The organism is Oryzihumus sp. JJN4-3R (assembly GCF_057747915.1).
Window position 1 is genome coordinate 3208420 of sequence record NZ_CM173229.1, and the last position, 112249, is coordinate 3320668.

Sequence of the window (112249 nt, forward strand, 5' to 3'; positions counted from 1 at the left end):
GACACCGCCCCGTGATCCGGGTCCTCGTCGTCGACGACGACTTCCGGGTCGCGCGGGTCCACGCGTCCTACTGCGAGCGGGTGCCCGGGTTCGAGGTGGTCGGCACCGCGCACACCGCGGCCGACGCCGTCCGGCTCGCGGCCGAGCTGGGCCCGGACCTCGTGCTGCTCGACGAGTACCTCCCGGACCGTCCCGGCTCGGCGGTCATCGGCGAGCTGGCCGCGAGCGTCATCGTGGTCAGCGCCGCCGACGACGCGGCCACCGTCCGGCAGGCGCTGGCACGCGGGGCGGTCAACTACCTGCTGAAGCCTTTCGCCCCAACGGTTCTCGCGGAGCGGCTGGTCGCCTTCGAGCGCTTCCACCGGGCGCTGGACGGCCGGCGCCAGCTCGACCAGCAGGGCGTCGACCGGGCCATGCGCATGCTCCACGAGGGCGACCTGACCGGCTCGGCGCTGCCCAAGGGCCGCTCCGCCGTCACCGCTGACGCGATCCGCGACGCGCTGCGCTCCTCGACGGAGCCGATGACCGCCCAGGCGATCGCCGAGGAGGTCGGTGTCTCCCGGGCCACGGCCCAGCGCTACCTCGCCGACCTGGCCCGGGCCGGACGGGTCCAGCTGGGGCTGCGCTACGGCGCCACCGGGCGCCCCGAGCACCGCTACGAGTGGCTCGGCGGCACCGACCACCCCTGACGCGAGGACCCCGGTGCGTCCGCTGGGGTCATGACGCGCCGACAGGGACGTTCCTCGGGGTGTGGTGGGGCGTGAAACCCGGAGGAACGTCCCTCTCGACGGGGTTGCCGGCACGGCGGGTGGTGGGTCGGGCTGGCACGATGACGCCCGTGGGGAGCATGCGAGAGGTCCTGGGCATCGAGGTCACCGACGAGCTCATGGCCCGATGGGTGGGCTGGGTCGCCCCGGAGGTCCAGCCGTTCCTCGTGCCGGAGGGCAGCGGGCTGGCGCAGGTGGGGCGTCCGATGGACACCAGGCCGGCCGCGGTGGAGTGGCGCGACACGTTCGAGGTCTACGCACCGGATGAAGGCATGACGTGTCGTGGGCTGACGGCCGCCGAGTTCCTGGCTCTGCCCCGGGACGCGCGCGCCGGACTGGTGCGGACGCAACGTGCCGCCGGACGCCGGCTCGTGCCGAGCGTGCGCACCTGGCCGGCGCTGCGGGACCACGGCATCCGGGAGCAGGCAGACGGTCACCGCTTCGTGTGGTGGCCGGACCTGGTGGCCGGCCGAGAGGACGAGGTCGTCGTGCCGTTCGTGGAGGAGGGGCTGCGGCGCAGCCGTCACGTCGAGGTCACCGCGGCCGTCTGGCGTGAGGCCACCCGGGTCCTGCCGGGAGCCCCCGGGCTGGCCGGGCGGTTCCCGGACAGCAGCGGGCCCAACTGCTTCGCCACCGTGATGGCTGCGGCGGGCGTCGACGACGTGGCCACCCGGTGGATGCAGCGGGAACCCTTCGAGGCGTGGCTCGCGGCCCGGACCCGGCCCGGTGGGCGGGACGACCGTCCGGGCACGGTGCTGGTCTGGCGCTCGCCGGACGGGCTGGTCCAGCACGCGGCCGTCACGCTCGGCGACGGCTGGGCGATGCACAAGCCGTCCCAGGGCTGGATGAGCCCGGTGAAGGTCCTCACCGTGGCCGAGGTGCTGCTGAGCGCACGCGGCCCCGGCCGGCGCCTCACCCGGCGCGCCCTGGTCGCGACCGCCTGACCTGGACGTGCCGAGAGGGACGTTCCTCGGGGTTTGGCGGGGTGCGAAACCCGGAGGAACGTCCCTCTCGGCGGGGTGTGGCGGGGTGCGACGCGGTGGCCCGGGTGGGTCAGCGGGTGCGACGCTCCCGCTGGGCCAGGCCGACGACGCCGATCAGCAGCAGCAGCACGCCCGCGCCGATGACGACCCCGGGGCCGATCGCGGACCAGTTGACGCTCACGTCGGTCGTCTCCCGCAGGATCGCCAGCACGGCCACCGCCAGGGCGATCACGGCCAGCACGATCGTGCCGGCGCTCGGCCCGCGCGGCCGCTCCGGGACCGGAGGGGCGACGGAGGTGACCGGTGTCGTGGCGGGGACCGGCGCGGCATACCCGTTCTCCTCCGGGGAGGCGAGGGCAGGCTCGGGTGCGGGTGCCGGCCGCTCGCTGACGCCCGGCTCGGCCGTGAGCGACGGCTGCGTCGCGGGAGCCGGCGGGGTGTCCTGGGGCTCGGCGGCGGGCAGCTGCTGGGTGGCGTCCGGCGCCTCGACCGGCTGCGTGCCGTCGTGGGACTTGTCCATGCTCATTGCTTGACCACCTTGATCTCGCCGATGCCGACGCCGGCCTTGAGGGTCAGCTCCGTGGGGCCGGTGCCGACCACCTGTCGCTTGTTCACGTCGGTGCCCGACGTCTGGGTCACCGAAGCGCCGTCGGTGATGGAGATGTTGCCCGCGCCGACGTGGCTGTCGACGTCGACCGTGAGGTCGGCCGGCACGATGATCGTCAGGTTGCCGACGCCGACCGACACCGGCACCGTGGGGTTGGCCGTGCCCTCGGCGGGCATCCGGGACAGGTCCAGGACCGCGTCTCCGGCGGCGATGCCGAAGGTCGAGGTCGACGTCAGCACCGCGGGGGTCCAGGTCTGGTTGCCGACCCGGCCGCCGACGTTGAGGTCGCTGGGCAGCAGCGACGACGTCCAGGTCACGATCGCCAGGCAGACGGTGACGAACGCGAGGAACCCGGCCCGCCAGCCCGCCAGGCCCAGGCCGAGCACCAGGAGGCCGAGGGCCCCCAGGGCGCTCGCGAGGGCGATGACGGTGTGGTTGCCCGCCCAGCCGAGGTCGTCGCCGAGCCACTTCACGATGCCGTAGGTCACCAGCGCCAGCCCGATCCCGATGAGGCTCATGAGCAGCCCACCGGTGCGGCGGCGTGGCCGCGGGACGAACGTCGTGCCGACCTGCTGCCCCCACGCGGCCGCGTCCTGGCCGGCCTGACGCCCCCACGCGGCGGCGCCCTGGCCGACCTGGTCGGACCGGGACGTGCTCCCCATGGGGGGCGCCGCGGGAGCCGGAGCCGCCGTGCTGGCCATGCTGGCCGTCCCGGTGTCGTGGCCGGCCACGGTCTCGACGGTGGAGCCCGGCGCCGTCGGCGGGGCCGGCGGCCGCGGTGCCACCAGGGGTTGACCCTCACGGCTGCGGGCCACGACCCACCAGATCAGGCCACCCAGCAGGAGGAGACCCCAGGGGAAGCTCCAGACGCCGTTGTGCGAGAACCACCAGGGGAACCCGCTGAAGACGGCGAACCCGGTGACGACGAGCAGGACCACTGCGCCGCCCTCGCCGTGGCGCAGGGCCCGCTCGGCCATGATGCTGCCGCCCTCGTCCGGCAACAGCAGCCAGGCCACGAGGTAGGCCGATACGCCGACGCCGCCGAGCAGCACGAGCAGGACCGTCACGGCGCGCACGATCACCGGGTCGACCCCGAGACGGTCGGCGATGCCCGAGCAGACGCCACCGAGCCACTTGTCGTGGGAGCGTCGCCGGACGCCCAGACGGCGCAAGCCGTCGAAGAACTTGTCGAGCGCGTTCACCGGTGCGCTCCCCGTCGATTCGGTCATGCCTTGATCGTGCTCGTCGGGAGGACTCCCGGCCCATGAGGAACGTCCCTGAGCCGACCCTGACCCGTCCCTGAGATCCGCCCGTCGCACCTGACCTGCGCCCCCGACGTGGGACAGGATGAGCACGTGCCCACGCCCTACGAGCCTGCCCGGCCCCCCGAGCCGTCGCCGCACCGGCTGACCCGCCCGGTCGAGGGCCGCTGGATCGGCGGGGTGTGCGCCGGCCTGGCCGGGCACCTGGGCCTGGACGTCAGGGTCGTGCGCATCTGCTTCGTGCTCGCGAGCTTCCTCGGCGGCGCGGGCATCGGCGTCTACCTCTTCCTGTGGGCGCTGACGCCCCAGGAGCGCCTGGCCGCGGGACCGGCGGGGTCGGCGGGACCTGTTGCGGGACAAGCCTTCCCGCCCCAGCGGGCCATTCGGTCCCAGCACTCGGAGGCGCTGCGCAACCTGCTCCTCGGCGCCGGCCTGGTCGTCCTCGGCGCCGCGCTGGCGTTGCAGCACAACGGGATCGACCTGCGACTCGGCGTCGTCATCCCGATCCTCGTCGTCGCCCTCGGCGCGGCCCTGGCGTGGTCCCAGCTCGACGACAACGAGCGCGAGCGGTGGCTGGCCCGCGGCGGCGCCGACCGGCCACCGGGCATGCTCCGCCTCGGCTCGGGGATCGTGCTGGCCATCGCCGGGATCATCGGGCTGGCGGCGCTGGGCAACGGCCTCGCCGGCCTGTGGAACGTCGCCGTCGCCGCCGCCGCCGTCCTGGCCGGAGTGGCCCTCATCGCGACGCCGTGGGCGGTCCGGCTGTGGACCGACCTGCGCGAGGAGCAGGCTCGCCTCGTGCGCGCCACCGAGCGCGCGGACATCGCGGCGCACCTGCACGACTCGGTGCTGCAGACCCTGGCCTTGATCCAGCGCAAGGCCGACGACCCCGCCGAGGTCGCGCGGCTCGCCCGGGCCCAGGAGCGGGAGCTGCGCGGCTGGCTGTATGCCGGGCCGCGCGGCTCGAGCGCCAGCCTCGCCACCGCGGTCACCGAGGTCGCGCACGAGGTCGAGGACCTGCACGGCGTGCCCGTCGAGCTGGTGGTCACCGGCGACCGGCCCTATGACGAGGCAGGTCAGGCCCTGGCCCGCGCGCTGCGGGAGTCGCTGCTCAACGCCGTGCGGCACGGCCGCCCGCCCGTGTCGGCCTACGTCGAGGTCGGGCCCACCCTGGTGGAGGCCTTCGTCCGCGACCACGGCGACGGCTTCGAGGTCGACGCCGTCCCGGAGGACCGCCTCGGCGTGCGCGAGTCGATCCTCGGGCGGATGGACCGCCACGGCGGCTCGGCCCGCGTCCGCCGCCTCGAGGACGGCACCGAGGTGGCGCTGACCTTGCCGGTGGCAGCCCCCGGGGCCGCGCCCGTTCCCGGTGCCACGCCCGGCGCGAAGTCCGCGACGCCCGGCCCTGCGACGCCCGGCCCTGCGACGCCCGGCCCTGCGCCGGCCGTAGCCGTCCCACCGGCCACCCCGCCCGCCACGCCCGCAGACCCTCGAGGAGCCCGTCCATGACCGACCCGATCCGGCTCGTCCTCGTCGACGACCACCGCATGTTCCGCTCCGGGGTCAAGGCCGAGCTCGACCCGTCGCTGGAGGTGGTGGGGGAGGCCGCCGACGTCGACGAGGCGGTGCGCGTCGTCGCGGCCACGCGCCCCGACGTCGTGCTGCTGGACGTCCACCTGCCCGGTGGCAACGGCAACGGCGGCAGCGACGTCATCACCGGGTCGCGGGGCGCGACGACCGAGGCCGGTGCGCCGGTGCGCTTTCTCGCGCTGTCGGTCTCCGACGCCGCCGAGGACGTCATCGCGGTCATCCGTGCCGGCGCCCGCGGCTACGTGACCAAGACGATCAGCGGCACCGACCTGACCACGGCCATCCGTCGGGTCGCCGACGGCGACGCCGTGTTCAGCCCCCGGCTGGCCGGCTTCGTCCTCGACGCCTTCGGCGCGGCCGCGGGCGAGGTCGCCGAGGTCGACGAGGAGCTCGACCGGCTCAGCGCGCGCGAGCGGGAGGTGATGCGCCTGATCGCCCGCGGCTACCAGTACAAGGAGGTCGCCAAGGAGCTGTTCATCTCGGTCAAGACCGTCGAGACCCATGTGTCCTCGGTGCTGCGCAAGCTGCAGCTGTCCTCCCGGCACGAGCTGACCGCCTGGGCGATGGGGCGCCGCCTGCTCTAGCGCGACGGCCGGGTGCCGGGTTCTACTGGGCGTCGTGTCGTCCCAGCGTGGGGTCCGGGCCCAGGTCGCGGACTCCTGGCTCCGCTCGGCGGCGGCGGGGGTGCAGGCCGACCTCGTCGACGCCCCGATCACGCTGCCCGACGACGACCTGCGCGACCACCGCGAGGCCCACCCGCTGGCGCAGGTCTTCCCGCTGCTCGACGACGTCCTCGGCCAGGCCGCGCGTGACTGCGACGCGATCATGGCCGTCAGCGACGCCTCCGGCCAGCTGCTCTGGGTGTGCGGGCACCCGCAGGTGCTGCGCCACGCCGAGGCGATCGGCTTCGTCGAGGGGGCCAACTGGGACGAGCGGGTCGCCGGCACCAACGCCCCCGGCATGGCGCTGCGCCTGGACCAGAGCGTGAACGTCATCGGGGCCGAGCACTTCCGCCGTTCGGTCCAGCGCTGGAGCTGCGCGGCCACGCCGATCCACGACCCGGCCACGCACACCCTGCTCGGCGTCCTCGACATCACCGGCGGCGACCAGATCGTCGTCCCGCAGACCACGGCGATGGTGCGCGCCGCGGCGCGCATGGCCGAGGCCGAGCTCGCGCGCGAGCTGCTGTCGCGCCGGGGAGGCGAGGCACGGCATACCGGCTCGGGCCTGTCGGTGGTGATGGAGTCCCTCGGCCGCTCCGAGGCGCTGCTCGGCGTCGACGACGGCCGCGGCCACCAGCGCACGGTGCGACTCAGCCCGCGGCACAGCGAGATCCTGCTGCTGCTCGCCGCGGCGCCGCGCGGTCTCTCCGGCGACGAGCTCGCCGTCCTGCTCTACGAGGAGGACGTCTCGGCCTCGACGCTGCGGGTCGAGCTGAACCGGCTGCGGCACCTGCTCGGGGAGGAGCTGCTGGCCTCGCGGCCCTACCGGCTCGTCGCCGAGCTCGCCGGCGACTGGCTCGCCACCGAGGCGCACCTGGCCGGCGGTGACGTGCGCGCGGCGCTGCGGCTCTACCGCGGGCCGCTGCTGCCGCACTCGGTCGCGCCCGGCGTGGTCCGGCTGCGCGAGGACGTCCACGAGGCGTTGCGCCGGGCGGTGATGCAGAGCCACGAGCCGGACCTGATGTCCACCTGGACCCGGGCCTCGTGGGGCAGCGACAACTACGCGATGTGGCTCGCCCAGCTCGCGGCCCTGCCGCCCGTCAGCCCGCTGCGCCCACTCGTGCTGGGCCAGATCGCGCGGCTGGATCGCGAGCTCGGCTCCTGAGCCGCGGGCCGGGGCCGCGAGCGGGGGCCCGAGCCGTATGCGCGGCCGGCGCCATCCCTGCGCCCCTCGGGCCGCCTCCACCCGGCGGCCGTGAGCACCGTGCAACGTGGATGCAACATTCGCGCTCCTAGCGTCGGGACATCCCCGCACCCGGGGCGTCACCACCCCCGGGTGCGAGGACCCACCACCGACGTTGGGAGTGAAGGCATGACGGTTTACGCACCTCCGGGATCCGCCGACTCGCTGGTCTCGGTGCAGAGCAGGTACGGCCACTTCATCGGCGGCAACTGGGTCGAGCCGAAGAAGGGGCAGTACTTCGAGAACATCTCGCCGGTCAACGGCAAGGCGTTCTGCGAGGTCGGCCGGGGGACGGCCGAGGACATCGAGGCCGCGCTCGACGCCGCGCACGCGGCGGCACCGGCGTGGGGCCGCACCACGCTGGGGGAGCGCTCGCTCATCCTGAACCGGATCGCCGACCGCATCGAGGAGAACCTCGAGATGCTCGCGGTCGCCGAGACGTGGGAGAACGGCAAGGCCGTGCGCGAGACGCTCGCCGCCGACCTGCCGCTGGCCGTGGACCACTTCCGCTACTTCGCCGGGGTGCTGCGGGGCCAGGAGGGCAGCAGCAGCGAGATCGACGAGAACACCGTCGCCTACCACTTCCACGAGCCGCTCGGCGTCGTCGGCCAGATCATCCCGTGGAACTTCCCGATCCTCATGGCCACGTGGAAGCTCGCGCCGGCGCTCGCCGCCGGCAACGCGGTCGTGCTCAAGCCGGCCGAGCAGACGCCGTGGTCGATCCTGAAGGTCATCGAGCTCATCGCCGACCTGCTGCCGGCGGGCGTGCTCAACGTGGTCAACGGGTTCGGGGTGGAGGCGGGCAAGCCGCTGGCGTCCTCCCCGCGGATCGCCAAGATCGCCTTCACCGGCGAGACGACCACCGGCCGGCTGATCATGCAGTACGCCAGCCAGAACATCATCCCCGTGACGCTGGAGCTCGGCGGCAAGAGCCCGAACGTCTTCTTCGAGGACGTCCTGGCCGAGCGGGACGCCTTCTACGACAAGGCGCTCGAGGGCTTCACGATGTTCGCGCTCAACCAGGGCGAGGTCTGCACCTGTCCGTCCCGGGCGCTGGTGCAGCGCTCGATCTACGGCGACTTCGTCCCCGACGCGGTCGCCCGGGTGGAGAAGATCGTCCAGGGCAACCCGCTCGACACCGCCACGACGATGGGTGCGCAGGCCTCCAACGACCAGCTGGAGAAGATCCTGTCCTACCTCGACATCGGCCGGCAGGAGGGCGCCAAGGTCCTCACCGGCGGCGAGCGCAACGTGCTCGACGGTGACCTCGCCGAGGGCTACTACGTCACGCCGACGATCTTCGAGGGCAACAACGCCATGCGGATCTTCCAGGAGGAGATCTTCGGCCCGGTGCTGTCACTGACCAGCTTCGAGGACGAGGCCGACGCGCTCCGGATCTCCAACGACACGCTCTACGGCCTCGGCGCCGGTGTGTGGAGCCGTGACGGGGCCAGGGCCTACCGGATGGGCCGCGGCATCAAGGCCGGCCGGGTGTGGACGAACTGCTACCACCAGTACCCGGCGCACGCCGCGTTCGGTGGCTACAAGCAGTCCGGCATCGGCCGCGAGAACCACAAGATGATGCTCGACCACTACCAGCAGACCAAGAACCTGCTGGTGTCCTACTCGCCCGACGCCCTCGGCTTCTTCTAGGCCGATGGCGCAGACCCAGCAGAGCCGGGTCGCGGTCACCGACGCGGCGGCGGAGCTGCTCCGCCGCCTCGTCGGGTCGCACGGCCCGGTGATGTTCCACCAGTCCGGCGGCTGCTGCGACGGCAGCTCACCGATGTGTTACCCCGCAGGAGAGTTCATGACCGGGGACGCCGACGTCCACCTCGGCGACCTGGCCGTCGCCGGGGTCGACGAGCCGGTCCCGGTGTGGATGTCCAGGGCGCAGTTCGAGTACTGGAAGCACACCCACCTGACGATCGACGTGGTCCAGGGCCGGGGCAGTGGCTTCTCCCTGGAGGCCCCGGAGGGGGTGCGCTTCCTCATCCGCTCACGCCTGCTCACCGAGGAGGAGCTGCGGGTGTGCTCGCTGCTGTGAGCCCGGCGCCTACAGTGTGCCCATGTCCTTCGTCTTCAACCTGGTCCTCGTCCTGCACCTGCTCGGCATGGCCGCCATCGTCGGTGGGTGGTTCTTGGTGGCCAGGGCCCCGCGCATCGCCGAGCCGATCGTGTGGGGCGCGCGCGCCCAGCTCCTCACCGGCCTCATCCTGGTCGGCCTGGCGCAGGCCGGCTGGTCCGACCACAAGCCGGACAACGCGTGGGTCGCGGTGAAGCTGCTGGTCGCCCTGGCCGTCGTGGCACTGGCCGAGATCACCCGGGCCAAGAACAAGCGCGGGGAGTCCTTCAACCCCAACCTGGTCCACGCGGTCGGTGGCCTGGCCGTCGTCAACGTCCTGGTCGCTGCCCTCTGGTCCTGAGACTCCGACCTCGCCCGACCGGACACCGCTCGACCCGCGTTTGACGCTCCTTCGGGGCCGTGAACGCGGGTCAGGCGGTGTTCTCCTGTGTCCGGGGAGGCGCGGGGCGCCCGCGCCGTGGCTCAGGGGATGAGCAGCAGCTTGCCGGTCGTGCGCCGACCCTCCAGGTCGCGGTATGCCGTGCCCGCGTCAGTGAGCGGGTAGCGCCCGCCAATCTCGACGTGCAGGCGCCCCTGCGCGATGGCCTCGAGGACCGCGTTGCCCCGCCAGAGCAGCTCCTCGCGGTCGGCCACGTAGTGCCCCAGCGTCGGCCGGGTGACGAACAGCGACCCGGCCGGGTTGAGCCGCTGCAGGTCGAACGGCGGCACCGGGCCGCTGGAGGCGCCGAAGAGCGCGAGCAGGCCGCGCCGGCGCAGCGAGGCCAGCGACCCCTCGAAGGTGTCCTTGCCGACGCCGTCGTAGACGACGTGGACCCCGGCGCCGCCGGTCAGGTCGCGCACGGTGGCCGCGACGTCGGTGACCTCGCGGTAGTTGACGAGGTGGTCCGCGCCCAGGGCCTTTGCCTTGGCGAGCTTGGCCTCGGTGCCCGCCGTCGCGATGACGGTTGCGCCGAGCTCCTTGCCCATCTGCACGAGGAGCTGGCCGACGCCGCCGGCGGCCGCGTGGACCAGGATCGCGTCGCCGGGCTGCACGGCATACGTCGAGTTCACCAGGTAGTGCGCGGTCATCCCCTGCAGCATCGCGGCGGCCGCGGTCTCGGAGGACACGCCATCCGGCACCGTCACGAGCGCGTCGGCGGGCAGCAGCGCGAGCCCGGCGGCGCTGCCGGGCTGCATCGCCCAGGCCACGCGGTCGCCCACGGCGAGCCCGGTCACCCCGGCGCCGACCGACTCCACCTCACCGGCCCCCTCGCTGCCCACCACGAAGGGCGTGGGGACGGCATACCTGCCCTCCCGCTGGTAGACGTCGATGAAGTTGACCCCGGCGGCCTCGACGCGGACGCGGACCTGCCCGGCGCCGGGGTCGGGGACGTCGCGGTCGTGGACCTCGAGGACCTCCGGGCCACCGTTGCGCGTCACGACGAGGGCGGTGGTCTGCGCTGCGGTCATGCGGGTCTCATCCAATCCGGTTGCGGGTCAACGGTCGTGGGGGCCGGGAGTCAGTTGAGCCGAGTGATGGCGAAGGCCTCGGCCAGGTGGCCCTCGGGCAGCCCGAAGCCGCTCGCCACCGCCCCACCCCAGGCGCGCAGCATGTCGTCGAGCTCGTCCATGTGCGACGTCTGCGAGGCATGGGCCTGCAGCGCCTTGAGCTTGCGGTCGTAGGTGGCGGTGATGTCCACGGCGTGGGTCATCCGCGGGTGGGCCATGATCCAGATCTCGCCGACGTGCCAGGCGGCGAGGCCCTCCTCCACCAGCTCGGGCCATGCGAACGGGTTCTCCGCCGCGGGGTAGGCCGCGCGGATCGCCGCCTCTCCCGCGGCCATGTGGTCGGGGTGGGAGGCCTGGATCCGGTCGTACCAGCGCTCGGGGGACTGGATCAGCAGGCGCTGCGGGCGCACGTCGCGGATCACCCGGACGATGTCGCGCTGCAGCTCCCAGCTCGGCTCGAGCCACCCGTCGCGGTAGCCGTCGAGGAAGCGCACGTCGTGCACCCCGACGGCAGCGCTGGCGGCACGCTGCTCGGCCTCGCGGATCGCCGGCATGTGCTCGCGCGGGGTCTCGTCGAAGCCGCCCTGCTCGCCCCGGGTGCACAGCAGCACGGTCACCGCGATGCCGGCCTCGGTCCAGCCGGCGATGGTGCCTGCGGAGCCGAAGTCCGCGTCATCGGGGTGGGCGACCACGACCAGGGCGCGCTCGATCTCGGAGTCGTCGCGCGGGCCCGGGGCGGCGAACAGGTCCTGGGTCATGCGGCCCAGCCTATGGGCCGCCGAGCTCGCGCAGGGCCGCGCCGTCGAGCCGGTGGACCTCCCACTCGTCCTGCGCCCGCGACCCCAGTCCCTCGTAGAAGGCGATCGAGGGCGTGTTCCACCTCAGCACCCACCACTCGAGCCGGCCGTAGCCGCGCTCCACGCACAGCCGGGCCAGGGTCGCCAGCAGGTCCTTGCCCAGGCCGGTGCCGCGGTGCTGCGGGCTGACGTAGAGGTCCTCCAGCCAGATGCCCGCCCGGCCCAGCCACGTGGAGAAGGTGAGGTACCAGACGGCCATCCCCACGACCTCGCCGTCGACCTCGGCCACGTGCGCCCAGGCCGTCGGCGCCCCGTCCTTGGGGAACAGGCAGGCCAGGAAGCCCTGCTCGGTCGCCTCGACGGCATCGGGTTCCTTCTCGTAGACCGCGAGCTCGTGCACGAGGTGCAGGATCGCGGGGACGTCACCGGCCGTGGCCGGCCGGATGAGCGCGGTATGCCGGGTGGTCACCCGCCGAGGGTATGCCGCGCCCGGCGACTCCGGCTGCGTCGGCTGCCTCGGCCCGGCGACGGGGGCGGCTACCTCGGGGGGCGGACCCGCGACCGCGCGCCGGCGGAGAAGGCCACCAGGTCGAGGCCGTAGGTGGGCCCCTGGGTCTGCGCGTACTGCTCCAGCCGGGCGATCCCGCGCTCCACCAGCCGCGCGGCGCCCACGTCGTTCCCACGCGCGGAGTGGGTCAGGCCGACGCAGATCTGCGCCAGGCCCTGCCAGAGGTCACGTTCGTCCGCAGGGCCCGCCTTCCACCGCGCCTCGAAGACCTCGTGGGCCGAGAACGGCCGCCCGTCATCGAGCAGGGAGCGGGCCTGCGCGATCGTCTCGGCAGGCGGCAGGGCCACCTCCGGGACCGGCTCCACGCCGGCTGCGTCATAGGCCAGCGGCCGCCCGAGCGCGTCGCGCGGACGTGCCTGCCGTGCCCGGCCCTGGGCGTCGCGGTCCCGGTCGGTGGCCACGGCTACAGGACCGCACCACGGGGCGCCACCTCGACGGCGGCGACCCCTCGGGCGTACAGGACCATGAGCCGGTCACCATGCCTGCAGCGGAGGACGCCACCGTCCTGCGCCAGGGTGGCGACAACGTGCTCGACGACCTCGGTGTCGTCCACGGCGTCGCGCTCCTCGTAGGTGACGTCCACCTGGTCGCCGCTCGTGAGCCGAACCCGAAGCACGATGCCTGCCATACCTCCTGACCCTACGGATGGCAGCCCCGGACCACCATCGCCCCGGACCACCATCGCCCCGGACCACCATCGCCCCGGACCACCATCGCCCCGGTGTCACCGGCTCACCCCGCACGGATGAGGTCCCGCCGGTCCGACGGGCGGCAGCATCGGCCTCACACCCATCCGGCGCTCAGCCGCCGGGAGAGGAGGCCCCGGCCATGCCAGAGCACGAGCACGACGCCCTGTACGTCGTTGCGGCGACGTACGACAGCGTCGACGCGGCGATCGCCGACTACGAGGCGGTCAAGGACATCTACGCGGCCGTCAAGACGTCGCACGACTTCGACGCGGCGGTCATCGCCAAGGACGAGGGCGGCACGGTCAGGATCGTCAAGAAGCACGAGCAGCCGACCCGGCACGGTGCGGCCGTCGGCCTGGGCTGGGGCCTGGCGGCCGGCGTGGCCGTGGCGCTGTTCCCGCCCGTGGGCATCGTCGGGGCCCTCGCCGCGGGCGGGGCCGGTGGAGCGGCGATCGGCGCAGTGGCCGGGCACGCCGGTGACGGGATGGACCGAGACTCCCTCAAGCAGCTCGGCGAGACCCTTGATGAGGGCAGGGCCGGCATGATCGCGGTCTACGAGACGAATCTGGCCGACCAGGTGGCCGCCAACATCAAGGCCGCCAACCGGGTCATCTCCAAGGCCATCGACGTCGACGCGGACCGGCTCGCCGAGGACATGCGCAAGGCGCAGGAGCCGGCCGTGCCCGCACCGGCGCAGCAGACCGCCAAGCCGTCGCTGTCGTAGGCGGCTGCTCCCGATGGGTCGTGCGGTCAGCCGTAGGGGGTGAAGGTCACCGTCCTGCCGTCGGACTCGACCTTGACCACATGCGTGCCGATCGTGGTGAACTCCCCGGCACGGACCTCGTGGATGCCGCGGTGCCCACGGCCGAGGTCGTAGCTGAAGACGACCGCCGAGCGGCCGGCGTTCAGCACGCCGATCACGGCGCGGTCCGAGCCGAGGGTGAGCAGGCCGCGGGTGCCGACGTTGACCTTGGCCGGCGTGCCAGCCGGACCGGACGGATGAGGCGCGGCGGGCTCGCGGCTGGGCTTCCCGCTGGCCTGCTGCAGGATCACGGACCCCGAGCCGCCGCCGACGCGGATCGTGGCGCCGTTGAGCGCGAAGGTCTCGCCGGAGGGCACCTGGACGCCGAGGGTCGGGCCGTCACCCTCGCGCACGTCGAGCGTCACGAGGTCGTCGCTGACCGTGACCACGCCGATCCGGGCGGTGCGGCCCCCCGCCTGCTCGATGCTGCGGCCTTCGCCGTCGGGGATGGTGACGCGGTCTGTGGCGGTGCGCAGGGCGTCCACGGGGGCTTTCCCTTCGTCGTCGGAGCAGGAGGTCAGGACCGCGGCGGTGCAGGCCGCGAGGGCGAGGACGGCCACCGCCACGTTGCGGCGGCGTGGCCGGCGGGGGTCAGGGGCCATCGGTCGCGCTCACCCCGCTGCTGATCTCGTCCAGCTCGTGTGCCGTCAGGATGGCACTGGACGGGGTGGCGTCCACGCCCCAGGGGTTGCCGATCTCCACCCGCCCGTCGGGCAGCACCCGCCGGACGAAGTAGAGGTGGCCCGCCACGACCCGCTTGTCCAGCAGGAGGTGGTCGTCGTCGCCGCCCTTGGTGGAGACGAACACCGACCTGCCCTCCTCGAGCGCCTTGCGCATGTTGTCGACCCTCTCCTCGGTGGAGCCGCCGAAGGGGCCCCAGCCGCCGTCGTCGACGTCGTGGGTGCCCCGGCCGGTCAGGGCGTGGGCGGCCCGGTCGGAGGTGTCGCCCTCGATGGCCTTGTAGGAGTTGGGGTCGCCGCCGTGCTCGTAGGAGTGGGCCAGGGCCTTCTCGATGTAGGCCGGCCAGGTCTCCTGGTCCGGCTGGAACGCGTGGTCCCCGGCGGCGCCCTTGAGGACGTCGGGGTTCGCGGAGTCGAACGGCAGCTGCTTGTCGACCGTGACCAGGTGGGCGTGGCCGTCGTCGTCGTAGAGGCGCACCGACACGGTCCCGTTGAGGTTGGGCGTGACCATCCCGTCGTAGGCCGACGGACCCCGGTCGTGCCCCAGCGCGGCGAGGGTCGCGAGGAACCAGCAGTCGCCGACCCCGCCCTGGTTGATGTCGGTCCAGTCCAGAGGCGACGTCCCGTGACGCGTCGTGTTGCCGTGGCCACCGGTCTCCAGCTCGCCGGTGTCGGTGACCGTCTCGCCGCCGCGGGTCAGCGGCGACGTCGGAGTGCCCCACGTCATGCCGTCGAGCAGGGCCGGGTTGAGCTTCCACCGCTCGACGAGGCGCGCGACGCTGGCGGGGGACACCGTGGACAGCAGGGCGGTCTCGAGGTCCTGCTGCTCCCAGTGGGGCAGGCCGAAGTCACGGAAGGTGCCCGAGTCGGTGATCGCGGACCGGAAGGCGTCGAGCTGGTCGTCGTCCAGGCTGGACAGGAACGCCTCCCGCTCGGCGGGCGAGAGGCCCTGGATCCCGTGCAGCACGTCGCGCAGGTCGTCGGTGTTGCCGTTCCAGCCGTAGTCGCCCTCGGCGTCGCGCAGCCGGTCCAGCAGCGCCTTGACCTCGGCGCGGCCGCCCAGCCCCGCCGCGACCGTGGCCCCGTCGAGCAGGCCGCGCTGCACCAGCTCGTCGAGGGTGGCCGGGGGCAGGCCGTCGAGGACGTCGGCGGGGTCGGCACCGCCCTTGATCCGCGCCATGACGTCCTCGGCGGTGCGGGCGACGTCGGACAGGTGCAGCACCGAGGTCTGGCCGAACACCTGCTGCCGCAGGGCCGTGAGGTCGCCGAGGTTGAGGTCGCCGTGGCGGATCCGGTCCCACTGCTCGGCCGTGAAGCGGATCGGCCGGGCGTCGAGCAGGGCGGCGGCGCAGGCCCGCGCCGCTGCCTGGAGGGACTCCCGCAGGGTCTGGAACCGGGCCTCGAGGGCCCGCATCGCCCGCTCGAGCTCGTCGTCAGCGGCCCCGACGGCGGTGCTCAGCGCCCGCGCCGCATCGGCCCGGTCCTCCTGGCTGATGCGGTGTCCGGTCGCCTCGTCGTGGGCGCGCCGGGCCGAGCTCACCGCGTGGCGGTGCTCGGCCTGCGCCGCGTCCCACTGCTTGTTCAGCCGGGGCAGGTCACTGTCCTGGGCCTCCTCGACCGCTGTGCGGAACGTGGCCACCGCGTGCACGGCGCCGGTCAGCCGGTCGTCGTGCGTGGTCATCACCCCCGCGATGACCCCCATCTCGGCGAACGTGGAGTCGGCGGCCACCCCGGCCCATCCCTCGCGGTCGCCGTCGAGGGACCGCAGCCGGGTGCCATGGGACTGCAGGTGGTGGGCCAGCCAGGTCAGCTTCTGCTCGGCCAGCGCGAGCTCGGCCGGGTCGGCGTCGAGGGTGAAGTGGTCGCTCATCGCAGCCTCACAGCCGGACGTCGTGCGGGAGGCTGGCCGCGGCGTCGACGTCATGGAACGCCACCGATGTCGTGCCGACGGTGTTGCCCAGGATCGAGGCGTCGTCGGAGACGGCCGCGAGGAACATGCTCCACGAGGTCGTCATCTGCTCGACGCTGTCGCCGAGGCCCGGTGCCAGCTCGCCGGCCCCGCTGGTCAGGTGCGCGCCGGCCGGTGCGAGCGCGTCCCCCGACGCGTTGTCCAGCGCGATCCCCAGCCGCAGCAGCTGGCCCCTGAGGTCCGCGAGCGTCTCGAAGCGGACATGGATCGGTGCATCAGCCATCGGACCCCCCTCCTGCCCGGCGACTCTAACGTGAGCGTCCGCCGGGGTCACCCGGAGCGCGTCGCAGGTCACCTGCCTGTCCTGGCGGGCACGTAGGCTTGGTCGCGAGATGAGCACCCTTTTCGACGACCTGCCCCTGCCCGGACTCAGCCCCAAGCAAGCCTCCGGGGACGTCGACCGCGAGGTCGACCACCGCGGCGTCCCCACCTGGGCCGAGGCTGCCGGCGAGCTGCCCCGTGACGGCGCGTCCCGGCATACCGGTGGGGTCACCCGCGACCCCGCCGCCCTGCTCGAGGGGCTCAACCCGCAGCAGCGCGAGGCCGTCGTCCACGAGGGCGCGCCGCTGCTCATCGTCGCCGGTGCCGGTTCGGGCAAGACCCGCGTGCTGACCCACCGCATCGCCCACCTGCTGGCGGCGCGGGGCGTCAAGCCCGGTGAGATCCTCGCGATCACGTTCACCAACAAGGCCGCCGCCGAGATGCGCGAGCGGGTCGGGGCGCTCGTGGGCGGGCGCGCCCAGTCGATGTGGGTCTCCACCTTCCACAGCGCCTGCGTGCGGATCCTGCGCCGCGAGGCGACCAAGGTCGGCATGAAGTCGACCTTCTCCATCTACGACGCCGCCGACAGCCAGCGCCTGATGTCGATGGTCATGCGCGACCTCGACCTCGACCCCAAGCGCTACCCGCCCCGCTCGTTCTCGGCGCAGGTCTCCAACCTCAAGAACGAGCTCGTGGACGAGGAGGCCTACGCCTCGCAGGTGGGGGAGGGCAACCACCACGAGCGGATGCTCGCCGAGGCCTACACCGCCTACCAGCGGCGGCTGCGCCAGGCCAACGCGCTCGACTTCGACGACCTGATCATGACGACGGTCAACATCCTGCAGGCCTTCCCCGACGTGGCGGAGTACTACCACCGGCGGTTCCGGCACGTCATGGTCGACGAGTACCAGGACACCAACCACGCCCAGTACCAGCTGGTCAAGGAGCTCGTCGGCGCCCCCGGCGGCGACGTCCCGCCGGCCGAGCTCGCCGTCGTCGGTGACGCCGACCAGTCGATCTACGCCTTCCGCGGCGCGACGATCCGCAACATCGTGGAGTTCGAGCAGGACTACCCCGACGCGCGCACGATCCTGCTCGAGCAGAACTACCGCTCCACGCAGACGATCCTGCGGGCCGCCAACGCGGTCATCGCCAAGAACCCCGACCGCCGGCCCAAGAACCTCTGGACCGACTCCGGCGACGGTGCGCCGATCGTCGGCTACGTCGCCGACTCCGAGCACGACGAGGCTGCCTTCATCGCCCGCCAGATCGACGCGCTCACCGACCAGCACGGCCTCAAGCCGCGCGACGTCGCGGTCTTCTACCGCACCAACGCCCAGTCCCGTGCCGTGGAGGAGGTGTTCGTCCGGGTCGGCCTGCCCTACAAGGTCGTCGGCGGCACCCGCTTCTACGAGCGGCGCGAGGTCAAGGACGCCCTGGCCTACCTGCGGGTCATCTCCAACCCCACCGACACGGTCAACCTGCGCCGCATCCTCAACGTGCCCAAGCGAGGGATCGGCGACCGTGCCGAGGCCTGTATCGCGATGCTCGCCGAGCGCGAGCGCGTCCCCTTCGTCGCGGCCCTCGGGCGTCCGGAGGACGCCCCCGGCATCGCCACGCGCTCGGTGACGGCGATCAAGGCGTTCACCGGCCTGCTCGAGGCCCTGCGCACCGTGCACGAGGGGGGCTCCGGCGTGGCCGCCCTCATCGAGGCCGTGGTGGAGCAGACCGGCTACCTCGCCGAGCTGCGCGCCAGCCACGACCCGCAGGACGAGACCCGCGTGGAGAACCTCGCCGAGCTCGTCGCCGTCGCGCGCGAGTTCGACGAGGCCAACCCGGGCGGCTCGCTGGAGGACTTCCTCGAGCAGGTCTCGCTCGTGGCCGACGCCGACGAGATCCCCGACGCCGGCGTCGACGACGGCGGGGTGGTCACCTTGATGACCCTGCACACGGCCAAGGGCCTGGAGTTCCCGGTCGTGTTCCTCACCGGCATGGAGGACGGCACCTTCCCGCACATGCGGGCCCTCGGCGACGCCAAGGAGCTGGAGGAGGAGCGCCGGCTGGCCTACGTCGGCATCACGCGCGCCCGCGAGCGGCTCCACCTGTCCCGGGCGGTCGTCCGCTCGGCGTGGGGGCAGCCGCAGTACAACCCGGCCTCCCGGTTCCTCGACGAGATCCCGGCCGAGCTGATCGACTGGCAGCGCAGCGAGTCCACCGGCATGCGCCCGTCCTCGACGCCGGCCGTGGCTACGCTCGCCGGCCGCCCCGGGGTGCGCTCACCGGGCAACCGCACGGTGATCTCGCTCAAGGACGGTGACCGGGTCACCCACGACTCCTTCGGCCTCGGCACCGTGGTGCGGGTCGAGGGCGAGGGCGACAAGGCCATGGCCCACGTCGACTTCGGCGGCGACGCCGGGGTCAAGCGGCTGCTGCTGCGTTACGCCCCGGTCGAGAAGCTCTGAGCAGACCCACCGGACGCACGAAACGGCCTGTTCCACCCCCGTGTTCGGGGCGGAACGGGCCGTTTCGTGCGTCCGGTGGGTCTAGAGGGCCCGGGCGGTCAGGGGACCAGGCGGTGGGCCCGCAGCCACGGCAGCGGGTCGACCGCGCCCCCACCATCGGGGTGGATCTCCAGGTGCAGGTGCGGGCCGGTGGAGTGGCCGGTGTTGCCGGACTGGCCCACCACGTCGCCGGGGGAGACGTGGTCCCCGACGCTGACCCCGATCGCCGACATGTGGCCGAACCACGACTCGGTGCCGTCCCAGTAGCGGATCTTGACGATGTTGCCGAAGCCGGACTCTCCGCCGGCGAAGACGACCTCGCCGCTGGACATGGCCTTCAGCGCGGTGCCGACCGGGGCCGCGAAGTCGTCGCCCTCGTGCATCCGGCCCCAGCGCATGCCGAAGTTCGAGGACATCGAGACGCCGTCGATCGGCATCACCCAGCGGTGGGCGCGGGCCAGGGCGGCCGCGGCGCGCTTCTCGGCGAGCGCCTGACGGGCCTGGTCGCGGGCCACGCGCTGGGCCGCGGCGACCCGCTCGGCGGCGGCGGCACTGGCCTCGGCCGCCGAGCGGTGGCGGTCGGCGAGGTAGTCCTCGTAGCGCGTCGCCTCCTGGGACTCGGCGTGCGCCCGCTGCGTGAGGGCGGCGTTGGTCATGAAGCTCGCGGCCTTGGGCTGGCCGTGGGTCGCGACGGCCGCCCCGGTGGCGGTGAACGTCAACGCGGCGGCGGCGGCGGTCGGCAGGGCGACGCCGGCGGTCAGCTTGGGAGCCTTCCGGGGCGCCCGGTGACGACCGGGCGGCCGGTGGCGGCCTTCGTACGAGCTGTCGGGCAAGGCAGGACCTCACGAGCAGGGGGCACGGGAGGTGAGAGCCTAGCCCGTGATCATTTCGTGATGCAAAGCTGACCTGTGGATGAAGGACCTTTGACCCTGCCGTGACGTCGCATCACGTGCCGTGACGTGGGTCACGCGCAGCGTCAGTTGCCGGTCGCGGCGGGACGCGCCGCGGCGGAGAGCGGCGTCACCCCGGCGGTGAGCGTGGAGCCGTCGGTGTCCAGGTGCGCCAGGGTGGTCGAGATCCCGTGGACGACGCTGCCGACGATCGGCAGGCTCATGTGGCCGACCCCGTGCAGCCGCACGTTGCGCACCGGGAGGTGCTCCTCGGGCAGGCTCGCGTGGCGCTGCGGGAAGATCATCTGGTCCAGGTCGGACCAGAACACGACGAACCGGGTCCGGCAGGCGGCCGCCGGCTCCGCCAGCTCGCGCATCAACGCGCTGCCCGGGCGCAGCTGGCGGGTGAGCCGGGACGGCCACGCGTAGGCGGTGTAGGTGCCCTGGTGGGGGGTGCCCAGTGTGACGAGGGTGTGGACGCGGGCGTCGCCGCCCAGGCGGGTGACGTAGTAGCGCGCGATGAGCCCGCCGAGGCTGTGCCCGACGACGTGGATCCGCTCGTAGCCGGTCTCGGCGACGAGCAGCTCCACCTCCTCGGCGAGCCGGGCTGCCGCCTCCCGCACGTCGGCGGTGAGCGGGGAGTAGTTCATCGACAGCACCCGGCCGAAGCCTCGCCGCCGCAGGCCGAGGCGCAGCAAGGTGAAGATCGAGCGGTTGTCGACCATGCCGTGGACCAGCAGGATCGGCGTCCCGGCGGCCTCCACGTCGCCGATGACCAGGCCGCGCTGCACCGGCGGCAGCTCGCTGACGCTGTAGCCGTGGCCCTCCCCGGGGCCGCGGTCGGCCAGCAGCCCCCAGGGGTAGAGCGCCACGTGAGTGGTCAGCCAGGCGGCCTCCACGCCGGCGCCCATCAGCCCGGCGGGGGTCAGCAGGGAGCGCGCCGCACCGCCGACGATGCTGCCGGCGGTGGCCGCTACAGCCGTGGCGCGCCCGGCGGCATGCCCCAGCCTGGCCAGCACACCCGGCTGGCTCCCGGCGTCGGGCGCTGCGCCGCGGGACGCGACGGACTCGAGGCGGCGCGGGACGCCGGTCAGGGTCATCGGGGTGGCTCCTCACGCCCCGTCCGGGGCTCGTGGACACCCACGGTGAGGCGTGGGTTACATGAAGGTAATCCGCAATACCGTTGTGCGCGAGGGCAACGCGCGGGAGGGGCCTTCCGTCGTGTGGATGGCGACCGGCGGCCGGGGGCCGCCACCCGGCATACCCGGTGTGACCGATCTCGCCGGTGCCGCGTGCGGCCCGGGTCTGCCCCTGCCGGAGGAGTTTGGCTAGTCTGCGGCCCATGACCCAGAGCCCGCTGCGCGTTGTCGTGGCCAAGCCCGGCCTCGACGGACACGACCGTGGGGCAAAGGTCGTCGCCCGTGCCCTGCGCGACGCCGGCATGGAGGTCGTCTACACCGGCCTTCACCAGACGCCGGAGCAGATCGTCGAGGCCGCGATCCAGGAGGACGCCGACGCCGTGGGCCTGTCGGTCCTCTCCGGCGCGCACATGACGCTGTTCGCCAAGGTGGCCGAGCTGCTCAAGTCCCGCGACGCCGAGGACATCGTCGTCTTCGGCGGCGGGATCATCCCCGAGGCCGACATCCCCGAGCTCGAGAAGCTCGGCGTGGCCAAGGTGTTCACCCCCGGCGCGACGACGACCGAGATCGTCGAGTGGGTCCGCGCCAACGTCACCCCCAGCTGAGCCCCCAGCCGGCCAGTTGAGTGCCGGCTGCTGCCTCAGGGCCTGAGGTCCGCCCTCACGGGATGATCGTCATCAGCGCGCCCGGGCGCTCCCAGCGCATCAGGGTCTGCAGCTGTGCGGACGGGATCGACACGCACCCGGCCGTGCCGTGGCCGAGGTCGACGTGCAGGAAGATCGCCGACCCCTTGCCCGGGGTGCGGGCCTCGTTGTAGCCGACGACCTGCGCGTAGGTGTACGCCGGCGACTTCCGCAGCGGCTCGGCGGTGGACCAGCGGCCGTCGGCGGGCGTGCGCTGGTGGGTGTTGTAGAGGCTGGAGCGGGCGTCGTCCACCCACACGTCGCTGGACGTCGCGGTGAACCACGTCCCGCGCAGCCCCGGGTTGGCGTAGATCCCGAAGCCGCCGCGCAGCGGGTACGTCCCGGCCGGGGTCGTCAGGTCGCCCTCGCGCTTGGACCAGCTGACGCCGTTGCGGCCGACGTGGCCGTACCAGGGGCCGAGCTGGGTGACGTAGACGCCGCCGACGCGCGCACAGGCGCGCAGCGTCGCACCGGACCCGGCACCGTCGACGAGGACGACCTGGGCGGCGGTGACCGAGGACGGTATGCCGTGGCAGCGCGCCGCGACGGGCGCGCGCGGGGTCGCGCGGCTGGTCACCACTGCGGGCCGATGCGTCGGGTCGACCGTCCGCGGAGGGGCGGTGCGGGTCGTCGTGTTCGTGGTCGGCGCCGGGGCCGTGGTGCTGCTGGGCGAGGCGCTCGTGGTCGAGGTCGAGGGCGTGGTCGCGTTGCCGGCGGCCTCGGTGTGGACCGAGATCGCCGGAGTGCAGGCAGCCGCCATGGCCGCCGTGGTGGCGAGCCCGACGGCCAGTCCGGCGGAGCGGAGGAGTCGGCGGGGGGTCATCGGGGCACCTCGAAGTGCTGGTAGTCGGGGGCGCTCCAGAGCCCGCCCCAGCGGAAGCCGAGGCCGGTGAAGGCCCGCACCGGGGCGCTGGAGGAGGAGGGGAAGACGCCGGCGGCGGGAGAGCGGTGCTGGACGAACCAGGTGTCCGGCCAGGTCCGGCCCTGGTCGTCGCGATAGGGGTTCTCGAAGTCGTTGACGTCCATCGCCGTGCCGAAGGCGTGGCCCGAGTACCGCCGGCTCGCCTCCTGGCCGCCGACGTAGCGGCAGTTGAACGCCGAGGTGTTGTCGGCGCGCATGGCGGCGTAGTCGTCGGCGCCGGGGCCCTTGGGGTTGTGGCCCCAGCTGCGGTCCATGACCTTCATCTGCCGGATCCGGAACCGCTGGTCGTAGAGGCGGGTGAACGCCCTGGCGGCAGGCGTGGCGATGGCTGCGTTGACCACGAGTGCACCGCGGTGGCGGACGCCGTCGAAGCCCCAGAAGTTGACGGTGACGTAGCGAAGCGAGGACCGGCCGACCGGGCAACCCGGGGTCCACGACCAGCCGACCATGCGCGACCACACCGCGTCCGGCACGGCCGAGACCGCGGCGTTGGCGCCGGTGCCCACCGCCGGCGGGTTGGCGGGGAACCAGACGGCAGGCCCGGCCGCCGCCCGCGGCACGGGGGAGAGCCGCGCGGAGCCGGAACCCCCGGAGCCGGCCGACGGGGTGGTCCGGGTCGCCGTCCGGGTGGGGGTGGCGCTGGTCGCGCGGGTCGTCGTGGAGGGGCCGGCGCCGCTCGCCGACGTGCTCCGCGTCGGCTGCGAGGCCGCGCCGGCGACGGTCCCGGAGGCGCCTCCGACCGGTCCGCAGGCGGCCAGCGACACCAGGCACGCCGCTGCCGTCAGGCCGGCGACAGCGTGCCGCGCGCGGTGGTGCATCAGGCGTCCGTCCGTCGGGTGCAGGTCGTCCCCCCGCGGGCCAGTGTGCCCTCTCTGGGCGTTTTGTGTCGTATCAGCCCACGACGGGGACCCGCAGGACGGCGGGGGCGAGGGGGTCCGCGGTGACCGTGACGGGCTGCACGGCATACGCGTTCTTGTAGGCGGCATCCGTGCTGGCCAGGACCAGCCGGAGCCGGTGCCCGGCGACCACCCGGTGGACGATGCCCGGCAGCTCGATGTGCACCGCCCGGGTGACATCCGCCACGCGCACCGGGCTGATCAGCTTGTTCACCAGGACGATGCTGCCGTCGGGCGCGACGTCGTAGAGCTTGGCGAACACCTGGAGCTCGGCCGCCGGCCCGGTCGACTGCGTGGCGGCCACCGTGGGCGCGGAGAAGTGGACATCGAGGGTGGGGACGCCGACCACGCTCGTGTCGGTGGCCAGCGGCGCGGTCGACCAGGCGCCGAAGGTGCCGGGGGCGTCGAACGGCGCGGTGGTGTCCGGCGGCAGGGTGCCGGCCGGGATGCGGCCCTCGAGGCCGGAGACCTCGGAGTAGGAGCCGAACGCGCCGGCCCCGGGGTTGCTCCACGACTGCGACCCCGGCGCGATCGCACCCTGGCTGGTCACGAGGTCGCCGGTGCCCGAGAGGTAGTACGCCCGCGAGGAGCCGACCGGGTACGAGCCGGCGGTGGCGTAGGCCGGGGCCGCGCTGCCGGTGTAGTCCACCCAGTCGCGGAAGTACGCGAACTCCGGTCCCGTGGGGGCGCTGTTGACGCCCTTGAGGTAGTGGTCGAACCAGTTCTTGATCCGCAGCCCGAGGTAGGTGTCCTCGATGTGCTGCCCGGTCAGGTCGAGCTCGCCCGGGGCGGCGTCGGAGCGGCCGTTCGCGCCGCCGGAGTGGCCCCACGACTGCCAGGCCATGCTCACCGGCACGCGGCGCGCCTTGAGCCCACGGTAGGTGGCTACGGCCTCCTGGAGGTTGAACAGCGTGTCGTTCTCGCCCTGGATCAGGAAGACCGGGACGTGCACCTTGTCGAGGTAGTGCCCCACGGAGACGCGGTCGGTGAGCTGGAAGGTCTGCGGGGTGGGGTAGCCCAGCGTGTCCAGCGTGGCCTTGGCGAGACAGGCCTCCTGCACGAAGTTGGGGCAGCCGACGTTGCGGCTCGGGTCGATCGTCGCGCCCTGGAGGCCGTCGGCGATGCCGAGCCCGAAGAACAGCCCGGTCCAGCCGACCTTCTCCGTGCCCGGCGTCTGGTCCGCGTAGGTGACGCCGGAGGTGAAGGCCGTGTTGTTCGGGGCGAGGGAGTAGCGCAGGTCGTTCCAGGTGATCAGGGGGACGAGCGTGTCGACCCTGGGATCCGTTGCGGCAGTGGCGAACTGGATGCCGCCGCCGTAGCTCCCGCCGATCATGCCCACCCGCGGGTCGTGGCTAGCGGCGTCGTCCAGGGCGGTGAAGTCGACGGTGAGCGACCCCGCGCCGCCGGCTGTGCCGGCCAGGTCGGAGGAGTCGTATGCCGTGCTGCCACCTCCGCCGAGGAAGGTCACCAGGTGGGAGGCGGCGACGCCGTCGACACCCGGGTCGTCGAGGGAGATCTTGCAGCCCGAGTCGGGGAAGCCGAGGCCGGTGTAGGACAGCACGGCATACCCGCGCTGGGCGAAGGCCCGGCCGAGGCCGGCCTGGTCGTCCTTCGACCCGCCGAAACCGTTGGTGGTCAGGATCGCCGGGACACGGTGGTCCGGTCCGGCCGAGTGCGGCTTGTAGAGGTCGGCGTCGATGACGCACGTCTGCGGGTGGCCCTGGTCGTCGTTGCCGGCGGGCACGGTGAAGTGCAGCCCGGTGTAGACGTCGACGCCGTCCAGCGGTGGTGGGGTCGCGGCGGCGGCGCCGACGGGGCAGGCGGTCGCGGCGAGGACCGTCGCGAGTGCGGCGGTCGAGGCGAGGCTGAGCAGGGCTGAACGGCGCATGGTGCAGGTCCCTCCGTCGGCGTTGCCGGGTGCAACGAGGCGGCGAGGCCGGGGGTTACGCGCCGGTAACCCCCGGCGCCACCCGTGCTGACCTGCGGCTTTGCCACGGGCGGAGCCCCGCTTTACCTGCTGGAGGTGAAACCCCTTGTGCGACAGCACTTTCCCGGAGGTTGCCTCGCGTTTGGCAAAGGTTCCGCATGGGCCATTGACCCTGGTCTTGCCCACCAAGAAGTGTGCGTCGGGCCGCTCACAGCAGATTCACAGCATCTGCGCCGGACCTTCGGGGCGGTCGTCCGGTCGCCCGTTCCCCCCGGAACGGGCGACCCCACATTTGAGGAGAAGTGGCTTGAAACGACTCACCACCGGCCTGGCGCTCGGCTGCGCCCTGGTCGCCGCCGCTGCGGCCGCTCCCGCCGCCAGCGCCCTCCCGGGTGCCGCCACCCCTGGCCCCGCGACCCGGCCCGCCCTCCAGGCCGAGCAGGCCAGGGCGGACTCGATGGCCCACGCCCTGCGGCTCGACAACCGCGAGCAGCTGACGGTCAAGGACGTCATCACCGACCCCGACGGTGCCACGCACGTCCGCTACGAGCGGACGTTCGCCGGGCTGCGCGTCATCGGCGGTGACCTGGTCGTCCACCGGGACGGCTCCGGTGCGGTGCGCGGCGTCAACTGGAACGCCTCGGGCAAGGCGGAGGTCCCCTCCACCACGCCGACGGTGTCGCGCTCCGCGGCCCTGGCCGCCGGTGCGAAGAAGGCCACCTACGCCGTGAAGCAGTCCGCCGGTGAGCTCGTCGTCTACGCCGGGAAGGGCACGCCGAAGCTGGCCTACGACGTCGTCACCCAGGGGGTCAAGGCCGACCAGACGCCCAGCAGGCTGCACACCGTCGTCGACGCCACCAGCGGGGCGACCCTCGCCAGCTGGGACGAGGTGGAGACCGGCTCGGGCAACTCGATCTACAGCGGCACCGTCGCCATCGGCACCACGCTCAGCGGCAGCACCTACCAGATGAAGGACGGGGCCCGCGGCGGCAACTACACCACCGACCTCAACGGCCAGACCGACCCGCCGGTCGGCACCGGCCCCACCGGGACGATGTTCACCGACGCCGACGACGTCTGGGGCAACGGCGCGGTGAGCGACCGGGCCTCGGCCGGCGTCGACGCCCACTACGGCGCCCAGGTCACCTGGGACTACTACAAGAACACCCACGGCCGTAACGGCATCTTCAACAACGGCACCGGTGTCCGCTCGCGCGTCCACTACGGCAACGCCTACGTCAACGCCTTCTGGGACGGCACCCAGATGACCTACGGCGACGGGTCGTCCAACACCCACCCGCTGACCGAGATCGACGTCGCCGGCCACGAGATGAGCCACGGCGTCACGGAGAACTCGGCCGGCCTGGCCTACTCCGGCGACGCGGGAGGCCTCAACGAGGCCACCAGCGACATCTTCGGCACCGCCGTGGAGTTCTACGCCAACAACGCCAGCGACGTGGGCGACTACCTCATCGGCGAGAAGATCAACATCAACGGCAACGGCACGCCGCTGCGCTACATGGACAAGCCCTCCAAGGACGGCTCGAGCAAGGACTGCTGGTCGGCCACGCTCGGCACCCTCGACCCGCACTACTCCTCGGGCCCGCTGAACCACTGGTTCTACCTGGCCTCCGAGGGCTCGGGCGCCAAGACCATCAACGGGGTCTCCTACAACAGCCCCACCTGTGACGGCTCCACCGTCACCGGCGTGGGCCGCGACGCGGCCGCCAAGGTCTGGTACCGCACGCTGACGACCTACCTGACCTCCACGAGCACCTACGCGGACGCCCGCAACGGCGCGATCAAGGCGGCCAAGGACCTCTACGGCGTCGGCAGCACCCAGTGCACCAACGTCGCCGCGGCGTTCACGGCCATCGCGGTCCCGGCCACGACCGAGACCTGTGGCACCAGTGGCGGCGGTGGCGGCACCAACCTGCTGCAGAACCCGGGCTTCGAGTCGGGCAACGTCAGCTGGACGACCACCTCCGGGGTCATCACCAACTCCACCAGTGCCACCCCGCGCACCGGCTCCTGGTACGGCTGGCTCAACGGCTACGGCAGCACCACCACCGACTACGCCCAGCAGTCGGTGGCCATCCCCTCCACGGCCACCGCGGCGACGCTGTCCTTCTACCTGAAGGTCTCCACCGCCGAGACCACGACGACCTCCGCCTACGACACCCTCAAGGTCCAGGTCATCGACGGCTCCACGACGTCGACCCTCGCGACGTACTCCAACCTCAACAAGGGCACGTCCTACGCCCTCAAGTCGCTCGACCTGAGCGCGTGGAAGGGCAAGACCGTCACGGTGAAGTTCCTGGGCAACGAGGACTCCTCGCTGGCCACGAGCTTCTTCCTCGACGACACCTCGGTCGCGACCAGCTGACCCGAGCCGCTCGCACCACCACGCGTCACCGGTGCCGGTCCCTCACCCGGGGGGCCGGCACCGTCGCCTGCAGGTGACCACCCGGCATACGGCACGGGTATGCCGGGTACCCGCCTCAGGCGGGCAGGCACAGGGTGCGCCGGCCCCCCGGAGCGGTCGCGTCGTTGAGCAGGTCGGTCAGCGGCTGGGCCAGGTCCTTCACGGCCGGGTCCTCCAGCCGGGCGCCCGCCGTGCCCGAGGAGACCACGACCACCAGGTCGTCGGGGTGCCGTGGTGTCGTCGTCGGGACCGGCAGGGAGGCCCAGTCCACGGCCCGCGCCGCGCTGGCGATGCGGCCCATCAGGGCGGCCTGCACCCGGCAGCGCCCGGTGGGCTCGCCGTGGCGGCTCACCGCGGCGATGCCGTCGGTGCCGATCACGAGGCGGTCCCGGAAGCCGGCGACGCCGCCGGAGCGGGTCACGGTCAGCGGCGCGGCGAGGGAGCCGCCCGCGCCGCCGGGGGAGGAGGTCGGGCCCCCGCCGCTCGTGGACGGGGAGGAGCCGGAGGAGCCGCTGGAGGAGCCGCAGGCGGCCAGCAGGAGCACCGCGGTCAGGGTGCCGACAGGGAGCAGGGCGGTGCGCGGGAGGGGGGCCACCGCCTCATCATGCCCAGCGGTGGCGTCCGGCGCCTCTGGGGCGCCGGAGGGCGTCCGTGCAGGTGAGATTGCTCCCATCGCCCGCTGAGGGGCCCACCCACGGTCCGGAACGGCCTCCGGCGGGGACTAGGCTCCGCTCGGACAATCCCTTCGATGACGAGGATGGATTCAGTCGTGGATCTTTTCGAGTACCAAGCGCGCGACGTGTTCGAGGCGCACGGTGTACCGGTGCTGGACGGCGCCGTCGCCGAGACTGTTGAGGAAGCCCGCGCGGCCGCGGAGACCATCGGTGCCAGGAGTGGCGGCGTGGTCGTGGTCAAGGCGCAGGTCAAGACCGGTGGCCGCGGCAAGGCCGGCGGCGTGAAGGTCGCCAAGAGCGTCGACGAGGCGGCCGCTGCCGCCGAGCAGATCCTCGGCATGGACATCAAGGGCCACACGGTCCACAAGGTGATGATCGCCCAGGGTGCGCAGATCGCCGAGGAGTACTACTTCTCCGTCCTGCTCGACCGCGCCAACCGCTCCTACCTGGCGATGGCCAGCAAGGAGGGCGGCATGGAGATCGAGCAGCTCGCCGTCGAGCGCCCCGAGGCCCTCGCCCGGGTCGCCGTCGACCCGATCGTCGGCATCGACGCCGCCAAGGCCGCCGAGATCGTCGACGCTGCCGGCTTCGACGCCGACGTCAAGGACGAGATCGCCCGCGTCATCCAGAAGCTGTGGGACGTCTACCGCGAGGAGGACGCCACGCTGGTCGAGGTCAACCCGCTGGTCAAGACCGCGGACGGCTCGATCGTCGCCCTCGACGGCAAGGTGACCCTGGACGGCAACGCCGACTTCCGTCACCCCGCCCACGAGGCGCTCGAGGACAAGGCCTCGGCCGACCCGCTGGAGGCGGCGGCCAAGGAGAAGGGCCTCAACTACGTCAAGCTCGACGGTTCCGTCGGCATCATCGGCAACGGCGCCGGCCTGGTCATGTCGACCCTGGACGTCGTCGCCTACGCCGGTGAGGAGTTCGCGGGCTCGCCCAAGCCGGCCAACTTCCTCGACATCGGCGGCGGCGCCTCGGCCGAGGTCATGGCCAACGGCCTGCACATCATCCTCGGCGACCCGCAGGTCAAGAGCGTCTTCGTCAACGTCTTCGGCGGCATCACCGCCTGTGACGCGGTCGCCAACGGCATCGTCGGCGCGCTGAAGACCCTCGGCGACGAGGCCACCAAGCCGCTGGTCGTGCGTCTCGACGGCAACAACGTCGAGGAGGGCCGTCGGATCCTCGCCGAGGCCAACCACCCCCTCGTCAGCATCGAGGACACCATGGACGGCGCGGCCCGCAAGGCTGCCGAGCTCGCCGCGGCCAACTGAGGGAACGGGAAACTCGCAATGGCAATCTTCTTGGATGACAACAGCAAGGTCATCGTCCAGGGCATGACCGGCTCCGAGGGTCGCAAGCACACCCAGCGCATGCTGACCTCGGGCACCAACATCGTCGGTGGCGTGAACCCCCGCAAGGCCGGCGAGACCGTCGAGTTCGACGGCGGCACCACAGTGCCGGTGTTCGGGTCCGTCGCCGAGGCCATCGAGGCCACCGGCGCCAACGTGTCGGTCATCTTCGTCCCCGCCGCCTTCACCAAGGCTGCCGTCATCGAGGCGGTCGACGCCAAGATGCCGCTGGCCGTGGTCATCACCGAGGGCGTGCCGGTCAAGGACACCGCGGAGTTCTTCACCTACGCCCAGCAGGCCGGCACCACCCGCATCATCGGGCCCAACTGCCCCGGCCTGATCAGCCCCGGCAAGTCCAACGCGGGCATCATCCCCGCCGACATCTCCGGCGGCGGCCGCATCGGCCTGGTCTCCAAGTCGGGCACGCTGACCTACCAGATGATGTACGAGCTGCGGGAGTACGGCTTCTCCTCCGCGGTCGGCATCGGCGGTGACCCGATCATCGGCACCACCCACATCGACGCCCTCGAGGCGTTCGAGGCGGACCCCGAGACCGACGCGATCGTGATGATCGGCGAGATCGGCGGCGACGCCGAGGAGCGCGCGGCGGCCTACATCAAGGAGCACGTCACCAAGCCGGTCGTCGGCTACGTGGCCGGCTTCACCGCCCCCGAGGGCAAGACCATGGGCCACGCCGGCGCCATCGTCTCCGGCTCCTCGGGCACGGCTGCCGCGAAGAAGGAGGCCCTCGAGGCCGCCGGTGTCCGGGTCGGCAAGACGCCGTCCGAGACCGCGGAGCTCATGCGGGAGATCATGAAGAACATGGGCTGAGCCCAGCAGCACCCCTGGTCGGGCCCGGTATGCCGGGTCCGCACCGCGAACGGGCCGGTCGCCTCACCGAGGTGGCCGGCCCGTTCGTCGTCCGCAGACCGGACCGACCGGCGGGCTACTTCTGGCGGGCGAGGGTGACGAGGCGGTCCATCTGGGCCCAGCCGTCGGCGTCGGCCATCGGGGTGCGGACGTAGATCATGGTGACCTCCTCGGGGGTGCCCTCCATCGTGGTGACCGCGAGCCACGTGGTCACCGGCCTGGCGCCCGGGTAGGTGACCTCGACCCGCCAGATCGAGGGGTGGGCGGCGTTGGTCTGGACCGTGATCCCTGTCTGCCGACGGGCGCAGGCGTCCACGCCCGCCCCGAGCCGGGCCGCCTCGGCGCGCGCCCGGTCGGGGCCGTCCATGAGCCGGACCCTCTGCTTGCCCAGGAACGTGCCGTTGACCTGGTCGGCCACCGAGACGATGCCGAACCGGCCGGCGGTGGTGGTCGTGTCCATGCCGGTGTCGAGGTCGCACTCGTGGATGGCCGCCCCGCCCTCCCAGTCCGTGGTCACCGCGTGGGTGCCGTGCCCCTGGGAGATCGCGGCCGAGGACCACTGTGAGGCCGCGACGAACAGGCTGGAGGACAGCAGCGGCCGCGTCCCGGCGACGGGCATGGACTCGTTGCGGGCGACCGGGGCGGAGCCGGAGCCACCGGTCGTCGCGGGCGAGGCGCCGACGCCGCCGACCAGCCGGCGCTGGGCGACCGAGGCGATGTCCTGCACCTGCGTCGTGGTCCACCGGTGCTTTCCGCCCTCGCCGGGCTCGATGACCGAGATCAGGCCGACCTTGCCGCCGGCATGGGTGACGACGTACCAGGCGGTGCTCGCCGGGCCGACGGCGCTGAACACCTTGGGCCAGGCGGAGTCGGCCACGATCGAGACCTTCGGCGGCTTCACCGGCGCCCCGCCGCTGGAGCAGGCCAGCAGCTGGCTCACCAGCTCGTCCGCCTGCCGGTCACCCGCGGCGGCCGAGGCGTTGTCGTAGACCCGCTGGTCGCCCTGGAGGCCGGCCGACTCGGCCACGACCTCCTGGGCGCGGGACCGCGTGCCGGGCTCCCCCACGTTCGCGCAGTCCGGCACCGCCCCGCCGCCGGACTCCTTGAAGTCGCTCACGACCACGGTCTCGGTGATCCCCAGGGCCCGCTGCCACTCGGCCGAGACCGGGAGCTCGCCGGCCACCGGCAACGGCAGGCCCGGGTCCTGCGTGGCGGAGGCCGACGGGGTCGAGGGGCCGGTCGAGGCGGTCGAGGTCGTGCTGCGGCTGTGCCCGGCGGGCTGCAGGGACGCGGTGCGCCCCACCCCGCTGAAGCCGACGTAGCCCAGGACGAGCACCGCCGCGGCAGCGGCCGCGGTCGCGGTGAGCACCGTGCGGCGCCGACGGGCGGACCCGCGGGCCTTGACGAAGCGGACGTCGGCCAGCTCCAGCGTCTCCACATCGCGGCGCAGGGTGGCCAGTGCCCCCCGCACGACCGCGTCGTCGGCTGCGGACCAACGGTCCTGACCCAGCTCAGCCATGGTGGTGCTCCTCTGAACGCAGGGCCGCTGCGAGCAGGCCCCGGCCGCGGTGCAGGCGCGCCTTGATGGTGCCTGCGGGGGTGTTGGTCTCGTGGGCGATCTGGTCGATGGACAGATCCGCCAGGTAGTGCAGCGCCACGGCCTCACGGACCGGCCCGGGCAGCTCGCGCAGGGCCGCGAGGACCGCCACGCGGTCCTCGCTGGGTCCCTCCGTGCTCTCCGTCGCGCCGTGGCGCACGTAGGCCCGGTCCTGCCCGCTGCTCTTGCGCCACGCGGAGATGGCCAGACGGCGGGCGACCGTGCGCACCCAGGCCATCGGGTCGTCATACGACTGCACCTTGTCCCAGCGCTGCCAGGCCCGGCTGAACGCCTCCTGGGTGCAGTCCTGCGCCAGTGTCAGGTCGCCGGTCGAGACGTAGACGACGTGGATCACCGACCGGACGCCCCGTCGGTAGAACTCGTCGAACTCGCGCTCGCTGTCGCCGGCGCTGCCCTTCATCACACCTCCTGTGCCCCCGAGCCACCCCCGGCCCGGTGGGCCGTCGGGGGAGCAGACGCGGGCCGCCCCGTGAAGGTTGCCGGGATCACAGGGAAATCCTGTGAAACCGGCGCGGTCGCGGCGCGCCGTCGCCGCCGTGCCCGGGCCGAGCCGGGACCATGGGAGGCGCCATGAGTGTGCTCGAGCGCCCCCGCCAGACCAGTGCCCGCCCCGCGACCGCAGGGCGGGGGCGATGGGGCCTGCGGGCCCGGGCCGCCGGTGCGGGGATCTCGGCCGCCGTTCTCGGGCTGCTCACCATGTGCCTGCCGAGCCTGCTGGTGTGGGTGGCCAGCCCGCAGAGCAGCGTGCCGTGGACCACCGCGTTCGGCATCGGCTCGCACGTGTGGCTGCTCGCCCACGGCGTCGACCTCGCGGCCGGCGCCGCCCGCATCTCCCTCGTCCCGCTGGGGCTGACCGTGGTGCCCGTGGGCATCGGGGTGGTCGCGTGCCGCCGCGTGCTCTCGGGCTTGGAGGACGTCCGGCCCGCGCGCTTCCTGAGCTGGGGTGCGCTGCGCAAGGACGTCGCCGACGTGGGCCTGGGCTTCGCCGGTGCGTATGCCGTGTGCGGGCTCGTCGTCTCCCTCACCGCCGGTGCCGCGCCGCTGCACACCAGCGCCGTCGAGGCGCTGCTGAGCACCCTGGCGCTGGCCCTGGCCACGTGGGTGCTCGCCGTCGTCGTCGAGTTCCGCGGCGAGGTGGCCGGCGTGGCCCCGGACCTGGCCGACCGGCTGCGCGCGGTGCTGCCCGTCTTCGTCCGCAAGGCCCTGCGACCGGCCGTGTGGGGCGCGGTGTGTGCGGTCCTGCTCGGCGCCGCCCTGGTCCTGGCGGTCGTCGGGGTGCATGCCCACCGCGTCGGCCAGCTCTACTCGGCGCTGCAGCCGGGGGTGGTCGGCAGCACGGTGCTCAGCCTCGCGCAGCTGATGGCCCTGCCGAACCTCGCGCTGTGGGCCCTGTCCTGGATGGCCGGGCCCGGCTTCGCCGTCGCCGAGGGGTCTGCGGTCACGTGGACGCACTCCGACCCCGGCCTGCTGCCGCTGGTGCCGGTGCTGGGTGCGCTGCCCGACCCCGGCCAGATGCCCGGCATGCTGCGCCTCGCGGTGCTCGGCCCGATGCTCGTCGGAGGCCTCGTGGCCGGGCGCAGCATCCGCCAGGTGACCCGGCTGGCGTCCTGGCAGGCCAAGGCCAAGGTGGCCGCGGCCGCCTGCCTGATCTGCTCGCTGCTGCTCGCCGCGGCGACGTGGCTGGCCGACGGCGCGCTCGGCGCGGGCCAGCTCGGCTTCGTCGGGGCCGACCCGGTGCTGGCCGGACTGGCGCTGCTCGGGGAGCTGCTCGTCGGGGCCGCGCTGGTCGTCGGCGTCTCGCAGTGGCGCGCCCACGGCTGGCGCGTCCGGCGCTGACCGCCCGCGGCGTCGCCCGACGTCGCCCGAACGGGTCAGGGCCGACTGACGCCCCAGCCGGTGAGCACGCCGTTGAGCCCGGCGTAGAGGTCGGTGCGGCACTGGGCCGCCGCCGTGGACGTGTTCGCACCGACGATGCAGTCCTGGTAGCTCTTCGAGGTGTCGTAGAAGGCGAAGGGCAGGACCGCCAGCACCGTCATGGCCACCGTCAGGGCCAGCCCCATCGCGGTCCAGGTGACGACGCGCGCCGGAGCCCGTCCACCCCTCATCGCCCGGAGCCCGCGGACCGACTCCACCAGCGCCATCCCGAGCGGGAGGAGGGCCAGCGCCGTCCACGGCAGCGGCACCCCGGCGGCCAGGGCGCCGAGCAGCATCAGCAGACCGGCGCGGCGGGCATGCCGGGCGCCGGGGACGAGGATCCGCTCGGGGCGGGTGGACGGCACGGGGTTCTCCTGGGTCGGGTGGGGCGGGTGCGTCCCCATCGTCTCCCAGCGAGGCCCGGTTCGTGCACAGGACCCTCGTCCCGTGCTGGCGCAGCGTGTTGCGATGGAGCGGTGCCGGCGGGCCGGTCCTGTCCGGGGCGGGGCCACCTGCCGGCGGCTCCCGTGGCCGCTCGCCCTCCCGATCCGCGGACGGCCTCCGGGGCCACCGGGGGCGTCGGATATCGTCTGTGCACGTGACGAGCCTGCCGGACCTCGGTGTCGTGCCCGAGCCCCGCGACATCGTCGTCCTCGTCTCCGGCTCGGGCACCAACCTGCAGGCGCTGATCGACGCCATCGCGGCCGAGCCCCTCTACGGCGTGCGGATCGCCGCCGTGGGCGCCGACCGGGACGGCATCGAGGGCCTGGCGCGCGCGCAGCGCGCGGGCATCCCCACCTTCGTCTGCCGGGTCGAGGACCACGCCAGCCGCGAGGAGTGGGATGCCGCGCTGGCAGCCGAGGTCACGGCATACCGGCCGCTGCTCGTCGTCTCGGCCGGCTTCATGAAGATCCTCGGTCCGACGTTCCTCGGCTCCGGCTTCACCACGATCAACACCCACCCCGCCCTGCTGCCGGCGTTCCCCGGCGCGCACGGGGTGCGGGACGCGCTCGCCTACGGCGTGAAGGTCACCGGCTGCACCTGCCACGTCGTGGACTCCGGCGTCGACACCGGCCCGATCATCGACCAGGTCGTGGTCGGGGTCGAGGACGACGACACCGTCGAGTCCCTGCACGAGCGCATCAAGGCTGTCGAGCGGTCCCTGCTCGTCGAGACCGTGGGCCGCATGGTCCGCGACGGGTTCTCCATCCACGAACGAAAGGTCACCCTGGCGTGAGCACCACAGGTCAGCGTCCGATCACCCGAGCCCTCATCTCCGTCTACGACAAGAGCGGGCTGGAGGATCTGGCGCGTGGCCTGCACGACGCCGGGGTCTCCCTCGTCTCCACCGGCTCGACGGCCGCGCGGATCGCCGACGCCGGGGTGCCGGTGACGCGGGTGGAGGAGCTGACCGGCTTCCCCGAGTGCCTCGACGGCCGGGTCAAGACGCTGCACCCGCGTGTGCACGCGGGGATCCTGGCGGACATGGGCAACCCCGACCACGTCGCGCAGCTGGCCGACCTCGGGGTCGAGCCGTTCGACCTGGTCGTGACCAACCTCTACCCGTTCACCGACACGGTCGCCTCGGGTGCCTCCCCGGGGGAGTGCATCGAGCAGATCGACATCGGCGGGCCCTCCATGGTGCGCGCGGCGGCCAAGAACCACGCCAGCGTGGCGATCGTGACAGACCCCGGCCTCTACGGCTCGGTGCTCGTGGCCGCCCGCGGCGGCGGCTTCACCCTCGAGCAGCGCAAGACCCTGGCCGCCCAGGCCTTCGTGCACACCGCGACCTATGACGTGGCCGTCGCGTCGTGGATGGGCAACGTCGTCACCGACAGCTCCGACGGCACCGGCTTCCCGGCGTGGATGGGCGCGACGTGGGACAAGCAGCACGTGCTGCGCTACGGCGAGAACCCGCACCAGCGGGCGGCGTTGTACACCAATGGTTTCCAGCCCGAGCCGGGGCTGGCCCAGGCCGAGCAGCTGCACGGCAAGGAGATGTCCTACAACAACTACGTCGACGCCGACGCGGCCCGACGCGCGGCCTACGACCACGACGCGCCCACCGTCGCCATCATCAAGCACGCCAACCCGTGCGGTATCGCGGTCGGTGCCGACCACGCCGAGGCGCACCGCCGCGCGCACGCGTGCGACAGCGTCTCCGCGTTCGGAGGCGTGATCGCGGCCAACGGCACGGTCACCGCCGAGATGGCCCGGCAGGTCGCCGACGTCTTCACCGAGGTCGTCGTCGCGCCGGACTTCGAGCCGGAGGCGCTCGAGATCCTGACGGCGAAGAAGAACATCCGCCTGCTCAAGGCCGCCGCGCCCTCGCGGGGCGGGGTCGAGCTGCGGCCGATCTCCGGCGGCCTGCTGCTGCAGTCCCGCGACGCCCTCGATGCCGAGGTCGAGGACGGCGGCGACGCGGCCTCCCGCTGGCGCCTGGTGGCCGGCGAGGCCGCCGACGAGGCGACGCTGAGCGACCTCGAGTTCGCCTGGCGCGCCATCCGCGCGGTGAAGTCCAACGCGATCCTGCTGGCCGACGAGGGCGCCACCGTCGGCATCGGCATGGGCCAGGTCAACCGGGTCGACTCCTCGCGCCTGGCCGTAAGCCGCGCCGGCGAGGAGCGGGCCCGTGGTGCGGTCGCCGCCTCGGACGCGTTCTTCCCCTTCGCCGACGGCCTCCAGGTGCTGCTCGACGCCGGCGTCCGCGCCGTGGTGGCCCCCGGTGGCTCGATGCGCGACGCCGAGGTCATCGAGGCCGCCCAGGCGGCCGGGGTGACGATGTACTTCACGGGCACCCGCCACTTCGCCCACTGAGCGGGACCGACGCGTGACCGACCCCCTGCCCCACCCGAGTCCCCGGAAGGACCACCGATGACCGCGATCGTCATGGACGGCAAGGCCACCCTGGCCACGATCAAGGGCGAGCTGAAGGCCCGCATCGCCGCGCTGCGCGAGCAGGGCGTCGTGCCGGGGCTGGGCACGGTCCTGGTCGGGGACGACCCGGCCAGCCGCTGGTACGTCGGCGCCAAGCACAGGGACTGTGCCGAGGTCGGCATCGCCAGCCTCCAGCGCGAGCTGCCGGCGGGGTCCACCCAGGCCCAGGTCGAGGCGGTCGTCGACGAGCTCAACGCCGACCCGGCCTGCACCGGCTTCCTCGTGCAGCAGCCCACCGGGCTGGACGAGTTCGCGATCCTGTCGCGGGTCGACCCGCTCAAGGACGTCGACGGCCTGCACCCGATGAACCTCGGCTGGCTGGTCCTCGGCCGTCCGGCGCCGCTGCCGGCCACGCCGAGCGGGGTGATCGAGCTGCTGCGCCGCTACGACGTGCCGATCGCCGGCGCCGAGGTGTGCGTCATCGGCCGCGGGCTGACCGTCGGCCGCCCGCTGGGGCTGATGCTCACCCGCCGCAGCGAGAACGCCACCGTCACGCTGTGCCACACCGGCACCCGCGACCTGGCCTCGCACGTCCGGCAGGCCGACATCGTCGTCGCGGCGGCCGGGGTGCCGGGCATCGTCACCGCCGACATGGTCAAGCCGGGGGCCGCCGTCCTCGACGTGGGGGTCAGCCGGGTCCCCGGCCCGGACGGCAAGTCCCGCGTCGCCGGCGACATCGACCCCGGCGTGGCCGAGGTGGCCGGTTGGCTCACGCCCAACCCCGGCGGAGTCGGCCCGATGACGCGAGCATGCCTGCTGACCAACGTCGTCGAGGCCGCCGAACGGCAGGCGGCCGCTGCCGGATGAAGCGGCTGACCTGGGTCCCGCCGCGCCTGGGCGTCTGGTGGGTGGTGGCGCTCGGCCTCGCAGCCGGGCTCCTCGTGATGGTGCTCGGCCACGTGCGCAGCGGCGGCTTCGTGTTCGCCGGGACGCTGATGGTGGCCGGCATCCTGCGGCTGGTGCTGCCCGCCTCCCGGGCGGGCGGCCTGGCCGTGCGCTCGCGCGTCGTCGACGCGGCCACCTACTTCGGGCTCGGCCTGGCGCTGACCGCGATCGTCGCGACCCTGGACCTCACCCCCCGCTGAGCCGCCTCACGGGCGCGACGCCCGCGACGTGAGGACCACCTCGTCGGGCGAGACGTGCACGTGCCGCCGGGTGTCCGTGGCCGACCCGACGGCCTCGGCGATCTGCTCGAGCAGCAGGTTGACCCCGGCCTCCGTGGGCTTGGCCTGCGGCCACATCGGCTGGGCGACCGCCTCGCGCGCCCACACGGCCCCGGCGAGGGCGCCGCGGTCGAGGTGCACGACGACCCCCGGCTCCAGGCGGTGCCCCGACCAGGAGGTCAGCCTGATGATGCTGCTCCAGTTGTCGATCTGCGCCTCGGGCGCCACGGCGCCCAGCTTCTCCCGGAAGATCGTGTTCGGCTCGTCAATGCGCTCGGAGGGGCTCATCGCCCCGAGGCTACGTGACCGTCCTGGGCGGCCGCCGACCCCGGGGTGGGGCCGCCCCGGCCCGGGAGACGTGCCGCGGCGGGTGAGCACCCGGCATACCGGGGCCGGACACGACACTGCCCCCTCCGCGGTGCGGAGGGGGCAGCGGCGTCAGCGGGGGTCGGCTCAGATGAGGCCGAGCGCCTTGACCGCGTCGCGCTCCTCGATGAGCTCGGCGGCGGTGGCGTCCATCTTGGCGCGCGAGAACTCGTCGATCTCCAGGCCCTGGACGATCTCCCAGTCGCCGCCCTTGGTGACGACGGGGTAGGAGTAGATCAGGCCCTCGGGCACGCCGTACTCGCCGGTGGAGCGCACGGCCATCGAGACCCAGCTGCCCTCGGGGCTGCCGGTGATCCAGTCGCGGGCGGCGTCGATGGTGGCCGAGGCTGCGGAGGCGGCCGAGGAGGAGCCCCGGGCCTCGATGATCGCGGCGCCGCGCTTGGCGACGGTCGGGATGAAGTCGTTCTCGATCCACGCCTGGTCGTTCACGACCTCGGCGGCGTTCTTGCCGTTGATCTCCGCGTGGAAGATGTCGGAGTACTGGGTGGCCGAGTGGTTGCCCCAGATCGTCATCTTCTTGATCTCGCTGACGGTCACGCCGGCCTTCTTGGCCAGCTGCGAGAGCGCCCGGTTGTGGTCCAGGCGGGTCAGCGCGGAGAAGCGCTCCTGCGGGATGTCGGGCGCGTTGTGCATCGCGATGAGGGCATTGGTGTTGGCCGGGTTGCCGGTCACGCCGATGCGGATGTCGTCGGCCGCGACCTCGTTCAGGGCCTTGCCCTGCGCGGTGAAGATCGCGCCGTTGGCCTCGAGCAGGTCGCCGCGCTCCATGCCCTTGGTGCGCGGGCGGGCGCCGACGAGCAGCGCCAGGTTGGCGCCGTTGAAGATGTGGGTGGCGTCGTCGCCGATCTCGACGCCGGCCAGGGTCGGGAACGCGCAGTCCTCGAGCTCCATGACGACGCCCTCGAGGGCCTTCAGCGCGGGGGTGATCTCCAGCAGCCGCAGCTCGACCGGGGTGTCCGGGCCGAACAGGGCACCGCTGGCGATGCGGAAGAGCAGGCTGTAGCCGATCTGGCCGGCGGCGCCGGTGACGGCGACCTTGACGGGGGTAGTGCTCACGGGGAGAGGCCCTCCAGGCTCGCGGGTGAGGATACGTGGCGACGTTAGCAGTGCTCAGCGGCGTGTCGGACCGCTGGTTGCGCGCTGTGACGCACCAGACCCGGTATGTCGGGTGGTCGCCTCGCGCGGCCGGGCCGCGGCCCACAGGACCGCAGACCGTCCTCAGCCTCCCGCGGTGACGTAGCCCTGGCCGTCGTCGGACACGGTGACCACGAGTGCAGTTGTCCTGCCGAGGCCGTCGGTGACCACACAGGCGTAGTCGTTGCCGTACTTGTGCGCGCAGGTCACGTCCTGGGCCCCGCGGAGGCTCTTGAGGTCCGACTCCAGGAAGCGTACGTCGTGGAGGTCGTCGGGGTGGGAGTGCGACCCTGCCCACGCGAGCCAGGCCAGACCCCCGAAGAAGAGGATCAAGAGCGCTCGAACGATGCTTGCGTCCATCCGGAAGGCCGGCGGCTCGACATGGGGGATGTCTTCCCTACGGCGGCTCATCGGGCCTCCGCGCTCTTTGGTCACCGTCGACCGGTCGGCGGATGTGCGGCCGTCCAGCTCCGAACCGCAGACGTCCGCTGTTGCAGACCACTGTGCGGGATGATCACCGCCTGAGGTTCAGCCCGCGGCGCGGACGCCCCGTGAGGTGAGGGGCGGCATACCGGCGCTGGTCAGGCGGGGTGGGGCAGGCCGGTGACCTCGATCTCCTCGCGGTGCACGCCGGTGAGCACCGCGTAGGTCGCTCCGGCGATCGCCGCACCCACCAGCGGGGCCACCCAGAACAGCCACAGCTGGCCGACGGCGCCGTTGCCGTTGAAGAACGCCACGCCGGTCGAGCGGGCCGGGTTGACCGAGGTGTTCGTGACCGGGATCGAGATGAGGTGGATCAGGGTCAGCGACAGGCCGATCGCCAGCGGCGCGAAGCCGATCGGGGCACGGGTGTCCGTGGCGCCGAGGATGACGTAGAGGAAGAACGCGGTGAGCACCACCTCGGTGACCAGCGCCGCGAGCAGGGAGTAGCCGCCGGGGGAGTGCACGCCGTAGCCGTTGGCGGCCATGTGGCCGACGCGGCTGAAGCCGGGCTTGCCGTTGGCGATGATGACCAGCACGCCCCCGGCGACGAGGCCGGCGAAGACCTGGGTGACGACGTACGCCGGCACGTCCCGCCACGGGAAGCGCCGGGCCACGGCCAGGCCGACCGTGACCGCCGGGTTGAAGTGCGCGCCGGAGATGTGGCCGACCGCGTAGGCCATGGTCAGCACGGTGAGGCCGAAGGCCAGGGCAACGCCGAAGAAGCCGATGTTCACCTGCACCCTGCCGGGCGAGGCGAAGGTGGCGGCGAGCACGGCGCTGCCGCAGCCGCCGAGGACGAGCCAGAACGTGCCGAGGAACTCGGCGGCGAGCTTGTGGGTGGTGAGCGGCTGACGGGTGTTGGTGGTCAAGGGGAGCCCTCCCCGGGTCCGGCGGCCGGTGGCCGCGTGGCTGCGTGGAAACCTGCCGGTCCACGCCAGCACAGGCCTGCCGCGCGCACCTCGGCCAGAGGGCGCAGGTGCGGGTCATGGGCACGTTCGACCGACGTCGCGCGGCTTGTCCGGGCTTTCCGTGCGCGAACCGTCGCGACGCCGGTCCGGCGTCCCGTTTCCGGGGCCGTATGCGCGGAGGCGGGCGACCGGTGGTCGCCCGCCTCCGCGGGTGGTGCCGTACGGGTGCGCCCGCAGGCGCTCGTGGGGTGCGGGTCAGCCGACCTTGGCGACGGCTGCCAGGGCCGCGTTGAAGGTGGCCGACGGGCGCATCACGGCGGAGGCCTTGGCCGGGTCGGGGCGGAAGTAGCCACCGATGTCGGCCGGGTGGCCCTGCACCGCGATCAGCTCGGCGGCGATGGCCTCCTCGTTCTCGGCCAGGGAGCGGGCGATCGGGGCGAACGCCTCGGCCAGATCGGTGTCCTCACCCTGCTTGGCCAGCTCGTCAGCCCAGAAGTGGGCCAGGTAGAAGTGGCTGCCGCGGTTGTCGATCTGGCCCACCTTGCGGGCCGGGCCCTTGTTCTCGTTGAGCAGCCGCTCGGTGGCGCGGTCGAGGGTGTCGGCCAGCACCAGGGCGCGCGCGTTGTCCGTGGTCGTGGCCATGTGGCGCAGGCTCTCGGCCAGGGCGAGGAACTCGCCCAGGCTGTCCCAGCGCAGGTAGTTCTCGGCCACGAGCTGCTGCACGTGCTTGGGGGCCGAGCCGCCGGCGCCGGTCTCGAACAGGCCGCCGCCGTTCATGAGCGGCACGACGGAGAGCATCTTGGCACTGGTGCCGAGCTCCAGGATCGGGAACAGGTCGGTGTTGTAGTCACGCAGCACGTTGCCGGTCACCGAGATGGTGTCCTCGCCGCGGCGGATGCGCTCGACCGACAACTTCGCCGCCTCGACCGGGGACAGGATCTGGAGGTCCAGACCCTCGGTGTCGTGCTCGGGCAGGTAGGCCCGCACCTTGGCGATGAGGTTGGCGTCGTGCGCGCGGGTCTCGTCCAGCCAGAACACCGCGGGCGTCTGCGAGGCGCGGGCGCGGGTCACGGCCAGCTTGACCCAGTCGCGGATCGGGGCGTCCTTGGTCTGGCACGCGCGCCAGATGTCACCGGGCTCGACGTCGTGCGACATGAGCACCTCGCCGGCGGAGTTGACGACCTCGACGCGGCCGGCCTCGGTGATCTCGAAGGTCTTGTCGTGGCTGCCGTACTCCTCGGCCTTCTGCGCCATGAGGCCGACGTTGGGCACCGAGCCCATCGTCGTGGGGTCGTACGCGCCGTGGGCGCGGCAGTCCTCGATGACGGCCTGGTAGACGCCGGCGTAGGAGCTGTCCGGGATGACGGCCAGGGTGTCGTGCTCCTGACCGTCCGGGCCCCACATGTGGCCGGAGGTGCGGATCATGGCCGGCATCGAGGCGTCGACGATGACGTCGCTGGGGACGTGCAGGTTCGTGATGCCCTTGTCCGAGTTGACCATCGCCAGGCGCGGGCCGTCGGCCAGGCCCTTCTCGATGGCCGCGCGGACCTCGTCGCGGACGTCCTCGGGGAGGGCGTCCAGGCCGCCCAGGATCGAGCCGAGGCCGTTGTTGGGGCTCAGGCCGGCCGCCTTGAGCTGCTCGCCGTAGGTCTCGAAGACCTCGGGCAGGAAGGCGCGCACGACGTGGCCGAAGATGATCGGGTCCGAGACCTTCATCATCGTCGCCTTGAGGTGCACGGAGAACAGGACGTCCTCGGCCTTGGCGCGGGCGACCTGCTCCTTGAGGAAGGCGTCCAGGGCCGCGGCGCGCATCACGGTGGCGTCGACGACCTCGCCCTCGAGGACCTTCAGGCCGTCCTTGAGCACCGTGGTGCCGGAGGCGCCGACGTGCTGGATGGTCAGGGTGTCGGCGGCGGGCAGGACCACGGACTGCTCGTTGGAGCGGAAGTCGTTGGCGCCCATCGTCGCGACGTTGGTCTTCGAGTCGGCCGACCACGCGCCCATGGAGTGCGGGTGCTTGCGGGCGTAGTTCTTGACCGCGAGCGGGGCCCGGCGGTCGGAGTTGCCCTCACGCAGGACCGGGTTGACCGCGCTGCCCTTGACGCTGTCGTAGCGGGCGCGGGCGTCGCGCTCGGCGTCGGTGCGGGGCTCGTCCGGGTAGTCGGGCAGGGCGTAGCCCTGGGCCTGCAGCTCGGCGATGGCCGCCTTGAGCTGGGGCACCGACGCCGAGATGTTCGGCAGCTTGATGATGTTGGCCTCGGGGGTGGTCGCCAGCTGGCCGAGCTCGGCCAGGGCGTCGCCCACCTGCTGCTCCTTCGGGAGCAGGTCGTCGAAGGCGGCGATGATCCGGCCGCCCAGCGAGATGTCGCGGGTCTCGACGTCGACACCCGCCGTCGCTGCGAAGGCCTCGATGACCGGCAGGAACGAGTAGGTCGCCAGCATGGGCGCCTCGTCGGTGAGGGTGTAGATGATCTTGGCCATGAACGCGGCTCTCTCTCCCGGGGAATCGTGTCAACGCTCGAGGGTGCGCCGGCGCCGTTCAGGCTAACGCCGGAGCCTCACTCTCGGACATATATCTTGACATCAAGATAACGGCGTCTCAACCCCGGGTGGCCCCGGCGTGGCCGGCCTCACCCTCGCGGCTCACCATCGAGGCTCGTCCGGCCGGGGGTGGGCCGGCAGCGGGTGGTCCTCGGGGTGGATGACGTAGACGAGGCCCCCGGAGCGGCCCCAGACCCTCTCGAACCCGGCCCGGTCGTAGGTCGTGCGCACCGCGTCGTCGTCCGGCTGCTCATGGGAGGCCGGGTCGTTGACCACGACGTCGCCGCGCTCGTCGAAGCCCACGACCACCAGCAGGTGCCCGTCGGTGTCGTAGCCGGCGCCCTCGAGCTCCTCCTCCCGGAAGGCGACCGACGCCACCAGCGGGATCCCGGCGGCGGTGAACAGCTCGGCGTCGTGGAGGCTGCGCAACCGGGTCACGAACCCGCGCAGGCCGCGCTGGCCGGCATACGCGGTGTTGAACGACCAGTTGCCGGCGCCCCCGTAGGCGTGGTCGAACACGGCCCGCACCGCGTGGACCACCTGCGGGCGCGCGTTGCCCTCCTCGACCCAGGCCAGCTCCTCCGGCGTCGGCCCGGCGCCCCAGTGGTCGAGCACCATGGCCATCGAGGTCGCCGAGCACCACGTGGCGCCGCCGCCCCACTCCGGGTGGTCGCCGCGGTGCCGCTGCTGGCTGTATGCCGGGACCTCCAGGGCGTGGGCCGCCCCGCCGGGGCGGTCGGCCGGCTCCACCGGCCCGTGCGGGCGCATCGAGGCGACGGCGCCGATCGAGCGCAGGAGGGGCCGGGCGTCGCTGTCCACCGGGCGCAGGAGGACGGCGCGCAGCTGCCAGCCGTGGGCTCGGACCGCCTCGCTGGCCACGAGGGTGTCGGTGTGGACCTCGGCCTGGCCGTCCTTCTGGCCGGGCACGCTGGTGCGGTGCAGGCCGTCGGGGCCGGAGGCCCACCGGGCGAGGACGAACCACCCGGTCTGCATGCCGCCGTCGAGGTCGAGCCGGGCCTCGACCTGCAGCCACGACCCGTCCGGGGTCTCGGCGTCCCAGCTCGGCACGAGCTCGCGCAGGGTGAACGAGGTGCGCACCACCGGCGAGGTCCACGTCGCGGACTGGTAGCCGCGGGTCGGCTCGTCGCTGAACGGGTCGGTGTGGTCGAGCTCCCCGTCGAAGTCCTCGAAGGTGATCTCTGTGTCGCAGAAGCTGTGGTAGGCGGCGTGTTTCACGCGTGGGGCTCCTCGGCCTCGTCAGGGAACAGCCGGCGGGAGCCGGAGCCGTCAGCGGACAGCACGTCGTCCGGGTTGTACAGGCGGCAGGTCTGCAGCGACAGGCACCCGCAGCCGATGCAGCTGGTGAGGTCGTCGCGGACCCGCTCGAGGTCGGCGATGCGCTGGTCGATCACCGGTCGCCAGCGGGCCGACATGCGGCCCCACTGCTCCTTGGTGGGCGCGGCCTCGGGGTCGACGATCGAGAACGCCTCGCCGATCTCCTCCAGGCTCAGCCCGACCCGCTGCGCGGCGCGGATCACGGCCACCCGGCGCAGCACCGCGCGGCGGAAGCGGCGGCGGTCACCGGCGGTGCGCGTGCTGCTGATCAGGCCGAGCGACTCGTAGTACCGCAGGGCCGAGGGGGCCACCCCGGAGCGGGCCGCCACCTGGCCGATCGTCAACAGCTCCGCGACCATCCGGCCTCCCACCTCAAGCTCACTTGAGCTCCAGCCTACGCGTCTGGGGAGGTCAGGCCTGGCGGGAGGCGCGAAGGACGAAGTCGGCGAGGTCGCGGCTCTGCTGCAGCCGGGACGGCTCGTGGACGTACATCATGTGCCCGGCCTCGTAGAAGGCGTGCTCGATGTTGGCGTGGAGCTCCGCCGGGATCGCCAGGTGGGCGAGCACGTCCTGTGCGGCGTAGTACGGCGTGGCCCCGTCGTGGTAGCCGTACGCGACGTGGACCATCAGGTGGGGGTTGGCCCGCATCGCCCGGGCCAGGCGCGGCGTCACGTCGACCGCCTTGCCCTCGAAGTCCTTGTAGGACCAGGGGTGCACGCTGCTGGCGATCTGCTCGTAGTGCAGGTCGTTCTCGTAGCCGAGCTCGTCACGCACGTAGTGGTTGAGCGCCGCGGCGTAGGGCCCGGCGATCGCATCGTGCGAGGGGTCGGCCTCGAGCTGCTCGGCGATCCCGCTGGCCCACGGCCCGGTGAAGCGCGAGTCGAGCCGGCCGACGACCTTGCCCTCGTCCCGCAGCAGCTCGGTGAAGAAGCGCACGTGCTCCAGCCGCAGGTCGGCCCTCAGGACGTAGTCCGTGCTGAGCCCGGTCAGGCGCGCGAGGGTCTCGGCGGCCTCCTGCCGCTGCGCGGCGGTGAGCCGGTTGCCACGCGAGAGGACCCACGGGTAGTCGCGCTCGGCATACTGCTCGGCCTCGGCGAGCACCGTCCTCAGGCTCTTGCGGCCGTGCTTGCCGTGGTAGTGCGCGACGGCGGCGTAGGTCGGCAGGAAGTTGACGTGGGCGCGGTCGTCCGGCTCGTGCAGGCCGATGGAGCCGAGGTCGAGGACGCTGGAGATGAGCACGATCCCGTTGAGGTACATGCCGTAGCGGCTCTGCAGGTGGTCGGCGAGCGCGGCCGCGCGCAGCGTTCCGTAGGACTCGCCGGCGAGGAGCTTGGGCGACATCCAGCGCTTGTTGCGCGAGGTCCACAGCCGGATCAGCTCGCCGACGGACTCGATGTCGCCGCTGTAGCCGTGGTACTCCCCGGGCTTGCCGCCCTCGACCGCGCGGGAGTAGCCGGTGGAGACGGGGTCGATGAAGACGAGGTCGCTGACCGAGAGGAGTGACTCGGGGTTGTCGGCCATCGCGTAGGGCGGGGGTGCCAGGGCGCCGACGTCGCCCATGACGACCCGGCGTGGGCCGAACAGGCCCAGGTGCAGCCACACCGAGGACGAGCCGGGCCCGCCGTTGAAGGCGAACGTCACCGGACGCTTCGTGTCGCCGCCGTCGAGGACGTAGGAGGTCAGGAAGACCTCGGCCTTGGGCTTGAAGCCCTTGAAGACACCGTCCTCGTAGACCTCGTCGCGCAGGACGACGCGCCCGGTGGTCGCGGTGTAGCGCAGCGTGCGGCGCCCGACCCTGAGGGTGTGCCGGGTGCTCACCAGGTCGTCGACCGGCGGCGCGCCCGCGGTGATGGTCCCGGTGTCACCGTTGGTGTCGGTGGCCGCCGCGGAGTCGGTGGGCTGGTCCGGTGTGGTGTCGTCCTCGGGCACGAGGCCGACCCTAGTCCGGCGCCGGTCGCGCCGCCCGGTGATCGCGCGCCCGCCCGGGCAGGGATGATGTCGCCCATGCGTGTCATCACCGCCAACGTCAACGGCATCCGGGCCGCCGCCCGCCGCGGGGGCCTGTCCTGGCTGCACGAGGCCGCCCCGGACGTGCTCTGCCTCCAGGAGGTCCGGGCCAGTGACAAGCAGCTCGCCGGTGAGCTCGAGGCCGGCGGCTTCGGCGACTGGCACGTGGCGCACGCGGCCTGCGCGACGGCCGGCCGGGCCGGGGTGGCCGTGGTCACGCGGGACCCGCACGAGCGGGTGCAGGTCGAGCTGCCGGAGGTCGCGGAGTTCGGGTCCTGCGGTCGCTGGGTCGAGACCGACGTCGTCGTCGGCGGCCGGACCGTCACGCTGGTCTCGGTCTACGTCCACACCGGCGAGGCGGAGACCGAGCGCCAGGAGGAGAAGTACCGCTTCCTCGAGGCGATGACGACCCGCATGGCGGCGCTCGCGGCCGAGGGGGCACACGTCGTGGTCTGCGGTGACGTCAACGTCGCCCACCGCCCGGCGGACCTGAAGAACTGGAAGGGCAACCTCGGCAAGGCGGGCTTCCTGCCCGACGAGCAGGCCTACCTCGACAAGTGGCTCACCGACGGCACGTGGGTCGACGTGACCCGACGGTCCGCCGGGGACGTGGCCGGTCCCTACACGTGGTGGTCCTGGCGGGGGAAGGCGTTCGACAACGACGCCGGCTGGCGCATCGACTACCAGCTCGCGACGGCGCCGCTGGCCGACCTGGTGACCCGCACGTTCGTCGGCCGGGCCGACACGTATGCGCAGCGGTGGAGCGACCACGCTGCCGTGGTCACCGACTACGAGCTCTGAGCGCAGTCGGTCCGCGCACCCCCCCGGCTCTGGCGGCCCTCGTGGCAGCGAGCGACGGCGGCCCTGCTTGCGGCGTCGGTCGGGTCACCACCGTCCGCGGTGCACGACCTCCTCGAAGGGGCGTCGGTTCAGCCGCTCGATGACGGCCAACGGCTTGTCCGCCGGGTAACCGACGGAGAGGACGTAGGCCAGGAACCGCCCGTCGGGGAAGCCCAGAACGGCCCTGGCCTGGTCCTGGTCGGCCACCGCAGCATGGCCGGTGCCGATGCCCAGGTCGGCCGCGGCCACGGTCATCGCATACGTGGCCTGGCCGAGGTCGTACTGGAGAAGGGACGACTGTCGGTCGTCCTGCGGCTCTGGGGCGACGATCGCGATCGCGGCCGCCGCCCCGGCGACATGCCGGGCGCCCTGCCACACCTTCGCCAGCTCGACCAGCTGCGCCCTGTCCGTGACGAGCACGAAGTCCCACGGCTGCCAGTTGCCCGCCGACGGGGCACGTCGCCCTGCCTCGAGAACCCGGTCGAGCGCCTCGTCAGGGACTGGCCGGTCCGTGAACTGCCGAACGTTCCGCCGCGATCGCATGGCGTCCCAAGTCTCCACGGGGTAATCCTGCGCCTCCGGTGCCATGGGTGGCCACCACCTGCCGAACCGGCCACCCGGCCTGCGCGATCGTGTCAGTCGGCCGGCGCCCAGTCCAGGGTGGGGGCGAGGACGCCTTCAAGGGTGAGCAGCCACTCCTTGATCGCCAGGCCACCGGTGAACCCGCCCAGGCCGTTGCTGGCCACCACCCGGTGGCAGGGCACGACGAGCGGGACCGGGTTGGAGCCCATGATCGTGCCGACCGTGCGTGGCACCATCGCCGGCTCCGGGTCGTCCTCGAACGCCCCGCTGAGCCGGGCCAGCTCGCCATAGGTGACCGTGTGCCCGTAGCCGACGCGGTCGTGCAGGGTCCGCAGCACCACCTGCTGCGGCCCGGAGGTGTGGCGCCAGTCGACCGGCAGGTCCAGGGAGCGCACGCGGCCGGCGAAGTAGTCGGCCAGGGCGACGCAGACGCGGCGCACCCGGGGGTCGTCGACCGAGGACGGGTCCGCCGTCACCGCACGGTCGCGCCCGCCGAAGAAGGACACCCGTGCGACGCCCACGTCGGTCACGGTGACGTCGACCGGGCCACAGGGCAGCGGTGTGGCCACGGTGAACTGGACCGTCGAGGTCTGCACGCCCCCAGCATCCCCTCCACCGGGGACACGTGCCGCACCACCCCGGTATGCCCCGTCGCGCGGGCCCGGGCCGTCGTGCCCGAGCCGGCCACGCGGCATACCCGGCGTGTGGCGGGCGAGGCACTGCAAGGATGGGCGCATGAGCGAGCACAAGCCGATCGACTGCTGGCTGACCGACATGGACGGCGTGCTCGTCCACGAGGAGCGGGCCATCCCCGGCGCCGCGGACTTCGTCACCAAGCTGATCGAGTCCGGCCGGCGCTTCCTCGTGCTGACCAACAACTCGATCTTCACCCCGCGCGACCTGCGGGCCCGTTTGCTGGCCAGCGGCATCGACCTGCCCGAGTCGGCCATCTGGACCTCGGCGCTGGCGACGGCGCAGTTCCTCGACAACCAGCGCTCCGGCGGCTCGGCCTACGTCATCGGCGAGGCAGGCCTGACGACCGCCCTGCACGAGGTCGGCTACGTCCTCACCGAGCGCGACCCCGACTACGTCGTCCTCGGCGAGACGCGCACCTACTCCTTCGAGGCGATCACCAAGGCGATCCGCCTCATCGAGAAGGGCGCCCGCTTCATCGCCACCAACCCCGACCCGAGCGGGCCGTCCCCCGAGGGCCCGCTGCCGGCCACCGGGTCGGTCGCCGCGCTGATCACCCGCGCCACGGGCGTCGAGCCGTACTTCATCGGCAAGCCCAACCCGCTGATGATGCGCAGTGCGCTCAACCGGATCGACGCCCACTCCGAGACGACGGTCATGGTCGGCGACCGCATGGACACCGACGTGATCAGCGGCCTGGAGGCCGGGCTGCGCACCCTCCTGGTGCTCACCGGCTCCACGCGCGCCGAGCAGGTCGAGCGCTTCCCCTACCGCCCTACGCGGGTCGTGGACTCCGTCGCCGACCTCGTCCCGCTCATCGACGAGCTCGCCCCGCCGCCCGCCTGAGCGACGGGACACCACCCCGGTATGCCGGGTGGCCGGCCCGGCGGTCCGGCCACCCTGTGTCAGTCGTCCCGGCCGGCCGGCGCGCTGGCGTCGACGGCGAAGTAGCTCGGCGGCCGGAAGCCGCGCGCCTCGAACGCCTCGACCACCGCCTCGCCGATCTCGTCCTCGTCGCCCCACGGCACGAGGGCGATCGCCGAGCCGCCGAAGCCGCCGCCGGTCATGCGGGCACCGAGGGCGCCGTGGGCCCGGGCGGTCTCGACGACCAGGTCCAGCTCGGGGCAGGAGATCTCGAAGTCGTCGCGCATCGAGGCGTGCGAGGCGTCGAACAGCGGGCCGAGCTCGCGGACCTTCCAGCGGCGCAGGGCGTCGGCCACCTGCTCCACGCGGGCGATCTCGGTGACGACGTGCCGGGCGCGGGCCCGCACGAGCGGGTCCGCGATGGCGGCCAGGGTCTCCTCGAGCCCGTCGGCGGGCACCTCGCGCAGCGTGGCCACCCCCAGCTCCTTGGCCGCCTGCTCGCAGCTGGCCCGGCGCTCGGCGTACTGGCCGTCCACGAGCGAGTGCTCGGCCCGGGTGTCGACGACGAGCAGCGCGAGCCCGCGGGCCTCCGGCTCGAACGGCACGTGCTCCACCGACCCGTCACGGCAGTCCAGCAGCAGCGCGTGTCCGGGGCGGCAGCGCATCGCGGCCGACTGGTCCATGCCGCCGGTGGGTGCCTGGGCGATGGTGTTCTCGGCGTTGACGCAGACCGCGGCCAGCGCGGAGCGGCCGCCGTCGTCGCCGGTCAGGTCCAGCTCGTAGAGGTCGGAGACCGCCGAGGCCACCGCGCACTCCAGGGCGGCGGAGCTGGACAGCCCGGCGCCCACCGGCACGTCGCTGTCGACCACCAGGTCCAGGCCGCCGACCCGGTGCCCGACCACCTCCAGGGCCCACAGGACGCCCGCCACGTAGGAGGCCCACCCACCCGGGTGGCCGGGGCGGACGTCGCCGAGCTGGACCTCCACCGGCCCGTCCGCCTGGCTCGACCACAGCCGCAGGCGCCGGTCGAGGCGGCGGCGAGCCGCGACATACGTGCGTTGCGGCAGGGCGATCGGCAGGCACAGGCCGGCGTTGTAGTCGGTGTGCTCGCCGATGAGGTTGACCCGGCCGGGTGCGGACCAGACGCCGTCCGGGGTCAACCCCCACTGCCGGGTGAAGGCTGCTGCGACCCGCGAGCGCGGGCTCACGAGGCCACCTCTCGCAGCCGGTCGGCGATCGCCTCGGGGGTGGTGTCGTTGATGAAGGCGTCCATGCCGCTCTCGGACCCGGCGAGGTACTTCAGCTTGCCGGGCGCCCGCAGCACGGAGGTGACCTGCAGGTGCAGGCGGGTCAGGTCACGGGTGCCGCGCACCGGCGCCTGGTGCCAGCCGGCGATGTAGGGAAGCCGCACCGGGCGGCCGTCGCCGTCCTCGTGGAAGCGGTCGAGCCGGCGCAGCAGCTCCAGGTAGACGTGGGCCAGCTCGTCCTTCTCGGCCGGGTCCAGGGCGGCCAGGTCGGGCACGGACCGGTGCGGGGTGAGGTGCACCTCGACGGGCCAGCGGGCGGCCGCGGGGACGTAGGCGGTCCAGTGCTCGCCCGCGATGACGACGCGGCGCCCGGAGTCCTGCTCGGCGGCCAGGACGTCGCCGATCAGGTCGCCGCCGGTGCGCTGGCGGTGCTCCCGGGCCAGCTGGAGCAGCCGGGTGGTGCGGGGGGTGACGAAGGGGTAGGCGTAGATCTGGCCGTGCGGGTGGCCAAGGGTCACCCCGATCTCCTTGCCGCGGTTCTCGAACACGAAGACCTGCTCGACCCCCGGCGCGGCGCCGAGCTCGGCCGTGCGGTCGGCCCACGCCTCGACGACGGTGCGGGCCCGCTCGGGGCTCAGCTCGGCGAAGGTGCCGTCGTGCCGGCTGGTGAAGCAGACCACCTCGCACCGGCCGTCGGCGGGCGCGACCGGCCACAGCGGGTTGCCGTCGACGAAGCCGCGTGCGGCGTCGGGGTCCGGGTGCTGGCTGAAGGAGGGGAAGCGGTTCTCGAACACGACGACGTCGTAGTCCGACGCCGGCACCTCCGAGGGCACCGTGCCCTGCCCGGTGGGGCACAGCGGGCACTCGTCGGCCGGAGGCAGGAACGTGCGGTCCATGCGATGGGCGGCGATGGCGACCCAGCTGCCGGTCAGCGGGTCGTAGCGGCGCTCACCACCGGTTGCGGCCGGTCCCAGGGGACGCTTGTCCGGGGTGACCCGGGTGGCGTCGCCGGAGACGAACGGCTCGCTGTCGTCGAAGTAGAACAGCTCGCGGCCGTCCGCCAGGGTGTCCTTGGTGCGGCGCACCTCGGGGTGGGTCACGCAGGTCCTCCGTGCTCGTGGGTGGTCGGCTCGTGGGCGGTCTCGTCGTCGGCGATGACCAGGGCGCCGACGACCGCCGACAGGCCCTCGCGGGCCGTCGGCGACAGGCCGGCGTCGCTGACCAGGACGTCGACGTCGGCGAGCTCGGCGATCGTGGAGAGGCCGACGACCCCCCACTTGGTGTGGTCGGCCACGACCATCACCCGTCGGGCCGCACCGACCAGGGCGCGGTCGGTCTCGCCCTCGACGAGGTTGGGGGTGGTCAGGCCGGCGCGCTCGGTCATGCCGTGGATGCCCAGGATGAGGGTGTCGACGTGGAGCGTGCGCAGCGCGGCCACGGCGACCGGGCCGACCAGGGCGTTGGACGGCGTCCGGATGCCGCCGACGAGGATGACCGTGCGGTCGGGACGGCTCGGGTCGTGCATAAGGTCGGCCACCGGTGGGGAGTTGGTCACCACCGTCAGGTCGGCGACGGGCAGCAGCTCCTGGGCCACGGCGAGGGTCGTGGTGCCCGCCGACATCGCCACCGTCTCCCCGGGGGAGATCAGCCGGGCGGCGGCGCGGGCGATCGCCTGCTTCTGCTGCTGGGCCAGGGCGGACTTGGCGGCGAAGCCGGGCTCCTCGCTGCTGCGGCCGCCGACCGCCGCCGCGCCGCCGTGGACCCGCTCGACCAGGCCGCGCGCCGACAGCTGCTCGATGTCCCGCCGGACCGTCATGTCCGAGACCTCGAGCAGGTCCACGAGGTCGCTGATCCGGACCCCGCCGTGCGCGCGGACCTCCTCCAGGATGCGGTCCTGCCGCTGGTGTGCCAGCACTCAGCTGCCCTCCTTGATGACGGCGACGCCCCCGGCGGCCAGCTCCAGCCGCCCGTCGGCGTGGGTGGCGCTCACGAGGTCGTGGCCGGTGACCGGCACCGACACCGGGTCGTCGCCGTGGTTGATGAGGAAAAGGTATGACGCGCCGTCGCCGACACGTCGGACCTGCTCCACGCCCGGGGGAGCCGGGACCGGTGCCTGCACGCCGGCGTCGGTCAGCACCTGCGCGACCAGGTCGTCCAGGTCCTCCGGGCCCAGCCGGGTCGCGAGGTACCACGCGGCCCCTCGCCCGACCGCGTGCCGCGTGATCGCGGGCACCCCGGCGAGGTCGCCGGCGGTGTGGCAGGCGCGGGGCTCGGCCCCCTCCAGCCGCAGTTGCTCGGCCCACACCGACCCGGTGAAGCCGTTGTCCAGCGTGCTCGCCTCCCCGGGCATCAGCGGCCACAGCTCGTCGGACCGTATGCCGAGCAGCGGGCGGAGCGCGCCGGGGTAGCCCCCGAGCCGGACGTGGTCGTTCTCGTCCACGATCCCGGAGTAGAAGGTCACCAGCACCCGGGCCCCTGCCTCCACGGCCCGCTGCAACGGACCGGTCCACTCCTCGCGCCACAGGTAGACCGTGGGCACCACGATGAGCTGGTAGCAGCTCAGGTCGGCGCCGGGGTGGACCACGTCGGCCGCGACCCCGCGGTGGAGCAGCGCGGCGTGCACGGCGTGGGCGTCCTCGCCGTAGCGCACCAGCTCGCTGGGGTGGGAGGGCTGGTCGGTGGCCCAGCCGGACTCGTAGTCCCACAGCACCGCGGCCCGGGCCTCGACCCGGCTCCCGGCGACCTCGCCGAGGCGGCCGAGGACGTCCCCGAGGTGCACGACGTCGCGCCAGAGCCTGCTGTCGGTGCCGGCGTGCGGCACCAGACCCGAGTGGTACTTCTCGGTGCCGGCCCTCGAGGCCCGCCACTGGAAGAAGCCGATGCCGTCGGCGCCGTGGGCGACGTGCTCCACGGCGTTGCGCAGCAGCTGCCCGCGGGGCTTGGCGGGGTTCACCGGCTGCCAGTTGACCGCCGCGGTGGCATGCTCCATGAGCAGCCACGGCCGCCCGTCGGCCAGGCCGCGGGTCAGGTCGCCGCTGAAGGACAGCTCGGCCTCTGCCGCCGGCTGGGTCGCGACCAGGTAGTGGTCGGTGCTGACCACGTCCTGGTGGCGCGCCCACCGCGTGTAGTCCAGGTGCCGGAAGTGGCTCAGGGTCATGAAGTTCGTGGTCACCGGCACGTGCGGGGTGATCTCGCGCAGCACCTGCTTCTCGGCGAGGAACTGCTCCAGCAGGGCGTCGGAGCTGAACCGCGCGTAGTCGAGCACCTGGGTGGGGTTGCTCGGGGTCGGCGCCAGCCGCGGTGGGAGCACCTGCTCGAAGCCGGTGTAGCGCTGGCTCCAGAAGGCGGTGCCCCACGCGTCGTTGAGCGTGGGGACGTCGTGGTAGCGCTGCTCCAGCCACTGCCGGAACGCGGCCGCGCAGGTGTCGCAGTAGCAGGGGACGTTGTGGCAGCCGTACTCGTTGGAGACGTGCCACAGGGCGAGGGCCTCGTGGCTGCCGTAGCGCTCGGCCATCGCCGCGGTCAGGGCGGTGGCGCGGTCACGGAACACCGTGGAGCTGGGGCACCACGCCTGGCGGCCTCCGGGCCACAGGCGTCGCCCCTCGCGGTCGACCGGGAGCGTCTCGGGGTGCATGGCCGACAGCCAGGGCGGCGGCGAGGCCGTGGCGGTCGCCATGTCGATCGCGATCCCGGCACCGGCCAGGAGGTCGACCACCTCGTCCAGCCAGCCGAAGTCGTGGCGCCCCGGCTCCGGCTCGAGCAGGGACCACGAGAACACCCCGAGGGTGACGAAGGTCAGGCCGGCCTCCTGCATGAGGCGGACGTCCTCACGCCACACCTCCCGCGGCCACTGCTCGGGGTTGTAGTCACAGCCCAGGCCCAGGCGCGCGGTCCCGCCACGCAGGGCGGACCAGTCGGTCGGTGCCGTCGTCGTCCTCACCTCATCGATCACTTGATGGACCCCGCGGACAGTCCCGACTGCCAGAACCGCTGCAGCGACAGGAACACGATGATCAGCGGGACCACCGAGACCAGGGACCCGACGATGACCAGGGTCTCCAGTGCAGGGTCGCGGGAGACCTGCGTCTGCCAGGAGTAGAGCCCGAACGTCAACGGGTAGAGCTGCTGGTCGGAGAGCATCACGCGGGGGAGCAGGAAGTTGTTCCAGATCGCCACGAACTGGAACAGGAAGATCGTCACCATGGCCGGCGCCATGAGGCGGCTGGCGATGGTGAAGAAGATCCGCAGCTCCCCGGCGCCGTCGATCCGTGCGGCCTCGACGACCTCGTCCGGCACGCTGGCGGCCGCGAAGATCCGCGACAGGTAGACCCCGAACGGGCTCACGATGCTGGGCAGGAAGACCGACCAGAAGGTGTTCGTCTGGTGGACCTGGGCGAAGAGCAGGAACAGCGGCAGCGCCAGCGCCGTCGCCGGGACGAGCACCCCGCCGAGGATCACCGAGAAGAGCGCCTCGCGGCCGCGGAACGTGTACTTCGCGAGGCCGTAGCCGGCCATGGTGGCAAGGAGGGTGCCCACCGCGGCGCCGAACCCGGCATACAGCAGGGAGTTCAGGGCCCACCTCAGGAAGACCCCTCCGTCGCGGGAGAAGAGGTGCTTGAGGTTGTCGATGAAGGCGAAGTGGGCGAACCAGAAGCCGTTGCTGCTGACCAGGTCGCCCTGGGTCTTGGTGGAGTTGACGACCAGCCAGTAGACCGGGAGCAGGAAGTAGACGGCGAGGCCGACGAGGAAGACCACCGCCACCGCGACGCTGACGCGGCTGACCTCGCGGGGGCCACGTCCGCTGTTCGGGTTGGTCGTGGCCCGGGCGGTGCGCTCGATCGTGGGCGCGCTCATGCCGCGGCCCTCCTCTGGGTCAGGCGAAGGAAGCCGAAGGACAGGACGAAGGTGGCGAGCGCCAGCATGACCGACAGGGCGGCCGAGAACGGGTAGTTGTTGGCCGCGGCCACGGCGTACGCCTGCATGTTGGGGGTGTAGCCGCTCGTGACGTTGGTCGAGATGGCCTGGAAGACCACGGGCTCGGTGAACAGCTGCAGGGTGCCGATGATCGAGAAGACCGCCGTCAGCACCAGCGCCGGGCGCACCAGCGGGATCTTGATGCTCCAAGCCGTGCGCAGCGCTCCGGCGCCGTCGACCCGGGCGGCCTCGTAGACCTCCTGGGGCAGGGCCTGCAGGGCCGAGAAGATGATGAGCATGTTGTAGCCGGTGTAGGTCCAGGTCACCACGTTGGCGATCGACCACAGGATCAGGTTCGAGCCGAGGAAGTCCGGGGCCGTGCCGACCTTGTTCAGCAGGTCCACGATCGGCGACAGCTGCGGGCTGTAGAGGAAGGCCCACATCAGGGCCGCGATGACGCCCGGGATGCCGTAGGGCACGAAGAACGCGATCCGGAAGAACCGGCGCAGCCGGGCGACGGCCGAGTCGAGGACCAGGGCGATGAGCAGGGCCAGCAGCAGCATCACCGGGACCTGCACGATGCCGAACACCAGCACCCGCAGGACGCCCTGGCGGAACGTGTCGTCGCTGAGCACGTTGGCGTACTGCTGCAGGCCGGCGAACACCTGGTGGGACTCCCCGAAGAGGCCGCCGGTGCGCTCGGTCTTGAAGAGGCTCTGCCAGATCGCGTACCCGATCGGCACCACGTAGAAGAGGATGAAGGGGATCGTGAAGGGCAGGACGAAGGCGACCCAGGCCCGGTTGCGCCGCCGGGGGCGCGCGGTGGTCGACTGCGGTCCAGCCGGGGCCGGCGGTGCCGGCGGGGCTGCGGCGTTCGTGGCGGTCATGGTTGCTCCATGGGTCGCGGTGCGGGACCAGCGGCGCGGGGGTGGCGCACCACCCCCGCGCCGGTCAGGTCATCCGACCGAGATGCCCTGCGACTTCAGGGAGGACACGGTCTGCGTCTGGGCCGACTTCAACGCCTCGCCCAGGGTGCCCTGGCCGTTGAGGGCCTTGGTGAACCCGTCGCTGAGGAACCGGTTGGTGTCGGTCATCACCGGGCCCCACTGGAAGTTGGTGTCGACCTGCCCGGAGGCCTGCTTGAACACGTCGAACACCTTCTGCCCACCGTAGAAGGGCACGCCCTGCGTCAGGGCCGGCAGGTTCGCACCGGCCTTGGCTGCGGGGTAGAGGCCACCCTGGGAGTTCTCGAGCGCGAGCGCCTCCGGGTTGGTGTTCAGCCACAGGGCGAACTTGGCCGCCTCCGCGGGGTGCTTGCTCTGGCTGAAGACCGCGGACGTCGAGCCGCCCCAGTTGCCGGCCGCGTTGCCGCCGGCCTGCCACTGCGGCATGGGAGCCACGGCCCACTTGCCGGCGGTGTCCTTGGCGTTGTCCCGGATGGTGGAGTAGCCCCACGCCGCCGAGACCCAGGTCGCGACCTTGCCGGTGTCCCAGGCCTTGTACAGGTCGGGGGAGAAGCCCTGCAGGTTCGTGGCGACGAGCTTGTTGTCGATCAGCTTCTGCCAGTAGTCGGCCACCTTGGTGGAGTCGGCGCCGTCGAGGGAGACCTTCACCGTGCTGCCGGAGATGTCGAAGATCTTCGAGCCGGACTGCCACAGCAGGCCGTCGAACCAGTTGGCGTCCTGCTGGGGGAAGTGGGTGATGTAGACGCCCTTGGCCTTGAGGACCTGCGCGTCCTTGGCGTACTCGTCCCACGTGGCCGGCGGCTTCAGGCCGGCCTTGTCGAAGATGTCCTTGCGGTAGAACAGCGCCATCGGGCCGATGTCCTGGGGGATGGCGTAGACGCCGGGGCCGCCCATCTGGACCTGCGACCAGGTCCAGTCGGGGAACTGCGCCTTGGCGTCGGTGACGCCGGCGCACCCGCTGATGTCCTTCAGGCCCTTCTGCAGCCGGAAGCTCGCGAGGGAGTCGTACTCCACCTGCCCGAGGTCGGGCGCGGTGTTGGCCTTGAGGGCGTTGAACATGTTCTGGTACGTGCCGGCGTTGCCCGCCGGGGTCTCCTTGACCTGCACCTGGATGTTGGGGTTGGCCGCGTTCCACTTGGCGACGACCTGCTGCATGCCGGGCACCCAGGTCCAGAACTGCAGCGTCACCTTGCCGGAGCTGGGCTTGCAGCTGGCCGTGGCGGCGGAGCTGTCGCCGCCCGATCCCGAGCTCGACGCCGAGCTGGAGCTCGAGCAGGCGGCGGTGGCGGCGAGCGGCAGGGCCAGCAGCAGCGCCAGCGCGCGCCGGCGACCTCGACCCGGACGATCCGTGGACATCATGGGCACCTCATGCAGGAGACGGACGCCGGGGGGCCGGCGTGGGCGCCGATCTGGCGCGCTATGTCGAGCATCTTGGAAGCGCCCTTAACAAAAGTCAACAGATTCTTTCATCTAAAGTTTACATATCTGAACTAATACTACCAATCAGTGGCCTCCGCCCCTGGCCGCTCCCGGGTCCGGGGGAGCCGTCCGGCGGCCGCGACCGCCTGCCACACTGACGCCCATGCGCCCACCCCGAGCGTCCCGCCGCAGCCTCCGGACCCGCCCCCGCAGCGCGAGCGTGGCGCGATGAGTGACCACGTGGGGAGCCCGGACCTGCACGTCCTGCGCGCGGCCGGCACCGCCCTGGTGCTCCTGTCGTCCGACGCCGGTATGCCGTGCCTCCTCCACTGGGGGGCGGACCTGCCGGAGGAGGCCCTGTCCCAGCTGCCGCTCGTGGCGACCGGGCCCGTCCCGTTCAGTGCCCTCGACGAGCCGTGGTCGCTGACCACGCTGCCGTCCCCGGCCGACGGCTGGCTGGGGACGCCGGCGCTCGCGGCCCACCGCGCCGGCGGGGGCGCCGCCCCGCGGTGGTCGGCCGCGGTCACGCAGGCCCCCGGCGAGCTCACCGTCGAGGGCGTCGACACCGCCTCCGGCCTGCACGTGAGCACGCGCTACCGACTCGACGAGCACGGCGTCCTGCGGGTGTCCTCGGCGGTGACCAACACGGCGGTGACCAACACGGCGGTGACCAACACGGCGGTGACCAACACGGCGGTGACCAACATGGCGGACCCCGACATGGCGGACCCCGACAGCGCCGACCCCGACAGCGCGGAGTCCGCCACCGTCCTGGACGTCGGTGCCCTGCGGGTCCTGCTGCCGCTGCCGTCCCGGGCCGGCGAGGTGCTCGACCTGACCGGCCGCTGGTGCCGGGAGCGCTCGCCGCAGCGGGCGGCGCTGGCCGACGGCACGCACCTGCGGGCGAGCCGCCGCGGCCGCACCGGCCACGACGCGACCCTGCTGCTCACGGTCGGCACACCCGGCTTCGGCTTCCGCCACGGCGAGGTCTGGGCCGCCCACGTCGCCTGGAGCGGCAACCATGAGCACCTCGTCGAACGGCTGCCCGAGGGCGCCGGCATGCACCGGGCGGTGCTCGGCGGCGGGGAGCTGCTCGAGCCCGGCGAGGTGCGCCTGGCCCCGGGGGAGACCTACCGCAGCCCCGACGTGGTCTTCGTGCACTCCCGCGACGGCCTCGACGGGCTCAGCCGGCGGCTGCACCGCAGCCAGCGCGCGCAGCCGGCCCACCGGCATACCGCTCGTCCGCTCGTCCTGAACACGTGGGAGGCGGTCTACTTCAAGACCGACCTGGACCACCTGCGGGAGCTGGCCGACACCGCGGCCGCGATCGGGGTCGAGCGGTTCGTTCTCGACGACGGGTGGTTCGGGGGGCGGCGCCACGACCGGGCCGGCCTGGGCGACTGGTGGGTCTCGCCGGAGGTCTGGCCTGACGGGCTGGGGCCGCTGGCGGAGCACGTGCACGGACTGGGCATGGAGTTCGGGCTGTGGTTCGAGCCGGAGATGGTCAACGCCGACTCCGACCTCGTGCGCGAGCACCCCGACTGGGTGCTCGGCCCGCGCGCGGGGCACCCGCGGGAGTGGCGCCACCAGCAGGCGCTCGACCTGGCCAACCCCGAGGCCGCCCGGCAGGTCATGGAGCGGATCAGTGCCCTCGTGGTCGAGGTGGGCATCGACTTCATCAAGTGGGACCACAACCGCGACCTGATGGAAGCGGTGCGCAGCCCCGGACGTTCCGGCATCGGCGACCGCGCGGCCGTGCACGTCCAGACCACGGCGTTCTACGCCGTGCTGGAAGAGCTGCGCCGCCGCCACCCGGCGCTGGAGATCGAGTCGTGCGCCAGCGGCGGCGCCCGGGTGGACCTCGGCGTCCTGGACCGGACCGACCGGGTGTGGACCAGCGACTGCAACGACGCCCTCGAACGGGCGCGGATCCAGCGCTGGACCGGGCTCCTCGTGCCGCCGGAGCGGATGGGCAGCCACATCGGCCCCGAGCAGGCCCACACGACCCACCGCAGCCTGGACCTGTCGTTCCGCGCCCTGGTCGCCCTGCAGGGCCATGCCGGCCTGGAGTGGGACATCACGACCTGCGACGAGACCGAGCGGCGGGCGCTGACGCAGTGGGCCGCGCTCTACCGCGAGCTGCGTCCCCTCGTGCACGGCGGCGACCTCGTCCGGGCCGACCTGCCCGACGACGCACTGATGGTGCAGGGCAGTGTCGCCGCCGACCGCGGCGAGGCGGCGTTCTGGGTGATGAGCCTGCAGACCTCGGCCGCGGCGACCCCCGGGCTGGTGCCGCTGCCCGGCCTGGACCCCGACCGCGCATACCGGGTGCGTGTGCGCACCGAGGTGGGCGACCCGGCCATGGTGCAGGCTGCCGCTCCGGGATGGTGGGCGGCGGCCACCTCAGGGGGAGTGGAGGTCAGCGGCGCGCTGTTGACGGAGGTCGGCCTGCCGATGCCCGTGCTCGCCCCGGCCCAGGGACTCCTGCTCCACCTGACCTGACACAATGGCCCGCATGCCCGCGCCCGACGCCGCCCCCTCGCGCCTGCCCCGCATCCTGTCCGGCATGCAGCCCACGCACGACTCGCTGCACCTGGGCAACTACCTCGGGGCGCTGGTGCAGTGGGTCCGGCTGCAGGACACCCACGACGCGTTCTACTGCGTCGTGGACCTGCACGCGATCACCGTCGAGGTCGAGCCGGAGAAGCTGCGCGAGCGCACCCGGCGCACCGCGGCGCAGTACCTCGCCGGCGGGGTGGACCCGAGCCGCTCGACGGTCTTCGTCCAGAGCCACCTGTCCGAGCACGCCGAGCTGGCCTGGGTGCTCTCGTGCATGACCGGCTTCGGCGAGGCCAGCCGGATGACGCAGTTCAAGGACAAGTCCGGCAAGCAGGGCACCGAAGGCACGACGGTGGGGCTGTTCACCTACCCGATCCTCATGGCCGCCGACATCCTGCTCTATGCGGCCGACCAGGTCCCGGTCGGCGAGGACCAGCGCCAGCACCTCGAGCTGACCCGTGACCTGGCCCAGCGGTTCAACCGCCGCTACGGCCAGACCTTCACCGTGCCCGAGCCGCACATCGTCAAGGCCACGGCCAAGATCCAGGACCTGCAGGACCCGACCTCCAAGATGAGCAAGTCCTCGGCCAGCCAGGCCGGCGTCATCGACATGCTCGAGGACCCCAAGGTCATCGCCAAGCGGATCCGATCGGCCGTGACCGACACCGGCCGCGAGGTCCGCTTCGACGAGGAGGCCAAGCCGGGCGTCTCCAACCTGCTGCGGATCCACTCGGCCCTGTCCGGGCGCAGCATCAGCGAGCTCGAGGCCGACTTCGAGGGCAAGGGCTACGGCGACCTGAAGAAGGAGGTCGCCGACGTCGTGGTCGACGTGGCGGCACCGTTCCGCGAGCGCACCCTGGAGATCCTCGACGACACCGCCGAGCTCGACCGGATCCTGGCCGAGGGTGCCGAGCGCGCCCGTGACGTCGCCCGGAGCACCTTGGCGACCGTCTACGACCGGGTCGGCTTCCTGCCCACGAAGCGCTGAGGCTTCCCGTGCCCACCATCGGTGTCTCGATCGCCATCCCCGCCCCCTACGGCGAGGAGCTGCAGCGGCTTCGAGCATCGTTCGGTGACCCGTTGGCGGACTCGATCCCCACGCACGTGACGCTGCTGCCGCCGACCGAGGTCGAGGCGGGCGAGCTCGACGTCATCGAGGAGCACCTGGCCAAGGTGGCGGTCCTGCGCGACCCGTTCACGATGATGCTGCGGGGCACGGGCACCTTCCGGCCGGTCTCGCCGGTGGTGTTCGTCCAGGTCGCCGAGGGCATCGCCGAGTGCGAGCAGCTCGAGCGCGCCGTGCGCAGCGGCCCGCTGCACCGGGAGCTGCAGTTCAACTACCACCCGCACGTCACCGTGGCCCACCACGTCGATGACGCTGCGATGGACCGCGCCTTCGCGGATCTCGCGGACTTCCACTGCACGTTCACCGTCGAGGGCTTCCACCTCTACGAGCACGGGGAGGACCTCGTGTGGCGACCGGTGCGCACCTTCGGATTTGATGGGCAGGTGGAGCACGTCGACGACGGGGGTATGCCGTGAAGCAGCTACTGGTGAGGGCCAAGGCCACGCGGGGGTGGAAGGCCTGGCAGCGCTACAGCAACGCGCGGGGCAACATCCTCGCCGGCGGGGTCGGCTACTTCGCGTTCCTGTCGGTCTTCCCGGCCCTCGCCCTGGCGTTCACCATCTTCGGGGCGGTCCTGCGGGGTCGCCCTGACCTTCTCGACCACGTGACCTCGACGCTGAGCACCATGCTGCCGGGCTTCATCCAGGACGCCCAGCACCCCGACCGGCCGATCTCGGTCACGCCACCGGGCACGGGCGCCCTGACCATCACCGGCGTGATCGCCTTCGTCACCCTCCTGCTGGCCGGCCTGGGCTGGCTGGGCGCCCTGCGCGAGGGCATCCGGGCGGTCTTCGGCGTCACCGGCGGTGTCGGCAACGCGGTCACGAGCAAGCTGCGCGACCTCGGCGTGCTGGCGACCCTGGGGCTGGCCGTCTTCCTCACCGCAGTGCTCACCGCGGTCGTCGGCGCGGCCGCGACCTGGGTCGCCGGGCACCTCGGCCTCGGCAACGCCGGGTGGGTGGTCACCTCGGCCGGGCTGGTCGTCAGCGCGGCGATCGACGCGCTGCTGATGCTGCTGCTCTTCCGCGTCCTGGCGGACATCGACGTGGACTGGCGCCGGCTGCGGAACGGCGCCCTCGTCGGCGGCGTCGCCTTCACGCTGATGAAGTACTTCGGGGCGTTCCTCTTCGCCCGCGCCGCGCACAACCCGATCTACGGCTCGATCGCGATCGTCGTCGGCATGCTGTTCTGGCTGAACCTCATCGCCCGGGTCATCCTCATCGCCGCGGCGTGGGCGGCCAACGACGTGGGCCCGCTGACACCGGCTGCCGAGCCGGTGGGGCCGCAGTCCGGCCCGCCGCCGCGTGACCCTTCGCTGCCGACGTTCGGCACCCGCGCGGCCGACCGCACCACGCTGGCCGCTGGCGCCGTGCTGGGGCTGACCGGGGCGGTGGCCCTGCGCGCGGCCGGGCGTGGCCTGCGCGGCGTGCGCGACCTCGTCCGGTCCTAGACCTCTGCGCCGACCGGGCGGTGGTGCGCCCCCCGGACAGAAGTGACGGCCCGGAGGGCAGGGGGTCCGACCGGGCCGTCACCGTCACTGGGCCGATGGCTCGTGCCACCGGACGTCCGAGGACGTGTGTCGAGTCTGCCGGGCCGGTCGGGCGCGGCGCCTCCGACGAAAGGACGAGATCCCGGCCCGTTCGGGGCCACCCCCTGCGTCAGAAGGACGAGGCGCTCAGCGCCGGTGCCTGCTGGCCCTGGTGGGCCGACCGGGCCGGCTGGACCCCGACCGGTCGGACCGCTGCGGATCGCGGTGTCGACTGGAGCGACTGGAGCGGCTCGACCGGCTGGCTCCGACAAGTCCACTGGGTCCACCGGGCTGGCTGCGACGGCGGAGCGAGCGCGCCCCCAGGGCACCCACGAGTCCCACGGCGCCGAGCAGGCCGACCGCCCCGGCCCACGGACGCACCGGCGGCGTGCCGATGACGGCCGCCCCGGGTGAGGCGGCCAGCATGGCCGCCGCCGCCGGTATGCCGCGCTGTTCCTGCCGGGGTGCCTTCTGCTCGAGCTCCCCGGGAGCCACCAGCCGACCCACCGGGGCGACCTGCGAGCCGTGGGCGAACGCCCAGTCGAGCAGCTTGGCCGTCACCCGCCAGCTGCCGTTCGTGCCGCCCATCTGGGTCACCAGGTAGGTGTGGCCGCCGCGCGTCGCCGCCCCGATGAAGGTCTGCTTGGCCGCGATCGTGTAGCCGTTCTTGATGCCGATCGCGCCGGGGTAGTTGTAGAGCAGCCGGTCGTGGCTCTGGATGTCGTACGCCGGCAGCCGCCGTCCGCGGGAGTCCTTGCCACCGGGGAACTTCACGTGCTTGGTCGCGACGTAGGCGCGGAACTCGGGCAGCTGCATCGCGGCGCGGCCGATGAGCGCGAGGTCGTAGGCGCTGCTGGTCTGCCCGGGCCCGTCCAGGCCGCTCGGGTCGACGGCGAAGGTGTCCAGCGCTCCGAGGTGCCGGGCGGTCGTGTTCATCTCGGCCACGGTCCGCGGGCGACCCCCGTTGGCCGAGGCGAGGGCGTACACCGCGTCGTTGGCCGACGCCATGAGCATGGCCTGGAAGAGGGATCCGGCCCGGTAGGCCGTGCCCGGCATGACGCCGACGCGGGTGCCGTCGGCGTTCGCGTCGTCCCTGGTCGCCATCACCATGGTCTCGGGGCGGACCTTGGGGATGAGCACGAGGGCGGCGAGCGTCTTCAGCGTGCTGGCGGGCAGGAACCGCGCGTGCGGAGCCTTCGCTGCGAGCACCTCACCGGTGGTCATGTCCGCCAGCAGCCACGACGCGTCGGGCATCGCAGGGGGCGCCGGGACGCCGGCGGGGCGGTTGACGATCACTCCGCGCCGGGCCAGGTCCGGACCCCCGACGGGCGCCGACGGCGGGGTGTTCGTCCCGCTGACGGTGATGGTGGGGGAGGGCGTGGGCGCAGCCGGGGCCGCGGCAGCGGACCCGACTGCGGAGACGCCGGACGCGCCCGTCGCGGCGAGCAGGATGCTCGCGGCGAGGGCGCGTCCGGTGCGGAACAGGGGTGACATCAACGGCATACCGTAGTCGTCGCGGTGGCCACCGCGTGAGTGGTTCGCGGACTAGAACTTGCGCGTCAGCAGGGCGCGCTTGACCTCCTGGATCGCCTGCGTGACCTGGATGCCACGCGGGCAGGCGTCCGTGCAGTTGAAGGTCGTGCGGCAGCGCCACACGCCCTCCTTGTCGTTGAGGATCTCCAGGCGCTGCTCGGCGGCCTCGTCGCGGCTGTCGAAGATGAACCGGTGGGCGTTGACGATGGCGGCCGGGCCGAAGTACTGGCCGTCGGTCCAGAACACCGGGCAGCTGGTCGTGCAGGCCGCGCAGAGGATGCACTTGGTGGTGTCGTCGAACCGGTCCTTGTCGGCCTGGCTCTGCAGGCGCTCCTTGGTCGGCTCGTTGCCACCCGTCACGAGGAACGGCATGACCTCGCGGTAGGCGTCGAAGAACGGCTCCATGTCGACGATGAGGTCCTTCTCCACGGGAAGGCCCTTGATCGGCTCGACGGTGATCGGCTTGTCCGGGTTGACGTCCTTGATGAGCGTCTTGCAGGCGAGCCGGTTCTTGCCGTTGATGCGCATGGCGTCGGACCCGCAGACACCGTGGGCGCAGGAGCGGCGGAAGCTCAGCGAGCCGTCCTGCTCCCACTTGATCTGGTGCAGCGCGTCGAGGACGCGGTCCGTGGCGTGGGCGAGGACCTGGTAGTCCTCGTAGTGCGCCTCGGTGTCGACCTCGGGGTTGAACCGCTGGATGCGCAGCGTGACGGTGAAGGACGGGATCTCACCGGCGGGGGCGGTGGTGCCCTCGGTCTTCTCGGCGACAGCAGTCATCAGTACTTACGCTCCATCGGCTGGTAGCGGGTCACGGTCACCGGCTTGTAGTCGATCCGGACCTCGGTGGCGAAGGTGGGCGCACCCTCGGCGCCGGGGGTGATCGGCGCACGGTAGGCCATGGTGTGACGCATGAAGTTCACGTCGTCGCGGGTCTCGTAGTCCTCGCGGAAGTGACCGCCGCGGGACTCCTTGCGGGCCAGCGCGCCGAGGGTGATGACCTCGGCCAGCTCGATGAGGAAGCCGAGCTCGACGGCCTCGAGCAGGTCGGTGTTGTAGCGCTTGCCCTTGTCCTGGACGACGACGTTGGCGTAGCGCTCCTTGAGCTCCTCGATGACGCCGAGGGCCTCCTTCATCGAGGCCTCGGTGCGGAACACCTGGACGTTGCGGTCCATGGTCTCCTGCAGCGCCTTGCGCAGGTCGGCCACACGCTCGCCGGTGCCCCGGGCGCGGATCGCCTCGATCATCGAGGTGGTGTGCAGCTCCGGCGCCTCGGGCAGCTCGACCCACGGGGCGGTCGAGGCGAACTCGGCGGCGGCGATGCCGGCGCGGCGCCCGAAGACGTTGATGTCCAGCAGCGAGTTGGTGCCCAGGCGGTTGGCGCCGTGGACGCTGACGCAGGCGACCTCACCCGCGGCATACAGGCCGGGCACGACGTCGTCGTTGTTGCGCAGGACCTCGGCCTCGACGTTGGTCGGCACGCCACCCATCGCGTAGTGCGCGGTCGGGTAGACCGGCACCGGCTCGGTGTAGGGCTCGACGCCGAGGTAGGTCCGGGCGAACTCGGTGATGTCCGGGAGCTTGGCGTCGATGACGGCCGGCTCGAGGTGGGTCAGGTCGAGGAGGACGTAGTCCTTGTTCGGGCCACAGCCGCGGCCCTCGCGCACCTCGTTGGCCATCGCGCGGGCGACCATGTCGCGCGGCGCGAGGTCCTTGATGGTTGGGGCGTAGCGCTCCATGAAGCGCTCGCCCTCGCTGTTGCGCAGGATGCCGCCCTCGCCGCGCGCGGCCTCGGAGAGCAGGATGCCCAGGCCGGCGAGGCCTGTCGGGTGGAACTGGAAGAACTCCATGTCCTCCAGGGGCAGGCCCCGGCGGAACGCCACGCCCATGCCGTCACCGGTCAGGGTGTGGGCGTTGGAGGTGGTCTTGAAGACCTTGCCGGTGCCGCCTGTGGCGAAGATGACGGCCTTGGCCTGGAAGACGTGGATCTCGCCGGAGGCCAGCTCGTAGGCCACGACGCCGGCGGTGCGCTGCTCGCCGTCGACCTCGGTCATGATCAGGTCGAGCACGTAGAACTCGTTGTAGAACTCCACGCCCTGCTTGACGCAGTTCTGGTAGAGCGTCTGCAGGATCATGTGACCCGTGCGGTCGGCGGCGTAGCAGGAGCGGCGGACCGCGGCCTCACCGTGGTTGCGGGTGTGGCCACCGAAGCGGCGCTGGTCGATGCGACCCTCGGGGGTGCGGTTGAACGGCAGGCCCATCTTCTCGAGGTCGATGACCGCGTCGATGGCCTCCTTGCACATGATCTCCGCCGCGTCCTGGTCGACGAGGTAGTCGCCGCCCTTGACGGTGTCGAAGGTGTGCCACTCCCAGTTGTCCTCCTCGACGTTGGCGAGGGCGGCGCACATGCCGCCCTGGGCAGCGCCGGTGTGGGACCGGGTGGGGTAGAGCTTGGTCAGCACCGCCGTGCGCACGCGCGAGGAGGACTCGAGCGCGGCGCGCATCCCGGCGCCACCGGCGCCGACGATGACGACGTCGTACTTGTGGGTCTGCATCAGTTGTCCTTACTTGGCGCAGAAGCTGGGCAGGTCACCGGCGCTCGCGCCCGTCGGGCACGGGTCGAAGGTGAAGATGACGAGCGTGCCGAGCACGAGGACGACCACGGCGCTGAAGATCAGCAGGGTCTTGAGGACCAGCCGGGTCGAGTCCTTCTCGGTGTAGTCGTTGATGACGGTGCGGACGCCGTTGACGCCGTGGATCTCGGCCAGCCACAGCATGAGCAGGTCCCAGACCTGCCAGAACGGGCTGGACCACTTGCCGCCGACGAAGGCGAAGTCGATCGCCTTGATGCCCTGGCCCATGACCAGGTTGACGAACAGGTGGCCGAGGACGAGGACCAGCAGCAGCACGCCGGAGCCGCGCATGAAGATCCAGGACCACAGCTCGAAGTTGCCGCGGCCGCGCAGGCGGCGCTTGTACGGCGAGCGCTTGGTCAGCTCGGTCAGCTTGGGACCGCGGTCGGTCGGGGTTGCAGTGCTCACGATGCCCAGCCCTTTCAGCCGAAGACGTGGGACAGGTGCCGGATCGCGAACGGCACGAAGAGGACGACCCAGATGGCGATGACGGCCCAGAACATCTGGCGCTGCACCTTCGGGCCCCGGGACCAGAAGTCCACGAGGATCACGCGGATCCCGTTGAAGGCGTGGAAGAGCACCGCGGCCACGAGGCCGAGCTCACCGAGCCCGACGATCGGGTTCTTGTAGGTGCCGATGACCGAGTTGTAGGCCTCGGGGGAGACCCGGACCAGAGCGGTGTCGAGCACGTGGGCGAAGAGGAAGAAGAAGATCAGCACGCCGCTGATGCGGTGCGCCACCCACGACCACATGCCTTCACGGCCGCGATACAACGTCCCGGATGCTGCCTGGGGCACGATGCGTCCCTTTCACGCGAGGAAGCTGGGACGACCGCCGTCGTCGTGCGCGCGTGGGCAGGGGACGGCTCCGTCCGGATCGCCCCAATGTTAGTGAGAGCCCGGAGCCCCCGAGTTCCCGGGTGCCGTGGTTGTGAGGAACCAGACACCTCAGGCGACCGCGGTGCGGGCGCGGCCGGCGACGGAGGCGTAGTGCCCGAGCAGCTGCTCGACCAGCACCGGCCAGGACCGCGAGACCACCCGCTCGTATGCCGTGTGCCCGAGCTCCGCCCGCAGCCGCTCCCCGTGCGCGGGGTCGGCCAGGGCCTCGCCGCAGGAGCGCAGGGCGCCGGGCTGGTCGGGGTCGAAGAGGAGGCCGGTGCGCCCGGGCTCGACGAGGTCCAGCGGGCCGCCCCTGGCCGGGGCCACGACCGGCAGCCCGGTGGCGGCGGCCTCCTGCAGGGTCTGGCCGAAGGTCTCCCGGGTGCCGGTGTGGACGAAGACGTCGAGGGCGGCGTAGGCGCGGGCCAGCTCCTCGCCCTCGCGGCGGCCGAGGAAGACCGGGGGCCGGTTGGGCCGGCCCGGGGAGGTGGCGACCGCCTCGGCCAGCAGGGCCCCCGCCGGCTCTCGCGAGGGGCCGTCGCCGACGAGCACGAGCCGGGTGCCGGGGAGGGTGGCCAGCTCGGCCAGCCGGTGCAGCTCCTTCTCCGGGGCCAGGCGCCCGACGTAGCCCACGAGCAGCTCGCCCCCGGGCGCCAGGGTCCGGCGCAGCGCCCGGCACCGGGCGTCCTGGCGCCAGTCCGGGTGGAACAGGCCGGTGTCGACCCCACGGCCCCAGAGGGCGACCCGCGGGACGCCGTGGGCGTGCAGGTCGGCCACGGCGGCGGAGGACGGGGCCAGGGTCAGGTCGGCCTGGGCGTGCATCCGCCGGACCCAGCGCCAGGCGGCGCGCTCGGCGGCCCGTCCGGCCGGGCCCGGGCCGTGCTGGCGCAGGTAGCTGGGCACGTCGGTCTGGTAGACGGCCACGGCCGGCAGGCCGAGCCGGGAGGCCGCGGCGATCCCCCGGGCGCCCACGACGAAGGGGCTCGCGACGTGCACGACGTCGGGGGCGAAGCTCTCGAGCACGCCCTCGACCTCGCCGGTGGGCAGCCCGACCTGGAACTGGCGCACCGGGACGCTGGCGACGGTGTGGACGGGGAAGCCCGCGAAGGACGGGGGAGCGGGGTGCGGGGCGATGACCACCGCCTCGTGGCCGGCCCGGCGCAGGCACTCCAGCACCCGGCAGACGCTGGTGGTGACGCCGTTGAGCGTCGGCAGGAACGACTCGGTCACGATGGCGATCCGCACGCCTCCACGGTCGCGAGCGCAGGTGATCCCCGGGTGACGCCGCCGGGTGGGTCCGGTGACGAGGTGGTGACCGGCGGGCTCGCCGGTGCCGGTCGGCTAGGTTCTCCGCCATGACTTCCGAGGCCGGCTCCCCGACGATCGAGGGCCTGTACGCCGTGATCCCCGCCGGCGGTGCCGGCACCCGGCTGTGGCCGCTGTCGCGGGCGTCGTCGCCGAAGTTCCTGCACGACCTGACCGGCTCCGGCCGCTCGCTGCTGCAGGCGACCTGGGACCGGCTGGCGCCGTTGTGCGGCACCAACATCGTGGTCGTCACCGGGGTCGCCCACCGCGACGCGGTGTCCGCCCAGCTGCCTGACCTGCCGTATGACGCGCTGCTCGCCGAGCCGTCCCCGCGGGACTCCGCCGCCGCGATCGGCCTGGCCGCCGCGGTGCTCGAGCGCCGCGACCCCGACGCCGTCATCGCCTCCTTCGCCGCCGACCACGTGATCACCGGTGAGGACCGGTTCGCCGCCTGTGTCGCCGAGGCGGTGGCGACCGCCCGCGAGGGCTGGGTCGTGACGATCGGCATCGAGCCGACCCACCCGGCGACCGGGTTCGGCTACATCCAGGCCGGGGAACCGCTCACCGTCGAGGGGGCGCCGCGAGCCCTGTCGGTGCGCTCGTTCGTCGAGAAGCCCGACGAGGCGACGGCCACGGCCTACCTCGCCACCGGGGAGTACCGCTGGAACGCGGGCATGTTCGTCATGCGGGCGTCGGTGATGCTGGACCTGCTCGCCGGCTACCAGCCCTCGCTGGCCGCCGGCCTGCGGGCGATCGCGGCCGACCCGTCCCGGCTGGCCGACATCTGGCCGACCCTGACCAGGATCGCGATCGACCACGCCCTGGCCGAGCCGGCCGCGCGCGACGGCCGCGTCGCGGTCGTCCCCGGCGACTTCGGCTGGGACGACGTGGGCGACTTCGCCTCCCTGGCCGGCCTCCTGCCCAGCGCCGGCGACGACCTCAAGGTCCTGGGGACGGATGTGGACGACGTGCTGCTGCGCGACGCCTCGGGCCTGGTCGTCTCCGGGACCGGGCGCACGGTCGCGGTCCTGGGGCTCCACGACGTCGTCGTGGTCGACACCCCGGATGCGCTGCTCGTGACCACGCGGGGCCGCGCGCAGGAGGTCAAGGCGCTGGTGGACCGGCTCAAGGAGTCCGGCCGCACCGACCTGACCTGACCCCAGCCCCGAGGAGCCCGCGATGCCCGCCGCCATCACCTGCCTGCCGATCGGGCTCGTCGTGGGTGGCCGGGTGCGGTGGAGGACGACGACTGGGGCGGTGTCGAGGCGGTGATCCGCCTGGACCCCGGGCAGTTCGGTCCCGAGGCGCTGGCAGGTCTGGCCGACTTCTCCCACCTGGAGGTCGTCTTCCACTTCGACCGGGTGCCGCTGGACAAGGTCGAGACCGGGGCGCGTCACCCGAGGGGCGCCAGGACTGGCCGTTGGTCGGGATCTTCGCCCAGCGTGGCAAGAACCGGCCGAACGGCTGGGCGTCTCCCGCTGCCGGATCGTGGCCGTCGAGGGCCTCGAGGTGACCGTGCGGGGGCTGGACGCGGTCGCGGGGACGCCGGTGCTGGACCTCAAGCCGTGGATGGAAGAGTTCGCCCCGAGCGGTCCGACCACCCAGCCGCAGTGGCCGAGCGAGCTGATGGCCGGTTACTACTGAGCCTGTCTGGGTAGGTACTTCCTGGGGCCGATGCCGGCCCGGACCGGGAGGTGTGATGCGACCACGCGTGCAGCGCGTCCTCGTCGTCGTGCCTGCCCGCGACGAGGAGCGGGTGCTCGGTGCCTGCCTCAGCGGGCTCGACCGGGCCCGTCACCACGTGAGCGTGCCGGTCGAGATCTGGGTCGTCCTGGACAGCTGCACCGACCGCAGCGCGGAGGTGGTCGCCCAGCGTGCCGGGGTCCGCTCGGTGGCGGTCGACGGCAGGTGTGTCGGCCAGGCCAGGGACGTCGGCGTCCGCCACGCCCTCGGCCCTGCCGGGGCGGTCGACCTCACCACGACCTGGCTGGCCCACACCGACGCCGACTCGGTCGTCCCGGAGCACTGGCTCGCCCACCAGCTCGACCTGGCCGACCGCGGCGCGGACCTCGTCCTCGGGACGGTGGCGCCTCGGGGAGGGGCCGCCGCGCCCGCGACCCTTGCCGCGTGGCATGACGCCTACGCGGGCCGGCTGCACGCCGACGGTGGTCACGGTCACGTCCACGGGGCCAACCTGGGCATCCGGGCCTCCACCTACGAGGCCGTGGGCGGCTTCCCGCACGTCCGTGCCCACGAGGACCGGGCGCTGGCCCGGCGGGTCGCCGCCTCGCCGGGCACGGTGAGCCTGGCGACGATCGGTGCGCCGGTCCTGACCAGCGACCGGCTGCTCGGGAGGGCCCCCAGCGGGGTGAGTCACGACCTGTGGCGTCTGGAGACAGCACTGCCGACCACCGGCACCGAGCCATTGCCAACGGAGGAGCGAGGATGAGCGGGCCGATCGATACGGCGGGTGCGGCAGCAGGCGAGGTGCGGCTGGGCAGCGAGGCCGTGGAGGCCCTGGCCTGCGAGGCTGCCGGACGTGCGCGCGGCGGCAGCCTCGACGACCACCTCGCCCTGGCTGCCGAGCTGGGGGAGCGCGTGCCGCTGCCCGGGGGTGGCCGGACCCGGCAGCGTTGGGAGCTGCTCGCCGGCGTGGCAGCGCTGGACCTGACGGCGGCCCGCGTCCTCGAGGCGCACCTGGACGCCCTGGCGATCCTCGCCGAGGCCGGGCTCTCCTCCCTCGCCGGACCAGGCTCGACCTGGGGCGTCTTCGCCGCCGAGGGCCCGGGAGTCCGGCTGGACGCCATGGACCCGCCCGGCACCGGCTGGGTGGTCACCGGGACCAAGCCCTGGTGCTCCCTGGCCGGGCGACTGACCCACGCGCTCGTGACGGCGCACGTGAGCGGCGGCCGCCGCCTGTTCGCCGTGCCGCTGCAGCACCCGGGCGTCAGCGTCGAGCCCGATGCCTGGCAGGCCCGCGGGCTCGTCGACGTGCCCAGCGGACCGGTGCACTTCAGGCGGGTGCCTGCCCAGCCGGTCGGCGACACCGACTGGTACCTCGTCCGTCCCGGCTTCGCGCACGGGGGTATCGGGGTGGCCGCGTGCTGGTACGGCGGAGCCGTGGGCCTGGCCCGTGGGCTCGCCCGCGGCCTGGACGCCCGTCCGCCGGACCAGCTGGCGTTCTGGCACGTCGGGCAGGTCGACCTGGCTCTGGGAGCCGCCCGGCAGGCCCTCGCGAGCGCCGCGGTCGAGGTCGACGCCGGCCGCGCCGAGGGCGCGGAGGGCGAGCTGCTGGCGCTGCGCGCCCGCTCGACGGTCGCCGCAGCCGCGGAGACCACCATCGCGACGAGCGGCCACGCCATGGGCCCGGCACCGCTGACGCTCGACGCGGACCACGCGGCCCGGGTTGCCGACCTCACCGTCTACCTGCGCCAGCACCACGCCGAGCGCGACGTGGCGCGCCTGGGCGAGATGGCCCATGCCCGCGGGCGTTTCGCGTGGTGACCTTCCGCCACGACCTGCCAGGCACGGATGAGCGGGCCTGGCGCGCCTGGGGCCGGCTCGACCTCGTGCCGCTGCTGGACTGGCGCGGCATCAGCCAGGTGGTCGTCGTCGCCGCGCACCCGGACGACGAGTCGCTCGGCGCCGGCGGCCTCATCGCGGAGGCGGCGCGCCGGGGGCTGCCGGTGGACGTGGTCGTCGCGACCCTGGGGGAGGCCTCCCACCCAAGGTCCCCCACCGTGACACCCGAACGGTTGGCGCGGTGGCGCGCTGAGGAGGTGGGGGAAGCGGTCCGGCAGCTCGCGCCACAGGCGCGCACGCATCTCCTCCAGCTGCCGGACGGGCAGCTGGCCGACCACGTCGTCGCGGTGCGGGACGCCGTGGCGGCGTTGGCCTCGTCTGGCTGCTGGGTCCTCGCCCCGTGGTCGGGGGACGGACACCCCGACCACAGCGCCGCGGCAGTGGGGGCCGCGGCTGCGGCGTCCGAGGTCGGGGCGACCTCGCTGGAGTACCCCGTGTGGGCATGGCACTGGGCGACGCCGGCGGACCCGCGCGTGCCCTGGGGGCAGATGGTGCGCCAGCCCCTGGATGCCGAGGTGCGTGGCCGCAAGCGCACGGCGCTGGCCAAGCATCGTTCGCAGACCGAGCCGCTGTCGGACCAGCCCGGGGACGAGGTGCTGCTCGCGCCGGGCTTCGTCGCCCACTTCGACCGTCCGCACGAGCTGTTCATCGCGGCGTCCGCGCCGGGGCGCAGCCTCGGGCCGGCGTTCTTCGACGACTTCTACGGTGACCACGGTCCGGACCCGTGGGGCTACACCGACCGCTGGTACGAGGAGCGCAAGCGGGCGGTCACCCTGGCCTGCCTGCCGCGGCGGACGTTCCGCCGAGCCGTGGAGGTCGGCTGCTCGGTCGGGGTCCTGACCGCCGAGCTGGCAGCGCGGTGCGACAGCCTCCTCGCGGTGGACCTGGCCCCAGCCGCTGTCGCCGAGGCGCGCCGCCGCACCGCTGGCATGCCCGGCGTCGAGGTGCGGCGGGTGCAGACGCCGACGGAGTGGCCCGAGGGCTCGTTCGACCTCATCGTCCTCTCGGAGGTGGGCTACTACCTGGACGCCGAGGGTGTGGAGCGGCTGGTGGACCGGTGCCTGACGTCGTTGACCCAGGACGGCGTCCTGCTGCTGTGCCACTGGCGACACCCCGTGGCGGACTACCCGCTGCGTGGCGACGAGGTGCACCGGCTCGCCCTGACCCGGGCAGACCTGGCACCGCTGGTCAGGCACGAGGAGGAGGACTTCCTCCTCGACGTGCTGGTGCGCCCGCCGGCGAGGAGCGTCGCCCGCGCCAGCGGCCTGCTGCCCAGCTGAGTGGGGACGCAGGCGCCCGTGGGCGGGTCGCTAGGGTCACGGCCATGGACCCGGCGCGCACGGCAGTGATGGACCTCGGCTACCGCCACCTGCTCCGGCCGGCGCTGTTCCGGATCGGCGGGGGTGACGCCGAGGCCGCCCACCACGCGACCCTCGACGCGGTGCAGCGCCTCGGCGAGCACCCCGCCGCGCTCCAGGCGGTGCGCCTGCTCACCGGGGGCGAGCGCCGCCCGCGCACCGTCGCCGGCATCACCTTCCCCGGGGTGGTCGGCCTCGCCGCGGGCGTCGACAAGAACGGTGTCGGGGTCAAGGCATGGGGCTCGATGGGCTTCAGCCACGCCGAGCTCGGCACCGTCACGGCGCACGCCCAGCCCGGCAACCCCACGCCGCGCCTTTTCCGGCTCAAGGCATCCCACGGGATCGTCAACCGGATGGGCTTCAACAACGAGGGGGCTGCGGCGCTCGCGGCGCGGCTGCGCGCGGCCGGGCCGGCCGGCATACCGGTGGGGGTGTCCCTGGGCAAGACCAAGGTGACCCCGCTGGACGAGGCCACCGAGGACTACCTGACCTCGCTGCGGCTGCTGGACGGGCTGGCCGACTACGTCGCGGTCAACGTCTCCAGCCCCAACACCCCCGGGTTGCGCTCGCTGCAGGACGCCGGGCCGTTGCGCGAGCTGCTCGGCGCGATCGTCGCGGAGGCGGCCACGCTCGCCGCCGCCCGCGGGACCGCGCCGACCCCCGTCTTCGTCAAGGTCGCCCCCGACCTGACCGACAGCGCCATCGACGAGGCGCTGCAGGTGTGCACCGACACCGGGGTGAAGGCGGTCATCGCCACCAACACCACGCTCAGCCGTGACCACGTCGCGCTGCGCGACGTCCGGCTGGCACAGGAGGCCGGCGGCCTGTCAGGCGCCCCGCTCACCGCCCGCGCCCGCGAGGTCGTCGGCTACATCACCCGGCACACCGACCTGCCGGTCATCGGGGTCGGCGGCATCATGACCGCGGCCGACGGCGCCGCCATGCTCGACGCCGGCGCGAGCCTGCTGCAGATCTACTCCGGCTACATCTACGCCGGCCCGGCGCTGGTCGCCGCGCTCAACGAGATGGACGCCCGGCGCGGCTGAGGCCGCGTGAGATCGGCCACCGGAGGTTCGGCCGCGGGCCGCTGAACACTAGGCTCACGCCCATGGCAGAGACCCCGTCCGCGCGCACCGAGTCCGACCTCCCGATCGCCCCGGTCTACGACCAGGCCGACCTCGAGGGCTTCGACCCGGAGAGCAAGCTCGGCGCGCCGGGGCAGTACCCGTTCACCCGCGGCGTCTACCCGACGATGTACACCGGCAAGCCGTGGACGATGCGCCAGTACGCCGGCTTCGGCACCGCCAAGGAGTCCAACGAGCGCTACCACCAGCTGGTCAGCGCCGGCACCGGCGGCCTCTCGGTGGCCTTCGACCTGCCGACCCAGATGGGCTACGACTCCGACGAGGCCATCGCCCACGGCGAGGTCGGCAAGGTCGGCGTGGCGATCGACTCGATCGACGACATGCGCACCCTCTTCCACGACCTGCCGCTGGACAAGGTCAGCACGTCGATGACGATCAACGCCCCCGCCTCGACGCTGCTGCTGATGTACCAGCTGGTCGCGGCCGAGCAGGGCATCGCCGGCAGCCAGCTGACCGGCACGATCCAGAACGACGTGCTCAAGGAATACATCGCTCGCGGGACCTACATCTACCCGCCGAAGGAGTCGCTGCGCCTGATCAGCGACATCTTCGCCTACTGCCACAGCGAGATCCCGCGCTGGAACACGATCTCCATCTCCGGCTACCACATGGCCGAGGCCGGGGCCACGCCCGCGCAGGAGATCGCCTTCACCCTGGCCAACGCCAAGGAGTACGTCCGCACCGCGATCGCCGCCGGCCTCGACGTCGACGACTTCGCCCCGCGCCTGTCCTTCTTCTTCGTCGCCCGCACCACGCTGCTGGAGGAGGTCGCCAAGTTCCGTGCGGCCCGCCGCATCTGGGCTCGGATCATGAAGGAGGAGTTCGGCGCCAAGAACCCCAAGTCGATGATGTTGCGCTTCCACACCCAGACCGCGGGCGTGCAGCTGACGGCGCAGCAGCCCGAGGTCAACCTCGTGCGCGTCGCCCTCCAGGGCCTCGGGGCGGTGCTCGGCGGCACGCAGTCCCTGCACACCAACTCGTATGACGAGGCCATCGCCCTGCCCACCCAGAAGGCGGCGCGGCTCGCCCTGCGCACGCAGCAGGTCATCGCGTTCGAGACCGACGTGACCAAGACGGTCGACCCGTTCGCCGGCAGCTACGTCGTGGAGTCGATGACCGACGACCTCGAGGGCGCGGCACTGGAGCTGATCCAGGCCGTGGAGGACAAGGGCGGCGCCGTGGCGGCGATCGAGCAGGGCTTCCAGAAGTCCGAGATCGAGCGGTCGGCCTACCGCGTGGCCCTGGAGATCGACCACCAGGAGCGCACCGTCGTCGGCGTCAACAAGTACACCCTCGACGAGGAGGAGCCCTACGAGCCGCTGCGGGTCGACCCGCAGATCGAGGCCGACCAGTGCGAGCGGCTCGCGACCCTGCGCAAGGAGCGCGACAACGACGCCGTCGCCCGCGCCCTCGACGCGGTGCGCGAGGCCGGCCAGGGCAGCGACAACGTGCTCTTCCCGATGCGCGAGGCGCTCAAGCTGCGCGCCACCGGCGGCGAGGTCAGCCACGCGCTGCGTGACGTGTGGGGCCTCTACGTCCCGCGCGAGACCTTCTGAGAGGGCCGGGCCCGATGGGGGAGGTCGAGATCCGTCGCGCCACCGCGGCGGACGTGCCTGCCGTCGTCGCGATGCTGGCCGACGACGTCCTCGGGGCCGGGCGCGAGCAGCCCGGCGACCCGGCATACCTGCGGGCGTTCGAGGCGATCGCGGCCGACCCGCACCAGTGGCTCATGGTCGCCGACGCGGACGGCGAGGTCGTCGGGACCTTGCAGCTGACCGTCATCCCCGGGCTGTCGCACCGCGGCACGACCCGCGCCCAGGTCGAGGCGGTGCGCGTGGCGGCGAGCCAGCGGGGCAACGGCCTGGGCACCCGGCTGCTCGAATGGGCGGTCGGCCAGTCCCGCGAGCTCGGCTGCGGCGTGCTGCAGCTGACCTCCAACGCCTCGCGCGCCGACGCGCGCCGGTTCTACGAACGGCTCGGCTTCGAGGCGAGCCACACCGGCTTCAAGCTCGCCCTGAACCCGCCCCGCTAGGCTGGCCACCCTTGTGAGCCACTCTCCCGTCCACGACCAGGTCACCGCCGCCGTCACGCGCCTTGGCGGTGACCTCGTCGCGCTGCGCCGGGACCTGCACGCCCACCCCGAGCTGTCCGGCAAGGAGACACGCACGACCTCGGTCGTGGCCGAGTTGCTGTCCCGGGCCGGGCTGCGGGTGCGGCCCCTGGCCGGCACCGGGCTGGTGGCCGACCTCGGACCGGTCGACGCGGCATACCGGGTGGCGCTGCGCGCCGACCTCGACGCACTGCCGCTCAACGAGGTGACCGGGCTGCCCTGGGCCTCGCGTACCGACGGGGTCAGCCACGCCTGCGGACACGACGTGCACGTGGCCGCCGTCGTCGGGTCGGGCCTGGTCCTCAAGGGGCTGGAGCGCCAGCTCGAGGCGCGCGGGCTGGGGGTGCGCCTGCTGTTCCAGCCCGCCGAGGAGGTCATGCCCGGCGGGGCCCACGACGTGGTGGCCCAAGGCGGCCTCGACAGGGTGGACCGGGTGCTGGGGATCCACTGCGACCCGACCATCGACGTGGGCCAGATCGGCCTGCTGGAGGGCCCGATCACCGCGGCGGCCGACTCGGTCACCGTGACCCTCTCCGGCCGAGGCGGGCACACCTCCCGGCCGCACCTGACCCAGGACCTCACCTACGCCCTGGGCAAGGTCCTCACCGACGTGCCGGCCGTGCTCTCCCGGCGGGTCGACCCGCGGGCCGGTGTGGCGCTGGTGTGGGGCTCGGTGCACGCCGGGGTCGCCCAGAACGTCATCCCCTCCACCGGCACGGTCAGCGGCACCCTGCGCATGCTCGACGCGACGGTCTGGGAGGAGGTCGGCCCGCTCATCGAGGAGACGGTGCACGCCGTGGTCTCCCCGTATGGCGTGGTCGCCCACCTCGACCATGTGCGCGGCGTGCCGCCGCTGGTCAACGACGGCCCCTCGATCGCGGCCCTGGAGTCGGCGGCGCTGGCGGTCATCGGCCCCGACGCCGTCACCGGGACCCGGCAGTCCCTGGGCGGGGAGGACTTCGCGTGGTACCTGCAGACGGTGCCCGGCGCGATGGCCCGGCTCGGCACCCGCACCCCCGGCGGCCCTACCTACGACCTGCACCAGGGCGACCTGGTCGTCGACGAGGGCGCGATCGGGGTGGGTGCGGCGGTGCTCGCCGGAGCGGCGCTGGTGTCGCCGCTGGTCAGGGGCCGGGGCGGCGCCGGACCCACGACGTAACAGTTGGGACACCGGCTCACGGAGTTGGCAGACACCGCCGGTGACGTGGGGATAGAGTCGCCGCGAATCGCCCCTCGGGGCGTGACCGGCTCCGCCGGGGGCCGGACGGGCGAGACACCAAACGCCCGTGCTCCCGGGAGCAGACCCCACAGTCCCTATGAAGGAGTTCCCGTGCGTCGGGTGATCAAGGTCGCGGCCGCCATGTCGGTCGCAGCGGTGGCTCTGGCCGCCTGCGGCAACAGCACGAACACGTCGAGCGGCGGCGCGTCGAGCTCGAGCGGCGCCGCGAAGGTCAAGATCGGCATGGCCTACGACGTGGGTGGCCGTGGTGACCAGTCGTTCAACGACGCCGCCGCTGCCGGCCTGGACAAGGCCAAGAAGGACCTGGGGGTTGACGCCAAGGAGGCCGAGGCCACCCAGGGTGAGCCCGAGTCGGCCCGCGAGGAGCGCCTCCAGCAGCTGATCGACGCCGGCTACAACAACATCGTCGCCGTCGGCTTCGCCTACGCCCCGGCTGTGGCCAAGATCGCCAAGGCCAACCCGGACACCAAGTTCGCGATCGTTGACTCGACGGACGCCAAGGGCTCCAACATCGAGAACCTCACCTTCGCCGAGCAGCAGGGCTCCTACCTCGTCGGTGCGGCCGCCGCGCTGAAGTCCAAGACGGGCAACATCGGCTTCGTCGGTGGCGTCAACGTCGACCTGATCAAGAAGTTCGAGGCGGGCTACGTCGCCGGCGCCAAGGCGGTCAACCCGAACATCAAGGTCCAGGTCAAGTACCTCTCGCAGCCGCCGGACTTCTCCGGCTTCGGCGACCCGGCGAAGGGCAAGACCGCGGCCGAGGGCATGTACCAGAACGGCGCCGACGTGGTCTACCACGCGGCCGGTGGCTCCGGTGGTGGTGTCTTCTCCGCCGCCAAGGCTGCGGGCAAGCTGGCCATCGGTGTCGACTCCGACCAGGCCCTCACCGCCCCGGCTGACGTCAAGAGCGTCATCCTCACCTCGATGATCAAGAAGGTGGACGTCGCCGTCTACTCCTTCATCACCGACGTGAAGAACAACAAGTTCCAGTCCGGCGAGAAGGTCTTCGACCTCAAGGCCGGCGGCGTCGACTACTCCACCACCGGTGGCCTGGTCGATGACATCAAGGCCAAGCTGGACGCCTACAAGCAGCAGATCATCGACGGCAAGATCGTGGTTCCCACCAAGCCGTGACCCCAGTGGGTTGACGCGGGGCCCGGGCTGGCGCGGTAGCGTGCCACCCGGGCCTTTGCGTTGCTCAGGCCAGCAGGACGCTCGCAACGAGGCGAGCCAGATCGAGGAGTGTGCACCATCACCGACTCCGCCACTGTGCAGGTCGGCACCGGGAGTTCCCAGACCCCGGCCGTAGAGCTCCGGGGCATCACCAAACGCTTCCCGGGTGTTGTCGCCAACAAGGACATCGAGATCACCGTCCGTCGCGGCACCGTCCACGCCATCGTCGGCGAGAACGGTGCGGGCAAGTCGACGTTGATGAAGATCCTCTACGGGGTCCAACGGCCCGACGAGGGGACGATCACGGTCAACGGGCGGGAGGTGCAACTGCACAGCCCGTCCGATGCGATCGGGGCGGGAATCGGGATGGTGTTCCAGCACTTCATGCTCGCCGACAACCTCACCGTCCTGGAGAACGTCGTCCTCGGCGCCGAGAAGCTCCACGGCATCGGCGACAGGGCGCGAGCCGAGATCGAGCGGATCTCGAGCGACTACGGCCTCGACGTGCACCCCGACGACATGGTCTTCGACCTCGGCGTCGGCAAGCGCCAGCGTGTGGAGATCCTCAAGGTCCTCTACCGCGGCGCCAAGACCCTGATCCTCGACGAGCCGACCGCGGTCCTGGTGCCCCAGGAGGTCGACGAGCTGTTCGACAACCTGCGCGAGCTCAAGTCCGAGGGCCTGACGGTCATCTTCATCTCGCACAAGCTCGACGAGGTGCTCTCGGTCGCCGATGAGATCACCGTCATCCGCCGCGGAACCACCGTGGCCACGGTCGACCCCAAGTCGGTCACCGCACGCCAGCTGGCCGAGCTCATGGTTGGCTCCGAGCTGCCGACGCCCAGCACCGAGGAGTCCACGGTCACCGACCGTGCGGTCCTCACCATCACCGGGCTGTCCATGCCCGGGGCGGGGGAGCGCCCGGTGCTCGACGACGTGTCTCTGACCATCCACGCCGGAGAGGTGCTCGGCATCGCCGGCGTCGAGGGCAACGGCCAGGCCGAGCTCGTCGAGGCCATCATGGGCATGCGCGAGCCGAGCGCGGGCAGGATCGAGCTCGAGGGCAAGGACATCACCGAGTGGGACGTCCGCGAGATCCGTGAGGCCGGCGTCGGCTACATCCCCGAGGACCGGCACCGGCACGCCCTGCTGCTGGACGCCCCGCTGTGGGAGAACCGCATGCTCGGCCACCAGACCGAGGACCCCAACGTCAAGGGCCCGTGGGTCGACGCCAAGGGCGCCAAGACCGACACCGAGCGCATCGTGCGCGAATACGACGTGCGCACCCCGTCGATCTTCGTCACCGCCGCGTCGCTGTCCGGTGGCAACCAGCAGAAGCTGATCATCGGGCGCGAGATGAGCCACCATCCGCGGGTGCTCATCGCCGCCCACCCCACCCGCGGCGTCGACGTCGGCGCCCAGGCGGCGATCTGGGACCACATCCGGGACGCCCGCCGCGAGGGCCTGGCGGTCCTGCTGATCTCCGCTGACCTCGACGAGCTGATCGGCCTGTCTGACACCATCCGCGTCATCCTGCGCGGCCAGCTGTCGGGGGAGTTCGACCCCGACAACGTCACCGCCGAGGACCTGGGCGCGGCGATGACCGGCGCCGGGGCGCGCCATACCGAGCCCGCGACGGAAGGTGAGCCCCGATGAAGGCCCTCGACCTGCGAAAGGTGGGGCTGGCCGTGGCCGCCCCCGTGCTGGCGATCCTCGTGGCGTTCGTCGTGACGTCCATCGTGCTGCTGCTGGCCAAGGACCCGGTGGGTGCCGTGTGGACGCAGCTGCTCACCCCGCCGAAGCCGCGCCTGGTGGTCGCGATCATCAACAGCGCCGCCGTCTACTACCTCTCGGCCATCGCCGTGGCGGTGGGCTTCAAGATGAACCTGTTCAACATCGGCGTCGACGGGCAGTACCGCGTGGCGGCGTTCGCCGCGGCGGTCTTCGCGGGCCAGGGTTACCTCCCGGGGCCGCTCAACATCCTCGTCTCGTTGGTGATCGCCATGGTCGCCGGTGCGTTCTGGGCGGGCATCGCCGGTTGGCTCAAGGTCACCCGCGGTGTCTCCGAGGTCATCTCGACGATCATGCTCAACGCGATCGCGACGGCGCTGGTGTCCTTCCTGCTGGGCAAGGTCGCCAAGTCGACCTCCGGCAGCAACGTCACCAACACCAAGACGATCCCGGCCGACTCCCAGCTGGGGGGCTTCGCGCTGATCCCGGGCACGCCGAACACGATCTACACTTTGATCCTGGTCTCGATCCTCATCGGCGTCCTCTACTGGCTGGTGCTCAACAAGACCCGCTTCGGCTACGACCTGCGCGCCACCGGCCGCTCCGAGTCGGCGGCAGTCGCCAGCGGGGTCAACGTCAAGCGCATGGTCCTGACGGCGATGCTCATCTCGGGCGCCATCGCGGGCCTGGTCGGCATGCCGCTGCTGTTCGGCCAGGACTTCTCCTACGGCACGACGTTCCAGCCGGGGCTGGGCTTCGCCGGCATCGCCATCGCCCTGCTGGGTCGCAACAACCCGGTCGGGGTGGCCTTCGGCGCGCTGCTGTGGTCCTACCTCGAGCAGCAGAGCAACGGCCTGCAGATCACCGCGGGCGTCAGCTCGCAGATCGTCTTCATCATCCAGGGCGTCATCGTCCTCGCCGTCGTCATCGCCTACGAGGTGGTGCGGCGCACCGGCCTGCGCATGGAGCAGCGTCGGGTTGCCCGCGAGCTGTCGGCAAGTACCGGCGCCCCGACCCCCGAAGGAGCCCCGGCATGAGCGCGGCCGGACTGAACGTCGCCTCCGAGGTCCTGCCGGAGACGGCTCCCAAGGGCACTCGCCGGCGGCTGAGCGCGCCCACGGTGGTGGGCCTGTTCCTGGCCGCGGTGGCGGTCATCTCGATCCTGCGCGTGGTCACCGGCGCCAACGACCTGGCGTCCTCCGGTGCGCTGGCCGCGGCGATCGGACTGGCCGTACCGATCGGCATGGCCGGACTGGGTGGCCTGTGGAGCGAGCGCGCCGGCGTGGTCAACATCGGCCTCGAGGGCATGATGATCCTCGGCACCTGGGGTGCCGGCTTCTTCGGCTGGCACTGGGGCCCGTGGGCAGGACTGTTCGGCGCCGTGCTGATGGGCGTGGTCGGTGGCGCGATCCACGCGCTGGCCACGGTCGTGTTCGGCGTCGACCACATCGTCTCCGGCGTGGCGGTCAACATCATCGGCCTCGGCGTGGCCAAGTACCTCGCCGCGCGCGTCTTCACCGGTGCCGCGGGCGGTGGCCCGACCCAGTCCCCGCCGGTGAAGGACCTGCCCTCCATCACGGTCCCGGGGGTGTCCTCGGGCCTGGGCACGCTGGAGCAGAAGCACATCTTCTTCGTCTCCGACCTCTCCGGCGTGGTGCGCTCGGTCATCACCGACCTGTCCGTGGTGACGATCATCGCGGTCCTGCTCGTCGTCGCGACCTGGTGGATCCTCTGGAGGACGGCCTTCGGCCTGCGCCTGCGCTCGTGCGGTGAGAGCCCGGTGGCCGCCGAGACCCTCGGCGTCAACGTCTACCGCTACAAGTTCGTCGCCGTGCTCATCTCCGGTGGCCTGGCCGGCCTCGGTGGCGGCTACCTCGCCCTCGTGGCGGCCAACATCTACCGCGATGGGCAGACCGGTGGGCGCGGTTACATCGGTCTCGCCGCGATGATCTTCGGCAACTGGCGACCCGGCGGCCTGGTCAGCGGCGCCGCGCTCTTCGGCTACACCGACGCGGTGCAGCTGCGTGGTGGCGGCACCACCGTCCACGCGATGCTGCTGCTGCTCGCGGTGCTGATCGCCGCGGTCGGGGTCTGGCAGATCTGGCGCAAGCACGCCGTGGTCCAGGGCATCATCGCCCTGGGGACCGCCGCCGTCGTCGCGCTGTGGTTCGTCCTGTCCAGCACTGTGCCCGACGAGATCACCGGCATGACGCCCTACGTCGCCACCCTGCTGGTGCTCGCCTTCGCCTCGCAGCGACTGCGTATGCCGGCCGCGGACGGGCAGCCGTACCGCAAGGGCAGCGCGGGCTGAGGATGAGCGACATCGACTGGGAGGCGTTGCGCGCCAAGGCCATCGAGGCCATGGAGCACGCCTACGCCCCGTACTCGACGTTCCGCGTCGGGGTGGCCGGCCTCGTGGACGACGGCCGCGTGGTCGTCGGCTGCAACGTCGAGAACGCCGCCTACGGCGTCGGCCTGTGCGCCGAGTGCGGCATGGTCTCCCAGCTGCACCTGACCGGCGGCGGGCGGCTCGTGGCGGTGTCCTGCGTCAACGGCGCCGGCGAGGCGCTGATGCCGTGCGGGCGCTGTCGGCAGCTGCTGTGGGAGAACGGCGGGCCGGAGTGCCTCGTGCAGACGCCGCACGGGGTCCGGCCGATGGTCGAGATCCTGCCGGACGCGTTCGGCGCGGAGTCGCTCGGCCGCTGAGCCGCGACAACGACAGCGGGCCCGACCTCCCCTCGGGGAGGTCGGGCCCGCTGCGTCATCCCGGGCCGAGCGGGCGTATGCCGGGTGGCCGGGTCAGGCGCCCACCTTGCGGGAGGCCCGCCACCGGGCCAGCTTGCCCTCGCGCTCGGCGACCTCGGCGGCCGAGGCGATGTTGCGCTGCATGCCACCGAAGACGATGCCGTGGAAGGGGAAGACCGACCACCAGTACAGGTGCCCGGGCAGGCCGTGCGGGTGGAACAGCGCCCGCTGGCGGAAGATCGTGCGCCCGTGGTCGTCGACGTCGGCGACCAGCTCCAGCCAGGCGAGGCCGGGCAGGCGCATCTCGGCCCGCAGCCGCAGCAGGGACAGGTCCTCGATCTCCTCGACCCGCCACCAGTCCAGGGCGTCGCCGACGCGCAGGTCGTAAGGGTCGCGCCGGCCGCGGCGCAGGCCCGGGCCGCCGAAGAGCCGGTCCATCAGCCCGCGGGCGGCCCAGCCCAGCTTCCACGAGTACCACCCGTTCGCCCCGCCGATGCCCTCGATCACCGCCCACAGGGACTCGCGCGAGGCCTCGACGATCGACTCCCGCTCGTCGACGTAGAGCGATCCGCCGGCCCAGTCCGGGTCGCTGGGCAGCGGGCTGCTCGGGGCACCGACCGCCGCCGCGGAGGTCCAGCGGGTGGAGACGTCCAGGTCGCGCACCTTGGCCAGGGCCAGCTCGACGGCCCGGTCGAAGCCGATGAGGCCCTCCGGCGGGTCCGGGACGAAGGCCTTGATGTCGTCCTCCTTGCAGACCACCTCGTGGATGAGGGAGTCCACCAGGGGCCGGGCGATGCTGCTCGGCACCGGCGTGATGAGCCCGACCCAGTGGCTGGACAGCGAGGGCGTGAGCAGCGGCACCGTCTGGATCCGCCGCGGGGACAACCCGGCCACCCGCGCATACCGCTGCATCATGTCGCGGTAGGTGAGCACGTCCGGGCCGCCGACGTCGAAGCCCCGGTTGACGTCCGCCGGCATGTCGGCGGACCCGACGAGGTAGCGCAGCACGTCCCGCACGGCGATCGGCTGGATCCGGGTGTTGAGCCACTTCGGGGTGATCATCACCGGCAGCCGCTCGGTGAGGTAGCGCAGCATCTCGAAGGACGCCGAGCCCGAGCCGAGGATCACCGCGGCGCGCAGCACCGTCGTGGGCACGCCGCTGGCGAGCAGGATCTCGCCGACCTCGCGCCGGGAGTCCAGGTGCGGGGAGAGCTCCTCGCCCTCGGGGTAGAGCCCGCCGAGGTAGACGATGCGCCCCACCTTCGCCTCGCGCGCCGCCACCGCGAACGTCCGCGCCGTATGCCGGTCGCGCGACTCGAAGCGCCGACCCGTGCCGAGCGCGTGGATCAGGTAGTAGGCCACGTCCACCCCGGTGAGCGCTTCCCGCAGCTGCCCGGGGTCGGACGCGTCGGCCTGCACGACCTCGACCTGGCTGCGCCACTCCCGGTCCCGCAGCACCTCCGGGTGGCGGGCCATGGCCCGGACGCGGTAGCCCGCTGCGAGCAGCTCCGGCACCAGCCGGCCGCCGATGTAGCCGGTGACCCCCGTGACGAGGACGAGGGGGGCGCTGTCGGTCGTTCCCTTCGCGTCAGTCATGTCCCACAGTCTGCGTGACCGCGCGCCGCCGTGCCTAACGCCGGCCGCACCGCAGGCCTACGCCCGAAGCGAAAGGGTGACGACCCGGCATACCGGGTGCGCGATGATGTGCCGGTGAGTGAAGCCTTCGACGCCGTTGATGTCATCGTCGCCAAGCGCGACAAGCACGAGCTGTCCGACCCCCAGATCGACTGGGTGATCGACGCCTACACCCGCGGCGCGGTCGCGGACGAGCAGATGTCCGCCCTGGCGATGGCGATCCTGCTCAACGGGATGAACCGTCGCGAGATCAGCCGCTGGACCGGCGCGATGATCGCCTCGGGGGAGCGGATGGACTTCTCCACGTTGTCCCGCCCGACGTCCGACAAGCACTCCACCGGTGGCGTCGGCGACAAGATCACCCTGCCGCTGGCCCCGCTCGTGGCCGCCTGCGGCGTCGCCGTGCCGCAGCTCTCCGGCCGCGGTCTGGGCCACACCGGCGGCACCCTCGACAAGCTGGAGTCGATCCCCGGCTGGCGCGCCGACCTCACCAACGAGCAGATGATGCGCCAGCTCGAGGAGGTCGGCGCGGTGATCTGCGCGGCCGGCGCGGCGCTGGCCCCGGCCGACAAGAAGCTCTACGCGCTGCGCGACGTCACCGGCACCGTCGAGGCGATCCCGCTCATCGCCAGCTCGATCATGAGCAAGAAGATCGCCGAGGGCACCGGCGCGCTCGTCCTCGACGTCAAGGTCGGCTCCGGGGCGTTCATGAAGGACGTCGAGCAGGCCCGCGAGCTGGCCCGCACCATGGTCGACCTCGGCACCGACGCCGGCGTGAAGACCGTGGCGATGCTGACCAACATGCAGGTGCCGCTGGGCCTGACCGCCGGCAACGCCCTGGAGGTGCGCGAGTCGGTCGAGGTGCTCGCCGGTGGCGGCCCCGAGGACGTCGTCGAGCTGACGCTGACCCTGGCCCGCGAGATGCTCGCCGCCGCAGGGCGTTCCGACGTCGACCCCGCCGACGCGCTCAAGGACGGGCGGGCCATGGACGTGTGGCGCAGGATGATCGCCGCCCAGGGCGGTGACCCCGACGCCGAGCTGCCGGTGGCGAAGGAGACGCACCAGGTGCTCGCCCCGGCCGACGGGGTGCTCACCTCGCTCGACGCGCTCCAGGTCGGCGTGGCGGCCTGGCGCCTGGGTGCCGGGCGCGCCCGCAAGGAGGACGCGGTCCAGGCCGGCGCCGGCGTCGAGATGCACGTCAAGCCCGGCGCCAGCGTCCGGGGCGGCGAGCCGCTGATGACGCTGCACACCGACACCCCGGAGAAGTTCGAGCGGGCCCTGCAGGCGCTCGACGGCGCGTACTTCATCGCCCCCGAGGGCTCCCGCCCCGACCTGCTGCCGCTGGTCATCGACCGCATCAGCTGAGCCCGCACGACGGCGGCGGCCACCCGGCATACCTGCGGGGTGGCCGCCGGTGCGTCCTGCCTGGGGGAGAGCGGTCTCAGGTGGCGCAGCGGCCGGCGCCGATGCTGGTGCCGAGCCGCTCGGTGAGCTGGTCCACGGGAGCGCCTTCGGGGGCGTGGGCGGCGACCACGAACCGGGTGTGGCCACCGGACGGGACGACCCACCAGACGAAGGTGTGGCGCGGGTCCTCGGCGGTGGGTCTGTCCTGCTGGGTCCACGTGGCCCGGAGGGCGCTGACACCGGCAAGGCTCACCTTCGTGACCTTGACCCGGGCCAGGTCGCCCTGACTGCGCGGGCCGAACGCGTTGGTGGCGAAGACGAAGGAGGCGTCCCGCAGGACCTCGGCGTCGGAGCGGTCGGGTCGGCCGGTCCAGGGGTAGGCCACCACGGACTCCCACGCGGCGGTCCGGCGCTTGCTGTCCCACCACTTCTGGAGGTCGCCGGGCCGGGGCGCGCCCCCGCTGCCGTCGGAGGCCGTGAAGCCCGCAGGCAGCGTGAGGTGGATCGACTGTCCGCTGCGGCTGACGTCCGCGCAGGAGGGCGAGGCCGAGCTCGTGGACCGGGGTGACGAGGCTCGCGGCGAAGGGGAGCTGGTGCCGCAGCCGGCGACGCCGAGCGCCATCAGGGTGCCGAGGCCGAGCGCGCCGAATGCCTTGGCGCGGCGTGCGCGCCCACCCAAGCTGATCATCGTCCCCCCTCGGGATCTGGTTCCTGACCACCCTAACGACAATGGGCAAACCGGACAGGCACGGGTCGCCCCGACCACCGGGATCAGCCCCCGTCGCCGCCGTGCTGGTCGTCGGAGATGAGGAAGCCCAGGTCGAAGCTGTCACCGAGGTCGAGGTCGTTGACGGCCGTCTGTCCCTCGGCCCGGTAGTAGTCGAGGAAGTCGTTCCACCGGTCCGGGTGCTCGTCGCGGTGCGCGTAGAGCTGGGCGATGTTTCCCAGGTGCGGCTTGCCGTCGGCGCCGCTCTCGACGAAGGACGCCTGGTCGGGGTGCTCCTTGACCCACGCCGCGGGGGAGTTGCGGTGGTCAAGCAGCCCGGCCTTGTCCATCCACTCCACCAGCTCCAGGCGGTTCTGCCGCCGCTGGTACTCCAGGACGTCGAAGCCCTTCTGGTTCTCCTCGCCCTTGTGGTCCGTCTCGGGGAAGGCCTGGTCGAGCAGCGCGTCCTTGACCTTGTCGATGGTCGCGCCGGCCAGCGCCCCGCCGGGTCCGCCGAGCTTGTCCAGCGGCAGCGAGTCGACGCCCAGGCCCACGACGAAGTCGACGGCGGCCTTGGCGTCGGCGTTGGCCTGGTCCTCCGAGGCGCCGGCCGCGGTCAGCGCGTCGCGCAGGGCGTGGGTCATGTCCGACTCGGCGTAGGACTGGTTCCGCACGAGCGTGTCGAGCAGGCCCGGCTCGAACGGCTTCTGGCTCGCGATGGTGAGGAAGTCCTTGCGGAAGGCGGCGTGCTGGGCCGTGGACAGCTGCTGGTAGTTCGGGTAGCCCTTCGTGGGGTCACCGTCGTGCTTGGTGTAGTAGTCGTCGCCGAAGATCCCCTTGAGGACGGCGTTGAGGTCGCCCTTCTCCAGGATCGCGACGTCGATCTTCTCGGAGTCCAGCAGCCCGCTGGAGTGCCCCTCGTGCACGGACCCTTCGTAGCCCTGGCCCGCGTAGTTCACGGCCTGGATGTGGTGGGTCAGGATGTTGACGAGCGGCTGGTGCATCAGCAGCGGCAGCCGGTCGGTGTGAGTGCCGTAGTAGTGCACGAGGTTGCTGACGATCTCGGCGGACGCGTAGTTGCGGCTGCCCGGGCCCCCCGGACCGACGTAGGTGGTGGCGGCCTCCAGCGCGCGACCGAGCGTGTCCCCCCACGTCTCGTAGTTGCCGAGCGCGTCGCTGCGGCCCTCGTAGAGGTATTTCAGCATCGTCGTGTCGGCGCGGCCGTCAGCCTTGCGCACGATGTCCTGCGCCGCCTCGGGGTTGTGCGACGCGGCGTCGAACAATATGGCGATGGCATCGACCTGCCCGGGGACGTCGCCGAACAGGTCGCGCCCGGCCTGGGTGGGCAGCGTGCCGTTGTTGGCGCGGTAGATGTCGCCCCAGAAGAACGTGGGGTTCTCCTTGCGCAGCTTCTGCTCGAAGGCGATGGCCTCCTTGGTGATGCTGGTGAGCATCGCCGGCTCCCAGTTGTCCCCACCGGCCTGCCCGGCCTGGACGATCTCGGCCAGGAGCAGGTGGCCCTCGCCGGGCGGGACGTTCATCGCGGTGTACTTCTTGCGCCAGCTCTCGTAGAACGACGCCGGCACGGGGTAGTCGCCCTGCAGTCGGGGGTTGGACCCCTTGGCCATCATCACCGAGATGGCGGTGATCATCTCGCCGTACTTCTTGCCCTGGTCGCCGCTGACGGCCTCGCGGGAGATGCGCTGCAGGAACGCCAGCTGCTGGGTGTCGAGGTGCGCGAGGAAGCCCTGGCGGAAGGCCTCCGAGTCGGTCTTGAGCAGGCCCTGGATCTTCGCGAGGGCCTTGGGGTCGTTGGGGTCCCACGAGGCGAACTGCGCTGCGGCCTTCTCGCCGTCGAGCATGTCGTGGCGGTCGTGGACCAGCGTCAGCGAGCCCGCGAGGGCGTCGTCGGTGCCCAGGTCCGGCGGGAACGTCGTGCCGTCACTGTTGCACCAGCCGATCGTGCCGCCGGTGCCGTGGTGCCCGATGAAGCTCCTGGCCACCGAGTCCGGCACGGCCACGATCGTCAGCCCGCCGAGGGTCGAGCCCAGGGCCTTGGCCTTGGTCTGGAGGTCCTCCTTGAGCTGCTGGAACTGGGAGTCGATGGCCTGCAGCGTCCAGCGCGCCCCCATCGCCGCCTCGCCCCTGGCGCTGCCGCGCGCGTCGGCGGCCTTGGCCTTGGCCTCCTGCGCCTTGGCGGGGTCGGAGAGCTTCTCCGCGTCGGCGACGGCGCGGTCGTAGGTGTTGTTGGCCTTGGTGATGGCGTCGGCGCACTCCTGCTCCGCCTTGTCCCACTGACGGTTGAGCTGAGGGATGGACGTGGTCAGGGCGTGCTCGACGGCGTCGGCGAAGGTCTTGACCGCCTGGCTGGCCTCGTGGAACTTCGGGGAGAACCGCTTGGTCTGCTCCGCGAGCCCGGTCATCTCGTGCTTGGTGGCCGTTGCGGCCCGCCCGGTCCACGACGAGCCGAGCTCGCCCGGGGCCTTGGCGGCCATCCGCGAGACCGTGAGCAGGTGCTCGGACAGCTGCTGCAGGCCCTTCTCGGCGTCGCGCAGCTGGTCGAGGTGGACGTCGATGCTGAAGTGGCCGGCCATCAGATGGTCACCGTGACCGTCTGGTCGACGTCGACCTGGTGCAGGTCGATGCTGTAGCTGCCGATGTTGGCGGCGATCAGCCCGGCGGACTCGCTGCACGTGGCCAGCGCCTCGCGCCAGCCGAGCAGGAACTTCACCGCCCCCGTCTCGACACCGGACCGGAACTCGCCCGCGCCCCCCACGACGTCGTCGTGCCTGCGCCCCAGCTCGGGGCTGGTGTTGGTGAACTGCGCCGCCAGGTCGTTGAAGTGGTCCTTGGCCGTGGCAATCGCCGTGTAGTCGACGCTGGTGACGCCCCCGCTATCCACAGCTGGTCTGCTCATCGTGTCCCCCTCAGGATGTGCCCGTCGGTCATGCTAACCAACCACGACCAATCGGTCAGTAGTCGTTCCACGGTCGGGTAGCGTCCGCGCAGGGCCTGCCGGGGCCCGCGAAGCAGGGGAGGTGCGCTGGTGCGCTTCAGCGTGAGCGTGGTCGACGGCGGGTCGGGGCGGCGGCAGGAGGTCCTGGTCGACGCCCAGCCGGAGCACACGGTGGCCGACCTGCTGCCCCGGCTGGTCGAGCTGACCGCCGCGGGGGCGACGCCGATCCACCCGACGTTCGCCGCCCGGGTCGCGGTGTGGGTCGACGGCCGGCCGGTCGACCGTGACGCCACCCTGCGCGAGGCGGGCCTGCAGCCGGGGTCGACGATCGCCCTCCACGAGCCCGATGGCACCCGCCCCGGACTGCCGCGGGGCGTGGCCGAGGTGCGCGTTGTCTCCGGCCCCGGCGCCGGTCGGGTGCACCGGCTCGGCCTCGGCGACACCGTCATCGGCTGTGGTGCCCCCGGCCTGTCGCTGCCCGACGTGCTGCTGCCGGCCGACGCCCTCACCGTGCGGGTCGGCACCGACGGCGTCGTCACGGTCACCGCGTCCGAGGGGGTCGACGCCCAGCTCGAGCGCGAGCCGCTGACCGAGGCCCAGGAGTGGCCCGAGGGTGCCCATCTTGCCTGCGGCGCAACGGTGCTGGAGCTGCGAAGCCCGTGGGAGCCGGACGCCGACACCTCACCGGGTGAGGACCGGCTGGGCGTGGACTTCAACCGCCCGCCCCGCCTGCTGCCGCCGCCCAGGGAACGCTCGTTCACCATGCCGGTCGAGCCCGGGGAGCCGCACAAGCAGCCCATCCCGTGGCTCATGGTCTTCGCCCCGCTGGCGATGTGCGTGCCGTCGGTGGTCATGTTCGGCCCGCGGGGCCTGATGTTCGGGCTGATGTCGCCGCTCATGGCCCTGGTCAACGTCATCACCGGCCGCCGCGGCGGCGCGCGCTCCTACAAGGAGCGCAAGGCGGAGTATGACGCGGAGCGGGCCGGCGTCGAGGCCCGCCTCGCGACGGCGCTGGAGACCGAGCGGGCCGACCGGCGCTCGGCCGCCCCCGACCCGGCCGAGGTGCTGCTCAACGCGCTCGGCCCCGGCCGACGCCTGTGGGAGCGCCGGCGCCAGGACCCCGACTACCTGGCCTGGCGGCTCGGCGTGGCCGAGCGCCCCAGCCAGGTCACCGTCCGGGACAAGAACGTCAAGGAGACCGACGAGGCTGCCCCGCCGGTCACCGTCAACGACGTCCCGGTCGTGATGTCGTTGCGGGACAACGGGGTTGTCGGTATCGCCGGTGACGCCGACGTCACCGACGCGCTGGCCACGTGGCTGGTCTGCCAGACCGCCGTGCTGCAGAGCCCCCGTGACGTGCGGGTGGTCGTGGTGACCACCGCCGAGGGCGAGGACCGCTGGGGCTGGTCCCGGTGGCTGCCCCACTGCCGGGTCGACGACGAGCGCGTGCCGGCCATGATCGGCACCGACCAGGAGTCGGTCGGTCGGCGCATCGGGGAGCTGTCCAACCTTGTCACCGAGCGGGTCGGTGCCATGTCCGGCCAGGGCGGTTCGAAGACCCCGCCGGCGCCCGACGTGCTCCTCGTGCTCGACGGCGCCCGCCGGCTGCGCGCCCTGCCCGGCGTGGTGCAGCTGCTGCGCGAGGGGCCCGCGGCCGGCGTGCACATCCTCTGCGTCGACGACGACGAGCGCTCCCTGCCCGAGGAGTGCCGGGCCGTGATCACCAGCCACGCCGGGGGGGTCGACCTGCGCCAGACACTGGCCGAGGACGTCCTCGACATCCGGCCCGACCAGGTCGAGACCGCCTGGGCCGAGCGGGTGGCCCGGGCCCTGGCGCCGATCCGCGACACCACGCCGTCGGAGGACGACGCGGGCCTGCCCTCCTCGGCCCGGCTGCTGGAGTGCGTCGACCTCGAGGACCCCACGCCCCAGGCAGTGGCGAGCGGCTGGACCGGCGCGCGCACGGACGTCGTCATCGGTGCGGGCTTCGACGGGCCGTTCCGGCTCGACCTGCGCCGCGACGGCCCCCACGCCCTCATCGCCGGCACCACCGGCTCCGGCAAGTCCGAGCTGCTGCAGACCCTGGTCGCCTCGCTGGCCATCGCCAACCGCCCCGACGAGCTCACCTTCGTCCTCGTGGACTACAAGGGCGGCTCGGCGTTCAAGGAGTGCGCCAAGCTGCCGCACACCGTCGGCATGGTGACCGACCTCGACACCCACCTCGTCGGCCGCGCCCTCACCTCCCTCGGCGCCGAGCTGCGCCGGCGCGAGCACATGCTCACGGTGCCGGGGGCCAAGGACATCGAGGACTACTGGGCGCTGCGCCGCAGCGACCCCTCGCTGCCGGCGATGCCGCGCCTCGCGATCATCATCGACGAGTTCGCCAGCCTCAAGGCCGAGCTGCCCGACTTCGTCACCGGCCTGGTGACCATCGCCCAGCGCGGTCGCTCCCTGGGCATCCACCTCGTCCTGGCCACCCAGCGCCCCGGCGGCGTCGTCTCCGCCGACATCCGCGCCAACACCAACCTGCGGATCGCCCTGCGGGTCACCGACGAGAGCGAGAGCCGCGACGTCATCGACGCCCCGGAGTCGGCCCGGATCCCCCAGGGCACGCCGGGTCGCGGCTACGCGCGCCTCGGCCACTCCAGCCTGTTGCCGTTCCAGGCCGGCCGCGTCGGGGGACGCCGGCCGGGGACCGTGACCGACCACGCCAGCCTGGCGGCACCGATGGCCTGGCCGGTCGGTTGGGACCGGGTCGGCCTGCCCGCCCCGGTGCGGCCGCAGGCCCAGGGGCCCGACACCGACGAGGGAGACACCGACCTGTCGGTGCTCGTCGAGGCCATCAACGGCGCCGACGAGCTCGCCGGGGTGCCCGAGCAGCCCAGCCCGTGGCTGCCGCCGTTGCCGCAGGTGGTCACCCTGGCAGACCTGCGCGAGCGGCTGGCCGCCTCCGGGGAGGAGGCGACCGACCGGCATACCGCGGTGCCGTGGCTGCTGGAGGACCGCCCGGACGACCAGGCGCAGGTGGCGCGCACGTTCGGCCTCGGCCGCGACGGCCACCTCTACGTCGTCGGCGGCCCGCGCTCGGGCCGCTCGACCGCGCTGCGCACCCTCGCCGGCGCCCTCGCCCGTGACGTGCCGGCCCGCGACCTGCACCTCTACGGCCTCGACTGCGGCAACGGCGCCTTGCTGCCCCTCACCACGCTGCCGCACACCGGCGCGGTCGTGCAGCGCGCCGAGGTCGAGCGGGTCAGCCGGCTGCTGGAGCGGCTCACCGGCGAGGTCACCCGGCGCCAGGACGTGCTCTCCCGCGAGGGCTATGCCGACATCGAGGAGCAGCGCGCCGGCGCGGCGCCCGGGGACCGCCTGCCGCACGTGGTGCTGCTGCTCGACCGGTGGGAGGGCTTCCTCAGCGACCTCGCCGAGATCGACATGGGCCGCCTGCTCGACGACATGACCACGCTGCTGCGCGAGGGCGCCTCCGTCGGCATCCAGGTCGTCGTCGCCGGCGACCGCTCGCTGCTCACGGGGCGGGTGTCCTCGCTCGTGGAGCACAAGCTGATCCTGCGGCTGCCCGACCGCACCGACTACACCTCCGCGGGCCTGCGCAGCCGTGACGTCCCCGACACGATCGGCGACGGCCGCGGGCTGTGGGCCGAGGTCGGCACGGAGGCGCAGGTCGCCGTCCTCGCCGAGGACACCAGCGGCGTGGGCCAGAGCGCCGCGCTGCGGGCCGTCGCCGCCGAGGTCGCCGAGCGGGACGCCGACGTCCCGGCGGCGCTGCAGCCGATGCGCCTCGGCGTCCTGCCCGCCGAGGTGGACGCCGCCGACGTGCTCAAGCAGCTCGAGCCCGGCTCACCGCTGCTGGTGCCGTTCGGGATCGGCGGGGACCGTCTGGAGCCGTTGCGCCTCGACCTCACCGGCAGCCCGGCCGCCCTGGTGGCGGGTCCGCCCCGGTCCGGGCGCACCGCCACGCTGCAGCTCGTCGCCACGTATGCCGCGCAGCAGGACGCGGGCCTGCTCGCCTTCACCCCGCGCGACAACGGGCTGACGGCGCTGGTGCAGCAGCTCGGCCACCGCTGCTTCACCGGCACCGAGCAGGACGCCGACGCCGTGCTCGAGGCCGTGCGCGCCCTGCCGCACGGGTCCCTGGTGCTCGTCGACGACGCCGAGAACCTGCGCGAGGGGCCGGTCGCCCCGGTCATGCTGGCGATCGTGCGCCAGGCCCGCGAGAAGGGCCTCGGCCTGGTGCTGGCGGGGCAGGGCGCCGACCTCGCCGCCGGCTTCTCCGGGTGGCTCTACGAGGCGCGCAAGGGCCGGCAGGGCCTGCTGCTGTCACCGCAGGAGCCGGTCGCCGGCGACGTGCTCGGCGTGCGGGTGGCGCGCACCGCGCTGCAGGCCAGGGTCCACCCCGGCCGGGGAGTCCTCGTCGACGGGTCCGGGGAGCAGGTCATGGTGCAGGTGCCGCACGTGACGTGAGCGGCGAGACCCCTTGGGACGCAACGGGGCCCGGCAGCCGTGCGGCTGCCGGGCCCCGTCGTGCCGGGCGTCAGAGCTTGACGCTGTAGGCCTGGTCGACCTCCTGGAAGGCCTGCGAGGTCTTGCCCAGGTGGTGGCCGAAGCTCTCGAGCAGCGCGATCGTCTTCTGTGCGCTCGTGTGGTACTCGGTGAACGCGTCCGTGAAGCTGCGACCGGCGAGGCCCTGGAACGCGCCGGAGTCGTGCAGCTGCTGGATCTGCCCGTGGCAGTTCTGCAGGACGCGCTCGAGCTCGTTCTTGAGGTTGGCCAGGTTCTTGCCCTGGGCCTCGATGTCGCCGTGGTTGATCTTGACGGAGCCGTCAGCACCAGCCATGTGGATTCCCCTCTTCCCCTTGCGTCAGTTGGCTTGACCCCCCCGCGCCATCGCGCAGCGACGCCGCCCACAGACTGCCACGCGCCTTTTGGGGTGGTCAACGGTGCCGTCTCCCGGACGTCGGGTGGCGACGCAGAGCCCCTGATCTGCATACACTCTGGGCGGAAATGACCGCAGGGGGTGCGATCCGGCCCGGCCGGTCCGCGTCAGGGGGAGCTGGTCCAGACCCTTGGGGTGGGCAGCCATCGCCGCCGCGTCCGCGACGCGAGGAGCAGGCTGCGCCGATGAGCACCATGACCCAGGACGCCGTGTCACGCAGGGGAGCCGAGCCCCCCGGTCGGGGCGGCGCCCGTCGCACGCCCTCGGGCCGGCCCCCGTCGGCCGCCCGCCGCCGGCGCCCCGCCTTCGTGGCGCTCGCGGTGCTGCTCATCGCCGGCGGCGCGGCCCTGGCGGGGCTGCTGGCCGTCCGGATCGACGAGCGGACCCCCGTCCTCGTGGCCGCCCGGCCGATCGCCGTCGGGCAGCTGATCACCAAGGACGACCTCGCGACCTCCCGCGTCGCCAGCGAGGGCCTGCAGCTCGTGCCGGCCGGGCAGGTCGGCCTGGTCGTCGGCAAGTACGCCGCCCAGACCATCCCCGCCGGCCGGTTGCTCGACCAGGCGATGGTGACGCCCCAGGGCTTCCTCCAGGCGGGCAAGGCGGCCGTGGGCGTCGTGCTCTCCCCGGGGCGGATGCCCGCCTCGGGCCTGCAGGCCGGCGACATGGTCCAGGTCGTCCAGGTCAAGGACGGCGAGGTGACGGCGGTGCTGGCCGACTCGGCGCTCGTCTCCTCCGTCGGGCAGTCCGGCGGGGACGGCGGCGGCAACGGGCTGGTGCCCGGCTCGGGATCCTCCGGGGCGTCCGTGGCCACGGTGATCGTCGACGCGGGCCAGTCGGCCAAGGTCGCAGCGGCCTCGGCGGCCAACCAGCTCGCGTTCGTGCTGCTCAGCCGGGGCGCCCAGCTGGGGGGCAACGGCTGATGGGTCTCTACGCCGTGGCTGCGGCCAAGGGGTCTCCGGGCGTCTCCACCACCGCGATGGCGCTCGCCCTCGGGTGGGGCTCCGAGGTCGTCGTCGCCGACGTCGACCCCGCCGGCGGGGACATGGCGCTGCGCTACCGCGCCGAGGACGGCAAGCCGCTGGACCCCGACCGGGGCCTGGTCTCGCTGGCCGCGTCCGTGCGCCGGGGGGCCGACGCCCGCGAGGTCGAGGCGCACCTGCAGACCGTCGAGGGTGACGTCCCGGTGCTGGTCGGCGTCAGCCGGCCCGAGCAGGTGACCGGCCTCGGCGCCGCGTGGCCCAGCGTCTCCCAGTCGCTGGCCCGCCTCGACCGGGACGTCATCGCCGACTGCGGTCGCGTGCTGCCCGGGTCCTCCACGCTGCCGGTGCTGGCCGCCTCACGGGCCGTGCTGCTGGTGACCCGGCCGACGCTGGAGGAGCTCTTCCACCTGCGGGAGCGGCTGCGCGCGCTGACCACCTCCCTGCACCTGGGCGACATCGACGCCGTGCCGGTCGGTATCGCGGTCCTCACCCACGAGCGCGACCGCACCAGTGCCGGGGACGTGCAGAAGGTCATCGACTCCGCACGGCTGGACGCCACGGTGCTCGGCACGATAGTCGAGGAGCCCAAGACGGCGCAGGCCCTGCGCTACCGGCTCGACGGCAGGTTCAGCCGCTCCATGCTGCTGCGCAGCACCGGGGCGATCGCCGGCCGCCTGCGCGAGCTGGCGGTCGAGCGCCGCGCCGTCACCGTCTGAGCGCACGACGCCGTGCCGGCGCACGGCATACCAACGCTTTTCACGCTTTCCACCGGGACGACAAGGAGCAACCGTGGACCAGGTACTCGTCCGGCGCCTGCGCGAGGACGTCGCCGACGTGCTCGCCCGGCAGCGGCGTGAGGACGCCGTCAACGGCATCGCGCCGATGTCCAGCGAGGACGAGCGGCAGTTCGCCCGTGCGGTCATCGGCCGCGTGCTGGAGAGCTACGCCCGCGGGGAGATCGCCGCCGGCCGCACGCCGCCGACGATCACCGAGGAGGAGGAGCTCGCCGAGGGCATCCACGCCGCGCTCTTCGGGGTGGGTCGGCTGCAGCCGCTGCTGGACGACCCGATGGTCGAGAACATCGACATCAACGGCTCCGACCGGGTCTTCGTCGGCTACGCCGACGGCCGCGAGGAGTTCCTGGGGCCGGTGGCCGACAACGACGAGGAGCTCATCGAGCTCGTGCAGGTGCTCGGCGCCTACTCCGGCCTGACCAGCCGCCCGTTCGACACGGCCAACCCGCAGCTGGACCTGCGCCTGCCCGACGGCAGCCGCCTCTCCGCCGTCATGGGCGTGTGCGCGCGGCCCTCGCTGTCGATCCGCCGGGCGCGCCTGTCGCGGGTCTTCCTCGACGACCTCGTGCAGAACGGCTCGATGACCCCCGAGATCGCGGCGCTGCTCTCGGCCGCGGTCCGGGCGCGCAAGAACATCATGATCGCCGGGGCGACCAACGCCGGGAAGACCACGCTGCTGCGGGCGCTCGCCAACGAGATCCCGGCCAAGGAGCGCCTGATCACGGTCGAGCGTGCGCTCGAGCTGGGCCTGGGGCAGTTCGAGGACCTGCACCCCAACGTCGTCTCCTTCGAGGAGCGGCTGCCCAACTCCGAGGGCCAGGGCCACATCGGAATGGCCGAGCTGGTGCGGCGCTCGCTGCGGATGAACCCCAGCCGGGTCATCGTCGGCGAGGTCCTCGGCGACGAGATCGTCACCATGCTCAACGCGATGAGCCAGGGCAACGACGGCTCGCTGTCGACGATCCACGCCAACTCCTCCCTCGAGGTGTTCAACCGCATCTGCACCTACGCCATCCAGTCGGTCGAGCGGCTGCCCACCGAGGCCACGATGATGCTCATCGCCGGGGCGATCGACTTCGTCGTCTTCGTCGAGCGGCGCAACGAGTTCGGCCAGGGCGGCAAGCTGCGCCGCATGATCACCTCGATCCGCGAGGTCAACGGCGTCGACGGCCGGGTCCTCTCCAGCGAGGTGTTCACCGCCGGGCCCGACGGCGTGGCCGTCCCGTCCGCGCCGGTGAGCTGCCTCGAGGAGCTCCAGGCGGTCGGCTACGACGTGCCGCTCGCCTCGGAGTGGTCCTGATGGGCGCCGGGCTGTCCCCGGAGGCGCTGGCCATCGTCCTGCTCGGCGCGCTCGTCGGGGCCGGGCTGGTGCTGCTGGTCCTCGGGCTCACCCCGACCGAGCGGGTCGAGCGCCGGTCGCCGACCGTGGCCGACCTGCGCAAGCGTCTCGCCGCGACCGGTCGCCGGGTGCCCGCCACGGTGGGCGTCACGCTCGTGCTGCTCGTGCTGACCCGGTGGCCCGTGCTGGCGATCGGCAGCGGGGTGCTGGTGTTCTTCTGGTCCTCGCTCTTCGGCGGCGCGGCCTCCGAGAAGGCCAGCTACGCGCGGCTCGAGGGACTGGCGGCCTGGACCGAGTCGCTGCGCGACACCATCGCCGGCGCGGTCGGCCTCGAGCAGGCCATCCCGGCCACAGCGGAGGCCGCGGCGCCGTCGGTCTCCCGGCCGCTCAACGTCCTGGCCGACCGGCTGCGGGTCCGTGTGCCGCTGGCCGTGGCGCTCCAGCGCTTCGCCGACGACCTCGACGACCCGGCGGCCGACCTCATCGTGGCCGCCCTCGTCCTCAACTCCAAGCTGCGCGGCCCCGGACTGCGCGACGTCCTGACCTCGCTGTCGCGCAGCGTGCGCGCCGAGCTGGAGATGCGCGGGCGCGTCATGGCCGGCCGGCGCAGCACCCGGCGCAGCGTGCAGATCGTCGTCGGCGTCAGCGCGGCGTTCATCATCGGCCTGCGCCTGTTCAACCCCGACTACGTCTCGCCCTACGGCACGTTCGTCGGGCAGGTCGTCCTCGCCGTGATCGTGGCGCTGTTCGCCGCCGGCTTCCTGTGGCTGCGCCGGCTGTCCTCCTTCGAGATGCCGCAACGGTTCCTGGGCCAGAGCCTGAGCCGTCCGGTGGCTGCGCCGTCGCCGCGGCCGGTGCAGGACGCGGTGGCCTCCGTGCCGGCAGGAGGGGCGTCCCGATGATGACCTGGGTGCTGCTGGCCGGCGCGGTCTGCGGCTTCGGTGTGCTGCTGCTCGTGCTCGTGCTCGACGAGCGGCCGCCGTCCGGCCCGGCCGCCCTGGCCCGGCTCGACCTCGACCGGCGCCGCTTCCGCCGCGAGACCGTGCTCACGGTGGACCGCCGGCACGAGGGGGAGTCGCTGCGCATGCGGCGGCTCGGCGCGCAGCTGCGCGAGGCCTTCGAGGCCCGCGGTCTCAGCGCCCCGCTGTCGCTGCGCGCCGACCTCGGCATGGTCGGCCGGTCCCTGGAGAGCCACCTGGCCCTCACCCTGGTGTGCACGCTCGCCGGCCTGCTGCTGCCGCTGGTCGTGGCAGCGCTGCTGGCTGTGGTGGCGGGCGCCGGCAGCACCATCGTGCCCGTCTGGGTGGGGCTCATCGGGGCCATGCTCGGCTTCCTCCTGCCGACCGCGCGCGTCCGCGGCGCCGCCGGGCAGCGCCGGCGCGACTTCCGGCACGTCGTCGGCTCGTTCCTGGACCTCGTGGCGATGAACCTCAGCGGCGGCCGGGGCGTCCCCGAGGCGCTCCAGAGCGCCGCGGCGATCTCCGACGGCTGGGCCATGGTCCGGATCCGCGACACGCTGCAGACCGCGCGGCTGCAGGGCGTGACGCCGTGGGCTGCGCTGGGCCAGCTCGGTGAGGACCTCCAGGTCGACGAGCTGCGCGACCTGGCCGCAGCCCTGGCGCTGGTGGCCGAGGACGGTGCCAAGGTCCGCGACTCGCTCTACGCGCGCTCGGAGTCGATGCGCCAGCGCGAGCTCGCCGACACCGAGGGCCGGGCCCAGGCCCGCTCACAGTCGATGCTGGTCGCGCAGCTGCTGTTGTGTGTGGGCTTCCTGATCTTCCTGACGTATCCTGCAGTGGCTCGTGTGTTGGGCTCGTTCTGAGCGGCGTCGGGTGGGGGGCGCCGGGGGACCATCTGGTGCAGAATCCATCGCGCGACGCCGCCCTCGGGGGGATGTCCTTGTCTACAGGGAATGGGAGCGACCATGTTCTTCACGTCCGCAGGTCCGCTGAACTACGCCGAGGCACAGGTCCGCGACCGTGCCCGCCGGGCGGGTGCGTTGCGGGAGGAGGGCGAGCTGGGCGCCTCTGCGATCGAGTGGGTCATCATCTCGGCCGTCCTCATCCTCATCGTGGGCACCGTGGGCGGCATCATCTGGAGCAAGATCCAGGACAAGGCCAACAGCCTCGAGCTCAAGACGCCGTCGGGTCCCGGCGGCCCCTGACCGGGACACCGCGGATGAGGTCGCTCAGGCGGCTGCGCGCCGGCGGTGACCGCGGCGCCTCCGCCCTGGAGCTCGTGCTCTACATGCCGCTGCTGATGGGGGCCATCTTCATCACCGTGCAGTTCGCCCTGATCTACCTCGGCAACCAGGTGGTCGCCTCGTCGGTGCGCCAGGCGGCGCGCGTGGCCCGCGACGGCGGCGGCACACCGGCGGCGATGCAGGCCGGCGAGGCGGCGGGTCGCGACTACGCCACCCGCATCGGCCACGGGCTGGTCACCGGGGTCACCGTCGACGTCGCCCCGGCCGGCGGGCAGCAGGTGCGGGCCGTGGTCCGCGCCAAGGCGCTCCAGCTGGTGCCGGGGATCCAGGCGCCGCAGATCGTGCAGGTCTCGCAAGGGCCGGTCGAGACGTTCCGGCCGGACAACTAGGCAGCATCGGGGGAGGGGGAGCCGTGAGGGCAGCGATGCGACGGCGCCTGCCGGGGCGCGGTGGACGCAGCCGGGGGTCGATGTCGATCGAGATCGTGCTGCTCACCCCCGTGCTCATGGCCTTCACCCTGCTCATCGTCGCCGGTGGCCGCTTCATCGCCGTCCAGGGCCAGATCGATGCCGCCGCCCGCGACGCCGCCCGCGCGGCATCCGTGCAACGTGACGGGTCCAGCGCCGGTCAGGCCGCGCTGGACACCTGGGCCGCCACCCGGCCCGACACCGCGACCTGCGCGACGCCCGCCGTCGACGACGGCGGCTTCCGGCCCGGCGGCAGCGTGACCGTCCGGGTGTCCTGCCAGGTCTCCTACGCCGGCCTCGGCCTGATCGGCCTGCCCGGCTCGGCCGACGTCTCCAGCTCCGGCGTCGCCCCTATAGACCTCTACCGGAGGACCGGACCATGACGACCTGGTATGCCGTGACGCGCCGCAGCCTGCGCGCTCGCCTCCGCGGGGAGCGAGGATCCGCAACGGTGTTCGTCGTCGGGTTCGCCGTGGTGCTGCTCGCCGGCGCCGGGCTGGCCATCGACGGCGGCCGGGCCATCAACGCCCGCGAGCACGCCGTCGACGTCGCCGAGCAGGCGGCCCGGGCCGGCGCCAACGCCCTCGACGTGGCCCAGCTGCGCGACGCCGGCAGGGTCGAGATCGATCCCGTCCTCGCCCGGCAGGCGGCCAGCAGCTACCTCAACCAGGCCGGCTACAGCCAGGGGGCCACCGTGGACCCCAGCCCCGCCGGCGTGACCGTGCGGATCACCTCGAGCGTGCCGACCGCCCTGCTCGGGCTGGTCGGCATCCAGACCATCGACATCTCGGGTGAGGCCACCGCCCGCCCGAGCACCGGCATCACCACCGGAGACGCCCCATGAGCCAGACGCCCCAGACCCCGACGCTGACGACGCCGGACCCCGACACCACGGAGGGGCCGGCCCGGTTCCAGCGGCCCGAAGGGCCGCGCGAGGTGCCCTCGGGACTGCGCCGGACGGCATACCTGTTGGCGGCCCTCCTGCTCGTGGTCGGTGTCCCCGCCCTCCTGGTGTGGCTGTCGGGGCCCCCGCCGATCCCGACCAGCCTGCCGGGCCGCGAGGACCTGACCCGGGCCATCGGCATCGAGCAGGTCGTCACCGTCCTCGTCGCTGTGGTGTGGCTGGCGTGGCTGCAGTTCGTGGCGTGCATGATCGTCGAGCTGCTCAGTGCGGTCCGCCACGACGGCGTGCCGACGCCGGTGCCGTTCGGCGGTCCGTCCCAGCGGCTGGCCCGGGTGCTCATCGGCGGCATCCTGCTCGCCGGCGTCGTGGGTGGGCAGGTGGCGACCGTCCTCAACGCGACGTCGACCGGGCCGGCGCGGGCGGCCACCACGGTCTCGGCGACCGTCGACGGCCAGGCGCCGGTCATCCGCACGGACACGCCCACCGAGACGCCGAGCATCGTCACGCCGCAGGCGGACCCGGTCGGGGGTCCGGAGTCGCTGGCGGGCCACAAGGTCTACACGGTCAAGCCCCCGGTGGGGCACAAGCACGACAACCTCTGGGACATCGCGCAGGCCCACCTCGGCGACGGCCGGCGCTACAAGGAGATCTACGAGCTCAACAAGGACCGGCTGCAGCCCGACGGCCGTGCGCTGCACCTGGCCCGGCTGATCCAGCCGGGGTGGCAGCTGGTCATGCCCGAGGACGCCGTCGGGGTGGCGCGCGTCGCCGTGCCCGAGGCGCCCGCTCCCGTGGCGCCGGTCGCCCCGGTCGGGGAGCACCCCGGTGCCGGTGCGGCCACCAGCGCGCAGGGCACCCCCGACGCCATGCTCGCGCCGGTCGGCAGCCACGTCGGTGGCGGCGCGACCGACGGTGCGGTCGTGGACGCGGCCGGGCCCGGGGCGAGCCCGTTGGTCGGCGCGCTGTCGAGCGCCGGCCTGCTCGCCGCCTGCCTGCTGGGGGCACTGGGGGCGCGCCGGCTGCGCCGCGGCGGCGGCAGCCAGCCGGCCGGCGACGCCGTCGAGGCCGAGGTCGGCCTGCGCGTGGGTGCCGACACCGACCGCGCCGCGTGGCTGGACGCCGCGCTGCGCGGCCTGGCCGTCCACTGTGACCAGTCCGGGGTGCGCCTGCCTCCGGCCTACGCGGCGGTCGTCGACGACGAGCGCCTCGAGCTGTGGATCACCCCGGCGCGCACCGACGCCCCCGACCCGTGGACCGTCGCGGAGGACGGCCGGCGCTGGGTGCTCGAGCGCGCCGACGCGCCCTCACGGGCCGGCGGGCCGGCGGCCTACCCGGCGATGGTGTGCCTCGGCCGGGACGAGTCCGGGCGCGACGTCCTGATCGACCTCGAGGCCTCCGACGGACCGGTGCAGGTCAGCGGGGACGCGGGGGTCGGTGGCCAGGTCGCCACCGCCCTGGCCGTGCAGCTGGCGACCATGCCGTGGGCCGACCAGGTCGACGTCCGCGCCCACGGGCTGCCCAGCGAGGTCTCGGTTTTGGCCGCCGGCCGGCTGTCCCTGGTCGACGACCTCGACGCGACCGTCACCGAGCTGGAGCAGCGGGCCACCGGGGTCCGGGGCGATGAGGTGCTCACCGGCCGCCTGGCCCGGCTGGAGCAGGAGCCGCCGCAGTACCTCGTGCTCGCCACGCCCACCGACCCCGCGCTCGGCGCCCGCATGGCGGCCGTGACCCAGGGCGGCCGCAGGCCGTTCGGCATCGTCGGGGTCGGCGACCTGCCCGGGGCGCAGTGGCGTCTCGAGGTCGACGAGGCCGGCACGATGACCGTGCCGCTGCTGGGCCTCTCGCTGACCCCCCACCGGATGACCCAGCACTCGCTGGACGCCGTGACCGCCCTGTTCGAGGCGGCCGAGACGGCGCCGGTGCAGGGCCCCGACGGGCGCCCGCCGGTGCCGACGACGACCGGGGGCGACGACTCGACCTGGGCCGCCGCGGCGGTCCGTGTCGGCATCCTCGGCCGGCTCGAGGTCCGTGCGCCCGGGCGGATCGACGCCACGCGGGTGCCTTTGGCCGAGGAGATCGTGGCCTACCTCGCCTGCCACCCCGGTGGCGTCCACCCGGGGGTGCTCGCCTCGGCGGTCTGGCCGCGGGGCGTCAGCCACGCCGTGGCCGAGGCGACCGTCGAGCGGGTCCGCGACTGGCTCGGCGACGACGCCGACGGCTCGGCCCTGCTGCGCACCGACGAGAGCGGACGACACCTGCTCTCGCCGTCGGTGCGGGTGGACTGGGCGGCATTCTGCACCGTGCTGCAACGCTCCCGTCAGGCGTCCTCCCCGCGGGAGGAGGCCGAGCTGCTGCGCCGCGCCCTGCGGCTGGTGCGGGGCCCGCTGTTCGACGCGCGCCCGTCCGGGCGCTACTCGTGGCTGCCGCGCACCGCGCTGGAGCGCACAGTGCCGGCCCTGGTGGTCGACGCCGCCCACCGGCTGGCCGAGCTGTCCGGTTCCGCCGACCCCGACGACGCGATCGCCGCGGCGCAGGCCGGGCTGCGCATGGCCCCGACGGCGCACCTGCTCTGGCGCGACTGGATCAGTGCCGAGCACGCGCGCTCCGGCAGCGCCGGCCTGCCCGAGCTGGTGGCCGGGATGACCGAGGTGCTGGACCACCACGGCGTCCCCGTCGACGCCGAGACCGAGGCACTGGTCGACCACCTCATGGCCACGTCCGGGGAGCGCGCGGCCTCCGGGAGCTGAGGCCGCAGGCGCCCTGTCCCGCGAGGGGCGGGGCGCCCCTGGCGAGGCGGGCGGGAGCCCGTCCTCGACGCGTCAGGGCACCCGCTCGCGGCCGGTACTGTGGCGGGGTGCCCCGACTGATCACCACACCCACGCGCATCCCCGTCCCCGGAGGCAAGGTCATCGACGAGCACGTCGGCCGGGTCACCACCGGCACCGACGCCGTCTCGGTCGCCCACATGATCGCCCCGCCGCACTGGGACGAGCCGTTCCAGACCCCGCAGTTCGACGAGGTGACGCTCGTGCTCAAGGGCAGCGTCATCGTCGAGCACGAGGGCGGGCCGACCACGGTCACCGCAGGGCAGTCGATCATCACCCACGCCGGGGAGCGGATCCGCTACTCCACCGGTGACGAGGGCGCTGAGTACGTCGCCGTGTGCACCCCCGCCTTCTCCCCGGACACCGTCGGGCGCGAGGAGTGAGCGTGCTGACCGACGACCAGATCAGACGGGCCCCCAAGGCCCTGCTGCACGACCACCTGGACGGCGGTCTGCGTCCGCAGACGATCCTGGAGATCGCCGAGACCGTTGGCTACCAAGGGCTTCCGGCTACGGACGCCGCGGCGCTCGGCCAGTGGTTCCGCGACAGCGCCGACTCCGGCTCGCTGGAGCGATACCTGGAGACCTTCGACCACACCCTGGCCGTGATGCAGACCGTCGAGGGCCTGCACCGGGTGGCGCGCGAGTGCGTCGAGGACCTGGCGGCTGACGGCGTCGTCTACGCCGAGGTGCGCTACGCCCCCGAGCAGCACCTCCAGGCCGGACTGGCGCTCGAGGACGTCGTGGAAGCGGTCAACGCCGGGTTCCGCGAGGGCGAGAAGCGCGCCGCCGAGGCCGGCCACCCGATCCGGGTCACCGCCCTGCTGACGGCGATGCGTCACGCCGCCAAGAGCACCGAGATCGCCGAGCTGGTCGTGCGCTACCGCGACCAGGGCGTCTCCGGCTTCGACATCGCCGGCGCCGAGGCCGGCTTCCCGCCCACCCGGCACCTCGACGCCTTCGAGTACCTGCGCCGCGAGAACGCCCACTTCACCATCCACGCCGGTGAGGCCTTCGGCCTGCCGAGCATCTGGGAGGCGATCCAGTGGTGCGGCGCCGACCGGCTCGGCCACGGCGTGCGCATCGTCGACGACCTCAGCGTCGGCGACCTGCCCTACACCGCCGACCCCGATCGCTTCGCCGCCGCAGACCCCGCCTCGGTCAGCCTGGGCCGCCTGGCCTCCTACGTCCGCGACCGGCGGATCCCGTTGGAGATGTGCCCGAGCAGCAACCTCCAGACGGCCGCGGCCGACTCGATCGCGCACCACCCGATCACGCTGCTCAAGCGGCTGAAGTTCCGCGTCACCGTCAACACCGACAACCGCCTCATGAGCGGCACGTCGATGTCGCGCGAGATGTCCCTCCTGGTGCGCGAGGCCGGCTGGACGCTGGAGGACCTGCGCTGGGCGACGATCAACGCGATGAAGTCCGCGTTCATCCCCTTCGACGAGCGCCTCGCCATCATCGAGGACGTGGTCAAGCCCGGGTACGCCGCGCTGCTGGCCGAGTCGGGCGCCGGGACGGCCTGACCGCTCACCTGCCCCACCACCCGCCGAGGGGGACGTTCCCGGGGTTTGAGCCAGGCTCAAACCCCAGAAACGGCCCCCTCGGTGCCGTGCTCAGGGCAGGCGCTCCGGCGGCATGAGCCGCCGGCGGAGCTGGTCCTCGCGCTGGAGCCGCTCGGTGTCCCGGCGCCGCCGGTCGGCGAGGACGGCGGCGAGCACCGCCTCCGGGTGGTGGCCCGGGGGAGGCGGCGGCGCGGCATACCGGAGCACGTCGGCGAGCAGCTGCTCGCCGAGCTGGGCGCGCGCCGAGGGGCTGAACCCGGGAGCCCGGGCGAGGAACTGCCGGGTGGCCATGGCGAGGGCGTCGGGCAGGGCCGCGATGTCGGCGCCGAGCGCCCACTGCGCCAGCGGCCACGGCATCTGCGGCGGCGGGAGGAGCTGCGGGCGGACCCGCTCGCGGACGACGTAGGTGCCGGCGGCGAGGTCGCCCAGGCGCTTGCCCTTGCGGGTGACCAGCGCGCACATCAGGGCGGGGACCCCGCCGAGGATCCAGAGCTCGACGACACCCACCAGCGCGCGGGCGAACGCCTGGCGGAACACGATCGGCCCGGCGTCGTCGCGCACGGCCCGCAGGCCCGTGACGACCCGGCCCAGGCTGCGGCCGCGGGTGAGCGTCTCCACCGTGGTGGGCAGGCCGACCAGCGTCAGGACGACGCAGGTGAGGAAGACCGTGGCCACGACGGCGTCGTCGGAGCCCTGGGTGATCACGCCGGCCAGGATGAACAGCACGGTCAGGACGATGAACCCGAGCAGCAGGTCGATGCCCCCCGACAGCAGGCGCATGCCGAGGCCGGCTGCGGGCAGGTCGAGGGCGACGGCCTCACCGGTGACCAGGTCGTCGTCGCCGACGCCGAGCGTTGCGCTGTCCACGACCTCAGCCTAGGGCCGGGGTCGCGCCCCTAGGCTGTGCCACGTGGATCTCGACGCGTTCGTGGCGGCGCACCAGGGGGAGTGGCAGCGGCTCGACGCGCTGACCCGGCAGCGACGGTTGTCCGGGGCGGAGGCCGACGAGATCCTCGACAGCTACCAGCGGGTCGCGACGCACCTGTCGGTCGTGCGCTCGGCGGCGCCGGACCCGAGCCTGGTCACCTACCTGTCCTCGCTGCTGGCGCGGGCCCGGTCCCGCTCGGCGGGGACCCGGACCGCCTCCTGGGCCGACCTGGCGACGTTCTTCACCGACACGTTCCCGGCCGCGCTCTACCGGACCCGCCGGTGGTGGGTGGCGACGGCCGCGGCCAACGTGGGGCTGGCGTTCGTCCTCGGCTGGTGGCTCGTACGCAACCCGCAGGTGGAGTCGGCGCTGCTCTCGCCGCAGGAGATCAACCAGCTGGTCAAGGTGGACTTCGCGCACTACTACAGCGAGTACGCCGCCTCGCACTTCGCCGCGAAGGTCTGGACCAACAACGCCTGGGTCTCCGCGCTGTGCATCGCCCTCGGGGTGCTCGGGCTGCCGGTGATCTACCTGCTGTGGAAGAACGTCCTCAACGTGGCCGTGGTCGGCTCGATCATGGTCCACCACCACCGGGCCGGGGTGTTCTTCGGCCTGATCCTGCCGCACGGGATCCTCGAGCTGACCGCGGTCTTCGTCGCGGGGGCGACCGGGCTGCGGCTGTTCTGGTCCTGGGTGGAGCCCGGCCCGCGGACCCGCGCGCAGTCGGTCGCCCGCGAGGGCCGGTCGGCCATGTCGGTGGCGCTCGGGCTGGTCGTGGTGCTCGCCGTGTCAGGGGTCATCGAGGCCTTCGTGACGCCTTCGCCGCTGCCCACCTGGGCCCGGGTGGGGATCGGTGTGCTGGCCGAGGCGGCGTTCCTGACCTATGTGTTCACCGTGGGGCGATGGGCCGTGCGCCGCGGGGCGACGGGGGACGTCAGCGCCGACGACGCCGGGGCCGAGGCCCCGGTCGCCGGTTGACGCCGTCCGGCGTCGGCAGCCGGGACCGGGCTGGTCACCGGCTCTCTTCCCACGCCGTCCAGGTGTCGGGCAGGTCGCCCGGCTCGAGGTCGTCGACGGTCAGGGCGTGCCGCGCCATCTCATCGAGGTCCTGCCCGGCATAGGCCTGACCGCGGGTGACGACGTTGCCGGCCTCGTCCAGCACCCGCCACTGCGTGTGGATGCCGTCGCTGGCGAGTCGGGACTGCTTCGAGTAGTCAGCCATGGGAACTCCCTCTGCTGGTGGGCCGGGTCCCTGGTGGTGCCGCGGACCCCCAGGGGCCGGCGAGAGACGGGGAGTCCGTGCCGGCGGCCTGTCCCCAGCCTGCCAGTGCCGGGATTCCCTGGCGACCTGCAACAAGTCCCGCCGCGGTTGCGGCGGGACTCGAGACGAGCGGGTGGATCAGTGGGCGAGCTCGACCGGCTTGGCAGTGCCGATGTCGATGGAGAGGTCGCCGACGTAGTTCTTGCGGAGCGAGAAGCGGTCCCGGCTGTTGGCCCTCACCCAGTCAGCGGCCTTGGCCGTGGCCGCGTTGGCCTGCTCGTGGGTCTCCCACGTGCTGAGCGAGACGAAGGCGTCCTTGTCGACCTGGGCGATCCCGTAGGACACGAAGCCGTCGCTCTCCTGGAACAGCGGCACCATCCCTGCCTTGGCCTGGGTGGCGATCTCGTCGAAGGAGCCGGACTTGATGTCGTAGAGCGCGATGCGTGTGCAACGCATGATGTGCCTTCCTGTGGCGAAGCGGCCCGCGTAGCCCGCAGGCCGGTTCCACTGACGACAGTACGTTAGATCTGAGAAACTAGCAATCAAGTTCCTAGATACAGAGTTCGGATATAGTCCGGGGTCATGCCTTGGGGTTTCCTGACCAACCACGCCCAGGCGCTGCTGTGCATCGCCCGTGACCCGGACGTGCGCCTGCGTGAGATCGCCACCACCCTGGGCATCACCGAGCGCGCCGCCTTCGGCATCGTCACGGACCTGGTGGACGCCGGGTATGTGCTCAAGGACAGGGACGGCCGACGCAACCGCTACCGGATCCAGGGCGACCAGCCCCTGCCCGAGGTCCTGGTCCGGCAGCGAACGGTCGGCCAGCTGGTCAACCTCCTCGCCCAGACCGATGTCGGCAGCCGCGACCACGCCTGAGGCTCGCCGGACACACGCCATCGCCTGACGCCGCCGACCTGGGTGACAGGCGCGGCCGACCCCGCGCGGCGGGAGCGGGGACGTTGGGCTCTCCCGTCCGGGAGCCAGCGGGGCGAAGGTGAAGCAACTGCGAAGGTGGCTGCCATGACCCTTGGTCACGTTCCCGCCCTCACATCGACCAGACAGGCAGCACCTGTCGTCGTAGCCGCATCGATGGGAGAGGGGAAGACTCCATGACGAACGCCCCCCAGAGCCCGAGCTCCGCAGGCGAGGGGAAACCAGCGCCCCCGCCGACGCCGACCAACAAGCCCCAGCAGAGGGCACCGCGCCTGACTCGTCTCAGCGCGGCCTGGGTGGCCACTGCTGTCGCCCTCCTGCTCCTGGTCCTGCTCATCGTCTTCATCCTGCAGAACCCGACGCGCGTGGAAGTGCACTACCTCGGTTTCGCGGGTTCCGTCTCGCTGGGAGTGGCGATGCTGGTCGCTGCCGTCGCCGGCGGTCTGGCGGTGGCAGTCGCCGGAGCTGGCCGGATCACCCAGCTCTCGATGAATGCGCGCCGAAGCCGGACCAACGGGCCGTCGCCGGAGGCCACGTCCGCAGACGAGGAGTGAGTCGGGCGACGTGCCGTTGTCCCTCGCACCTCGCGACCTGCGTGACGCTCCTCGCGACCACACCTGAGGCTCCGGCATACCGGCTCTGCCGTGGTTCGTGGCGCTCTGCCGCGGTCACAACCTCGGCAGAGCGCGACGTTCCCCGGCACAGCCGGCCGCGACCGGGTCACACGACCTGATGTCGCGACCTGGTGTCGCCGGATCAGGCCATTTCAGGCACGTGCAGGTGCGCGAGGGCGATCTCCATCTCGGCGACGTCCTCGACCGTGGCCCCGGACTCCTTGGCCGCCCGCTGCCGGATGCTGCCCGTGGGCCCACGGCTGGCCTCCAGGGCCGCCGCGTTGTCGAACGTCACCGTCCCGACGGCCCGCCCGGTCTGGCGGTTGATGAGCAGGCTGGCACTGCAGAAGCCGTAGAGCTCCCGGACCCGCGGGAGGACGACCATCCGGAAGATGTCCGTGGCGCGGTCCGCGGTGCCCGCATCACCCCTCATCCAGGTGACCCGGGCG

108 protein-coding genes (2 of these 108 running past the window's edge) are annotated in these 112249 nt (G+C 72.8%); 57 read left to right on the top strand and 51 right to left on the bottom strand.

Annotated elements, in window-relative coordinates:
• From AC3ANM_RS15370 to AC3ANM_RS15380, 3 genes are all read left to right on the top strand, one after another.
• Positions 1 to 15, top strand: the final stretch of a protein-coding gene (locus AC3ANM_RS15370) for a sensor histidine kinase (RefSeq protein ID WP_488285286.1). The gene continues 1626 nt to the left of window position 1, outside the view; 15 of the gene's 1641 nt are visible here — the last part of the coding sequence; its start codon lies beyond the left edge, outside the window; it ends in the stop codon at positions 13 to 15.
• Positions 12 to 689, top strand: a complete 678-nt coding sequence (locus AC3ANM_RS15375; RefSeq protein WP_488285287.1) for a response regulator — start codon at positions 12 to 14, stop codon at positions 687 to 689. The genes AC3ANM_RS15370 and AC3ANM_RS15375 overlap by 4 nt, the downstream gene beginning before the upstream one ends.
• 149 nt (positions 690 to 838) lie before the next feature.
• The gene (locus AC3ANM_RS15380) at positions 839 to 1711 is read left to right on the top strand and encodes a hypothetical protein (protein WP_488285288.1); all 873 of its coding nucleotides are present in this window, start codon (positions 839 to 841) and stop codon (positions 1709 to 1711) included.
• Positions 1712 to 1820: 109 nt separating this feature from the next.
• Here AC3ANM_RS15380 and AC3ANM_RS15385 read toward each other — a convergent pair whose 3' ends face one another.
• Complete coding sequence (locus tag AC3ANM_RS15385; RefSeq protein ID WP_488285289.1) at positions 1821 to 2276, bottom strand: hypothetical protein; 456 nt, start codon at positions 2274 to 2276, stop codon at positions 1821 to 1823.
• A complete protein-coding gene (locus AC3ANM_RS15390; protein ID WP_488285290.1) occupies positions 2273 to 3586 on the bottom strand; it encodes a PspC domain-containing protein in 1314 nt (437 codons plus the stop codon). The genes AC3ANM_RS15385 and AC3ANM_RS15390 overlap by 4 nt, the downstream gene beginning before the upstream one ends.
• A gap of 126 nt (positions 3587 to 3712) precedes the next feature.
• Between AC3ANM_RS15390 and AC3ANM_RS15395 the strand changes: the two genes are divergently transcribed.
• The 6 genes from AC3ANM_RS15395 to AC3ANM_RS15420 all read left to right on the top strand — a co-directional run bounded on the left by AC3ANM_RS15395 (position 3713) and on the right by AC3ANM_RS15420 (position 9540).
• Positions 3713 to 5128 (top strand): ATP-binding protein, encoded by a 1416-nt coding sequence (locus tag AC3ANM_RS15395; RefSeq protein WP_488285291.1) that lies wholly within the window; start codon positions 3713 to 3715, stop codon positions 5126 to 5128.
• Positions 5125 to 5793 carry a LuxR C-terminal-related transcriptional regulator gene (locus tag AC3ANM_RS15400; protein WP_488285292.1) on the top strand — a complete coding sequence of 223 codons (669 nt, stop codon included), beginning with the start codon at positions 5125 to 5127 and terminating at the stop codon, positions 5791 to 5793. Before AC3ANM_RS15395 ends, AC3ANM_RS15400 begins: the two co-directional genes overlap by 4 nt.
• Positions 5794 to 5827: 34 nt before the next feature.
• Positions 5828 to 7036 (top strand): GAF domain-containing protein, encoded by a 1209-nt coding sequence (locus AC3ANM_RS15405; protein ID WP_488285293.1) that lies wholly within the window; start codon positions 5828 to 5830, stop codon positions 7034 to 7036.
• Between the two features lie 207 nt (positions 7037 to 7243).
• A complete protein-coding gene (gene exaC, locus AC3ANM_RS15410) occupies positions 7244 to 8767 on the top strand; it encodes an acetaldehyde dehydrogenase ExaC (protein ID WP_488285294.1) in 1524 nt (507 codons plus the stop codon).
• A 4-nt stretch (positions 8768 to 8771) separates the two neighbouring features.
• Entirely contained in the window at positions 8772 to 9161 is a 390-nt protein-coding gene (locus tag AC3ANM_RS15415) for a DUF779 domain-containing protein (RefSeq protein ID WP_488285295.1), read from the top strand.
• Positions 9162 to 9183: 22 nt separating this feature from the next.
• The gene (locus tag AC3ANM_RS15420; RefSeq protein ID WP_488285296.1) at positions 9184 to 9540 is read left to right on the top strand and encodes a hypothetical protein; all 357 of its coding nucleotides are present in this window, start codon (positions 9184 to 9186) and stop codon (positions 9538 to 9540) included.
• A 122-nt stretch (positions 9541 to 9662) separates the two neighbouring features.
• Here AC3ANM_RS15420 and AC3ANM_RS15425 read toward each other — a convergent pair whose 3' ends face one another.
• From AC3ANM_RS15425 to AC3ANM_RS15445, 5 genes are all read right to left on the bottom strand, one after another.
• Positions 9663 to 10649 carry a quinone oxidoreductase family protein gene (locus tag AC3ANM_RS15425; protein WP_488285297.1) on the bottom strand — a complete coding sequence of 329 codons (987 nt, stop codon included), beginning with the start codon at positions 10647 to 10649 and terminating at the stop codon, positions 9663 to 9665.
• Positions 10650 to 10699: 50 nt separating this feature from the next.
• Positions 10700 to 11446, bottom strand: a complete 747-nt coding sequence (locus tag AC3ANM_RS15430) for a PIG-L deacetylase family protein (RefSeq protein WP_488285298.1) — start codon at positions 11444 to 11446, stop codon at positions 10700 to 10702.
• A gap of 10 nt (positions 11447 to 11456) precedes the next feature.
• On the bottom strand, positions 11457 to 11954 hold the full coding sequence (locus tag AC3ANM_RS15435; RefSeq protein WP_488285299.1) for a GNAT family N-acetyltransferase: 498 nt from the start codon (positions 11952 to 11954) through the stop codon (positions 11457 to 11459).
• A gap of 68 nt (positions 11955 to 12022) precedes the next feature.
• A complete protein-coding gene (locus tag AC3ANM_RS15440) occupies positions 12023 to 12454 on the bottom strand; it encodes a DUF309 domain-containing protein (RefSeq protein ID WP_488285300.1) in 432 nt (143 codons plus the stop codon).
• Between the two features lie 2 nt (positions 12455 to 12456).
• Complete coding sequence (locus AC3ANM_RS15445) at positions 12457 to 12681, bottom strand: hypothetical protein (RefSeq protein WP_488285301.1); 225 nt, start codon at positions 12679 to 12681, stop codon at positions 12457 to 12459.
• 200 nt (positions 12682 to 12881) lie between these two features.
• Here AC3ANM_RS15445 and AC3ANM_RS15450 point away from each other — a divergent pair, with 200 nt between their 5' ends.
• Positions 12882 to 13466, top strand: coding sequence for a DUF1269 domain-containing protein (locus AC3ANM_RS15450; RefSeq protein WP_488285302.1), 585 nt, complete (start codon positions 12882 to 12884; stop codon positions 13464 to 13466).
• 26 nt (positions 13467 to 13492) lie between these two features.
• Here the strand turns inward: AC3ANM_RS15450 and AC3ANM_RS15455 are convergent, their stop codons facing one another.
• The 3 genes from AC3ANM_RS15455 to AC3ANM_RS15465 are packed head-to-tail and all read right to left on the bottom strand — an operon-like array spanning position 13493 to position 16416.
• Positions 13493 to 14146 (bottom strand): hypothetical protein, encoded by a 654-nt coding sequence (locus tag AC3ANM_RS15455; RefSeq protein WP_488285303.1) that lies wholly within the window; start codon positions 14144 to 14146, stop codon positions 13493 to 13495.
• Positions 14136 to 16094: a C2 family cysteine protease gene (locus AC3ANM_RS15460; RefSeq protein WP_488285304.1), complete on the bottom strand. Its 1959-nt coding sequence runs from the start codon at positions 16092 to 16094 to the stop codon at positions 14136 to 14138. The genes AC3ANM_RS15455 and AC3ANM_RS15460 overlap by 11 nt, the downstream gene beginning before the upstream one ends.
• Positions 16095 to 16101: 7 nt before the next feature.
• Positions 16102 to 16416 (bottom strand): hypothetical protein, encoded by a 315-nt coding sequence (locus AC3ANM_RS15465; RefSeq protein WP_488285305.1) that lies wholly within the window; start codon positions 16414 to 16416, stop codon positions 16102 to 16104.
• A 109-nt stretch (positions 16417 to 16525) separates the two neighbouring features.
• Between AC3ANM_RS15465 and pcrA the strand changes: the two genes are divergently transcribed.
• A complete protein-coding gene (gene pcrA, locus AC3ANM_RS15470; RefSeq protein WP_488285306.1) occupies positions 16526 to 18916 on the top strand; it encodes a DNA helicase PcrA in 2391 nt (796 codons plus the stop codon).
• A 98-nt stretch (positions 18917 to 19014) separates the two neighbouring features.
• Here pcrA and AC3ANM_RS15475 read toward each other — a convergent pair whose 3' ends face one another.
• Both AC3ANM_RS15475 and AC3ANM_RS15480 read right to left on the bottom strand, forming a co-directional pair.
• The gene (locus AC3ANM_RS15475; RefSeq protein WP_488285307.1) at positions 19015 to 19788 is read right to left on the bottom strand and encodes a M23 family metallopeptidase; all 774 of its coding nucleotides are present in this window, start codon (positions 19786 to 19788) and stop codon (positions 19015 to 19017) included.
• A gap of 143 nt (positions 19789 to 19931) precedes the next feature.
• The gene (locus AC3ANM_RS15480; protein ID WP_488285308.1) at positions 19932 to 20945 is read right to left on the bottom strand and encodes an alpha/beta fold hydrolase; all 1014 of its coding nucleotides are present in this window, start codon (positions 20943 to 20945) and stop codon (positions 19932 to 19934) included.
• Positions 20946 to 21187: 242 nt separating this feature from the next.
• Here AC3ANM_RS15480 and icmB point away from each other — a divergent pair, with 242 nt between their 5' ends.
• Positions 21188 to 21589, top strand: a complete 402-nt coding sequence (gene icmB, locus AC3ANM_RS15485; RefSeq protein ID WP_488285309.1) for a coenzyme B12-dependent isobutyryl CoA mutase small subunit — start codon at positions 21188 to 21190, stop codon at positions 21587 to 21589.
• A 55-nt stretch (positions 21590 to 21644) separates the two neighbouring features.
• Here the strand turns inward: icmB and AC3ANM_RS15490 are convergent, their stop codons facing one another.
• The 3 genes from AC3ANM_RS15490 to AC3ANM_RS15500 all read right to left on the bottom strand — a co-directional run bounded on the left by AC3ANM_RS15490 (position 21645) and on the right by AC3ANM_RS15500 (position 25373).
• Entirely contained in the window at positions 21645 to 22490 is an 846-nt protein-coding gene (locus AC3ANM_RS15490) for a L,D-transpeptidase family protein (RefSeq protein ID WP_488285310.1), read from the bottom strand.
• Positions 22487 to 23407 carry a M15 family metallopeptidase gene (locus AC3ANM_RS15495; RefSeq protein ID WP_488285311.1) on the bottom strand — a complete coding sequence of 307 codons (921 nt, stop codon included), beginning with the start codon at positions 23405 to 23407 and terminating at the stop codon, positions 22487 to 22489. The genes AC3ANM_RS15490 and AC3ANM_RS15495 overlap by 4 nt, the downstream gene beginning before the upstream one ends.
• Before the next feature lie 73 nt (positions 23408 to 23480).
• Positions 23481 to 25373: an alpha/beta fold hydrolase gene (locus AC3ANM_RS15500; protein WP_488285312.1), complete on the bottom strand. Its 1893-nt coding sequence runs from the start codon at positions 25371 to 25373 to the stop codon at positions 23481 to 23483.
• Between the two features lie 346 nt (positions 25374 to 25719).
• On the opposite strand from AC3ANM_RS15500, the gene AC3ANM_RS15505 reads away from it, so the two are divergent.
• Positions 25720 to 27798, top strand: coding sequence for a M4 family metallopeptidase (locus AC3ANM_RS15505; RefSeq protein WP_488285313.1), 2079 nt, complete (start codon positions 25720 to 25722; stop codon positions 27796 to 27798).
• Between the two features lie 115 nt (positions 27799 to 27913).
• Here the strand turns inward: AC3ANM_RS15505 and AC3ANM_RS15510 are convergent, their stop codons facing one another.
• Positions 27914 to 28432, bottom strand: coding sequence for a hypothetical protein (locus AC3ANM_RS15510; RefSeq protein ID WP_488285314.1), 519 nt, complete (start codon positions 28430 to 28432; stop codon positions 27914 to 27916).
• Between the two features lie 174 nt (positions 28433 to 28606).
• Here AC3ANM_RS15510 and sucC point away from each other — a divergent pair, with 174 nt between their 5' ends.
• Together sucC and sucD are read left to right on the top strand one after the other, a co-directional pair.
• A complete protein-coding gene (gene sucC / locus AC3ANM_RS15515; protein ID WP_488285315.1) occupies positions 28607 to 29788 on the top strand; it encodes an ADP-forming succinate--CoA ligase subunit beta in 1182 nt (393 codons plus the stop codon).
• Positions 29789 to 29806: 18 nt separating this feature from the next.
• Positions 29807 to 30697, top strand: a complete 891-nt coding sequence (gene sucD / locus AC3ANM_RS15520) for a succinate--CoA ligase subunit alpha (protein ID WP_488285316.1) — start codon at positions 29807 to 29809, stop codon at positions 30695 to 30697.
• Between the two features lie 115 nt (positions 30698 to 30812).
• On the opposite strand, the gene AC3ANM_RS15525 is transcribed toward sucD, so the two are convergent.
• Positions 30813 to 32255, bottom strand: a complete 1443-nt coding sequence (locus tag AC3ANM_RS15525) for a hypothetical protein (protein WP_488285317.1) — start codon at positions 32253 to 32255, stop codon at positions 30813 to 30815.
• Positions 32248 to 32754 carry a SigE family RNA polymerase sigma factor gene (locus AC3ANM_RS15530; protein ID WP_488285318.1) on the bottom strand — a complete coding sequence of 169 codons (507 nt, stop codon included), beginning with the start codon at positions 32752 to 32754 and terminating at the stop codon, positions 32248 to 32250. Before AC3ANM_RS15530 ends, AC3ANM_RS15525 begins: the two co-directional genes overlap by 8 nt.
• Before the next feature lie 170 nt (positions 32755 to 32924).
• On the opposite strand from AC3ANM_RS15530, the gene AC3ANM_RS15535 reads away from it, so the two are divergent.
• Positions 32925 to 34190, top strand: coding sequence for a cell division protein PerM (locus AC3ANM_RS15535; RefSeq protein WP_488285319.1), 1266 nt, complete (start codon positions 32925 to 32927; stop codon positions 34188 to 34190).
• Between the two features lie 35 nt (positions 34191 to 34225).
• Here AC3ANM_RS15535 and AC3ANM_RS15540 read toward each other — a convergent pair whose 3' ends face one another.
• On the bottom strand, positions 34226 to 34633 hold the full coding sequence (locus AC3ANM_RS15540; protein WP_488285320.1) for a hypothetical protein: 408 nt from the start codon (positions 34631 to 34633) through the stop codon (positions 34226 to 34228).
• A 233-nt stretch (positions 34634 to 34866) separates the two neighbouring features.
• On the opposite strand from AC3ANM_RS15540, the gene purN reads away from it, so the two are divergent.
• Genes purN through AC3ANM_RS15560 form a run of 4 tightly spaced genes read left to right on the top strand, consistent with a single transcriptional unit; the run spans position 34867 to position 38290 of the window.
• On the top strand, positions 34867 to 35505 hold the full coding sequence (purN, locus tag AC3ANM_RS15545; protein WP_488285321.1) for a phosphoribosylglycinamide formyltransferase: 639 nt from the start codon (positions 34867 to 34869) through the stop codon (positions 35503 to 35505).
• Positions 35502 to 37085: a bifunctional phosphoribosylaminoimidazolecarboxamide formyltransferase/IMP cyclohydrolase gene (purH, locus tag AC3ANM_RS15550; RefSeq protein WP_488285322.1), complete on the top strand. Its 1584-nt coding sequence runs from the start codon at positions 35502 to 35504 to the stop codon at positions 37083 to 37085. Before purN ends, purH begins: the two co-directional genes overlap by 4 nt.
• A gap of 57 nt (positions 37086 to 37142) precedes the next feature.
• Positions 37143 to 38012: a bifunctional methylenetetrahydrofolate dehydrogenase/methenyltetrahydrofolate cyclohydrolase gene (locus AC3ANM_RS15555; protein WP_488285323.1), complete on the top strand. Its 870-nt coding sequence runs from the start codon at positions 37143 to 37145 to the stop codon at positions 38010 to 38012.
• Positions 38009 to 38290 (top strand): DUF3017 domain-containing protein, encoded by a 282-nt coding sequence (locus tag AC3ANM_RS15560; RefSeq protein WP_488285324.1) that lies wholly within the window; start codon positions 38009 to 38011, stop codon positions 38288 to 38290. The genes AC3ANM_RS15555 and AC3ANM_RS15560 overlap by 4 nt, the downstream gene beginning before the upstream one ends.
• Positions 38291 to 38296: 6 nt before the next feature.
• Here the strand turns inward: AC3ANM_RS15560 and AC3ANM_RS15565 are convergent, their stop codons facing one another.
• The 8 genes from AC3ANM_RS15565 to AC3ANM_RS15600 form a co-directional block, all read right to left on the bottom strand.
• Entirely contained in the window at positions 38297 to 38656 is a 360-nt protein-coding gene (locus AC3ANM_RS15565) for a hypothetical protein (RefSeq protein ID WP_488285325.1), read from the bottom strand.
• A 165-nt stretch (positions 38657 to 38821) separates the two neighbouring features.
• Entirely contained in the window at positions 38822 to 39811 is a 990-nt protein-coding gene (locus AC3ANM_RS15570) for a malate dehydrogenase (protein WP_488285326.1), read from the bottom strand.
• A 162-nt stretch (positions 39812 to 39973) separates the two neighbouring features.
• Complete coding sequence (locus tag AC3ANM_RS15575; RefSeq protein WP_488285327.1) at positions 39974 to 40300, bottom strand: hypothetical protein; 327 nt, start codon at positions 40298 to 40300, stop codon at positions 39974 to 39976.
• A gap of 170 nt (positions 40301 to 40470) precedes the next feature.
• Complete coding sequence (aqpZ, locus tag AC3ANM_RS15580) at positions 40471 to 41241, bottom strand: aquaporin Z (RefSeq protein WP_488285328.1); 771 nt, start codon at positions 41239 to 41241, stop codon at positions 40471 to 40473.
• 294 nt (positions 41242 to 41535) lie between these two features.
• Positions 41536 to 43761, bottom strand: coding sequence for an NADP-dependent isocitrate dehydrogenase (locus tag AC3ANM_RS15585; RefSeq protein ID WP_488285329.1), 2226 nt, complete (start codon positions 43759 to 43761; stop codon positions 41536 to 41538).
• A gap of 162 nt (positions 43762 to 43923) precedes the next feature.
• The gene (locus AC3ANM_RS15590) at positions 43924 to 45057 is read right to left on the bottom strand and encodes a C39 family peptidase (RefSeq protein WP_488285330.1); all 1134 of its coding nucleotides are present in this window, start codon (positions 45055 to 45057) and stop codon (positions 43924 to 43926) included.
• Positions 45054 to 45515, bottom strand: a complete 462-nt coding sequence (soxR, locus tag AC3ANM_RS15595) for a redox-sensitive transcriptional activator SoxR (RefSeq protein WP_488285331.1) — start codon at positions 45513 to 45515, stop codon at positions 45054 to 45056. The genes AC3ANM_RS15590 and soxR overlap by 4 nt, the downstream gene beginning before the upstream one ends.
• 52 nt (positions 45516 to 45567) lie before the next feature.
• Positions 45568 to 47085 carry a S10 family peptidase gene (locus tag AC3ANM_RS15600; RefSeq protein ID WP_488285332.1) on the bottom strand — a complete coding sequence of 506 codons (1518 nt, stop codon included), beginning with the start codon at positions 47083 to 47085 and terminating at the stop codon, positions 45568 to 45570.
• Between the two features lie 75 nt (positions 47086 to 47160).
• Between AC3ANM_RS15600 and AC3ANM_RS15605 the strand changes: the two genes are divergently transcribed.
• On the top strand, positions 47161 to 47964 hold the full coding sequence (locus tag AC3ANM_RS15605) for an exodeoxyribonuclease III (RefSeq protein WP_488285333.1): 804 nt from the start codon (positions 47161 to 47163) through the stop codon (positions 47962 to 47964).
• Between the two features lie 84 nt (positions 47965 to 48048).
• Here AC3ANM_RS15605 and AC3ANM_RS15610 read toward each other — a convergent pair whose 3' ends face one another.
• Both AC3ANM_RS15610 and AC3ANM_RS15615 read right to left on the bottom strand, forming a co-directional pair.
• Positions 48049 to 48546 (bottom strand): nitroreductase family protein, encoded by a 498-nt coding sequence (locus AC3ANM_RS15610; RefSeq protein WP_488285334.1) that lies wholly within the window; start codon positions 48544 to 48546, stop codon positions 48049 to 48051.
• Positions 48547 to 48638: 92 nt separating this feature from the next.
• Complete coding sequence (locus tag AC3ANM_RS15615; RefSeq protein ID WP_488285335.1) at positions 48639 to 49181, bottom strand: methylated-DNA--[protein]-cysteine S-methyltransferase; 543 nt, start codon at positions 49179 to 49181, stop codon at positions 48639 to 48641.
• A gap of 139 nt (positions 49182 to 49320) precedes the next feature.
• Here AC3ANM_RS15615 and AC3ANM_RS15620 point away from each other — a divergent pair, with 139 nt between their 5' ends.
• Positions 49321 to 50124 carry an HAD-IIA family hydrolase gene (locus AC3ANM_RS15620; protein WP_488285336.1) on the top strand — a complete coding sequence of 268 codons (804 nt, stop codon included), beginning with the start codon at positions 49321 to 49323 and terminating at the stop codon, positions 50122 to 50124.
• Positions 50125 to 50183: 59 nt separating this feature from the next.
• On the opposite strand, the gene galK is transcribed toward AC3ANM_RS15620, so the two are convergent.
• The 7 genes from galK to AC3ANM_RS15655 form a co-directional block, all read right to left on the bottom strand.
• Positions 50184 to 51350 (bottom strand): galactokinase, encoded by a 1167-nt coding sequence (galK, locus tag AC3ANM_RS15625; protein WP_488285337.1) that lies wholly within the window; start codon positions 51348 to 51350, stop codon positions 50184 to 50186.
• Positions 51347 to 52489 carry a galactose-1-phosphate uridylyltransferase gene (gene galT / locus AC3ANM_RS15630; protein ID WP_488285338.1) on the bottom strand — a complete coding sequence of 381 codons (1143 nt, stop codon included), beginning with the start codon at positions 52487 to 52489 and terminating at the stop codon, positions 51347 to 51349. The genes galK and galT overlap by 4 nt, the downstream gene beginning before the upstream one ends.
• Positions 52486 to 53304: a DeoR/GlpR family DNA-binding transcription regulator gene (locus tag AC3ANM_RS15635; RefSeq protein WP_488285339.1), complete on the bottom strand. Its 819-nt coding sequence runs from the start codon at positions 53302 to 53304 to the stop codon at positions 52486 to 52488. Before AC3ANM_RS15635 ends, galT begins: the two co-directional genes overlap by 4 nt.
• Entirely contained in the window at positions 53305 to 55341 is a 2037-nt protein-coding gene (locus tag AC3ANM_RS15640; RefSeq protein WP_488285340.1) for a beta-galactosidase, read from the bottom strand.
• Positions 55338 to 56243: a carbohydrate ABC transporter permease gene (locus AC3ANM_RS15645; RefSeq protein WP_488285341.1), complete on the bottom strand. Its 906-nt coding sequence runs from the start codon at positions 56241 to 56243 to the stop codon at positions 55338 to 55340. Before AC3ANM_RS15645 ends, AC3ANM_RS15640 begins: the two co-directional genes overlap by 4 nt.
• Positions 56240 to 57190 carry a carbohydrate ABC transporter permease gene (locus AC3ANM_RS15650; RefSeq protein WP_488285342.1) on the bottom strand — a complete coding sequence of 317 codons (951 nt, stop codon included), beginning with the start codon at positions 57188 to 57190 and terminating at the stop codon, positions 56240 to 56242. Before AC3ANM_RS15650 ends, AC3ANM_RS15645 begins: the two co-directional genes overlap by 4 nt.
• A 69-nt stretch (positions 57191 to 57259) precedes the next feature.
• Complete coding sequence (locus AC3ANM_RS15655; protein WP_488285343.1) at positions 57260 to 58624, bottom strand: ABC transporter substrate-binding protein; 1365 nt, start codon at positions 58622 to 58624, stop codon at positions 57260 to 57262.
• 291 nt (positions 58625 to 58915) lie between these two features.
• On the opposite strand from AC3ANM_RS15655, the gene AC3ANM_RS15660 reads away from it, so the two are divergent.
• Genes AC3ANM_RS15660 through AC3ANM_RS15675 form a run of 4 tightly spaced genes read left to right on the top strand, consistent with a single transcriptional unit; the run spans position 58916 to position 63822 of the window.
• Entirely contained in the window at positions 58916 to 61189 is a 2274-nt protein-coding gene (locus AC3ANM_RS15660; protein ID WP_488285344.1) for an alpha-galactosidase, read from the top strand.
• Positions 61190 to 61202: 13 nt separating this feature from the next.
• Positions 61203 to 62234, top strand: coding sequence for a tryptophan--tRNA ligase (gene trpS / locus AC3ANM_RS15665; RefSeq protein WP_488285345.1), 1032 nt, complete (start codon positions 61203 to 61205; stop codon positions 62232 to 62234).
• Between the two features lie 8 nt (positions 62235 to 62242).
• Complete coding sequence (locus AC3ANM_RS15670; RefSeq protein WP_488285346.1) at positions 62243 to 62788, top strand: 2'-5' RNA ligase family protein; 546 nt, start codon at positions 62243 to 62245, stop codon at positions 62786 to 62788.
• A gap of 11 nt (positions 62789 to 62799) precedes the next feature.
• Positions 62800 to 63822: a YihY/virulence factor BrkB family protein gene (locus AC3ANM_RS15675; RefSeq protein WP_488285347.1), complete on the top strand. Its 1023-nt coding sequence runs from the start codon at positions 62800 to 62802 to the stop codon at positions 63820 to 63822.
• Positions 63823 to 64047: 225 nt separating this feature from the next.
• Here AC3ANM_RS15675 and AC3ANM_RS15680 read toward each other — a convergent pair whose 3' ends face one another.
• The 6 genes from AC3ANM_RS15680 to AC3ANM_RS15705 form a co-directional block, all read right to left on the bottom strand.
• On the bottom strand, positions 64048 to 65394 hold the full coding sequence (locus AC3ANM_RS15680) for a D-alanyl-D-alanine carboxypeptidase family protein (protein ID WP_488285348.1): 1347 nt from the start codon (positions 65392 to 65394) through the stop codon (positions 64048 to 64050).
• Positions 65395 to 65445: 51 nt separating this feature from the next.
• Positions 65446 to 66210, bottom strand: a complete 765-nt coding sequence (locus AC3ANM_RS15685) for a succinate dehydrogenase iron-sulfur subunit (protein ID WP_488285349.1) — start codon at positions 66208 to 66210, stop codon at positions 65446 to 65448.
• Positions 66210 to 67985, bottom strand: a complete 1776-nt coding sequence (gene sdhA / locus AC3ANM_RS15690) for a succinate dehydrogenase flavoprotein subunit (RefSeq protein ID WP_488285350.1) — start codon at positions 67983 to 67985, stop codon at positions 66210 to 66212. Before sdhA ends, AC3ANM_RS15685 begins: the two co-directional genes overlap by 1 nt.
• Positions 67986 to 67994: 9 nt before the next feature.
• Positions 67995 to 68435: a succinate dehydrogenase, hydrophobic membrane anchor protein gene (sdhD, locus tag AC3ANM_RS15695; protein WP_488287964.1), complete on the bottom strand. Its 441-nt coding sequence runs from the start codon at positions 68433 to 68435 to the stop codon at positions 67995 to 67997.
• 50 nt (positions 68436 to 68485) lie between these two features.
• Positions 68486 to 68860, bottom strand: a complete 375-nt coding sequence (gene sdhC / locus AC3ANM_RS15700) for a succinate dehydrogenase, cytochrome b556 subunit (RefSeq protein WP_141787286.1) — start codon at positions 68858 to 68860, stop codon at positions 68486 to 68488.
• Between the two features lie 150 nt (positions 68861 to 69010).
• A complete protein-coding gene (locus AC3ANM_RS15705) occupies positions 69011 to 70186 on the bottom strand; it encodes a glycosyltransferase family 4 protein (protein ID WP_488285351.1) in 1176 nt (391 codons plus the stop codon).
• 110 nt (positions 70187 to 70296) lie between these two features.
• Here AC3ANM_RS15705 and AC3ANM_RS15710 point away from each other — a divergent pair, with 110 nt between their 5' ends.
• From AC3ANM_RS15710 to AC3ANM_RS15775, 14 genes are all read left to right on the top strand, one after another.
• Positions 70297 to 71403 (top strand): mannose-1-phosphate guanylyltransferase, encoded by a 1107-nt coding sequence (locus AC3ANM_RS15710; protein ID WP_488285352.1) that lies wholly within the window; start codon positions 70297 to 70299, stop codon positions 71401 to 71403.
• A 307-nt stretch (positions 71404 to 71710) separates the two neighbouring features.
• Complete coding sequence (locus tag AC3ANM_RS15715) at positions 71711 to 71890, top strand: TrmO family methyltransferase domain-containing protein (protein ID WP_488287965.1); 180 nt, start codon at positions 71711 to 71713, stop codon at positions 71888 to 71890.
• Positions 71891 to 71945: 55 nt separating this feature from the next.
• Positions 71946 to 72695, top strand: a complete 750-nt coding sequence (locus AC3ANM_RS15720) for a glycosyltransferase family 2 protein (RefSeq protein ID WP_488285353.1) — start codon at positions 71946 to 71948, stop codon at positions 72693 to 72695.
• Entirely contained in the window at positions 72692 to 73750 is a 1059-nt protein-coding gene (locus tag AC3ANM_RS15725; RefSeq protein ID WP_488285354.1) for an acyl-CoA dehydrogenase family protein, read from the top strand. The genes AC3ANM_RS15720 and AC3ANM_RS15725 overlap by 4 nt, the downstream gene beginning before the upstream one ends.
• Positions 73747 to 75108, top strand: a complete 1362-nt coding sequence (locus tag AC3ANM_RS15730; protein WP_488285355.1) for a PIG-L family deacetylase — start codon at positions 73747 to 73749, stop codon at positions 75106 to 75108. The genes AC3ANM_RS15725 and AC3ANM_RS15730 overlap by 4 nt, the downstream gene beginning before the upstream one ends.
• A 44-nt stretch (positions 75109 to 75152) precedes the next feature.
• The gene (locus AC3ANM_RS15735) at positions 75153 to 76232 is read left to right on the top strand and encodes a quinone-dependent dihydroorotate dehydrogenase (RefSeq protein WP_488285356.1); all 1080 of its coding nucleotides are present in this window, start codon (positions 75153 to 75155) and stop codon (positions 76230 to 76232) included.
• Between the two features lie 62 nt (positions 76233 to 76294).
• The gene (locus AC3ANM_RS15740) at positions 76295 to 77887 is read left to right on the top strand and encodes an acyl-CoA mutase large subunit family protein (protein WP_488285357.1); all 1593 of its coding nucleotides are present in this window, start codon (positions 76295 to 76297) and stop codon (positions 77885 to 77887) included.
• Positions 77888 to 77901: 14 nt separating this feature from the next.
• Positions 77902 to 78363, top strand: a complete 462-nt coding sequence (locus AC3ANM_RS15745; protein WP_488285358.1) for a GNAT family N-acetyltransferase — start codon at positions 77902 to 77904, stop codon at positions 78361 to 78363.
• 13 nt (positions 78364 to 78376) lie between these two features.
• Complete coding sequence (locus tag AC3ANM_RS15750; protein WP_488285359.1) at positions 78377 to 79600, top strand: amidohydrolase; 1224 nt, start codon at positions 78377 to 78379, stop codon at positions 79598 to 79600.
• A 171-nt stretch (positions 79601 to 79771) separates the two neighbouring features.
• Positions 79772 to 80815 carry a BMP family lipoprotein gene (locus tag AC3ANM_RS15755; RefSeq protein WP_488285360.1) on the top strand — a complete coding sequence of 348 codons (1044 nt, stop codon included), beginning with the start codon at positions 79772 to 79774 and terminating at the stop codon, positions 80813 to 80815.
• 108 nt (positions 80816 to 80923) lie between these two features.
• Positions 80924 to 82510 carry an ABC transporter ATP-binding protein gene (locus AC3ANM_RS15760; protein ID WP_488285361.1) on the top strand — a complete coding sequence of 529 codons (1587 nt, stop codon included), beginning with the start codon at positions 80924 to 80926 and terminating at the stop codon, positions 82508 to 82510.
• Positions 82507 to 83622 (top strand): ABC transporter permease, encoded by a 1116-nt coding sequence (locus AC3ANM_RS15765; protein WP_488285362.1) that lies wholly within the window; start codon positions 82507 to 82509, stop codon positions 83620 to 83622. Before AC3ANM_RS15760 ends, AC3ANM_RS15765 begins: the two co-directional genes overlap by 4 nt.
• Positions 83619 to 84896 carry an ABC transporter permease gene (locus AC3ANM_RS15770; RefSeq protein ID WP_488285363.1) on the top strand — a complete coding sequence of 426 codons (1278 nt, stop codon included), beginning with the start codon at positions 83619 to 83621 and terminating at the stop codon, positions 84894 to 84896. The genes AC3ANM_RS15765 and AC3ANM_RS15770 overlap by 4 nt, the downstream gene beginning before the upstream one ends.
• Positions 84897 to 84898: 2 nt before the next feature.
• Positions 84899 to 85291 carry a cytidine deaminase gene (locus AC3ANM_RS15775; RefSeq protein ID WP_488285364.1) on the top strand — a complete coding sequence of 131 codons (393 nt, stop codon included), beginning with the start codon at positions 84899 to 84901 and terminating at the stop codon, positions 85289 to 85291.
• Between the two features lie 93 nt (positions 85292 to 85384).
• On the opposite strand, the gene AC3ANM_RS15780 is transcribed toward AC3ANM_RS15775, so the two are convergent.
• Positions 85385 to 86926: an SDR family oxidoreductase gene (locus AC3ANM_RS15780; protein ID WP_488285365.1), complete on the bottom strand. Its 1542-nt coding sequence runs from the start codon at positions 86924 to 86926 to the stop codon at positions 85385 to 85387.
• Between the two features lie 114 nt (positions 86927 to 87040).
• Between AC3ANM_RS15780 and AC3ANM_RS15785 the strand changes: the two genes are divergently transcribed.
• Entirely contained in the window at positions 87041 to 88330 is a 1290-nt protein-coding gene (locus tag AC3ANM_RS15785; RefSeq protein ID WP_488285366.1) for a thymidine phosphorylase, read from the top strand.
• 76 nt (positions 88331 to 88406) lie between these two features.
• Here the strand turns inward: AC3ANM_RS15785 and AC3ANM_RS15790 are convergent, their stop codons facing one another.
• From AC3ANM_RS15790 to AC3ANM_RS15800, 3 genes are all read right to left on the bottom strand, one after another.
• Entirely contained in the window at positions 88407 to 89057 is a 651-nt protein-coding gene (locus AC3ANM_RS15790) for a hypothetical protein (RefSeq protein ID WP_488285367.1), read from the bottom strand.
• Positions 89058 to 89140: 83 nt separating this feature from the next.
• Complete coding sequence (locus AC3ANM_RS15795) at positions 89141 to 91669, bottom strand: WXG100 family type VII secretion target (RefSeq protein ID WP_488285368.1); 2529 nt, start codon at positions 91667 to 91669, stop codon at positions 89141 to 89143.
• The gene (locus AC3ANM_RS15800; RefSeq protein WP_488285369.1) at positions 91669 to 91992 is read right to left on the bottom strand and encodes a hypothetical protein; all 324 of its coding nucleotides are present in this window, start codon (positions 91990 to 91992) and stop codon (positions 91669 to 91671) included. The genes AC3ANM_RS15795 and AC3ANM_RS15800 overlap by 1 nt, the downstream gene beginning before the upstream one ends.
• Before the next feature lie 129 nt (positions 91993 to 92121).
• Here AC3ANM_RS15800 and AC3ANM_RS15805 point away from each other — a divergent pair, with 129 nt between their 5' ends.
• Positions 92122 to 96510: an FtsK/SpoIIIE domain-containing protein gene (locus tag AC3ANM_RS15805; RefSeq protein ID WP_488285370.1), complete on the top strand. Its 4389-nt coding sequence runs from the start codon at positions 92122 to 92124 to the stop codon at positions 96508 to 96510.
• Positions 96511 to 96580: 70 nt separating this feature from the next.
• Here AC3ANM_RS15805 and AC3ANM_RS15810 read toward each other — a convergent pair whose 3' ends face one another.
• Positions 96581 to 96883, bottom strand: a complete 303-nt coding sequence (locus AC3ANM_RS15810; RefSeq protein ID WP_488285371.1) for a WXG100 family type VII secretion target — start codon at positions 96881 to 96883, stop codon at positions 96581 to 96583.
• A gap of 284 nt (positions 96884 to 97167) precedes the next feature.
• Here AC3ANM_RS15810 and AC3ANM_RS15815 point away from each other — a divergent pair, with 284 nt between their 5' ends.
• The 12 genes from AC3ANM_RS15815 to AC3ANM_RS15870 all read left to right on the top strand — a co-directional run bounded on the left by AC3ANM_RS15815 (position 97168) and on the right by AC3ANM_RS15870 (position 108022).
• Positions 97168 to 97902 carry an SAF domain-containing protein gene (locus tag AC3ANM_RS15815; protein WP_488285372.1) on the top strand — a complete coding sequence of 245 codons (735 nt, stop codon included), beginning with the start codon at positions 97168 to 97170 and terminating at the stop codon, positions 97900 to 97902.
• Positions 97902 to 98678, top strand: a complete 777-nt coding sequence (locus tag AC3ANM_RS15820) for a CpaE/TadZ family protein (protein WP_488285373.1) — start codon at positions 97902 to 97904, stop codon at positions 98676 to 98678. Before AC3ANM_RS15815 ends, AC3ANM_RS15820 begins: the two co-directional genes overlap by 1 nt.
• Before the next feature lie 73 nt (positions 98679 to 98751).
• Positions 98752 to 100056: a TadA family conjugal transfer-associated ATPase gene (locus tag AC3ANM_RS15825; protein WP_488285374.1), complete on the top strand. Its 1305-nt coding sequence runs from the start codon at positions 98752 to 98754 to the stop codon at positions 100054 to 100056.
• The gene (locus AC3ANM_RS15830) at positions 100056 to 100997 is read left to right on the top strand and encodes a type II secretion system F family protein (protein ID WP_488285375.1); all 942 of its coding nucleotides are present in this window, start codon (positions 100056 to 100058) and stop codon (positions 100995 to 100997) included. The genes AC3ANM_RS15825 and AC3ANM_RS15830 overlap by 1 nt, the downstream gene beginning before the upstream one ends.
• Complete coding sequence (locus tag AC3ANM_RS15835; RefSeq protein ID WP_488285376.1) at positions 100994 to 101917, top strand: type II secretion system F family protein; 924 nt, start codon at positions 100994 to 100996, stop codon at positions 101915 to 101917. Before AC3ANM_RS15830 ends, AC3ANM_RS15835 begins: the two co-directional genes overlap by 4 nt.
• Positions 101918 to 102019: 102 nt before the next feature.
• Positions 102020 to 102259 (top strand): hypothetical protein, encoded by a 240-nt coding sequence (locus AC3ANM_RS15840; protein ID WP_488285377.1) that lies wholly within the window; start codon positions 102020 to 102022, stop codon positions 102257 to 102259.
• 14 nt (positions 102260 to 102273) lie between these two features.
• Positions 102274 to 102687, top strand: a complete 414-nt coding sequence (locus tag AC3ANM_RS15845; protein ID WP_488285378.1) for a TadE/TadG family type IV pilus assembly protein — start codon at positions 102274 to 102276, stop codon at positions 102685 to 102687.
• An 80-nt stretch (positions 102688 to 102767) separates the two neighbouring features.
• Positions 102768 to 103148, top strand: coding sequence for a TadE/TadG family type IV pilus assembly protein (locus AC3ANM_RS15850; RefSeq protein ID WP_488285379.1), 381 nt, complete (start codon positions 102768 to 102770; stop codon positions 103146 to 103148).
• A complete protein-coding gene (locus AC3ANM_RS15855) occupies positions 103145 to 103609 on the top strand; it encodes a TadE/TadG family type IV pilus assembly protein (protein ID WP_488285380.1) in 465 nt (154 codons plus the stop codon). Before AC3ANM_RS15850 ends, AC3ANM_RS15855 begins: the two co-directional genes overlap by 4 nt.
• Positions 103606 to 106416 carry an AfsR/SARP family transcriptional regulator gene (locus AC3ANM_RS15860; protein WP_488285381.1) on the top strand — a complete coding sequence of 937 codons (2811 nt, stop codon included), beginning with the start codon at positions 103606 to 103608 and terminating at the stop codon, positions 106414 to 106416. Before AC3ANM_RS15855 ends, AC3ANM_RS15860 begins: the two co-directional genes overlap by 4 nt.
• 107 nt (positions 106417 to 106523) lie before the next feature.
• Positions 106524 to 106877 carry a cupin domain-containing protein gene (locus AC3ANM_RS15865; RefSeq protein ID WP_488285382.1) on the top strand — a complete coding sequence of 118 codons (354 nt, stop codon included), beginning with the start codon at positions 106524 to 106526 and terminating at the stop codon, positions 106875 to 106877.
• 2 nt (positions 106878 to 106879) lie between these two features.
• Complete coding sequence (locus AC3ANM_RS15870; RefSeq protein WP_488285383.1) at positions 106880 to 108022, top strand: adenosine deaminase; 1143 nt, start codon at positions 106880 to 106882, stop codon at positions 108020 to 108022.
• A gap of 90 nt (positions 108023 to 108112) precedes the next feature.
• On the opposite strand, the gene AC3ANM_RS15875 is transcribed toward AC3ANM_RS15870, so the two are convergent.
• The gene (locus tag AC3ANM_RS15875) at positions 108113 to 108928 is read right to left on the bottom strand and encodes an RDD family protein (RefSeq protein ID WP_488285384.1); all 816 of its coding nucleotides are present in this window, start codon (positions 108926 to 108928) and stop codon (positions 108113 to 108115) included.
• A gap of 43 nt (positions 108929 to 108971) precedes the next feature.
• On the opposite strand from AC3ANM_RS15875, the gene AC3ANM_RS15880 reads away from it, so the two are divergent.
• Positions 108972 to 109967 carry a stage II sporulation protein M gene (locus AC3ANM_RS15880; protein ID WP_488285385.1) on the top strand — a complete coding sequence of 332 codons (996 nt, stop codon included), beginning with the start codon at positions 108972 to 108974 and terminating at the stop codon, positions 109965 to 109967.
• A gap of 34 nt (positions 109968 to 110001) precedes the next feature.
• On the opposite strand, the gene AC3ANM_RS15885 is transcribed toward AC3ANM_RS15880, so the two are convergent.
• Both AC3ANM_RS15885 and AC3ANM_RS15890 read right to left on the bottom strand, forming a co-directional pair.
• Entirely contained in the window at positions 110002 to 110211 is a 210-nt protein-coding gene (locus AC3ANM_RS15885) for a hypothetical protein (RefSeq protein ID WP_488285386.1), read from the bottom strand.
• 177 nt (positions 110212 to 110388) lie between these two features.
• Positions 110389 to 110706: a hypothetical protein gene (locus tag AC3ANM_RS15890; protein ID WP_488285387.1), complete on the bottom strand. Its 318-nt coding sequence runs from the start codon at positions 110704 to 110706 to the stop codon at positions 110389 to 110391.
• Positions 110707 to 110832: 126 nt separating this feature from the next.
• Here AC3ANM_RS15890 and AC3ANM_RS15895 point away from each other — a divergent pair, with 126 nt between their 5' ends.
• Together AC3ANM_RS15895 and AC3ANM_RS15900 are read left to right on the top strand one after the other, a co-directional pair.
• Positions 110833 to 111129 carry a helix-turn-helix transcriptional regulator gene (locus AC3ANM_RS15895; protein ID WP_488285388.1) on the top strand — a complete coding sequence of 99 codons (297 nt, stop codon included), beginning with the start codon at positions 110833 to 110835 and terminating at the stop codon, positions 111127 to 111129.
• A gap of 353 nt (positions 111130 to 111482) precedes the next feature.
• Positions 111483 to 111740 (top strand): lipopolysaccharide assembly protein LapA domain-containing protein, encoded by a 258-nt coding sequence (locus tag AC3ANM_RS15900; protein ID WP_488285389.1) that lies wholly within the window; start codon positions 111483 to 111485, stop codon positions 111738 to 111740.
• Between the two features lie 202 nt (positions 111741 to 111942).
• On the opposite strand, the gene AC3ANM_RS15905 is transcribed toward AC3ANM_RS15900, so the two are convergent.
• A protein-coding gene (locus AC3ANM_RS15905; protein WP_488285390.1) for a hypothetical protein crosses the window boundary here: on the bottom strand, positions 111943 to 112249 show its 3' portion. The gene runs 317 nt beyond the window's last position; only the last 307 of its 624 coding nucleotides appear in the window; its start codon lies off the right edge, out of view — the gene reads right to left on this strand; its stop codon occupies positions 111943 to 111945.

Excerpts from the sequence above, each read along its gene's own strand:
- AC3ANM_RS15385 (WP_488285289.1), bottom strand. The coding sequence starts at position 2,276 with ATGAGCATGGACAAGTCCCACGACGGCACGCAGCCGGTCGAGGCGCCG.
- AC3ANM_RS15390 (WP_488285290.1), bottom strand. The coding sequence starts at position 3,586 with ATGACCGAATCGACGGGGAGCGCACCGGTGAACGCGCTCGACAAGTTC.
- AC3ANM_RS15400 (WP_488285292.1), top strand. The coding sequence starts at position 5,125 with ATGACCGACCCGATCCGGCTCGTCCTCGTCGACGACCACCGCATGTTC.
- exaC (WP_488285294.1), top strand. The coding sequence starts at position 7,244 with ATGACGGTTTACGCACCTCCGGGATCCGCCGACTCGCTGGTCTCGGTG.
- AC3ANM_RS15415 (WP_488285295.1), top strand. The coding sequence starts at position 8,772 with ATGGCGCAGACCCAGCAGAGCCGGGTCGCGGTCACCGACGCGGCGGCG.
- AC3ANM_RS15420 (WP_488285296.1), top strand. The coding sequence starts at position 9,184 with ATGTCCTTCGTCTTCAACCTGGTCCTCGTCCTGCACCTGCTCGGCATG.
- AC3ANM_RS15425 (WP_488285297.1), bottom strand. The coding sequence starts at position 10,649 with ATGACCGCAGCGCAGACCACCGCCCTCGTCGTGACGCGCAACGGTGGC.
- AC3ANM_RS15430 (WP_488285298.1), bottom strand. The coding sequence starts at position 11,446 with ATGACCCAGGACCTGTTCGCCGCCCCGGGCCCGCGCGACGACTCCGAG.
- AC3ANM_RS15445 (WP_488285301.1), bottom strand. The coding sequence starts at position 12,681 with ATGGCAGGCATCGTGCTTCGGGTTCGGCTCACGAGCGGCGACCAGGTG.
- AC3ANM_RS15450 (WP_488285302.1), top strand. The coding sequence starts at position 12,882 with ATGCCAGAGCACGAGCACGACGCCCTGTACGTCGTTGCGGCGACGTAC.
- AC3ANM_RS15455 (WP_488285303.1), bottom strand. The coding sequence starts at position 14,146 with ATGGCCCCTGACCCCCGCCGGCCACGCCGCCGCAACGTGGCGGTGGCC.
- AC3ANM_RS15460 (WP_488285304.1), bottom strand. The coding sequence starts at position 16,094 with ATGAGCGACCACTTCACCCTCGACGCCGACCCGGCCGAGCTCGCGCTG.
- AC3ANM_RS15465 (WP_488285305.1), bottom strand. The coding sequence starts at position 16,416 with ATGGCTGATGCACCGATCCATGTCCGCTTCGAGACGCTCGCGGACCTC.
- pcrA (WP_488285306.1), top strand. The coding sequence starts at position 16,526 with ATGAGCACCCTTTTCGACGACCTGCCCCTGCCCGGACTCAGCCCCAAG.
- AC3ANM_RS15480 (WP_488285308.1), bottom strand. The coding sequence starts at position 20,945 with ATGACCCTGACCGGCGTCCCGCGCCGCCTCGAGTCCGTCGCGTCCCGC.
- icmB (WP_488285309.1), top strand. The coding sequence starts at position 21,188 with ATGACCCAGAGCCCGCTGCGCGTTGTCGTGGCCAAGCCCGGCCTCGAC.
- AC3ANM_RS15490 (WP_488285310.1), bottom strand. The coding sequence starts at position 22,490 with ATGACCCCCCGCCGACTCCTCCGCTCCGCCGGACTGGCCGTCGGGCTC.
- AC3ANM_RS15495 (WP_488285311.1), bottom strand. The coding sequence starts at position 23,407 with ATGCACCACCGCGCGCGGCACGCTGTCGCCGGCCTGACGGCAGCGGCG.
- AC3ANM_RS15500 (WP_488285312.1), bottom strand. The coding sequence starts at position 25,373 with ATGCGCCGTTCAGCCCTGCTCAGCCTCGCCTCGACCGCCGCACTCGCG.
- sucD (WP_488285316.1), top strand. The coding sequence starts at position 29,807 with ATGGCAATCTTCTTGGATGACAACAGCAAGGTCATCGTCCAGGGCATG.
- AC3ANM_RS15525 (WP_488285317.1), bottom strand. The coding sequence starts at position 32,255 with ATGGCTGAGCTGGGTCAGGACCGTTGGTCCGCAGCCGACGACGCGGTC.
- AC3ANM_RS15530 (WP_488285318.1), bottom strand. The coding sequence starts at position 32,754 with ATGAAGGGCAGCGCCGGCGACAGCGAGCGCGAGTTCGACGAGTTCTAC.
- AC3ANM_RS15535 (WP_488285319.1), top strand. The coding sequence starts at position 32,925 with ATGAGTGTGCTCGAGCGCCCCCGCCAGACCAGTGCCCGCCCCGCGACC.
- AC3ANM_RS15555 (WP_488285323.1), top strand. The coding sequence starts at position 37,143 with ATGACCGCGATCGTCATGGACGGCAAGGCCACCCTGGCCACGATCAAG.
- AC3ANM_RS15560 (WP_488285324.1), top strand. The coding sequence starts at position 38,009 with ATGAAGCGGCTGACCTGGGTCCCGCCGCGCCTGGGCGTCTGGTGGGTG.
- AC3ANM_RS15565 (WP_488285325.1), bottom strand. The coding sequence starts at position 38,656 with ATGAGCCCCTCCGAGCGCATTGACGAGCCGAACACGATCTTCCGGGAG.
- AC3ANM_RS15575 (WP_488285327.1), bottom strand. The coding sequence starts at position 40,300 with ATGAGCCGCCGTAGGGAAGACATCCCCCATGTCGAGCCGCCGGCCTTC.
- AC3ANM_RS15585 (WP_488285329.1), bottom strand. The coding sequence starts at position 43,761 with ATGGCCAAGATCATCTACACCCTCACCGACGAGGCGCCCATGCTGGCG.
- soxR (WP_488285331.1), bottom strand. The coding sequence starts at position 45,515 with ATGGTCGCGGAGCTGTTGACGATCGGCCAGGTGGCGGCCCGCTCCGGG.
- AC3ANM_RS15605 (WP_488285333.1), top strand. The coding sequence starts at position 47,161 with ATGCGTGTCATCACCGCCAACGTCAACGGCATCCGGGCCGCCGCCCGC.
- AC3ANM_RS15610 (WP_488285334.1), bottom strand. The coding sequence starts at position 48,546 with ATGCGATCGCGGCGGAACGTTCGGCAGTTCACGGACCGGCCAGTCCCT.
- AC3ANM_RS15620 (WP_488285336.1), top strand. The coding sequence starts at position 49,321 with ATGAGCGAGCACAAGCCGATCGACTGCTGGCTGACCGACATGGACGGC.
- AC3ANM_RS15645 (WP_488285341.1), bottom strand. The coding sequence starts at position 56,243 with ATGAGCGCGCCCACGATCGAGCGCACCGCCCGGGCCACGACCAACCCG.
- AC3ANM_RS15650 (WP_488285342.1), bottom strand. The coding sequence starts at position 57,190 with ATGACCGCCACGAACGCCGCAGCCCCGCCGGCACCGCCGGCCCCGGCT.
- AC3ANM_RS15655 (WP_488285343.1), bottom strand. The coding sequence starts at position 58,624 with ATGTCCACGGATCGTCCGGGTCGAGGTCGCCGGCGCGCGCTGGCGCTG.
- AC3ANM_RS15660 (WP_488285344.1), top strand. The coding sequence starts at position 58,916 with ATGAGTGACCACGTGGGGAGCCCGGACCTGCACGTCCTGCGCGCGGCC.
- trpS (WP_488285345.1), top strand. The coding sequence starts at position 61,203 with ATGCCCGCGCCCGACGCCGCCCCCTCGCGCCTGCCCCGCATCCTGTCC.
- AC3ANM_RS15680 (WP_488285348.1), bottom strand. The coding sequence starts at position 65,394 with ATGTCACCCCTGTTCCGCACCGGACGCGCCCTCGCCGCGAGCATCCTG.
- AC3ANM_RS15685 (WP_488285349.1), bottom strand. The coding sequence starts at position 66,210 with ATGACTGCTGTCGCCGAGAAGACCGAGGGCACCACCGCCCCCGCCGGT.
- sdhA (WP_488285350.1), bottom strand. The coding sequence starts at position 67,985 with ATGCAGACCCACAAGTACGACGTCGTCATCGTCGGCGCCGGTGGCGCC.
- AC3ANM_RS15710 (WP_488285352.1), top strand. The coding sequence starts at position 70,297 with ATGACTTCCGAGGCCGGCTCCCCGACGATCGAGGGCCTGTACGCCGTG.
- AC3ANM_RS15720 (WP_488285353.1), top strand. The coding sequence starts at position 71,946 with ATGCGACCACGCGTGCAGCGCGTCCTCGTCGTCGTGCCTGCCCGCGAC.
- AC3ANM_RS15725 (WP_488285354.1), top strand. The coding sequence starts at position 72,692 with ATGAGCGGGCCGATCGATACGGCGGGTGCGGCAGCAGGCGAGGTGCGG.
- AC3ANM_RS15735 (WP_488285356.1), top strand. The coding sequence starts at position 75,153 with ATGGACCCGGCGCGCACGGCAGTGATGGACCTCGGCTACCGCCACCTG.
- AC3ANM_RS15740 (WP_488285357.1), top strand. The coding sequence starts at position 76,295 with ATGGCAGAGACCCCGTCCGCGCGCACCGAGTCCGACCTCCCGATCGCC.
- AC3ANM_RS15745 (WP_488285358.1), top strand. The coding sequence starts at position 77,902 with ATGGGGGAGGTCGAGATCCGTCGCGCCACCGCGGCGGACGTGCCTGCC.
- AC3ANM_RS15765 (WP_488285362.1), top strand. The coding sequence starts at position 82,507 with ATGAAGGCCCTCGACCTGCGAAAGGTGGGGCTGGCCGTGGCCGCCCCC.
- AC3ANM_RS15770 (WP_488285363.1), top strand. The coding sequence starts at position 83,619 with ATGAGCGCGGCCGGACTGAACGTCGCCTCCGAGGTCCTGCCGGAGACG.
- AC3ANM_RS15775 (WP_488285364.1), top strand. The coding sequence starts at position 84,899 with ATGAGCGACATCGACTGGGAGGCGTTGCGCGCCAAGGCCATCGAGGCC.
- AC3ANM_RS15780 (WP_488285365.1), bottom strand. The coding sequence starts at position 86,926 with ATGACTGACGCGAAGGGAACGACCGACAGCGCCCCCCTCGTCCTCGTC.
- AC3ANM_RS15790 (WP_488285367.1), bottom strand. The coding sequence starts at position 89,057 with ATGATCAGCTTGGGTGGGCGCGCACGCCGCGCCAAGGCATTCGGCGCG.
- AC3ANM_RS15795 (WP_488285368.1), bottom strand. The coding sequence starts at position 91,669 with ATGGCCGGCCACTTCAGCATCGACGTCCACCTCGACCAGCTGCGCGAC.
- AC3ANM_RS15800 (WP_488285369.1), bottom strand. The coding sequence starts at position 91,992 with ATGAGCAGACCAGCTGTGGATAGCGGGGGCGTCACCAGCGTCGACTAC.
- AC3ANM_RS15810 (WP_488285371.1), bottom strand. The coding sequence starts at position 96,883 with ATGGCTGGTGCTGACGGCTCCGTCAAGATCAACCACGGCGACATCGAG.
- AC3ANM_RS15815 (WP_488285372.1), top strand. The coding sequence starts at position 97,168 with ATGAGCACCATGACCCAGGACGCCGTGTCACGCAGGGGAGCCGAGCCC.
- AC3ANM_RS15820 (WP_488285373.1), top strand. The coding sequence starts at position 97,902 with ATGGGTCTCTACGCCGTGGCTGCGGCCAAGGGGTCTCCGGGCGTCTCC.
- AC3ANM_RS15830 (WP_488285375.1), top strand. The coding sequence starts at position 100,056 with ATGGGCGCCGGGCTGTCCCCGGAGGCGCTGGCCATCGTCCTGCTCGGC.
- AC3ANM_RS15835 (WP_488285376.1), top strand. The coding sequence starts at position 100,994 with ATGATGACCTGGGTGCTGCTGGCCGGCGCGGTCTGCGGCTTCGGTGTG.
- AC3ANM_RS15840 (WP_488285377.1), top strand. The coding sequence starts at position 102,020 with ATGTTCTTCACGTCCGCAGGTCCGCTGAACTACGCCGAGGCACAGGTC.
- AC3ANM_RS15845 (WP_488285378.1), top strand. The coding sequence starts at position 102,274 with ATGAGGTCGCTCAGGCGGCTGCGCGCCGGCGGTGACCGCGGCGCCTCC.
- AC3ANM_RS15850 (WP_488285379.1), top strand. The coding sequence starts at position 102,768 with ATGTCGATCGAGATCGTGCTGCTCACCCCCGTGCTCATGGCCTTCACC.
- AC3ANM_RS15855 (WP_488285380.1), top strand. The coding sequence starts at position 103,145 with ATGACGACCTGGTATGCCGTGACGCGCCGCAGCCTGCGCGCTCGCCTC.
- AC3ANM_RS15860 (WP_488285381.1), top strand. The coding sequence starts at position 103,606 with ATGAGCCAGACGCCCCAGACCCCGACGCTGACGACGCCGGACCCCGAC.
- AC3ANM_RS15885 (WP_488285386.1), bottom strand. The coding sequence starts at position 110,211 with ATGGCTGACTACTCGAAGCAGTCCCGACTCGCCAGCGACGGCATCCAC.
- AC3ANM_RS15890 (WP_488285387.1), bottom strand. The coding sequence starts at position 110,706 with ATGCGTTGCACACGCATCGCGCTCTACGACATCAAGTCCGGCTCCTTC.
- AC3ANM_RS15895 (WP_488285388.1), top strand. The coding sequence starts at position 110,833 with ATGCCTTGGGGTTTCCTGACCAACCACGCCCAGGCGCTGCTGTGCATC.